The sequence below is a fragment of the Mesorhizobium sp. ES1-6 genome (genome assembly GCF_020164775.1).
GTDB lineage: Bacteria > Pseudomonadota > Alphaproteobacteria > Rhizobiales > Rhizobiaceae > Mesorhizobium.
In genome coordinates this window covers 113836-225633 of sequence record NZ_JAIUGU010000007.1, presented here as the reverse complement: position 1 = coordinate 225633, position 111798 = coordinate 113836, and the positions used below count along the sequence as shown (strand labels likewise).

Annotated in this window: 111 protein-coding genes, 1 tRNA gene, 1 other RNA gene, 1 pseudogene and 1 riboswitch (2 of these 115 cut by a window edge); of the genes and pseudogenes, 50 read left to right on the top strand and 64 right to left on the bottom strand. The window is 64.3% G+C overall.

Going from position 1 to position 111798, the window contains the following annotated elements:
* The 5 genes and pseudogenes from nuoE to LB564_RS19345 all read right to left on the bottom strand — a co-directional run.
* Positions 1–438, bottom strand: a pseudogene (gene nuoE / locus LB564_RS19365) (NADH-quinone oxidoreductase subunit NuoE) (its annotated part extends 573 nt beyond the left edge of the window); the annotation flags it as partial.
* On the bottom strand, positions 439–1629 hold the full coding sequence (locus LB564_RS19360; protein WP_224540138.1) for an NADH-quinone oxidoreductase subunit D: 1191 nt from the start codon (positions 1627–1629) through the stop codon (positions 439–441).
* Positions 1629–2231 carry an NADH-quinone oxidoreductase subunit C gene (locus LB564_RS19355; RefSeq protein ID WP_224540136.1) on the bottom strand — a complete coding sequence of 201 codons (603 nt, stop codon included), beginning with the start codon at positions 2229–2231 and terminating at the stop codon, positions 1629–1631. Before LB564_RS19355 ends, LB564_RS19360 begins: the two co-directional genes overlap by 1 nt.
* Before the next feature lie 4 nt (positions 2232–2235).
* Positions 2236–2817, bottom strand: a complete 582-nt coding sequence (locus LB564_RS19350; protein ID WP_224540134.1) for a NuoB/complex I 20 kDa subunit family protein — start codon at positions 2815–2817, stop codon at positions 2236–2238.
* Positions 2808–3173 (bottom strand): NADH-quinone oxidoreductase subunit A, encoded by a 366-nt coding sequence (locus LB564_RS19345; protein WP_006335683.1) that lies wholly within the window; start codon positions 3171–3173, stop codon positions 2808–2810. The genes LB564_RS19350 and LB564_RS19345 overlap by 10 nt, the downstream gene beginning before the upstream one ends.
* A gap of 334 nt (positions 3174–3507) precedes the next feature.
* Between LB564_RS19345 and LB564_RS19340 the strand changes: the two genes are divergently transcribed.
* From LB564_RS19340 to LB564_RS19305, 8 genes are all read left to right on the top strand, one after another.
* On the top strand, positions 3508–4707 hold the full coding sequence (locus tag LB564_RS19340; protein WP_140701783.1) for a winged helix-turn-helix domain-containing protein: 1200 nt from the start codon (positions 3508–3510) through the stop codon (positions 4705–4707).
* A 29-nt stretch (positions 4708–4736) separates the two neighbouring features.
* Positions 4737–4942: riboswitch (cobalamin riboswitch) on the top strand.
* A 37-nt stretch (positions 4943–4979) separates the two neighbouring features.
* Positions 4980–5414, top strand: coding sequence for a DUF1636 family protein (locus LB564_RS19335; protein WP_224540133.1), 435 nt, complete (start codon positions 4980–4982; stop codon positions 5412–5414).
* Positions 5411–6463: a cobalamin biosynthesis protein CobW gene (cobW, locus tag LB564_RS19330; RefSeq protein ID WP_224540130.1), complete on the top strand. Its 1053-nt coding sequence runs from the start codon at positions 5411–5413 to the stop codon at positions 6461–6463. Before LB564_RS19335 ends, cobW begins: the two co-directional genes overlap by 4 nt.
* Before the next feature lie 18 nt (positions 6464–6481).
* Entirely contained in the window at positions 6482–10021 is a 3540-nt protein-coding gene (locus LB564_RS19325) for a cobaltochelatase subunit CobN (protein WP_224540128.1), read from the top strand.
* Complete coding sequence (gene cobG / locus LB564_RS19320; RefSeq protein WP_224540126.1) at positions 10018–11508, top strand: precorrin-3B synthase; 1491 nt, start codon at positions 10018–10020, stop codon at positions 11506–11508. The genes LB564_RS19325 and cobG overlap by 4 nt, the downstream gene beginning before the upstream one ends.
* Positions 11509–11510: 2 nt before the next feature.
* Positions 11511–12143 carry a precorrin-8X methylmutase gene (locus LB564_RS19315; RefSeq protein WP_224540124.1) on the top strand — a complete coding sequence of 211 codons (633 nt, stop codon included), beginning with the start codon at positions 11511–11513 and terminating at the stop codon, positions 12141–12143.
* The gene (locus LB564_RS19310) at positions 12140–12889 is read left to right on the top strand and encodes a precorrin-2 C(20)-methyltransferase (protein WP_140701789.1); all 750 of its coding nucleotides are present in this window, start codon (positions 12140–12142) and stop codon (positions 12887–12889) included. The genes LB564_RS19315 and LB564_RS19310 overlap by 4 nt, the downstream gene beginning before the upstream one ends.
* Positions 12886–13650, top strand: a complete 765-nt coding sequence (locus LB564_RS19305) for a precorrin-3B C(17)-methyltransferase (protein WP_224540122.1) — start codon at positions 12886–12888, stop codon at positions 13648–13650. The genes LB564_RS19310 and LB564_RS19305 overlap by 4 nt, the downstream gene beginning before the upstream one ends.
* Here the strand turns inward: LB564_RS19305 and LB564_RS19300 are convergent.
* The gene (locus tag LB564_RS19300; protein ID WP_224540121.1) at positions 13614–14381 is read right to left on the bottom strand and encodes a cobalt-precorrin-6A reductase; all 768 of its coding nucleotides are present in this window, start codon (positions 14379–14381) and stop codon (positions 13614–13616) included. The genes LB564_RS19305 and LB564_RS19300 overlap by 37 nt on opposite strands.
* A gap of 1 nt (position 14382) precedes the next feature.
* On the opposite strand from LB564_RS19300, the gene cbiE reads away from it, so the two are divergent.
* From cbiE to cobT, 7 genes are read left to right on the top strand one after another with little or no spacing between them, the layout of a single operon-like run.
* Entirely contained in the window at positions 14383–15624 is a 1242-nt protein-coding gene (gene cbiE, locus LB564_RS19295) for a precorrin-6y C5,15-methyltransferase (decarboxylating) subunit CbiE (protein ID WP_224540119.1), read from the top strand.
* On the top strand, positions 15621–16121 hold the full coding sequence (locus LB564_RS19290; protein ID WP_411910229.1) for a cobalamin biosynthesis protein: 501 nt from the start codon (positions 15621–15623) through the stop codon (positions 16119–16121). Before cbiE ends, LB564_RS19290 begins: the two co-directional genes overlap by 4 nt.
* On the top strand, positions 16118–16882 hold the full coding sequence (gene cobM, locus LB564_RS19285; RefSeq protein ID WP_224540115.1) for a precorrin-4 C(11)-methyltransferase: 765 nt from the start codon (positions 16118–16120) through the stop codon (positions 16880–16882). Before LB564_RS19290 ends, cobM begins: the two co-directional genes overlap by 4 nt.
* Positions 16879–17697 (top strand): uroporphyrinogen-III C-methyltransferase, encoded by an 819-nt coding sequence (gene cobA, locus LB564_RS19280; protein WP_224540113.1) that lies wholly within the window; start codon positions 16879–16881, stop codon positions 17695–17697. Before cobM ends, cobA begins: the two co-directional genes overlap by 4 nt.
* Positions 17694–19007, top strand: a complete 1314-nt coding sequence (locus LB564_RS19275) for a cobyrinate a,c-diamide synthase (RefSeq protein ID WP_224540110.1) — start codon at positions 17694–17696, stop codon at positions 19005–19007. Before cobA ends, LB564_RS19275 begins: the two co-directional genes overlap by 4 nt.
* Positions 19008–19010: 3 nt before the next feature.
* Positions 19011–19787, top strand: coding sequence for an adenosylcobinamide-GDP ribazoletransferase (gene cobS, locus LB564_RS19270; protein ID WP_224540109.1), 777 nt, complete (start codon positions 19011–19013; stop codon positions 19785–19787).
* Positions 19788–19825: 38 nt separating this feature from the next.
* A complete protein-coding gene (gene cobT / locus LB564_RS19265; RefSeq protein ID WP_224540107.1) occupies positions 19826–20836 on the top strand; it encodes a nicotinate-nucleotide--dimethylbenzimidazole phosphoribosyltransferase in 1011 nt (336 codons plus the stop codon).
* Positions 20837–20925: 89 nt separating this feature from the next.
* Here the strand turns inward: cobT and LB564_RS19260 are convergent, their stop codons facing one another.
* The 3 genes from LB564_RS19260 to LB564_RS19250 form a co-directional block, all read right to left on the bottom strand.
* A complete protein-coding gene (locus tag LB564_RS19260; protein WP_140701797.1) occupies positions 20926–21630 on the bottom strand; it encodes an outer membrane protein in 705 nt (234 codons plus the stop codon).
* Between the two features lie 269 nt (positions 21631–21899).
* A tRNA-Lys gene (locus LB564_RS19255) sits at positions 21900–21975 on the bottom strand.
* 128 nt (positions 21976–22103) lie between these two features.
* Complete coding sequence (locus LB564_RS19250) at positions 22104–23012, bottom strand: PhzF family phenazine biosynthesis protein (protein WP_224540106.1); 909 nt, start codon at positions 23010–23012, stop codon at positions 22104–22106.
* Positions 23013–23113: 101 nt separating this feature from the next.
* Between LB564_RS19250 and LB564_RS19245 the strand changes: the two genes are divergently transcribed.
* From LB564_RS19245 to LB564_RS19230, 4 genes are all read left to right on the top strand, one after another.
* Positions 23114–24400 (top strand): efflux RND transporter periplasmic adaptor subunit, encoded by a 1287-nt coding sequence (locus LB564_RS19245; protein ID WP_224540104.1) that lies wholly within the window; start codon positions 23114–23116, stop codon positions 24398–24400.
* Positions 24401–24404: 4 nt separating this feature from the next.
* The gene (locus LB564_RS19240; protein WP_224540102.1) at positions 24405–25112 is read left to right on the top strand and encodes an ABC transporter ATP-binding protein; all 708 of its coding nucleotides are present in this window, start codon (positions 24405–24407) and stop codon (positions 25110–25112) included.
* Positions 25113–25115: 3 nt separating this feature from the next.
* A complete protein-coding gene (locus LB564_RS19235) occupies positions 25116–26333 on the top strand; it encodes an ABC transporter permease (protein WP_224540100.1) in 1218 nt (405 codons plus the stop codon).
* Between the two features lie 112 nt (positions 26334–26445).
* Entirely contained in the window at positions 26446–26676 is a 231-nt protein-coding gene (locus tag LB564_RS19230) for a hypothetical protein (protein ID WP_224540098.1), read from the top strand.
* A gap of 11 nt (positions 26677–26687) precedes the next feature.
* Here LB564_RS19230 and LB564_RS19225 read toward each other — a convergent pair whose 3' ends face one another.
* The 4 genes from LB564_RS19225 to LB564_RS19210 all read right to left on the bottom strand — a co-directional run bounded on the left by LB564_RS19225 (position 26688) and on the right by LB564_RS19210 (position 29334).
* Complete coding sequence (locus LB564_RS19225) at positions 26688–27113, bottom strand: type II toxin-antitoxin system VapC family toxin (protein WP_224540096.1); 426 nt, start codon at positions 27111–27113, stop codon at positions 26688–26690.
* Entirely contained in the window at positions 27110–27364 is a 255-nt protein-coding gene (locus LB564_RS19220) for a FitA-like ribbon-helix-helix domain-containing protein (protein ID WP_224540095.1), read from the bottom strand. The genes LB564_RS19225 and LB564_RS19220 overlap by 4 nt, the downstream gene beginning before the upstream one ends.
* A 101-nt stretch (positions 27365–27465) precedes the next feature.
* A complete protein-coding gene (locus LB564_RS19215; RefSeq protein WP_224540093.1) occupies positions 27466–28188 on the bottom strand; it encodes a hypothetical protein in 723 nt (240 codons plus the stop codon).
* 33 nt (positions 28189–28221) lie between these two features.
* Positions 28222–29334, bottom strand: coding sequence for an endonuclease/exonuclease/phosphatase family protein (locus LB564_RS19210; protein ID WP_224540090.1), 1113 nt, complete (start codon positions 29332–29334; stop codon positions 28222–28224).
* A 188-nt stretch (positions 29335–29522) separates the two neighbouring features.
* Between LB564_RS19210 and LB564_RS19205 the strand changes: the two genes are divergently transcribed.
* Entirely contained in the window at positions 29523–30113 is a 591-nt protein-coding gene (locus LB564_RS19205; RefSeq protein ID WP_224540088.1) for a BA14K family protein, read from the top strand.
* 400 nt (positions 30114–30513) lie between these two features.
* Here LB564_RS19205 and ilvC read toward each other — a convergent pair whose 3' ends face one another.
* The 3 genes from ilvC to LB564_RS19190 form a co-directional block, all read right to left on the bottom strand.
* Positions 30514–31533 carry a ketol-acid reductoisomerase gene (ilvC, locus tag LB564_RS19200; protein WP_013531065.1) on the bottom strand — a complete coding sequence of 340 codons (1020 nt, stop codon included), beginning with the start codon at positions 31531–31533 and terminating at the stop codon, positions 30514–30516.
* A 24-nt stretch (positions 31534–31557) separates the two neighbouring features.
* On the bottom strand, positions 31558–32211 hold the full coding sequence (locus tag LB564_RS19195; protein WP_224540086.1) for a TetR/AcrR family transcriptional regulator: 654 nt from the start codon (positions 32209–32211) through the stop codon (positions 31558–31560).
* 150 nt (positions 32212–32361) lie between these two features.
* A complete protein-coding gene (locus LB564_RS19190) occupies positions 32362–32820 on the bottom strand; it encodes a MarR family winged helix-turn-helix transcriptional regulator (RefSeq protein WP_224540084.1) in 459 nt (152 codons plus the stop codon).
* A 101-nt stretch (positions 32821–32921) separates the two neighbouring features.
* Between LB564_RS19190 and LB564_RS19185 the strand changes: the two genes are divergently transcribed.
* A complete protein-coding gene (locus LB564_RS19185) occupies positions 32922–33659 on the top strand; it encodes a glutathione S-transferase family protein (protein ID WP_224540082.1) in 738 nt (245 codons plus the stop codon).
* Here the strand turns inward: LB564_RS19185 and LB564_RS19180 are convergent.
* Together LB564_RS19180 and LB564_RS19175 are read right to left on the bottom strand one after the other, a co-directional pair.
* Positions 33607–34791 carry an FAD-dependent oxidoreductase gene (locus LB564_RS19180; RefSeq protein ID WP_263491669.1) on the bottom strand — a complete coding sequence of 395 codons (1185 nt, stop codon included), beginning with the start codon at positions 34789–34791 and terminating at the stop codon, positions 33607–33609. The two genes, LB564_RS19185 and LB564_RS19180, sit on opposite strands and share 53 nt — an antisense overlap.
* Positions 34792–34909: 118 nt before the next feature.
* Positions 34910–35281 (bottom strand): winged helix-turn-helix transcriptional regulator, encoded by a 372-nt coding sequence (locus tag LB564_RS19175; protein ID WP_411910228.1) that lies wholly within the window; start codon positions 35279–35281, stop codon positions 34910–34912.
* 185 nt (positions 35282–35466) lie between these two features.
* Here LB564_RS19175 and LB564_RS19170 point away from each other — a divergent pair, with 185 nt between their 5' ends.
* Positions 35467–36357 (top strand): SDR family oxidoreductase, encoded by an 891-nt coding sequence (locus LB564_RS19170; protein ID WP_224540078.1) that lies wholly within the window; start codon positions 35467–35469, stop codon positions 36355–36357.
* A 34-nt stretch (positions 36358–36391) separates the two neighbouring features.
* Here LB564_RS19170 and LB564_RS19165 read toward each other — a convergent pair whose 3' ends face one another.
* From LB564_RS19165 to LB564_RS19150, 4 genes are all read right to left on the bottom strand, one after another.
* Complete coding sequence (locus LB564_RS19165) at positions 36392–37432, bottom strand: SDR family oxidoreductase (protein ID WP_224540076.1); 1041 nt, start codon at positions 37430–37432, stop codon at positions 36392–36394.
* Positions 37433–37466: 34 nt separating this feature from the next.
* On the bottom strand, positions 37467–39386 hold the full coding sequence (locus LB564_RS19160; protein WP_224540074.1) for a potassium transporter Kup: 1920 nt from the start codon (positions 39384–39386) through the stop codon (positions 37467–37469).
* A 191-nt stretch (positions 39387–39577) separates the two neighbouring features.
* Positions 39578–41491 (bottom strand): potassium transporter Kup, encoded by a 1914-nt coding sequence (locus LB564_RS19155; protein ID WP_140701814.1) that lies wholly within the window; start codon positions 41489–41491, stop codon positions 39578–39580.
* Between the two features lie 98 nt (positions 41492–41589).
* Positions 41590–42330: a pyridoxine 5'-phosphate synthase gene (locus LB564_RS19150; RefSeq protein ID WP_140702242.1), complete on the bottom strand. Its 741-nt coding sequence runs from the start codon at positions 42328–42330 to the stop codon at positions 41590–41592.
* Positions 42331–42489: 159 nt separating this feature from the next.
* On the opposite strand from LB564_RS19150, the gene LB564_RS19145 reads away from it, so the two are divergent.
* Positions 42490–42924: an STAS/SEC14 domain-containing protein gene (locus LB564_RS19145; RefSeq protein WP_224540072.1), complete on the top strand. Its 435-nt coding sequence runs from the start codon at positions 42490–42492 to the stop codon at positions 42922–42924.
* Here the strand turns inward: LB564_RS19145 and LB564_RS19140 are convergent.
* Positions 42917–44044, bottom strand: coding sequence for an ATP-dependent RecD-like DNA helicase (locus LB564_RS19140; RefSeq protein WP_140701816.1), 1128 nt, complete (start codon positions 44042–44044; stop codon positions 42917–42919). The two genes, LB564_RS19145 and LB564_RS19140, sit on opposite strands and share 8 nt — an antisense overlap.
* Positions 44045–44251: 207 nt before the next feature.
* On the opposite strand from LB564_RS19140, the gene LB564_RS19135 reads away from it, so the two are divergent.
* Positions 44252–44575 (top strand): hypothetical protein, encoded by a 324-nt coding sequence (locus tag LB564_RS19135; protein ID WP_224540070.1) that lies wholly within the window; start codon positions 44252–44254, stop codon positions 44573–44575.
* A 29-nt stretch (positions 44576–44604) separates the two neighbouring features.
* Here the strand turns inward: LB564_RS19135 and LB564_RS19130 are convergent, their stop codons facing one another.
* The 7 genes from LB564_RS19130 to LB564_RS19100 all read right to left on the bottom strand — a co-directional run bounded on the left by LB564_RS19130 (position 44605) and on the right by LB564_RS19100 (position 51565).
* Positions 44605–44988: a nitrile hydratase accessory protein gene (locus LB564_RS19130; protein ID WP_224540068.1), complete on the bottom strand. Its 384-nt coding sequence runs from the start codon at positions 44986–44988 to the stop codon at positions 44605–44607.
* The gene (gene nthB, locus LB564_RS19125) at positions 44975–45634 is read right to left on the bottom strand and encodes a nitrile hydratase subunit beta (RefSeq protein ID WP_224540066.1); all 660 of its coding nucleotides are present in this window, start codon (positions 45632–45634) and stop codon (positions 44975–44977) included. The genes LB564_RS19130 and nthB overlap by 14 nt, the downstream gene beginning before the upstream one ends.
* On the bottom strand, positions 45631–46236 hold the full coding sequence (gene nthA, locus LB564_RS19120) for a nitrile hydratase subunit alpha (protein ID WP_224540064.1): 606 nt from the start codon (positions 46234–46236) through the stop codon (positions 45631–45633). The genes nthB and nthA overlap by 4 nt, the downstream gene beginning before the upstream one ends.
* A 77-nt stretch (positions 46237–46313) precedes the next feature.
* Positions 46314–49475: an efflux RND transporter permease subunit gene (locus LB564_RS19115; protein ID WP_224540063.1), complete on the bottom strand. Its 3162-nt coding sequence runs from the start codon at positions 49473–49475 to the stop codon at positions 46314–46316.
* Positions 49472–50722: an efflux RND transporter periplasmic adaptor subunit gene (locus LB564_RS19110; RefSeq protein WP_224540061.1), complete on the bottom strand. Its 1251-nt coding sequence runs from the start codon at positions 50720–50722 to the stop codon at positions 49472–49474. The genes LB564_RS19115 and LB564_RS19110 overlap by 4 nt, the downstream gene beginning before the upstream one ends.
* Positions 50723–51044: 322 nt before the next feature.
* On the bottom strand, positions 51045–51365 hold the full coding sequence (locus LB564_RS19105; protein WP_224540059.1) for an addiction module antidote protein: 321 nt from the start codon (positions 51363–51365) through the stop codon (positions 51045–51047).
* A complete protein-coding gene (locus tag LB564_RS19100) occupies positions 51362–51565 on the bottom strand; it encodes a type II toxin-antitoxin system RelE/ParE family toxin (protein ID WP_318012825.1) in 204 nt (67 codons plus the stop codon). Before LB564_RS19100 ends, LB564_RS19105 begins: the two co-directional genes overlap by 4 nt.
* Here LB564_RS19100 and LB564_RS31655 point away from each other — a divergent pair.
* Positions 51491–51664: a hypothetical protein gene (locus tag LB564_RS31655; protein WP_318012824.1), complete on the top strand. Its 174-nt coding sequence runs from the start codon at positions 51491–51493 to the stop codon at positions 51662–51664. The genes LB564_RS19100 and LB564_RS31655 overlap by 75 nt on opposite strands.
* An 89-nt stretch (positions 51665–51753) precedes the next feature.
* Here LB564_RS31655 and LB564_RS19095 read toward each other — a convergent pair whose 3' ends face one another.
* The 4 genes from LB564_RS19095 to LB564_RS19080 all read right to left on the bottom strand — a co-directional run bounded on the left by LB564_RS19095 (position 51754) and on the right by LB564_RS19080 (position 58005).
* Positions 51754–52350, bottom strand: coding sequence for a LysE family translocator (locus tag LB564_RS19095; protein WP_224540057.1), 597 nt, complete (start codon positions 52348–52350; stop codon positions 51754–51756).
* A 117-nt stretch (positions 52351–52467) separates the two neighbouring features.
* On the bottom strand, positions 52468–53040 hold the full coding sequence (gene ilvN / locus LB564_RS19090; RefSeq protein WP_140701825.1) for an acetolactate synthase small subunit: 573 nt from the start codon (positions 53038–53040) through the stop codon (positions 52468–52470).
* 39 nt (positions 53041–53079) lie between these two features.
* Entirely contained in the window at positions 53080–56169 is a 3090-nt protein-coding gene (locus tag LB564_RS19085; protein WP_224540055.1) for a CHAT domain-containing tetratricopeptide repeat protein, read from the bottom strand.
* Positions 56170–56208: 39 nt separating this feature from the next.
* Positions 56209–58005 carry an acetolactate synthase 3 large subunit gene (locus LB564_RS19080; RefSeq protein WP_224540053.1) on the bottom strand — a complete coding sequence of 599 codons (1797 nt, stop codon included), beginning with the start codon at positions 58003–58005 and terminating at the stop codon, positions 56209–56211.
* Positions 58006–58371: 366 nt separating this feature from the next.
* Between LB564_RS19080 and LB564_RS19075 the strand changes: the two genes are divergently transcribed.
* From LB564_RS19075 to LB564_RS19065, 3 genes are all read left to right on the top strand, one after another.
* Positions 58372–60294 carry a sigma-54-dependent Fis family transcriptional regulator gene (locus LB564_RS19075; RefSeq protein WP_224540051.1) on the top strand — a complete coding sequence of 641 codons (1923 nt, stop codon included), beginning with the start codon at positions 58372–58374 and terminating at the stop codon, positions 60292–60294.
* 122 nt (positions 60295–60416) lie between these two features.
* Positions 60417–61301, top strand: a complete 885-nt coding sequence (locus LB564_RS19070) for a GyrI-like domain-containing protein (protein ID WP_224540050.1) — start codon at positions 60417–60419, stop codon at positions 61299–61301.
* Positions 61302–61526: 225 nt separating this feature from the next.
* A complete protein-coding gene (locus tag LB564_RS19065; protein WP_224540048.1) occupies positions 61527–63335 on the top strand; it encodes an NAD(P)/FAD-dependent oxidoreductase in 1809 nt (602 codons plus the stop codon).
* A 77-nt stretch (positions 63336–63412) separates the two neighbouring features.
* Here LB564_RS19065 and LB564_RS19060 read toward each other — a convergent pair whose 3' ends face one another.
* The 3 genes from LB564_RS19060 to LB564_RS19050 form a co-directional block, all read right to left on the bottom strand.
* The gene (locus LB564_RS19060; RefSeq protein WP_224540046.1) at positions 63413–64558 is read right to left on the bottom strand and encodes a PcfJ domain-containing protein; all 1146 of its coding nucleotides are present in this window, start codon (positions 64556–64558) and stop codon (positions 63413–63415) included.
* Between the two features lie 715 nt (positions 64559–65273).
* The gene (locus tag LB564_RS19055; protein ID WP_224540044.1) at positions 65274–65858 is read right to left on the bottom strand and encodes an HD domain-containing protein; all 585 of its coding nucleotides are present in this window, start codon (positions 65856–65858) and stop codon (positions 65274–65276) included.
* Complete coding sequence (locus LB564_RS19050) at positions 65855–67006, bottom strand: gamma-butyrobetaine dioxygenase (protein WP_224540042.1); 1152 nt, start codon at positions 67004–67006, stop codon at positions 65855–65857. Before LB564_RS19050 ends, LB564_RS19055 begins: the two co-directional genes overlap by 4 nt.
* A gap of 117 nt (positions 67007–67123) precedes the next feature.
* On the opposite strand from LB564_RS19050, the gene LB564_RS19045 reads away from it, so the two are divergent.
* Complete coding sequence (locus tag LB564_RS19045; RefSeq protein WP_224540039.1) at positions 67124–68011, top strand: LysR family transcriptional regulator; 888 nt, start codon at positions 67124–67126, stop codon at positions 68009–68011.
* Positions 68012–68017: 6 nt separating this feature from the next.
* On the opposite strand, the gene LB564_RS19040 is transcribed toward LB564_RS19045, so the two are convergent.
* The 3 genes from LB564_RS19040 to LB564_RS19030 are packed head-to-tail and all read right to left on the bottom strand — an operon-like array spanning position 68018 to position 69467.
* A complete protein-coding gene (locus tag LB564_RS19040; RefSeq protein ID WP_224540037.1) occupies positions 68018–68548 on the bottom strand; it encodes a GNAT family N-acetyltransferase in 531 nt (176 codons plus the stop codon).
* A 42-nt stretch (positions 68549–68590) separates the two neighbouring features.
* Positions 68591–68899: a hypothetical protein gene (locus tag LB564_RS19035; RefSeq protein WP_224540034.1), complete on the bottom strand. Its 309-nt coding sequence runs from the start codon at positions 68897–68899 to the stop codon at positions 68591–68593.
* 4 nt (positions 68900–68903) lie between these two features.
* On the bottom strand, positions 68904–69467 hold the full coding sequence (locus tag LB564_RS19030) for a helix-turn-helix domain-containing protein (protein WP_224540032.1): 564 nt from the start codon (positions 69465–69467) through the stop codon (positions 68904–68906).
* A gap of 153 nt (positions 69468–69620) precedes the next feature.
* Here LB564_RS19030 and LB564_RS19025 point away from each other — a divergent pair, with 153 nt between their 5' ends.
* The gene (locus LB564_RS19025; RefSeq protein WP_224540030.1) at positions 69621–71453 is read left to right on the top strand and encodes an ATP-binding protein; all 1833 of its coding nucleotides are present in this window, start codon (positions 69621–69623) and stop codon (positions 71451–71453) included.
* Between the two features lie 249 nt (positions 71454–71702).
* On the opposite strand, the gene LB564_RS19020 is transcribed toward LB564_RS19025, so the two are convergent.
* Positions 71703–72497 carry a GGDEF domain-containing protein gene (locus LB564_RS19020; protein ID WP_140701837.1) on the bottom strand — a complete coding sequence of 265 codons (795 nt, stop codon included), beginning with the start codon at positions 72495–72497 and terminating at the stop codon, positions 71703–71705.
* 105 nt (positions 72498–72602) lie between these two features.
* Complete coding sequence (gene miaA / locus LB564_RS19015) at positions 72603–73568, bottom strand: tRNA (adenosine(37)-N6)-dimethylallyltransferase MiaA (protein WP_140702247.1); 966 nt, start codon at positions 73566–73568, stop codon at positions 72603–72605.
* On the opposite strand from miaA, the gene serB reads away from it, so the two are divergent.
* Both serB and LB564_RS19005 read left to right on the top strand, forming a co-directional pair.
* On the top strand, positions 73558–74445 hold the full coding sequence (serB, locus tag LB564_RS19010; RefSeq protein WP_224540028.1) for a phosphoserine phosphatase SerB: 888 nt from the start codon (positions 73558–73560) through the stop codon (positions 74443–74445). The genes miaA and serB overlap by 11 nt on opposite strands.
* Positions 74442–75014: a GNAT family N-acetyltransferase gene (locus LB564_RS19005; protein ID WP_224540026.1), complete on the top strand. Its 573-nt coding sequence runs from the start codon at positions 74442–74444 to the stop codon at positions 75012–75014. Before serB ends, LB564_RS19005 begins: the two co-directional genes overlap by 4 nt.
* Positions 75015–75058: 44 nt before the next feature.
* Here LB564_RS19005 and LB564_RS19000 read toward each other — a convergent pair whose 3' ends face one another.
* The 6 genes from LB564_RS19000 to LB564_RS18975 form a co-directional block, all read right to left on the bottom strand.
* The gene (locus LB564_RS19000; protein ID WP_224540024.1) at positions 75059–76576 is read right to left on the bottom strand and encodes a DegQ family serine endoprotease; all 1518 of its coding nucleotides are present in this window, start codon (positions 76574–76576) and stop codon (positions 75059–75061) included.
* Between the two features lie 134 nt (positions 76577–76710).
* Positions 76711–76899 carry a DUF2065 domain-containing protein gene (locus tag LB564_RS18995; protein ID WP_140701841.1) on the bottom strand — a complete coding sequence of 63 codons (189 nt, stop codon included), beginning with the start codon at positions 76897–76899 and terminating at the stop codon, positions 76711–76713.
* 6 nt (positions 76900–76905) lie between these two features.
* Positions 76906–77847, bottom strand: coding sequence for a protease modulator HflC (gene hflC, locus LB564_RS18990; RefSeq protein ID WP_224540022.1), 942 nt, complete (start codon positions 77845–77847; stop codon positions 76906–76908).
* Positions 77847–78962, bottom strand: a complete 1116-nt coding sequence (hflK, locus tag LB564_RS18985) for an FtsH protease activity modulator HflK (protein ID WP_224540020.1) — start codon at positions 78960–78962, stop codon at positions 77847–77849. The genes hflC and hflK overlap by 1 nt, the downstream gene beginning before the upstream one ends.
* 167 nt (positions 78963–79129) lie before the next feature.
* Positions 79130–79648 carry a dihydrofolate reductase gene (locus tag LB564_RS18980; protein WP_140701844.1) on the bottom strand — a complete coding sequence of 173 codons (519 nt, stop codon included), beginning with the start codon at positions 79646–79648 and terminating at the stop codon, positions 79130–79132.
* Positions 79648–80664 (bottom strand): DUF4424 domain-containing protein, encoded by a 1017-nt coding sequence (locus LB564_RS18975; RefSeq protein WP_224540018.1) that lies wholly within the window; start codon positions 80662–80664, stop codon positions 79648–79650. Before LB564_RS18975 ends, LB564_RS18980 begins: the two co-directional genes overlap by 1 nt.
* 168 nt (positions 80665–80832) lie before the next feature.
* On the opposite strand from LB564_RS18975, the gene cobF reads away from it, so the two are divergent.
* Positions 80833–81594, top strand: a complete 762-nt coding sequence (gene cobF, locus LB564_RS18970; RefSeq protein ID WP_224540016.1) for a precorrin-6A synthase (deacetylating) — start codon at positions 80833–80835, stop codon at positions 81592–81594.
* 59 nt (positions 81595–81653) lie between these two features.
* Here the strand turns inward: cobF and LB564_RS18965 are convergent, their stop codons facing one another.
* The 4 genes from LB564_RS18965 to modA form a co-directional block, all read right to left on the bottom strand.
* Positions 81654–81995: a winged helix-turn-helix domain-containing protein gene (locus LB564_RS18965; protein WP_140701847.1), complete on the bottom strand. Its 342-nt coding sequence runs from the start codon at positions 81993–81995 to the stop codon at positions 81654–81656.
* A 74-nt stretch (positions 81996–82069) separates the two neighbouring features.
* Positions 82070–83182 (bottom strand): molybdenum ABC transporter ATP-binding protein, encoded by a 1113-nt coding sequence (gene modC, locus LB564_RS18960; RefSeq protein ID WP_224540015.1) that lies wholly within the window; start codon positions 83180–83182, stop codon positions 82070–82072.
* Positions 83179–83883, bottom strand: a complete 705-nt coding sequence (gene modB / locus LB564_RS18955) for a molybdate ABC transporter permease subunit (protein ID WP_140701849.1) — start codon at positions 83881–83883, stop codon at positions 83179–83181. The genes modC and modB overlap by 4 nt, the downstream gene beginning before the upstream one ends.
* Positions 83884–83908: 25 nt before the next feature.
* Positions 83909–84703, bottom strand: a complete 795-nt coding sequence (gene modA, locus LB564_RS18950) for a molybdate ABC transporter substrate-binding protein (RefSeq protein ID WP_224540013.1) — start codon at positions 84701–84703, stop codon at positions 83909–83911.
* 175 nt (positions 84704–84878) lie between these two features.
* On the opposite strand from modA, the gene LB564_RS18945 reads away from it, so the two are divergent.
* On the top strand, positions 84879–85088 hold the full coding sequence (locus LB564_RS18945) for a molybdopterin-binding protein (protein ID WP_224540011.1): 210 nt from the start codon (positions 84879–84881) through the stop codon (positions 85086–85088).
* A 12-nt stretch (positions 85089–85100) separates the two neighbouring features.
* Here the strand turns inward: LB564_RS18945 and LB564_RS18940 are convergent, their stop codons facing one another.
* Positions 85101–85895: a thymidylate synthase gene (locus tag LB564_RS18940; RefSeq protein WP_224540008.1), complete on the bottom strand. Its 795-nt coding sequence runs from the start codon at positions 85893–85895 to the stop codon at positions 85101–85103.
* Positions 85896–86313: 418 nt separating this feature from the next.
* Complete coding sequence (locus LB564_RS18935; RefSeq protein WP_140701853.1) at positions 86314–86625, bottom strand: DUF2853 family protein; 312 nt, start codon at positions 86623–86625, stop codon at positions 86314–86316.
* A gap of 168 nt (positions 86626–86793) precedes the next feature.
* On the opposite strand from LB564_RS18935, the gene ssrA reads away from it, so the two are divergent.
* The 3 genes from ssrA to LB564_RS18920 all read left to right on the top strand — a co-directional run bounded on the left by ssrA (position 86794) and on the right by LB564_RS18920 (position 88352).
* Positions 86794–87154: a transfer-messenger RNA gene (gene ssrA, locus LB564_RS18930) on the top strand.
* A gap of 103 nt (positions 87155–87257) precedes the next feature.
* Positions 87258–87824: an AAA family ATPase gene (locus tag LB564_RS18925; protein WP_224540006.1), complete on the top strand. Its 567-nt coding sequence runs from the start codon at positions 87258–87260 to the stop codon at positions 87822–87824.
* Between the two features lie 90 nt (positions 87825–87914).
* On the top strand, positions 87915–88352 hold the full coding sequence (locus tag LB564_RS18920; protein WP_224540004.1) for a VOC family protein: 438 nt from the start codon (positions 87915–87917) through the stop codon (positions 88350–88352).
* An 89-nt stretch (positions 88353–88441) separates the two neighbouring features.
* Here the strand turns inward: LB564_RS18920 and LB564_RS18915 are convergent, their stop codons facing one another.
* Positions 88442–89647, bottom strand: coding sequence for a multidrug effflux MFS transporter (locus tag LB564_RS18915; protein ID WP_224540002.1), 1206 nt, complete (start codon positions 89645–89647; stop codon positions 88442–88444).
* Positions 89648–89832: 185 nt separating this feature from the next.
* On the opposite strand from LB564_RS18915, the gene LB564_RS18910 reads away from it, so the two are divergent.
* The 4 genes from LB564_RS18910 (at position 89833) to LB564_RS18895 (ending at position 91652) form a co-directional block, all read left to right on the top strand.
* On the top strand, positions 89833–90522 hold the full coding sequence (locus LB564_RS18910; protein WP_224540000.1) for a TetR/AcrR family transcriptional regulator: 690 nt from the start codon (positions 89833–89835) through the stop codon (positions 90520–90522).
* Between the two features lie 146 nt (positions 90523–90668).
* Entirely contained in the window at positions 90669–91208 is a 540-nt protein-coding gene (locus tag LB564_RS18905; protein WP_140701858.1) for an SspB family protein, read from the top strand.
* 7 nt (positions 91209–91215) lie between these two features.
* Positions 91216–91425 (top strand): DUF4169 family protein, encoded by a 210-nt coding sequence (locus tag LB564_RS18900; RefSeq protein WP_224539998.1) that lies wholly within the window; start codon positions 91216–91218, stop codon positions 91423–91425.
* Positions 91422–91652, top strand: coding sequence for a ribbon-helix-helix domain-containing protein (locus LB564_RS18895; RefSeq protein ID WP_224539996.1), 231 nt, complete (start codon positions 91422–91424; stop codon positions 91650–91652). Before LB564_RS18900 ends, LB564_RS18895 begins: the two co-directional genes overlap by 4 nt.
* Here the strand turns inward: LB564_RS18895 and LB564_RS18890 are convergent.
* Positions 91649–93448: a chloride channel protein gene (locus LB564_RS18890; RefSeq protein ID WP_224539994.1), complete on the bottom strand. Its 1800-nt coding sequence runs from the start codon at positions 93446–93448 to the stop codon at positions 91649–91651. The two genes, LB564_RS18895 and LB564_RS18890, sit on opposite strands and share 4 nt — an antisense overlap.
* A gap of 165 nt (positions 93449–93613) precedes the next feature.
* On the opposite strand from LB564_RS18890, the gene LB564_RS18885 reads away from it, so the two are divergent.
* Positions 93614–94075: a MarR family winged helix-turn-helix transcriptional regulator gene (locus LB564_RS18885; protein ID WP_224539992.1), complete on the top strand. Its 462-nt coding sequence runs from the start codon at positions 93614–93616 to the stop codon at positions 94073–94075.
* A 38-nt stretch (positions 94076–94113) separates the two neighbouring features.
* Here the strand turns inward: LB564_RS18885 and LB564_RS18880 are convergent, their stop codons facing one another.
* Together LB564_RS18880 and LB564_RS18875 are read right to left on the bottom strand one after the other, a co-directional pair.
* Complete coding sequence (locus tag LB564_RS18880) at positions 94114–95796, bottom strand: phospholipase D-like domain-containing protein (RefSeq protein WP_224539990.1); 1683 nt, start codon at positions 95794–95796, stop codon at positions 94114–94116.
* Positions 95797–96027: 231 nt separating this feature from the next.
* The gene (locus LB564_RS18875) at positions 96028–100026 is read right to left on the bottom strand and encodes an AsmA-like C-terminal region-containing protein (RefSeq protein WP_224539988.1); all 3999 of its coding nucleotides are present in this window, start codon (positions 100024–100026) and stop codon (positions 96028–96030) included.
* A gap of 133 nt (positions 100027–100159) precedes the next feature.
* Between LB564_RS18875 and LB564_RS18870 the strand changes: the two genes are divergently transcribed.
* Positions 100160–101122: a Dyp-type peroxidase gene (locus LB564_RS18870; RefSeq protein WP_224539986.1), complete on the top strand. Its 963-nt coding sequence runs from the start codon at positions 100160–100162 to the stop codon at positions 101120–101122.
* A gap of 31 nt (positions 101123–101153) precedes the next feature.
* On the opposite strand, the gene LB564_RS18865 is transcribed toward LB564_RS18870, so the two are convergent.
* From LB564_RS18865 to LB564_RS18855, 3 genes are all read right to left on the bottom strand, one after another.
* Positions 101154–101672, bottom strand: a complete 519-nt coding sequence (locus tag LB564_RS18865) for a hypothetical protein (protein ID WP_224539984.1) — start codon at positions 101670–101672, stop codon at positions 101154–101156.
* Positions 101673–101678: 6 nt separating this feature from the next.
* The gene (locus LB564_RS18860) at positions 101679–102197 is read right to left on the bottom strand and encodes a hypothetical protein (protein ID WP_224539983.1); all 519 of its coding nucleotides are present in this window, start codon (positions 102195–102197) and stop codon (positions 101679–101681) included.
* Between the two features lie 101 nt (positions 102198–102298).
* Positions 102299–103714, bottom strand: a complete 1416-nt coding sequence (locus LB564_RS18855; RefSeq protein ID WP_224539981.1) for an FAD-binding oxidoreductase — start codon at positions 103712–103714, stop codon at positions 102299–102301.
* 162 nt (positions 103715–103876) lie between these two features.
* Here LB564_RS18855 and LB564_RS18850 point away from each other — a divergent pair, with 162 nt between their 5' ends.
* Both LB564_RS18850 and LB564_RS18845 read left to right on the top strand, forming a co-directional pair.
* Positions 103877–104362: a thioesterase family protein gene (locus LB564_RS18850; RefSeq protein WP_224539979.1), complete on the top strand. Its 486-nt coding sequence runs from the start codon at positions 103877–103879 to the stop codon at positions 104360–104362.
* Between the two features lie 230 nt (positions 104363–104592).
* On the top strand, positions 104593–104790 hold the full coding sequence (locus tag LB564_RS18845; RefSeq protein WP_015317249.1) for a hypothetical protein: 198 nt from the start codon (positions 104593–104595) through the stop codon (positions 104788–104790).
* A gap of 186 nt (positions 104791–104976) precedes the next feature.
* Here the strand turns inward: LB564_RS18845 and LB564_RS18840 are convergent, their stop codons facing one another.
* Complete coding sequence (locus LB564_RS18840) at positions 104977–105456, bottom strand: Lrp/AsnC family transcriptional regulator (protein WP_224540207.1); 480 nt, start codon at positions 105454–105456, stop codon at positions 104977–104979.
* 89 nt (positions 105457–105545) lie between these two features.
* On the opposite strand from LB564_RS18840, the gene LB564_RS18835 reads away from it, so the two are divergent.
* From LB564_RS18835 to LB564_RS18820, 3 genes are all read left to right on the top strand, one after another.
* Positions 105546–106484 (top strand): EamA family transporter, encoded by a 939-nt coding sequence (locus LB564_RS18835; protein ID WP_224539977.1) that lies wholly within the window; start codon positions 105546–105548, stop codon positions 106482–106484.
* A gap of 146 nt (positions 106485–106630) precedes the next feature.
* A complete protein-coding gene (locus LB564_RS31650) occupies positions 106631–107779 on the top strand; it encodes a histidine kinase dimerization/phosphoacceptor domain -containing protein (protein ID WP_140701870.1) in 1149 nt (382 codons plus the stop codon).
* Positions 107776–108222, top strand: coding sequence for a response regulator (locus LB564_RS18820; RefSeq protein ID WP_224539976.1), 447 nt, complete (start codon positions 107776–107778; stop codon positions 108220–108222). Before LB564_RS31650 ends, LB564_RS18820 begins: the two co-directional genes overlap by 4 nt.
* Positions 108223–108228: 6 nt before the next feature.
* Here the strand turns inward: LB564_RS18820 and LB564_RS18815 are convergent, their stop codons facing one another.
* Positions 108229–109116 carry a dienelactone hydrolase family protein gene (locus tag LB564_RS18815; protein WP_140701872.1) on the bottom strand — a complete coding sequence of 296 codons (888 nt, stop codon included), beginning with the start codon at positions 109114–109116 and terminating at the stop codon, positions 108229–108231.
* A gap of 247 nt (positions 109117–109363) precedes the next feature.
* Between LB564_RS18815 and LB564_RS18810 the strand changes: the two genes are divergently transcribed.
* Together LB564_RS18810 and LB564_RS18805 are read left to right on the top strand one after the other, a co-directional pair.
* Entirely contained in the window at positions 109364–109519 is a 156-nt protein-coding gene (locus tag LB564_RS18810) for a hypothetical protein (protein ID WP_224539974.1), read from the top strand.
* A gap of 9 nt (positions 109520–109528) precedes the next feature.
* Entirely contained in the window at positions 109529–109966 is a 438-nt protein-coding gene (locus LB564_RS18805; protein ID WP_224539972.1) for a hypothetical protein, read from the top strand.
* 298 nt (positions 109967–110264) lie between these two features.
* Here LB564_RS18805 and LB564_RS18800 read toward each other — a convergent pair whose 3' ends face one another.
* On the bottom strand, positions 110265–111798 hold the 3' portion of the coding sequence (locus LB564_RS18800) for a glucose/quinate/shikimate family membrane-bound PQQ-dependent dehydrogenase (protein ID WP_224539970.1). 782 nt of this gene lie beyond the right edge of the window; only the last 1534 of its 2316 coding nucleotides appear in the window; the start codon falls outside the window, past its right edge; it ends in the stop codon at positions 110265–110267.

Below are 111798 nucleotides of genomic sequence, written 5' to 3'. Positions count from 1 at the left end.
GTTGACGCAGGCGCCGAGGCACTCGACCTCCTCCCACGACAAGGTGCCCTTGTCGTTGGTGTGGAACTGGTCGTGATGGATTTTCGAGCGGCACACATCCATCAGCGCTTCCGAACCGCGCAGCATGCAGGGCGTGGTGCCGCAGACCTGGATATGCGCGCGGGTGCCGACGGGATTGAGCTGATACTGCGTGTAGAAGGTCGCGACCTCGAGACCGCGAATACGCGGCATGCCGAGCATGTCCGAAATCGTCTCGATCGCCGCCTTGGTGACCCAGCCTTCCTGCTCCTGCGCTATCATCAGCAGCGGAATGATCGCCGACTGCTCGCGCCCCTTCGGATATTTCTTGATCCACTGCTTGGCCGCCGCCGCATTCGCCTTGTTGAAGGCGAAGGACGCTGGCTGGACGCTGGCTTCTGCGAGACGGCGGACTGACATTTAGCGATCGACCTCACCAAACACGATGTCGAGGGAGCCAAGAACGGCGGTGACGTCGGCCAGCATGTGGCCGCGGCACAGGAAATCCATGGCTTGCAGATGCGCGAAACCCGGCGCGCGCAGCTTGCAGCGGTACGGCTTGTTGGTGCCGTCGGAGACGAGATAGACGCCGAACTCGCCCTTCGGCGCCTCGACCGCCGCATAGACCTCGCCGGCCGGCACGCGATAGCCCTCGGTGTAGAGCTTGAAATGGTGGATCAGCGCTTCCATCGAGCGCTTCATCGCCTGGCGTTTGGGCGGCACCACCTTGCCGTCGAGGTTCGACACCGGGCCGGTGCTTTCCTTGCCGAGCAGGAGATCGACGCACTGGCGCATGATCCTGGCCGACTGGCGCATTTCTTCCATGCGAACGAGGTAACGGTCGTAGCAGTCGCCGTTCTTGCCGATCGGGATGTCGAAATCCATCTCCGAATAGCATTCATAGGGCTGCGACTTGCGCAGGTCCCATGGCGAACCCGAGCCGCGCACCATGACGCCCGAAAAGCCCCAGGCCCAGGCATCTTCCAGCGAAACGATGCCGATATCGACATTGCGCTGCTTGAAGATGCGGTTGCCGGTGAGCAGCTTGTCGAGATCGTCGATCGACTTCAGGAAGGGATCGATCCACTTGCCGATATCCTCGACCAGCTGGCGCGGCAGATCCTGGTGGACGCCGCCGGGCCGAAAGTAGGCGGCGTGCATGCGCGAGCCGGAGGCGCGCTCATAGAACACCATCAGCTTTTCGCGCTCGACGAAGCCCCACAGCGGCGGCGTCAGCGCGCCGACGTCCATTGCCTGCGTCGTCACATTGAGAATGTGCGACATGATGCGGCCGATCTCGCAATAGAGCACGCGGATCAGCTGGCCGCGCCTCGGCACCTCGATGCCGAGCAGGCGCTCGGCCGCCAAGGCAAAGGCGTGCTCCTGGTTCATCGGCGCGCAATAGTCGAGCCGGTCGAGGTAAGGCACCGCCTGCAGATAGGTTTTTGCCTCGATCAGCTTTTCCGTACCGCGATGCAAGAGCCCGATATGCGGATCGACCCGATCGACCACTTCGCCGTCCAACTCCAGAACCAGCCTCAGAACACCATGCGCGGCAGGGTGCTGAGGTCCGAAGTTGATGTTAAAGTTGCGGACGGAGGTTTCAGCCATTACTGCTTTGCCTTCTCATCCCCTGGCAGCACGTAATCCGTGCCTTCCCATGGGGACAGAAAATCGAAATTGCGGAATTCCTGCTTCAGTTCCACAGGCTCGTAGATGACGCGCTTGGCTTCGTCGTCGTAACGCACTTCGACGAAACCGGTCAGCGGGAAATCCTTGCGCAGCGGATGGCCTTCGAAACCGTAGTCGGTCAGCAGGCGGCGCAGGTCCGGATGGCCCGAAAACAGCACGCCATAGAGATCGTAGGTCTCGCGTTCGAACCAGTCGGCACCGGGATAGACGCCGGTGACCGACGGCACCATCGTCTCCTCGTCGGCCTGCACCTTGACCCGGATGCGCACATTCTGCTTCGGCGAAAGCAGGTGATAGACGACGTCGAAACGCTTGGCCCGCGACGGATAGTCGGCACCGCAGACATCGATGATCGAGATGAACTGGCAGCGCGCATCGTCGCGCAGGAAGGCCATCACCTCGATCAGGTTTTCCGGCTCGACGTGAACGGTAAGCTCGCCATAAGCGAGCACAGCGTCACTGAAGCGGCCAGGCAGCTTCTCGCCGAGATAGGTCGACAGTTCGCTAAGGGATGCGGCCATGGATTTACCGTTCGATCGTGCCGGTGCGGCGGATTTTCTTCTGCAGGAGAAGAATCCCGTAGAGCAGGGCTTCGGCGCTCGGCGGGCAGCCGGGCACATAGATGTCGACCGGCACCACGCGGTCGCAGCCGCGCACCACCGAATAGGAATAGTGGTAGTAGCCGCCGCCATTGGCGCAGGAGCCCATCGAGATAACGTAGCGCGGCTCCGGCATCTGGTCGTAGACCTTGCGCAGCGCCGGCGCCATCTTGTTGGTCAGCGTGCCGGCGACGATCATGATGTCGGACTGCCGCGGCGACGCGCGCGGCGCGACACCGAACCGCTCCGAATCGTAACGCGGCATCGAGGTGTGGATCATCTCGACCGCGCAGCACGCCAGACCGAAGGTCATGAACATGAGCGAGCCGCTGCGCGCCCAGGTGATCAGCGCCTCGGTCGAGGTGACCAGAAAACCCTTGTCGGCAAGCTCATTGTTGATTTCGAGGAAGAAGGGATCGTCCTCCCCCACCGGCCTGCCAGTGTTGGGATCGATAACACCTTTGGGCTTCGGCGCGACGAGGGTGCCTGAACTGTCGTTCAATCCCATTCCAGCGCTCCTTTTTTCCATTCATAGGCAAAGCCGATGGTCAGCACTGCCAAAAAAACCATCATTGACCAGAAACCGAGCATGCCGATCTTCGAGAAGGACACTGCCCAGGGGAAGAGGAAGGCTACTTCCAGGTCGAATATAATGAACAGGATCGACACCAGGTAGAAGCGGATGTCGAATTTCATGCGGGCGTCGTCGAACGAGTTGAAACCGCACTCGTAGGCGGAAAGCTTTTCGGGATCCGGGTTGCGGTAGGCCACCAGGAACGGCGCGACCAGCAGCGCCAGACCGACCACCAGCGCCACGCCGATAAACAGGACGATGGGCAGGTACGAGCTGAGGAGTGCGTTCATGCAGCGGCTTTCCGTTGGCGCCAATCCACGTTGATTACAGCACCGGACCTTAATGCGGAAGCGTGACAGTTTAACCGCTGAACCGTTTTAAGAAGCCTATGCTGCAACGCGGCGAGGGTTAGCGCAGCACTTCCAGCGAAGCAAGTCAAACCTTGTTCAAAACAACGAGCTGGACGGCATTCCGGGAGAAACTGGTCTCATACGCTCCTGTTTGATTTCCTTCGCTTTTTAATCCACTTTTCTCTCCTGACAGGATTGCCACCAAAACCCTGCTAGCATGGGCTGGAATCACCCCATCACATCTTTGTCAAAGCACCCTCAGAGTGACGCCTGCATGAAGGAAAAGATTTCGCTTGCCACCGCCCGGCGCATCGCGCTCGCCGCGCAGGGGTTTCTCGACCCCCGCCCCGCCGGCACGCCCGACCGCCGCCATTTCGCCCGCGTTCTGTCCCGCACCGGCCTGCTGCAGATCGATTCCGTCAGTGCGGTGGTGCGCGCCCATTACATGCCGCTCTATTCGCGTCTTGGCCCCTATCCCCTCGCCTTGCTCGACAACGCCGCCGTGACGCGCAAGCGCACCGTGTTCGAATACTGGGCGCACGAGGCCTCCTTCCTGCCGGTCGAGACCTACCCACTGATGCGCTGGCGCATGCGGCGCGCCGAGCAAGGCGACGAAATGTATCTGGGGCTGGCCAAATGGGGCCGCGAGCACGCCGCCTATATAGAAGAGATCTACCGCGAGGTCGTCGAGCGCGGGCCGATCGCCGCTTCGGCGCTCGAAGGCCAGAAAGGCTCCGGCGGCTGGTGGGGCTGGAGCCACGCCAAGCACGCCTTCGAATGGCTGTTCTGGGCCGGCCGCATCACCACGGCACACCGTCGCGGTTTCGAGCGCTTCTATGACCTGCCGGAACGCGTGCTGCCGCAGGCGATCCTCGACCTGCCGGTGCCGGCGGCCGAGGACGCGCACCGCGAATTGCTGCGCATCTCCGCCCGCGCCCATGGCGTGGCGACATCGGGCGATTTGCGCGACTATTTCCGCCTGTCACCGGCCGATATGAAAGGCCGGCTGGAGGAACTGGTCGAACTCGGCGACTTGCTGCCGGTCCGTGTCGAGGGCTGGGACAAGCCGGCTTACCTTCACAAGGACGCCCGTATGCCGCGCAAGATCGAGGCCCGCGCCCTGCTGGCGCCGTTCGATCCGGTCGTCTTCGAGCGCTCGCGCTCGGAGCGGCTGTTCGATTTCCACTACCGCATCGAGATCTACACGCCGGCCGACAAGCGCCAATATGGCTACTATGTCCTGCCCTTCCTGCTTGGTGACAGGATCGTGGCGCGCGTCGACCTCAAGGCCGACCGGCCGGCCAGTGTCCTGCGCGTCCACGCGGCTTATGCCGAGCCCGGCGCACCGCCAGAGACGGCGGCTCAGCTCTTCGAGGAACTGAAGCAGATGCAGGGCTGGCTAGGCCTCGAACGCATGGAAGTGACGCCTGCCGGCGATCTGGGCCCGGCGCTGGCCGACATCACGGTGTCGTAAGCTCGCGTTGACACCGCTGCCCGCAAGAGCCTAAATCCGATCCAGACGGTCTCCTCTCAGCAAAGGGAGGAGCCAAGAGGGAATGCGGTGCGGGCTGAAAACCCAAATCCGCGGCTGTCCCCGCAACTGTAAGCGAAGAGCCAAGGCCGAAAGCCACTGGGATTGTCCCGGGAAGGCGGCTACCCAAGGCGATGACCCGCGAGCCAGGAGACCTGCCGTCTGGAATGCAAGAATCCGATCGCCCGGCGGGTTTTCCGGGCAAGGAGCCTGATTTGGATCGCGACAGCAGTTTTTCGGCTGAAACAACAGACGTTTTGTCCGGCGAGGGTGATTCCCTGGCCGGCGTGACCGTCATCGTCTGCGCCTCGTGCCGCGACGAGACCGGCTCCGACGCCCATCCCCGGGCCGGCGAAATTTTGGCGGAAGACACGCGCCAGGCCGCCTCGGGCGAGAACATCCGCATCCGCACGGTCGAATGCCTCGGCAATTGCAAGCGCCGGCTGAGCGCCGCGATCCTGCGCGACGGCTGCTGGAGCTATGTGTTCGGCGACCTGACCACAACCAGCGGCGCCGATCTCGTCACCGGCGCCAAGCTCTTCGCCACCTCGACCGACGGCCTCATTCCCTGGCGGGGCCGGCCCGATAGCCTCAAGCGTGGCCTCGTTGCCCGCATCCCTCCTCTCGACATGCTGAAGGACTTGACATGACCGCTCCAAATTCGGCCGGCAATCTCTCCCGCGTTCCCTGCACCGTCGTTACCGGCTTCCTCGGCGCCGGCAAGACGACACTGGTTCGACATCTCCTGGAAAATGCCGGCGGCAAGCGCATCGCCATCATCGTCAACGAATTCGGCGACATCGGCATCGACGGCGAGATCCTCAAGGGCTGCGGCATCGACAGCTGCCCCGAGGAGAACATCGTTGAATTGGCCAATGGCTGCATCTGCTGCACCGTCGCCGACGATTTCGTGCCGGCGCTCGACAAGATCCTGTCGCTGACGCCGAAGGTCGACCACATCCTGATCGAAACCTCCGGTCTCGCTCTCCCCAAGCCTCTGGTTCAGGCTTTCCAGTGGCCTACGGTGAAGAGCCGGGTGACCGTCGACGGCGTCATCGCCGTGGTCGACGGTCCCGCACTTGCCGAGGGCCGCGTCGCCAACGACATGGACGCCCTGCAGGCGCAGCGCGCCGGGGATGACAGCCTCGACCATGACGATCCGGTCGAGGAAGTGTTCGAGGACCAGATCGCCTGCGCCGACCTGATCATCCTGTCGAAGAGCGACCTGATGGATGCCGCCGGCTCAGCCCGCGCCAATGCCATCGTCAACGAACATTCCGCCCGCGCCGTGAAGATCGTGCCGACGTCGCATGGCAAGGTCGATCCTTCGGTGCTGCTCGGGCTTGGCCTTGCCGTCGAGGACGACATCGAGAACCGCAAGTCGCATCATGACGGCGCGTTCGACCATGAGCATGACGACTTCGACACGTTCATCGTCGACATACCCTCGATCGCCAATCCTGACGAACTGGCCAAGCGCGTCACAGAGGCCGCCGAACAGGAAAACGTGCTGCGTGTAAAAGGCTTCGTCGAGGTCGGCGGCAAGCCGATGCGGCTCCTGTTGCAGGCCGTCGGCCCGCGCGTCAATCATTACTATGACCGTGCTTGGACGGCTGATGACAACCGCCGCTCGCGCCTCGTCGTCATCGGTCTGAAGGGGCTGAACCGCCCGGCGATCGAACGTATCCTCGCCGGCTGATTTCAGACACGGACCGCGATGCACATCCTCACCACGACCTCCGCCTCGCTCGACGACCTCGCCGAGCCTGTCGATCTCCGGCAGACGCCGGCGGATATCGTGGCCCTGTCCTTCACCGACAGCGACCTCGCCGGACTGGCGGCGGCATGGAAGGCGGAAGCCGATCGCCTGCCCTCGATGCGGCTCGCGGCACTGCGCGACCTGCGCCATCCCATGTCCGTCGACCTGTGGATCGACAGCGTCGCCCGCCACGCCAGGATCATTCTGGTGCGCATCCTCGGCGGCTATGACTGGTGGCGCTATGGTTGCGACCAGCTCGCGGCGATTGCCCGCGAACGCGGCATCAAACTGGCGCTGCTTCCCGGCGAAAGCCACGACGAGGATGCCAGGCTGATCGAAGCCTCGACACTGCCGCGCGCCGACCTCGACAGCCTTCTCGGCTATTTCCGCGAAGGCGGCCCGGCCAATATGAGCGCGCTGGTGCACAGGCTGGCAGGCCTGGCTGGACGGGATGCGCCGGTCGCCAGTCCGGTCTGTGTGCCGAAGGCTGGTTACTATCAGTCTGGATTGGGGGTCGTGGAGAAGCCGGACCTTTCAATGGTCGGCGCTCCGATCATCCCTATTCTCTTCTACCGATCGATGCTGCTTGCAGCCGATGTCGCACCCATAGACGCCCTTTTTGAAGCTTTGGAGCAACGCGGCATGCTCCCGATTCCCATCTTCATCTCCAGCCTCAAAGACCCGGTGTCCCTGGCCTTCGTCGAAAATGCCCTCGCCTCGCTGAAACCCGCCGCGATCGTCACCGCCACAGCGTTCGCGTCCGGTGCCGAGCCCGGCGTCGAAACCCTGTTCGACCGCGCCGGCGTGCCCGTCTTCCAGGTCATCGTCGCCACCACGCGCCGCGATGTCTGGGAAAACAACCAGCGCGGCCTGGCGCCGGCCGACCTTGCCATGCATGTCGTGCTGCCCGAACTCGACGGCCGCATCCTCGCGGGTGCCATTTCCTTCAAGGACGAGAGCGAGGTTGATCCGGCACTCGGCCATCGCGCGCTGGCCAACCGGCCGGAGCCGAATCGCATCGGACAGGTGGCGGACCGGGTCGCGGCCTTCATCAGGCTTCGGGAAACGCCGCGCGCGGAACGCAAGCTCGCCATTCTGATCCCCGATTACCCGAGCGCTCCCGGCCGCACCGGCTATGCGGTCGGGTTGGACGTGCCATCCAGCGTGCTGGCGATGCTGCACGACTTGAGCGAACAGGGCTATGTGGTTGGAGAGATTCCGCAAACGCCGCGTGAATTGCTGGATGCGCTGAAGCGGGGCCAGGACGGGCTGGGGCTGGAAGATTATTTGGCCTTCTCTACGGAGTTGCCGATAGCGGCAATTGCTCCAGTAGAAGCCGCTTGGGGAAAGGCCGAAGACGAGACAGGATTGCGCGAGGCGCCCCCCTCTGTCCTGCCGGACATCTCTCCCTCAAGGGGGGAGATCAGCAGCTTCGCTGGCGGCGCTCCATTTTCAACGTTTGGGATTGGCGAAATCGGCGATGACAGCTCAATCTCCCCCCTTGAGGGGGAGATGTCCGGCAGGACAGAGGGGGGCGCCTCGCGCAGACCTTCGCTATCAAGCAAAAAACACTTCCCCTTCCGCGCCGCCACCTTCGGCAACATCACCGTCGCCCTCGCCCCCGACCGTGGCCGTTCCGCCGATCGCCGCGCCGACTATCACGACCCGACGCTCCCCCCGCGCCACGCGCTGATCGCCTTCGGCCTCTGGCTGCGCAGATCGCTCGGCGTCCATGCCCTGATCCATGTCGGCGCCCACGGCACGCTGGAATGGCTGCCGGGCAAGACCGTCGCGCTTTCGCAAAACTGCTTCCCCGAAATCGTCACCGGGTCCCTGCCCGTCATCTATCCCTTCATCGTCTCCAACCCCGGCGAAGCGGCGCAGGCCAAGCGACGCATCGCCGCTGTCACGCTTGGCCATCTGCCGCCGCCGCTCACCGGTGCAGGTCTCGACGAGGACCAGCACAAGCTCGAACGCCTGGTCGATGAGTACGCCCAGGCCGACGGCCTCGACCGCCGCCGCCGCGACCGTCTCGCCAGGCTGATCGTCGACACCGCGCAAAAGACGGGCCTCGCTTCCGAAGCCGGCGTCGCGAAAACCGACGCACCCGACGAAGCGCTGCGCCGCATCGATGCCTGGCTCTGCGATCTCAAGGATTTCGCCATCAAGGATGGATTGCATATCTACGGCCGCGCGCCCGGGGACGAACCCGACGCCATACGCCGCCAAAGCGCCGACGCCGAGAAGTCGGCACTGCTCGCCGCGCTCGATGGCCGCCACGTCAAGGCCGGCCCAGCCGGCGCGCCGGCGCGCGGCCGCTCCGACGTGCTTCCAACCGGCCGCAATCTGTTCACCTCGGACCCGCGCACCATGCCGACGCCCACCGCCTACGATCTGGGCAAGGCAGCGGCCGAAGAAGTGGTGCGCGGCTACCTACAATCGCATGGCGACTGGCCGCGTTCGCTGGTCATCGATCTCTGGGGCTCGGCCTCGTTGCGCACCGGCGGCGAGGAGATCGCGCAAGGCCTGGCGCTGATGGGCTGCCGGCCGCAATGGGACACTGCCACCGGCCGCATCACTGGCATCGAGGTGTTGCCGCCGGCCACGCTCGGCCGTCCGCGCGTCGATGTCACCTGGCGCATCTCAGGCCTGTTCCGCGACATGTTCCCGACCCAGATCGCCCTGATCGACGCCGCCGCCAACGCCGTCGCCGCCCGCGACGAGGACGATTCGGAAAACCCGCTCGCGGCAAAAACCCGTGCCGACGGCAAGGTCAGCCCGCGCATCTTCGGCACCTCGCCCGGCACGTACGGCGCCGGCGTCGAGGATCTCATGTCCAGCGGCGACTGGGGTGCGCGCGAAGAGATCGGCCGCGCCTATCTCGACGCCACCTCGCATGCCTATGGCGGCGCTGGCGGCGAAGGCGTCTCGGCGCCCGGAGCGTTTGAAGGCCGCATCGCCGAAGCCGACCTTCTCGTCCACACCGGCGACGATCCCGGCCGCGACATTCTCGAGGGCTCGGCCGACGTCGCCTTCATCGGCGGCTTTTCGGCCGCCCTGGCCGCACTCGGCAGGAACGCCGACGTCATCGTGCTCGACACCACCGATCCGCAAAAACCGAAGCCGCGCTCGGTTGGCGAGGCTGTCTCGCGGGTGGTGCGCGCCCGCGCCGTCAACGCCCGCTTCATCTCGGGCCAGATGCGCCACGGCCCGCGCGGCGCCTCCGAATTCGCCGAGACGGTCGACCGGCTGGTCGGATTCGCCGAAACCACAAATGCCATTCCGGGCGCGCTGATCGAGGCCGTGCACGATGCCTATCTCGGCGATCCCGAGGTCCGCGCCTTCATCTTGCGCGAAAATCCCGCCGCCGCCAAAGTCATCGCCGAGCGTTTTCTCTCGGCGCGCCGGCGTGGCCTCTGGCATCCCTTGCGCAATTCCATCGACGACGATCTCGCCGCGCTGATTGCCGAAGCCAACGCGCTCGGGGTGGCGGCATGAACACCTTCTCGCGCCGTGGCGCCTGCCCTGCTCTGTCGGCGCCGATGCAGACAGGCGACGGCCTGCTGGTGCGGCTCAATCCGGTGGATGGTGGCCCATCTTCTGGAGGGTTGTCGCCGAAGCTGTTGATCGGGATCGCCGAATCCGCCTTGCGGCACGGCAACGGCATCATGGAAGTGACGGCGCGCGGCAGCCTGCAGATACGCGGGCTGACGACGGAAAGCGCTGCCTTGCTGGCGGCGGAGATCGATGCATTGGGAATCGCGGTGCGCACCGGCGTGCCGGTCGAGACCGGCCCGCTGGCAGGCATTGACCCTCAGGAGATCGCCGACCCGCGACCGCTGGCTGAGCGAATCAGGGTGGCCATCGAGGAAGCCGGGTTGACACAGCGGCTGGGGCCGAAGGTTTCGGTGATCGTCGACGGCGGCGGACAACTGACGCTGGACGCGGTGACGGCGGATGTCAGGTTGAAGGCGGTGCGCACTGATGCGGGAATTCAATGGCATGTGTCCGTCGCGGGTGATGGGCAAACCGCGAGGCCGCTTGCCACCGCGGAAGCAGATGTGGCACGCGATATCGCTGTGGCTACGCTGAGGATGGTCGCCGAGAAGGGGCGCGAGTCTCATGCGCGAGATCTGTCGGAGAGGCAGTTGGTGTCTCTGGCGGATTGGCTATGCTCGACAATTTGGCGCGAGGCGCCCCCCTCTGTCCTGCCGGACATCTCCCCCTCTAGGGGGGAGATCGGCAGCTTCGACGCCGGATTTTCTTTAGCGACACCGGAAATTGGCGAAACCGTCGGCGACCACGTAATCTCCCCCCTTGAGGGGGAGATGTCCGGCAGGACAGAGGGGGGCGCCTCGCGCAAACCTATCGGCCTTTTCCCCTTAGCCGGCGACGTCTCCAATCTCGGCATTGCTCTCCCCTACGGCAGCATACCCGCCGAAAAGCTCATCGCCGTCGCAAAAAGCGCCCTCGCCGTAGGCACCACCGAAATCCGCCTCGCCCCGGGCCGCGCCATGCTCTTCCTTGGCCAGCCATCAGCCGCCAACCAACCCCTGCAAGACACAGCCGCCACCCTCGGCTTCGTCACCTCCCCCGCCGATCCGCGCACCCGCATCGCGGCCTGTCCCGGCACGCCGGCCTGCGCCTCCGGCCGCATCGCCACCCGCGACATCGCCGAGACGATCGCCGCTGAAAACACTGATATCCTTCACTTCACCCTGCACGTTTCCGGCTGCGCCAAGGGCTGCGCGCATCCCGGTCCGGCGGCGCTGACCTTGGTCGGCGGCGAAAACGGAGCCGGACTTGTCGTGAACGCGACGGCGAAGGCCCTTCCTGCCGGCTACAGGCCGGGCTATGACGCCGCGCGCGGCTTCGGTCGCGTCGCGGCAATGATCCGCAGCGCACGACATCAAGGCGAAACCGCCGCCGCTTGCCTGACAAGGCTGGGCACGGCCGGCATCGCCGAGACCTATCAACAGGAATGAGCATGGCCGCCTACGACTACATCCATGACGGCAACGCGATCTACGAGCGCTCCTTCGCCATCATCCGCGCCGAGGCCGATCTCTCGCACTTCTCGGAGGCCGAGGCCGATGTCGCCATCCGCATGATCCATGCCTGCGGCCAGGTCGAAGCCGCCAGGAATTTTGTCTTCTCCCCCGATTTCGTCGCCGCCGCGCGCAAAGCGCTTGCCGACGGCGCGCCGATCTTCTGCGACGCGGAGATGGTTTCGCATGGCGTCACCCGCGCCCGCCTGCCGGCCGGCAATGAGGTGATCTGCACCTTGCGCGACCAGCGCACGCACGACATCGCCAGGGAGATCGGCAACACCCGTTCCGCCGCCGCGATCGACCTGTGGGGCGAGCGCATGGCCGGTTCGGTGGTCGCGATCGGCAATGCGCCAACCGCGCTCTTCTACCTGCTGGAGAAGCTGCGCGACGGCGCGCCGAAGCCCGCTGCCATCATCGGCATGCCGGTCGGGTTCGTGGGCGCGGCCGAATCCAAGGACGCGCTGGCCGAAAATTCCTACGGCGTGCCCTACGCCATCGTGCGGGGCAGGCTCGGCGGCAGCGCCATGACCGCCGCCGCGCTCAATTCGCTGGCGAGGCCCGGCCTGTGAACGCGCTTCCCAAAGGCCGTCTCGTCGGCGTCGGCACCGGTCCCGGCGATCCAGAATTGTTGACGCTGAAGGCCGCGCGCGTCCTAGCCGAGGCCGATGTAGTGGCCTATTTCGCCAAGCGCGGCAACAACAGCAACGCGCGCGCCATTGTCGAGGCGCGCTTCCGGCCCGACATGCTGGAACTGCCGCTGCTCTATCCCGTGACTACCGAGATCGACAAGGATCACGACGACTACCGCTCGCAGATCGCGGGTTTCTACGAGGAGTCGGCCAAGAGAGTCGCCGAGCACCTCGATGCCGGCAAAATGGTGGCCGTCCTGTCCGAGGGCGACCCGCTGTTCTACGGCTCCTATATGCATCTGCACGTGCGCCTCTCCCATCGCTTTCCGACCGAGGTCATCCCCGGCATCACCGCCATGTCCGGCTGCTGGTCGCAGACCGGGGTGCCGATCGTCCAGGGCGACGACGTGCTGACCGTGCTGCCGGGCACGATGAGCGAGTTCGAGTTGACCCGGCGCCTCGCCGACACCGATGCCGCCGTCATCATGAAGGTCGGCCGCAACCTGCCCAAGATCAGGCGCGCGCTGGAGGCGACCGGCAAGCTGACGCGCGCCGTCTATGTCGAGCGCGGCACCATGGCCGGCAGCGTTTCGATGCGGCTCGCCGACAAGCCGGATGACAAGGCGCCCTATTTCGCCATCGTGCTGGTCGCCGGCTGGTCCGGCAAACCGGGAGCGCAGGCATGAGCGGCCGTCTTACCGTCATCGGCCTCGGCCCCGGCAATGCCGACCAGGTCACGCCGCAAGCCAGCCGCGCTGTCGCCGAGGCGAAATTCTTCTACGGCTACAAGCCTTATCTCGACCGGCTTGACCTGCGCCCCGACCAGACCCGCGTCGCCTCCGACAATCGCGAGGAGCTCGCCCGCTCCAAGGACGCCTTGGTCAAGGCCGCCGAGGGCCACGATGTCGCCGTGGTGTCCGGCGGCGATCCCGGCGTCTTCGCCATGGCCGCCGCCGTCTGCGAGGCGATCGAGGCCGGTCCGGCCGAATGGCGTGCGGTCGATGTCGCCGTCGTGCCGGGAGTCACCGCCATGCTGGCGGTCGCCGCCCGCATCGGCGCGCCGCTCGGCCACGACTTCTGCGCCATTTCGCTGTCCGACAATCTGAAGCCCTGGGATCTGATCGAGCTGCGTCTGCTGGCGGCGGCCGGCGCCAGCTTCGTTATCGCGCTCTACAACCCGATCAGCAAGGCGCGTCCCTGGCAGCTTGGCCGCGCCTTCGAATGCCTGTCCGCCATCCTGCCCGGCACGACGCCGGTGATCTTTGGCCGCGCCGCCGGCCGCCCGGACGAGCGCATCGAGGTGTTCCTGCTGGCCGACGTCGACGCACAAAAGGCCGACATGGCGACCTGCATCATCATCGGCTCACCGGAAACCCGGATCATCAAGCGCGGCGACAAGCCGGCGCTTGTCTACACGCCGCGCTCGGCGTCGGGTTCGACGAAATGATCGATCATCGCGGCCAGCGCTTCGACGGTTTCAGCCGAAGGCACCTCCGGCAAATCAGGCCTGCGCACCATGACCACCTCGATGCCGAGCGTTCGCGCCGCGGCAATCTTGCCGTATGTCGCCGCGCCGCCGCTGTTCTTCGACACCACGACATCTATGCGATGCTTTTCGAGCAGGGTCCGTTCGGCCGGCTCGTGGAATGGCCCCCGCGCCAACAGATAGCTGGCATCCGGGACGGCCAGCTTCGGCTCGACCGGATCGACGCTACGGATGAGATAGTGGTGCTGGGGTGCGGCCTCAAAGGCGGCGACCTCCTGCCGGCCAAGCGCCAGAAACACGCGGCGCGGCACCTCGCCAAGCGCCTGCGTGGCGCCGGCTACGCTATCGATCTCAAGCCAGCGGTCGCCTTCAACGGCCTGCCACGCCGGACGTCGCAAGGCAAGGACCGGCACCCCCGTTTTGCGCGCGGCCATTGCCGCATTGGCGGAGATTCGCGCCGCGTAGGGATGCGTGGCGTCGATCAGCAGATCGATACCCGCCTCGCGGAGGTATGCCGCCAGACCGTCGGCGCCGCCAAAGCCTCCGGTTCGCACGGGCACGCCTTGCGCGACCGGGCTTTCGGTGCGGCCGGCCAGCGACAGCGTGACCGAGCAATCGGAGCGCACCGCCAGTTTTCCAGCCAGCTGCCGGGCTTCGGTGGTGCCGCCGAGGATCAGAATGCGGTGGGTCATCATGCCTGCTGAGGGTCCGCGCGCCGCCAAGCCCGACCCGAGATGGCTCACGATCGTCGGCATCGGCGAGGACGGTTTAGCGGGTCTCGGCGACGAGGCCAAGCGGCGGATCGCCAACGCCGAGTTCATCTTCGGCGGCAAGCGGCATCTGGCGCTGGTTGCTTCCTTCGCCAGGGGCAAGCCCTGCCCCTGGCCGATTCCGTTCGATGCCGGGATGGCCGATGTCCTGGCGCTGGCCGGCAGGAACGTCTGCGTGCTCGCTTCCGGGGATCCGTTCTTCCATGGTGTCGGCGCCACCCTCGCCCGCAAGGTCCAGCCACGGGAAATGCATGTCATTCCGGCGTCGTCGGCCATTTCGCTGGCCGCCGCGCGGCTCGGCTGGGCGCTGCAGGATATCGAGACCATCTCGCTGCATGGCCACCCGATCGACCTGATCCGCCCGCTGCTGCAGCCCAACGCACGCATCCTGGCGCTGACCTCCGATGGCTTTGCTCCGGCGGCAATTGCCCGGCTGCTCGCCGAGCTCGACTTCGGGGCTTCGCGGCTGACGGTGCTGGAGGCCTTGGGCGGGCCGAAGGAAACATTGCGCGCAGCGCGTGCCGATGCCTTCGATCTCGAAAACATCAATCCACTCAATGTGCTGGCGATCGAGCTTGATTCAAATCCGCAGGCGCGCATCCTGCCTCTGACGTCGGGGCGCGCCGACCATCTGTTCGAACATGACGGTCAGATCACCAAACGCGAAATCCGCGCCGTCACTCTGTCGGCGCTGGCGCCGAGGCGCGGCGAATTGCTGTGGGATATCGGCGCCGGCTCGGGCTCCATCGGCATCGAATGGATGCTCGCCCACCCTTCGCTGCGCACCATCGCCATCGAGGCCGACACGGCCCGCGCCACCCGCATCGGCCACAACGCCCTTGCCTGCGGTGTTCCTGGACTGGTCGTTATCGAAGGCACCGCCCCCAAGGCATTGGCCGGGCTGGAGACGCCGGATGCGATCTTCATTGGCGGCGGCGGCAGCGACGCCGGCGTCTTGAACGCCGCCATCAAGGCGTTGCGCAGCGGCGGCCGGCTCGTGGCCAATGCGGTGACGCTGGAAATGGAAGCCCTGCTTCTCGCCCAGCACACCAGGCGCGGCGGCGATCTTATCAGGATAAACATCTCCCGCGCTTCGCCGGTCGGCTCGATGCAGGCGTGGCGGCCGGCCATGCCTGTCACGCAATGGAGCTGGGTGAAACCATGATGGTCGCGGGGATCGGCAGCCGAAAGGGCGTGAGCGTCGAGGATGTGCTCGCGGCGATCGAAACCGCGCTCGAAGCGCATGGGCTGGCAATGACGGCGCTGTCAGCCTTGGCGACGACCGAGTTCAAACGCAACGAAGAGGCCATCTTCGCCGCCGGCCGTGAACTGAACCTCCCCGTGATAGTGGTGGATGTCGCTGGCTCCGAACCGCCGCTCCCCCTCACCCAGCCTCCGCTTCGCTCGGCTGACCTCTCCCCGAGGGGAGAGGAGATTGCAAACGCCGCCGCCCGTCTCTTCTCCCCCACGGGGAGAAGGTGGCCCGAAGGGCCGGATGAGGGGGCGGCCTCGCTCAACCTCTCGCAGCGTCTCGCCGGCACGCCATCGGTGTCCGAAGCTTCGGCCCTCGCGGTCGCCGGCGCCGGCGCAAAACTGGTCGGCCCCCGCACGGTGCTTGGCGCGGTCACCTGCGCGATCGCCATCAGCGGAGACGCATCATGACCGTCCATTTCATCGGCGCCGGTCCAGGTGCCGCCGACCTCATCACGCTGCGCGGTGCCAGGCTTTTGGCAAGCTGCCCGGTCTGCCTCCATGCCGGCTCCATCGTCGCGCCCGAATTGCTGCAACACTGCGCACCCGGCACCAAACTCATCGACACGGCGCCAATGTCGCTCGACGAGATCGAGGCTGCCTATCTCGATGCCCACAACGCCGGCCATGATGTAGCCCGTCTGCACTCCGGCGACCTGTCGGTGTGGAGTGCTGTCGCCGAGCAGATCCGCCGGCTGGACAAGCACGGCATCCCCTACACGCTGACGCCGGGCGTGCCTTCCTTCGCCGCAGCGGCCGCCGCGCTTCGCCGGGAACTGACCATTCCCGAAGTCGCGCAGAGCCTGGTGCTGACCCGCGTTTCAGGCCGCGCCTCGAAAATGCCGCCTGGCGAGACCTTGGCCGGCTTCGGCCGCACCGGCGCCACGCTGGCCATTCATCTTGCCATCCATGCCATCGACCGCGTCGTCGCCGAACTGACGCCGCACTACGGCGGCGATTGCCCGGTCGCCATCGTCTTTCGCGCCTCCTGGCCGGACGAGCGCGTGATGACCGGGACGTTGGAGACCATCGAGGCAAAGCTCGCCGCCGATCCGATGGAACGCACGGCGCTCATTTTTGTCGGCCGTTCGCTGGCGGCGGAAGGCTTTGGCGAGAGTTCATTGTACGACGCCCATTATCAGCGGCGTTTTCGCGGACGGGACGGATTGTGAGCGGCAGCACTGGAAATAACGGGGAAAACGCCACGCTCGAACAGGCGCTCGCGCGGCTGAACTTCAAGCCGCGTCCGCTTGAGCCGGGCCATGTCTGGCTGGCCGGTGCCGGCCCCGGCGATCCCGGCTGCCTGACGCTGGAAGTGCTGGCGGCACTGACCGAAGCGGACGCACTGGTCTACGACGCGCTGGTTTCGCTTGACGTGGTCGCGGTTGCCGGAAACGCCGAGCTTTTCTTCGCGGGAAAACGCGGCGGCCAGCCCTCGATGAAGCAGGACGACATCACCGCTCTGCTGGTGCGGCTGGCGCGTGAAGGCCGCCGCGTCGTCAGGCTGAAAGGCGGCGATCCCTATATTTTCGGCCGTGGCGGCGAAGAGGCGCTGGCACTGGCGCGCGAAAACATCCCGTTTCGTGTGCTGCCCGGCCTGACCTCGGGCCTCAGCGCGCTGGCCGCCACCGGCATCCCGGCCACCATGCGCGGCATCAACAAGGCTGTCATTCTGGCGACCGGCCACGCCGCCGGCACCGATGACGACATCGATTGGGCGGCGATCGCCCGCACCGGCCAGCCGGTCGTCGTCTATATGGGCATGGCCAACCTGCCTGTGATAGCTGCCGCCCTGCTCAATGGCGGCCTCGCGCCATCGACGCCGGCGGCGGTGATCGTCGCCGCGACGACGCCGCGGGAACGGACCGTCGTCGCCACGCTCGGCACCATTGCCGAGGCAGCGGCGGCGGCCGGGCTCGCCTCGCCGGCATTGATCGTCGTCGGTGGCATCGTCGCAATGCGCGCGGCACTGGCGGGCGGAGCATGACGGCGCGCGCGATCATCATCGGCGCGCCACGCTCCGGTTCGGGCAAGACCAGCGTCACCATCGGCATTCTGCGCGCGCTGACCCGGCGCGGCCTGAAGGTGCGCGGCGCCAAGTCCGGTCCCGACTATATCGACCCCGGCTTCCACACTGCCGCCACCGGCCTGTCCGGCGTCAATCTCGACAGCTGGGCGATGTCGCCCTCGCTGCTCAACGCGCTGGCGGCGCAAGCCGCCGACGACACCGATTTCGTCATCCTCGAAAGCGCCATGGGCCTGTTCGACGGCATCCCGGCCGCGCCGGGGCGAACCGGGTCGGCGGCCGATCTGGCGCGGCTTTACGGCCTGCCGGTGCTGCTGGTGCTCGACGTGTCCGGCCAATCGACCACGGCGGCGGCCGTCGCCAAGGGCTTTGCCACTTACGACCCGGATGTGCGCATGGCCGGTGTCGTGCTCAACCGGCTGGGCAGCGAGCGCCACCGGCGGCTCTCCGGCGACGCCATCGAGGCAATCGGCCTGCCCGTCGTCGGCGCGATTCTGCGCGACCCGACGCTCAATTTGCCCGAGCGCCATCTCGGCCTCGTCCAGGCCGGCGAATATGATGATCTGATGGCGCATCTCGACCGGCTGGCCGACATGGCGGAGAAGTCGCTCGACCTCGACGCGGTCATGGCGCTGGCAACACCGCTCGCCCCGGCGGCCGGCGACTTCGACGACGCGCTGCGGCCGCCCGGCCAGCGCATCGCGCTGGCCGAGGATGCAGCCTTCACCTTCCTCTATCCGCATGTTGCTGCGTCCTGGCGCAAGGCCGGCGCGGAAATCGTGCCGTTCTCGCCGCTCGCCGACGAAGCGCCCGACGAGGATTGCAATGTCTGCTGGCTGCCGGGCGGCTATCCCGAGCTTCACGCCGGCAAACTTGCCGCCGCCACGAATTTCCATGCCGGCATGACGCGGTTCGCCGCGACAAAACCCGTCCATGGCGAGTGCGGCGGCTTCATGGTGCTGGGTGAAGCGCTGGAGGACGCCGAAGGCGCGACGCACAAGATGCTCGGCCTGCTCGGTCATTCCACCAGCTTCGCCAAACGCAAGATGAATCTCGGCTACCGTGAGGCGCGGCTGCGCGTCGATTGCCCGCTGGGCGCTCAGGGCGCGCTGATCCGGGGCCACGAGTTCCACTATGCGCAGATGACGGCGACCGGCAATGACGAGCCGCTGGCCGACCTCGCCGATGGCCAGGGCAATCCGCTCGGCGCTTCCGGTTACCGGCGCGGCCATGTCAGCGGCACCTTCTTCCACGCGATTGCACGGGCCTAGACCATGAAGCTCCCAAGAATCGCGCTGTCGCCTCGGCAAATCCTCGATGACATCGCCCTTAGCCTGGTCTTCTTCACCCGCCTGCCGCTGCCCGTCTTCGATTTTCGCGGCCGCAACCTCGCCGCCGCGATCTGGGCCGCACCCATTGCCGGCCTCGTCGTCGGCCTGATCGGCGCGATCGTCTTTGCCACGGCGGAGCGGTTTGGCCTTGCCATGGGACCAGCGGCCGCCCTTGCCCTTGTGGCAACCGCGCTCGCCACGGGCTGCCTGCACGAGGATGGACTGTCTGACGTCGCCGATGGCTTCGGCGGCGGCAAGTCGCGCGGACGCAAGCTCGAGATCATGCGCGACAGCCGCATCGGCGCCTATGGCGCCATGGCGCTGGTCCTGTCGCTGCTGCTTCGCTGGAGCGCGCTGTCGCAAGTCGTCGAACCCACGCAGGCTCTGTTTGCTCTCGTGGCCGCGCATGCGGCCTCGCGCGGCGTGCTCGGCGCCTTCATGCATCTTCTGCCCCCGGCGCGATCCGACGGTCTGTCGGCCGGCGCCGGCACGGTATCGCTCGACACGGCCATGGCCGGCGCCGTGCTCGGCGCGATCCCGCTTCTGTTGCTTGGCCCCGGCGGCGCCATAGCCGCGCTGATTCTGCTCGGCCTGCTGTTTGCCGCCTTCCATGCGCTTTGCCTCAACCAGATCGACGGCCAGACCGGCGACACGGTTGGCGCCTTGCAGCAGGTGAGCGAAATCGCCGTGCTTCTCGTCGCTTCCGTTGCGCTTTCCTGATCCGTTCGCCTTGATTCCTTTCCGGAGACCTTGCCCCCATGCCCTTCAATTCCCTCGATGAACTGCGCGCCGCCTGCCTCGACCTGCCCGCAGGCAGCGATACGGCTGCCAATGCGGTCGCCCGCCGCCAGAACACGCTGACCAAGCCGCAAGGCAGCCTCGGCAAACTCGAATCGATCGCCGCGTGGCTGGCGCGCTGGCAGGGCCGCGACATGCCCAGGCTCGACCGGGTGAAAGTCTTCGTCTTCGCCGGCAATCACGGCGTCACCGCGCAAGGCGTGTCGGCCTACCCTTCGGAAGTCACCGTGCAGATGGTGGCGAATTTTGCTGGCGGCGGTGCCGCCATCAACCAACTCGCTCGCATCGCCGGCGCCGAACTCGACGTCATCCCGCTCGACCTCGACCAACCCACGGGTGACTTCACGCAGACATCGGCGATGGACGAGAAAGTCTTTCTCGCCGCCGTCTCGGCCGGCTATGACGCCGTGACTGATGATCTCGACCTCGTTTGTTTCGGCGAAATGGGCATCGGCAACACCACGCCGGCCGCCGCCATTTCGGCTGCCTTGTTCGGCGGTGGCGCCGAAAAATGGACCGGGCGCGGCACCGGCGTCGATGATGCCGGCCTGAAACGCAAGGTGGTCGCCATCGAGGCCGGCCTCAAGCGCCATGCCGCCGTCCTTGCCGATCCGCTGGCGGTCGCCGCCAGCCTCGGCGGACGCGAACTCGCCGCCATCTTTGGCGCCACGCTCGCCGCACGGCATCTCGGCATACCCGTGCTGCTCGACGGCTTCGTCTGCACCGCAGCCGCCGCCCCCCTGGCGAAACTGCACCCGACCGGCCTTGCCCACACCATCGCCGCGCACGTCTCGGCCGAATCGGGCCATCGCGGCCTGCTCGAAGCGCTCGCCCTGCCGCCGCTGCTCGATCTCGGCATGCGGCTCGGCGAAGGCTCCGGCGCTTGCCTCGCCGTCAACATCGTGCGCTCGGCGCTGGAATGCCATGCGAAGATGGCGAGCTTTGCCGAGGCAGGCGTTTCGGAGAAATAAGCGCTCGCAGGGGCGTGGTGAGCCCCGGGCCATTCACACAACAAAAAAGCCTCGCCGAAGCGAGGCCTTGCAAGAGATACGGTCCGAAATCAGAATTTGTAGCTAAGTCCAACACGGACATCGTTGGTAGTAAGATCAACTCTGGCAGCCTGCGTCGTGAAGATGAACGGCGTAGATTGCGATTGACGGCCATAGTCGGAGTAGCGGTATTCGACGCGCGCAATCAAATTGTCGGTCACGGCATATTCAAGTCCGGCACCTGCCGTCCAACCAACCATGGTATCGCTGATCTCGCTTGGAGGAGAACCTAGAAAAGGGGAAAGACTGGTTCCGGCGGAATATTTACCGATCGCCAGACCGCCGGTTACAAATGGCAAGAAACGATCGAATGCGTAGCCTGCACGCAGGCGTGCCGATCCGAACCATTTCAAATCACTGCTTGCGAAGGCAGGGGGAGGAAACCCAGAAAACGTATTGTCCGCCTTGGCGCTGGCGAAATTGGCATCCGCTTCAACGCCTATGACATAGTTACCATCGAACTGGTAGTTATAGCCAACGTATGCGCCCCCAAAGGCGCCTTTAGGATTGAGTGAGGCGCTAGTGTAGGGGGGGCCAGCCGGAGACCCCGCGCTGTCGTAAGTTGAACTTCCCCAAACGTACCCCGCCTCCGCACCTACATAGACGCCGGTCCAGTCATAAGCCACAGGCTCGGTCGGTTGGGGGGAGAGGTCCGCCGCCAAAGCGGGGGTGGCAATCACCAACGAGGCAAGAAGGGCAAGTTTGAGTGCGCGCATCCTGATCCCCGGGAGCAAAGCGATGAGTCAGGCTTAGCTTGGTTTTCCAACAAACCATATAACCCGTCTGCCACAAATTGAGAAAATTGTTCTTCTTGGTCCGGCTTGCGCCCCCATGCCCAACGGCAGCGCTGACACGGTCGCGAACCGGTTCCGATTAGCTTGTAGCAGTCGGCGGCCAATCCAGGCTCGTGCCACCATCGACGCATACCAAAGACGCGTCAACGCGTCTCTGGTACCAAGGTCTTCCACCAATTTTCTTGAAAATTTGGTGGGTGCGCACAGGATTGAACTGTGGACCCGCTGATTAAGAGTCAGCTGCTCTACCAACTGAGCTACGCACCCACTCGGCCGGCAAAAACCGGCGTTGGCGGGCATATAGCCGCCGATGCCGGTCCTGTCCAGCCCTGCTGGAATCATTTCCCGACAAATCGCATCAAGCCTTGTCGTGCCGGGAAAAAATGCAGCTGCGATCAGACGAAAAGCTTGCCTTCCGCCACCTTGATCGCATTGCCGCCAATGCGCGCGGAGGCCAGTTTTCCGCCCTGTACGGTCAGTTCGAGGCGGATGCGCGACGGCCGGCCCATCTCCAGCCCCTGCTCGATCCACAATTGCGAAATCCCGTCCGTCGGCGCGTCGAAATGCATGATGGCGCCGGCGAAGGCCGCCGCCGCCGAACCGGTCGCCGGATCTTCATAGGACGGCGTGCCGGGCACGATCATGCGGACATGGAACGCGCTTTCGTGGTTCACCGTCTCGCGGCAATAGATGTAAGGGCTGGCGAACGCCCATTCGCTCTTGCGCGCCGCCAGTTCCGACCACGCCTGGTTGTCCAGCCGGATCCGGGCCGCCGCCTCCAGATTGGCGACCGGAATGGTCACATAGGGCACGCCGGCCGACCAGAACGCGACACGGTGATTCTCGAAGCCGATCTCGTGCGGCGCCAGGCCGAGTGCCGCGCCGATCGACACCGGATCGGCTTGGAGCTCAAGCGGTTCCGGCAATTTCGCCAGGTCGAATTCAGCGAAGGTGGCGCCATCGTGCTGGCTCACGGCGCAGCGCACCGGACCGATGTTTTCTTCCAGCACGAAGATACCGGCGCCACCCTCGCCGGCCAGTTCCGCCAGCGCGATCGCCGAGCCGACGGTCGGATGCCCGGCGAACGGCATTTCATAATCCGGCGTGAAGATGCGGATGCGGTTTTTATGCTTGGGATTGTCCGGCGGCAGCACGAAGACCGATTCGGACAGGTTGAACTCGCGTGCGATGGATTGCATCGCGGCGGTGTCCAGACCTTTGCAATCCAACACCACGGCCAGCGGATTGCCGGCCAGTCGCTCGGTCGTAAACACATCGTAAAGCAAGTAATTCCGGGTTTGCATTCCTGCCTCAATCCCAACATGGGCGAAATTTAATTTGATATTCGAACCATCAAGCCTGATCTGTGCACAGATAGGGACATTGCGCATCATAGGGGTCTGGCGTGGACCAGATTGTCAATCCGCCAAAGACGGAATCGGATTCCGCCATCGAGACGGCGCTCGGTCTCGACCAGACCGGCCGGCGCAAGACGCGCCGGCGCGGCTGGCTCTATGCGTTGCTGACCCTCATCGTGCTTGCATCCGGCCTTGGCCTCTATCAGTGGTATGCGGGCACGCCGGCCAGGATTGACTACACGACGGTACCGGCCGCCAGGGCCGACCTCACCGTCCAGGTGTCGGCGACGGGCACGCTGCAGCCCCTGACCCAGGTCGACATATCGAGCGAACTGTCCGGTATCATCCGCTCGGTCTCCGCCGAGGAGAACCAGCAGGTCAAGAAGGGCGACGTGCTGGCCACACTCGATACGGTGAAACTCGAGGTCCAGATCGAACGCGCCGAGGCATCCGCCAAGGGCGCCGCTGCCAATGTCGAAGATGCCACGGTGACGCTGGCCGAGAACGAGAGCGCGCTGCTACGCGCGGCGGCCTTGACAAAACGCGGCATGGCCACCGACCAATCGCTCGAGGCGGCAACCGCCACGCGCGACCGCTCCAAGGCGGCGCTCGACAGTGCGAAAGCCAATCTCGCCATCGCCCAGGCCGACCTCAAGGCGCAGCGGACCGACCTTGCCAAGAGCACGATCTACGCGCCGATCGATGGCATCGTGCTGACGCGCTCCGTCGACCCCGGCCAGACGGTCGCCTCCTCGCTGCAGGCGCCGGTTCTGTTCGTCATTGCCGCCGATCTCAGGAACATGGAGCTGGTGGCGGCGGTCGACGAAGCCGATATCGGCGCGGTCAAGTCGGGCCAGCATGCCCGCTTCACCGTCGACGCTTTCCCTGACCGGCCCTTCGATGCCGAGATCCGCGACATTTCCTATGCCTCGGTCACGACGGATGGCGTCGTCACCTACAATGCGCGGCTCGAGGTCGACAACAACGAGCTTCTGCTGCGGCCCGGCATGACTGCCACCGTTTCGGTGGTCACGCGGGAGGCCAAGGGCGTGCTCACCGTGCCCTCTTCCGCGTTCCGCTATCGCCCGGCGCAGCAGGCGGCGCGCGGCTGGAGCCTGAGCGACCTGTTCACCGGCCGCATGGGGCGCGGCAACCGCCAGCGCCAGCCCGCGAAGGCGCCGACCGATGGTTCCCGCACGCTCTATGTGCTGGAGAACGGGCGGCCGCGTCCCGTCAACGTCAAGATCGGCTCCACCGACGGCGAGCTGACCGAGATCACCTCCGGCCTGGAGGAAGGCGCTGAGGTGATCACGGCCTCGCAGTCGCGGAGCTGACGCCATGGCCGCCGGTGCAGCCCTCATCACGTTCGACAAGGTCTGGAAGAGCTACGGCCAGGGCGAAGCCAAGGTGCATGCGCTGGCCGGCGTCGACCTTGCCATCCGGCGCGGCGAATTCGTCGCCATCATGGGCCCGTCGGGCTCCGGCAAGTCGACGGCCATGAACATCATCGGTTGCCTCGACACGCCGACCGCCGGAACCTATTCCTTTATGGGCGTCGATGCCGGCCGGCTCGACCGCAACCGCCGCGCCATGCTGCGCAACCTCTATGTCGGCTTCGTCTTCCAGGGCTACAATCTCCTGGCCCGCACCACGGCGGCCGAGAATGTCGAACTGCCGTTGATCTATCGCGGCGTTGCCGCCCGCGAGCGGCGCGACCTTGCCATGCAGGCGCTGGCCGAGGTCGGCCTCGTCGGCCGCGAGCACCACACGCCGGCCGAACTGTCGGGCGGCCAGCAGCAGCGCGTGGCGATCGCACGCGCCATCGTCACCAGGCCGACCCTGCTCGTCGCCGATGAGCCGACCGGCAATCTCGACACCGCCCGCACGCACGAGATCATGGAGCTGCTGACCCGACTGAACAGGGAGCTTGGCCTGACCATCACCATGGTCACGCACGAGGCCGATGTCGCCGAATACGCCGAGCGCACCATCCGCTTCCTCGACGGCCATGTCGCCTCCGATTCCATGAACGTGGAAGTGGCATAGACTATGATCTGGGAAACCGTCCGCCTCTCGCTGCGCTCGATCCGCCGCAACGTGCTGCGCTCGTTCCTGACGCTGCTCGGCATCGTCATCGGCGTCGCCGCCGTCATTGCCATGCTGACCATCGGCTCCGGCACCACGCAGAAGGTTAAGGCCGACATCTCCAAGCTCGGCAGCAATCTGCTGGTGGTGCGCGCCGGGCGGCCCGCCGGTCCCGGTGGTCCTGGCGGGCTCGACCAGGCGGTGCGGCCGCTCGCCGAAAAGGACTTGGCGGCGCTGGTCGTGCATCTCACCGGCGCGCGCGCCATCTCGCCGGCCGCGCAGAAGCAGGTCCGCGTCATCTTCGGCACCGAGAGCCTGACCTCGGGCGTCACCGGCACCGACAGCGCCTATCTCGACGCGCGCGACTGGAAGCTGGTGTCCGGCCGCCCGTTCAGCGATTCCGAAACCCGCTCGGGCACCGGCGTGTGCCTGATCGGCGAGACGGTGCGCCAGCAGTTCTTCGGCGCCGGCGATCCCGAGGGCGAAATCATCCGCGTCAACCGCACCTCCTGCAGGATCATCGGCCTGCTCGAACCGAAGGGCTATACCGGTTTCGGCCAGGATCAGGACAATGTCGTGCTGATGCCGCTCGCCGCCTATCAGCGCCGCATTGCCGGCAACCGCGACATCGACAACATCTACATCGCCGCCGACGACCGCACGCCGACCACCGAATTGCAGCCGCGTGTCGAAGACATCCTGCGCGATGCCAGGCGCATCACCCCCGATCGCGAGAGCGATTTCGGCATCCGCGACATGACCCAGATCGCCGACGCCATGGCCAGCGCCACCACCACCATGACCGGCATGCTGGGCGCGGTCGCCGGCGTCAGCCTGCTGGTCGGCGGCATCGGCATCATGAACATCATGCTGGTGTCGGTCACCGAGCGCACGCGCGAGATCGGAATCAGGCTCGCCATCGGCGCGCATGAAAAGCACATCCTCATCCAGTTCCTGGTCGAGGCGACCGTGCTGTCGCTGCTCGGCGGCATCATCGGCATCCTGCTCGGCCTGGGGCTGGCCGGCCTCGCCTCGGCGACGCTGACCATACCGTTCGCGCCGAGCCCGGCCGTGATCCTGCTCGCGGTCGGCTTTTCCGCGCTGATCGGTATGGTGTTCGGCTTCTTCCCGGCGCTACGCGGCGCCAGGCTCGACCCGATCGACGCGTTGCGGCACGAATAGAGAGCTGCGCGCAGCGGCTTTCCCCAACCTTGAACGCCTGCCCGCATCGGCAACACTGTCGCCCTGCGACCGGCGATGCTAAGGCAAGACATCTCCGGGCGAGGAACAATGCATGAGCAAGAAGGCGCGAGTGATCCTGGTGATGGTGATCGTCGAGGCCGCGCTCGCCGGCATCTGGCTATGGCTCGCCCGCTACGGCATGGCCAATCCCGATCGTGTCACAGCGGATTTCCAGGCGGTCGTCGGCCAGACCATGGGAATGGCCATGGGCGGCCTGCTGGGCATTGGCCTCATCCTGTTCCTTGCCGCCGCGCGCAATGACCGCAAGGGCAAGATCTCATAGGGGCATGGCAGCTAAAGCGCGGCGTCCCACGGATTGACGGTACTCAACCCGGCGGCCGCGAACGGACTTGTATCGCGGGTGGCGACCGTGAAACCGTGTGCCGCGGCCGTGGCGGCGATGTAGCCGTCCGCGTTGCCGATCGCCTTGCCCGCTGCCCTCGCCCGCACCATGAGCTTGGCGTAAGCCTGCGAAGCGTCGAAGTCGAAAGGCAGGATGCGGTCCGCAAACAGCGGCAGCGCGTCCCGCTCCAGACGGTCATGCAGGATCGTGCGCCGCCTGCCGACGGGCATCGCCGCGATACCGAAACGCAGTTCGGCCAAGGTGACGGCCGAGAGATACAGGGTTTCGAGCGCCTGGGCGTCGAGCCACGCGATGACGCGGGGATCTGGCGCAGGTTTCCACGGTTCGGAAATGACATTGGTATCGATGAGGATCATTCGAACCGCACCGGCTCGCCCGGTGTTTTGTCGCGGAGCTGCTGCAAGTCATCGACATCTTCTTGCGTCAATCCGGCCTCGCGGCCGATGGCTGCAAGCAGCGAGCCGAGTTCGACCCGATTGGCTGGCCGCACGGCCGTCTCCAGGATCTCACGCATCTCGGCTTCAGTGCTGCGGCCGTGCCGCGCTGCCCGCACCTTCAAGGCGCGGAGGGTTTCCTCCGGCAAATTGCGGATAGTGACGGCGCTCATTGATAGCAATCCACTTAAAATGACATCGTTGATAGCATTTTATCAATTTTGATATCAAACCGCAATCTCTCGGCGCTTCTCCGTAGGCGCGTGCAAGGGGACTACAATTTAGACCCGTTCGCGAAATGCCACTCGACCAGCGGCTTCATGTGTGGCGCCAGCCCCTCCGGCAGGTCGCCGGCATGGCGGATGATCACCGGCCCCTCGATCTCCGGATCGGCTTCGGTGGCGACGAAGGCCGAGATCCGGCGCGCGATCTCGTCGGCCGGCTCGTCGACATGATAGCGGCGGAAGATGACGGTGCCGCTTGCCGTCGACAGGGCGTGCCAGCGCACACCGCGCCTGGCATCCGACAGGTCGAGGCCGGTTTCCTCGCGCACCTCGCGGATCATGTTGAAATCGACATCGACGAGACCGTCGCGGAAATCGACCGGCTCGAACGAGCCGGCTGCGAAATAGACGCTGCCGGCCCCCACCGTGTGTCGTCCCATGCGGATCGCCACCAGCGCATTGTCTCCGGCCACCAGCATGGCATGGCCATAGGCATGCTCGGCGCCGGAATTCTCGCGCCGCTTGCGCCACAGCATGAAGGTCGAGTAGTTGACGGCATGGCAGCGGCCGATGAGGCGGCGGTCGCGATAGGCAAGTTCCGAAAGCAGCACCACGACCCCGTCGAACAGCGCCGGTTTGGCGGCGATCTCGCTCTGCCAGTTCGCGGCAATCGCCTCGGCATTCTCCAGTGCGAACGGGTGCGGGCCGGGGTCGAGACGGACGTCGATGGCGTCGACGGGCAGGATGACATTGCGCGGAAGATCAAAGCTCATGTCGGCTCCGCCCATCAGGCCCCATAATGCCCATCAGGCCATGTCCAGCGTGATCGCCACCGGGCAATGATCCGAGGCCTTGGGCCGGTCCCAGCCGGCGCGCGGGAAGCGCTCGACTTCCTGGCCGGCGGGAAAGATCGTGCGCCAGGGCTGGCCGTTGCGGATGATGTCGGGAACCGCCGTGGTGTTCTTCGCCGCCAGTCCCTTCGAGAGCAGGATGTAGTCGAGCTGGCACAGATGCCGCTCTTCCGGTCCGCGTGTGTGATAGAAGGTCCAGCGGTTCATCTCCGGCCGCCGCTCGACGACGTTTTCGCAAAAACCGCCCGCCGTCAGCACATTGATGCAGGACAGGTTCTCGTCGACCACCTCGAAACGGTAACCGTCGACCTCGTCGCCGGCGATCTTCACGCGCTGGCGGTAATCGTTCATGTCGCCGCAGATCGCCCAGCGCTTGTCGGCCGCGTGCTCCGCACCGAAACGCTCCTCGATGATGCGCCGCACGGCCTGCGCCTCGGCGACGCGCACCGGCATTGTCGCTTCGCGTCCGTCGAGCCCGTTGCGGGGCGAACCCATCGACTTGAAGTGCACGAGATAAAGCGTCATCGGCGCGCCGCCCACCTTGATGTCGACCTCCAGACAGTCGCGCCGGAAGATGCGTTCATTGGCCTGGTTGCCGAGGGTCGCCAGCTCCGGCGTATGCAAGCCGAACTGCTCGTAGGTGACATAGGCATGGCTGGTCATGCGCACGAATTCGATCGGCTGTCCCTGCGCGGTTTCGTTGCGCATCATCACGGCGACATCGATGCCGCGCGAATCATTGCCCGACGTGGTGTATTTCTGCCGGTAGCCCTGCCCCACCATCTTGAACAGGTAGCCGTACTCGAACGCCTTCAGGGCCTCGATATTGTCGACCTCCTGCATGCAGATGATGTCGGCGCGGGTGGCGGCGATGGCCAGCGCCGTCAGTTGACGCGTGTCGTCGGACTGCGCGATGGCGCGCGCCTGTTCCAGCATCCTGTATTCGGCCTCGCTCTGGATATCGAACAGCGCCAGCGTCCGGTCCTCGTTGAGCTGGTTGCGATAGCCGGAAAAATCGAACCTGTTCATCAGGTTCTCGACATTGAAGGTGGCAAGGCGCAGCGACATGCGCTGACCTTTGCCTGCAAGAGCGGCAGAAGACAAGGTCGCAGGACCCCAGGCAGGGATCGATTGGTCCTGGCGGGGTTCGCGCCATGGTTGACGGAACCTTTCCGTTCATCCGCCGTTCAGACGCAAAGGTCCACAGTATGCCCATTCCAGGGTAGGCGTGGGGCCTGTAGCTCTTGGAGAGTGCAATGAATTCGCTCTTTTCTTCCACTATCAAATCCGGGCTTGTAGCCCTCGGTATCGTGTCCGGCATCACGGCGCCATCCGCCGCTGGTCCGATCCTGCAGCCGGATGTGTCGATCCCGGCCAGTACCGCCGCGCCGACCATAACCCCGGTCCGCGACAGCTGGGCCGGCGGCAACAACAATGGCGGCGATTGGAGATGGCGCCGGTCCGGCAACTGGAACGGCCGCCACTGGAATGGCGGGGACAACTGGAACGGCCGTCGCCACTGGAACGGTGGCGGCAACTGGAGCCGTGGCGATGACTGGCGCTGGCGCCATGGCCGCCATCACTATCGTGGCGGACGCTACTACGATGACGGCGCCGCCGCGGTGCTCGGCCTTGGCCTGGGGCTCGGCCTCGGCAGCATCTACAACAACGGCTACTATAACGACGGCTACTATGCGCCGGCGCCGCGCCGCCACTACCGCGCCGGTCGGCTGTCGAACGCGCACGTGCAATGGTGCTACAACCGCTACCGGTCGTACCGCGCCTACGACAACACGTTCCAGCCCTATAACGGCCCGCGCCAGCAATGCTATTCGCCCTATAGCTGAGCTGCCCGCGGCTGATGCCGGAAATGAAAACGGCGCCACGTGGCGCCGTTTTCTATTGATCGCGAAACGTGGATCGGCTCAGTTCTTGGCCTTATCGACCAGCTTGTTTTTGGAGATCCCCCGCGCGCCCACAGGGCGAAGCCCGAGGACGCGCAAAAACAGGGCGAAGCCCGAGGACGCGCAAAACAAGAAACGTGGATCGGCTCAGTTCTTGGCCTTGTCAACCAGTTTGTTCTTGGAGATCCCCCGCGCGCCCACAGGGCGAAGCCCGAGGACGCGCAAAGTAAGAAACGTGGATCGGCTCAGTTCTTGGCCTTGTCAACCAGCTTGTTCTTGGAGATCCCCCGCGCGCCCACAGGGCGAAGCCCGAGGACGCGCAAAGCAAGAAACGTGGATCGGCTCAGTTCTTGGCCTTGTCGACCAGCTTGTTCTTGGAGATCCACGGCATCATGGCGCGCAGCTTGGCGCCGACTTCCTCGATCTGGTGGCTGTCATTGTTGCGACGGATGCCCTTGAAGCGCGACATGCCGGCGCGGTATTCCTGCATCCACTCCGAGGTGAATTTTCCCGTCTGGATGTCCTTCAGCACCCGCTTCATCTCGGCCTTGGTCTCGGCGGTGATGATGCGCGGACCCGAGACATACTCGCCCCACTCGGCGGTGTTCGAGATCGAGTAGTTCATGTTGGCGATGCCGCCTTCATAGATCAGATCAACGATCAGCTTCACTTCATGCAGGCACTCGAAATACGCCATTTCCGGCGCGTAGCCTGCTTCCACCAGCGTCTCGAAGCCGGCGCGGATCAGTTCGACCAGGCCGCCGCACAGCACGACCTGCTCGCCGAACAGGTCGGTCTCGCATTCCTCGCGGAAATTGGTCTCGATGATGCCCGAACGACCGCCGCCGACGCCGCAGGCGTAGGAGAGAGCGAGGTCGAGCGCATTGCCCGAGGCGTCCTGGTTGACGGCGACCAGGCACGGCACGCCGCCGCCCTTCTGGTATTCGCCGCGAACCGTGTGGCCCGGGCCCTTCGGCGCGATCATGACGACGTCGACGGTCGACTTCGGCTCGATCAGGCCGAAATGAACGTTGAGACCATGCGCGAAGGCAATCGCGGCGCCGTCACGGATGTTCGGCGCGATTTCATTCTTGTAGATGTCGGCCTGCAATTCGTCCGGCGTCGCCATCATCATCAGGTCGGCCCATTTGGCGGCGTCGGCGACGCTCATCACCTTGAGCCCGTCGGCCTCGACCTTCTTGGCGGTCGCCGAGCCGGCCTTGAGGCCGATGGCAATCTCCTTGGCGCCGGAATCCTTGAGGTTGAGCGCATGCGCCCTGCCCTGGCTGCCATACCCGATGATGGCGACCTTCTTGCCCTTGATCAGATTGAGATCGGCATCACGATCGTAATAGACGCGCATTTTACTTCCTTCCCGTTTTTTAGATCAGAGGCCTTGCGGCCCGGTTTTTGCTCCGAAAAGAGCGAGAAACTGCTGCGTCGCGCGGATGGCATCGCCGCCGATCGCCGCCTCAGTCAATTCCAGCCTGTCGCCGAGCAGCAGACGGATCTGCACATCGCGGCCAACCAGCCCGAAAAAGGTACGGAACGCCGTCTCGGCATCCCCGAATTCAAGCAGCCCGGCCTGCCGGCCGGCTTCAAGCACCGGCTTCAGCCGCTTGGCCAGTGCAAAGCGCCCATTCTCCAGCACGACGGCGCCGAGATTGTCCTTGCCTGAACCCGCATGGCTTACCGCCACCCGGTTGAGCGCGATCGAGGTGTCGCTGGAGATCACCTTGAGCCAGTCGGAGGCAAACCGCTCCAGGCTTGCCGTCAGCGAAACAAGGTCGAGCCCCCTGCCGTCGACCGAAGCCACCCGCACCTTCGACGCCTGCCACTGCACCGTTGCCGTCAACAGCCCGTCCCGGCCGCCGAACCATTTGTAGAGCGTTTCCTTGGAACAGCTCGCCCGCCGCGCCACGGCGGTCATGGTCAGATTGTCGCCCTCCTCGACCAGCAGCCGCAGCGCCGCATCCAGAACGGCCTGCTGCCGCTCCGTCAACGCCTCGCTGTTGTCGATGTCGGCCACGCCGTGCAACACGCTCTTCCCTCGGCAGACAAAAGCAGGTCGGCTAAGTCGCCTGCCGTACCGTACGTTACGGTTCGGCTTATTGCGCAATCCAATGATCGACGCAAGGGCGGAGAAGAAAAATATCTGCTGGCGTCCCGCGCAGCCGCGCAATGCGAATGCTCAGTCCCCGGCAGGCGGATGACGCAGCCGGCCAAGCAGGGCCGACACCATGCTCAGTTCGTCGGGCGAGAGCTTGGCGCCAATCAGTTCGGCGATTGACCGTCCGTAGACCGCCCACATCCGGCGGCGCGTCTCACGTCCCTTGGCGGTGATGCGGATGGTCTGGCCGCGGCCGTCATCAGCCACCGGGAGTTTCTCGACCAGCCCGTCGGCTTCGAGCCGGGCCAACAGCCGCGAGATGTTGTATTGCGCAAACAAGGTGCGCTCGATCAACTGAAACGGCCGCAAACCGCCCTCGCCGGCCTCGGCGAGTTCGTGCAGCACGTCGTACCAGGCGAGCGGCGGCAGACCGCCCTCTTTCAGCGCCTCCTCGGCACGTTCCATCAGTTGGCGCGACACCCGCATCAGGCGGGCCCAGGCCTTGATGGCATCAGGCGCAGGCATGGCTCTCTCTGTCATCACCGCACCATAAGAGATAGATGCAAATGCATCAAGCTTGACGATCGATGCGCCTGCATCTACATAGATGCAACTGCATCAATTTATCGAGGAGCAATCCGATGAACCATACCGACACCCTCATTCTCGTCAGCCACCCTCTCTGCCCCTTCGTCCAGCGTGCGGCAATTTCGCTGACCGAGAAAGGCGTGCCGTTCGAGCGCGTCGACATCGACCTCGCCGACAAACCGAACTGGTTCAAGGCGATCTCGCCGCTGGGCAAGGTGCCGCTGCTGCGCGTCCGGCGAAATGGCGACGAGACGGTGATCTTCGAATCCGCGGTCATCCTCGAATTGCTCGAGGAGACACAGGCCAACCCCCTCCACCCCGCCGATGCCTATGCCAGGGCCCGGCACCGTGCCTGGATCGAGTATGGCTCGGCCATCCTCAACGCCATCGGCCGGTTCTATTCAGCGCCGAGCGAGGCCGGCTTCCTCGCCGAGGCCAGCGCGCTGTCGGCGATGTTCGACCGCCTCGAGGCTGAACTCGCCGACGATGCGCCGCGCAGTGGGCCGTGGTTCGCCGGCGACCGCTTTTCGTTCGTTGATGCGGTCTTCGGACCCGTTTTCAAATATCTCGACGCCTTCGACCGGATCGGCGATTTCGGCATCCTGGACGGCAAGCCGCGCGTCCAGGCCTGGCGCAAAGCGTTAGGCGACCGTCCCTCGATCCGGCAAGCCGTGGCGCCGGACTATCCGCAGCGCCTGCATGCGTTCCTGCGCGCCAAGGGCTCTTTTCTATCGAGCCTCATCCGGCAAGCTGATCCGGCCACTGCGCCTCGGCAAGCCCTGCCCGCCTGAAAGGATCGATGGCGGTGCCCGCCACCATCGAGGCAAGGAATTGCGGCGCCGGCGGGATTTTTGCGATGGTCGCCACCAGCCTGTCGCGAATGAAAGGCAGCGCCACGGAATCCGACTGGTAGAAGGGCGTGAACGCCAGCGACAGCGCCTGGAAGGTCCGCACATGCCAGCGCCGCGCCTTGGCATAGGCTTCCAACGCGGCTTCCACGCCGTCCGTTCGCGCCAGCGCATGGCCGAGCGCGGCGGCGTCGAGCAGCGCCATGTTGGCGCCCTGGCCGAGCTGCGGACTGGTCGAGTGCGCGGCATCGCCGATCACGGCCAACCGCCGGCCGACCGGAAGCTTCATCGTGTGGTGGCCATAGCGGGCCAGCGAGAGCTGGTCGAAACTGTCGATCTGGCTGGTAAACGCCTCGGCCCGCGGCCACAGCCGCACCACCCTTGCCTTCCAGGCGTCGAGGCCCTGGCCACGCACCGCGTCGACATCATCAGGCTTCAGGCTCCAGAAGAAGGCCGCCATCTTCCGCGCACCCGGTTCCGGCCGGCCGATCGGCAGCACGCCGATCATCACGCTGGCCTTGTCATAGCGCTGCAAAAGCGCGTGCTCGTCAAAACCCTCGCCGCGCCACTTGAGCGATGCCCAGAACGCGCCATAGGGGAGCGGCCTTGGCTCGCCGGGATTGCCGACGCCCCGCCGCAATTTCGAGCGCGCGCCGCTGGCGTCGACCACCAGATCGAACGGCCCTGCCCTGCGCCCATCGCCACGGATCAGCGTTGCCCGTTCACCAGCCTCCAGCGTCTCGATCTCGACTCCGGTCTCGATGGCGATCGCCTCCCTCTGCGCCTCACGAAAAAGCACACCGAACAGGGCCGCCCGATGCACAGCCAGACCGAACCGGCCGCCGCGCTGGGCGTCGTAGCGGACATCGAGCACGGTGCGGCCGCTCGAAGCATCGGCGCCATGCAGCCGGTCGATCCTGCTGCCCAGCGCCATGATGTCGTCGAGCAGGCCGAGATCGGCGAGCACCGTCAGGCCGGTCGGCTGCAGGATCAGCCCCGATCCGACCGGCTTCGGTTCGGCAAAACGCTCGAAAATGGTGACGCGGTGACCGGCCCGCTTGAGATAGAGCGCCATGGCCAATCCCGCCGGGCCGGCGCCTGCAATGGCGATATCGTAGGAAATGCCGTTCCCCCAAGCCGAATTGGCCGGACAATCCTTCAGCCGCCTGACGAAATCAAGTCGCGACGGAGCGTTAGCCGCCTGGGTTCAAGCCTGCGGCGTCGAAACCAGCCCGCGCCTCGCGCACAGCGTCGTGGTTGTTTTCAGCCCACTGCAACAGATGCTGCAAAGCGTCGAACATCGAGCGTCCAAGCTCGGTCAGGCTGTATTCGACGCTGGGCGGCTTGGTCGGGAACACTTCGCGGTGCACATAGCCGTCGCGCTGCAGATCATAGAGCGTCTGGGTCAGCATGCGCTGCGAGATATCGGGAACCAGCCGCCGCAGCTCGCCGAAGCGATAGGGCTGCTCGGCCAGGGCCGCCGTCAGCAGCGAACTCCATTTGCCATTGAGTCCCTGGATGACGTCGCGGACCGGGCAATCGGCAATGTTTCCTCCGTCGGTCATCGCTTTGTAGACTTCGAGTTTGGACCTCAGTTTTACGAGCGAGCTGTCCATGGCTGGTTCCCTGCGTGTGCCTACCTCCCGAAAAACTGCCTTCTTTACGGCAGTGGGTCAATTCCTATTTTAGTGCTGGTCTCTTTTTGAGACTACCACCCGAACCGCCCTTCCGGCGCAATGTCAGGATTCCCATGACCGCAACTCTTCTTGTCACCGGCGCGTCCGGCCAGCTCGGCCGCAGCGTCATCAACCATCTGCTGGACACATTCGAGATACCGGCGGCCCGGATCATCGCCACGACGCGCACGCCCGCCAATCTTGCCGACCTGTCGGCGCGCGGCGTCACTGTTCGCCAGGCCGACTTCGACGATCGGGCCTCGCTTGCCAAAGCCTTCGCCGAGGCCGACCGGGCACTCATCATTTCGACCAACGAACTGGCGATCCAGGGAAAGCGGCGCGAGCAGCAGCTTGCCGCCGTCGCGGCGGCCAGGGAGGCTGGCGTCGGCCACCTGCTTTACACCTCGCTGCCCAACACCGAGCCCGGCTCCGCCGTGCTTTTTGCTCCCGACCACTACGACACAGAGCAAGCGATCAAGGCCAGCGGCATCCCCTACACGATCTTCCGCAACGGCTGGTACGACGAGAATCTGTTCATGGCCATGCCGCAAATTCTCGCCTCGGGTCATTGGTACACATCGGCGGGCGATGGTGCCATTTCCTACGGCGCGCGTGACGATTACGCCGCGGCCATAGCTGCTGGGCTCGCCTCGGACGCCAGCGAGAGCAAGACTTATACGCTGACTGGGCCCAAGGCCTATACATCGGCCGAGGTCGCGGCACTCGTCACCGAGGTCACCGGCAAGCCGATCCAGGTCGTCCAGCTTTCCGATGAAGCACTGACCGAAGGCATGAAGGCAGCCGGGCTTCCCGAGCCGATCGCCAGGCTTCTGGTGTCCTTCGACGCCGCCACACGCGCTGGCGACCTCGGCATGGTGACGGACTCGGTCGCGACACTGTCCGGTCGGAAGTCGACACCGCTGAAGCAGTTCCTGGAAGCCAACAAAGCCGCCCTGGCTGGTTGAGATCGGCGCGGCGGGAAGTCTTCCTCCCGCCGCGCTACTTCGATGCCTTGAGCAGCCCAAGCCGGATCAGGCTTTCGCCGGTCGCGGCAAGCGCGTCCTCGCGTGAGCACGGCGCCCAGCCGAGCATGCGCACCGCCTTGGCATTGGTGGCGTTCTTGACCTTGCCGAGTTCCTTCACGAGTTGCGCGGCTTCCGCGTTGAACAGCCCCACCACCCGCACCAGCCAATCGGGAAGCTCCCGCGTCGAGACCCGCGATGCGGCCGCGCCGAGCCGCGTCTTCACTGTCCGCGCGATCTCCCGCACGGTCATGAAATCGCCGGCGACGGCCAGGAAACGCTCGCCCCTGGCGGCGGGATTGGTCATGGCGCGCACATGCAGGTCTGCCACGTCGCGCGCGTCGACCACGCCGAAGGACAGGCGCGGCAAGCCAGGCATTGCACCGTTCATCATGCGCTGGACGAATTCGGTGGAGGTCGAATGGTCGGAACCCAGCACCGGTCCGAAAATGCCGACCGGATTGACGACCGCCAGTTCCAGGCCGCCACCCTCGGCGGCGATGAAATCCCAAGCCGCGCGCTCGGCAAGCGTCTTCGACTTCACATAGGCGCTGACCTTGGCCGTCGGATCGGTCCAGCTCTCCTCGGTGAACGGCTGGCCGCCGGGCGGCATCTTGCCATAGCCGATAGCGGCGAAGGATGACGTCAGCACGACGCGTTTGACGCCGGCGTCTCGCGCCGCCCTGAGCACCCGCAAGGCGCCTTCGCGAGCCGGAACGATGAGCTCATCTTCATGTTTCGGCACGCCGGGCGGAAATGGCGATGCAACATGCAGGACATAGTCGCAGCCGGCGACGGCGTCTGGCCAGCCTACGTCGGCCGTGAGATCGGCGATGGCAAAGGTGAGCCTGTCGCCCGGCTCGGTCCCGGCGCCCTTCAGCATGGCGATAACGTCGGCTTCGCGCTTGCTGGACCGCACTGTCGTGCGCACGCGGTAGCCGGCGTCGAGCAAGGCCAGGATGCAGTGCGCGCCGAGGAATCCCGATCCGCCGGTGACAAGCACCAATTCACCACTCATGACCGCCTCCCTCGAGCCGAGGCGATCGACCTCGTCAGATAGCCACCTGCGTGCCGATTTCTACCACACGGCCGGTCGGAATCTGGAAATATTCGGTGGCATCGGCCGCCGTGCGCGCCAGGCCGATGAACAGCCTGTCCTGCCATACCGGCATGCCGGAATTGGGCGAGGCTTTCAGCGAGCGCCGCGACAGGAAGAAGGACGTCGTCATGATGTCGAACTTCCAGCCCTGCTTGCGGCAGATCGCCAGCGCGCGTGGAATGTTGGGCTGCTCCATATAGCCGAAGGTCAACGTCACCCGCATGAACAGCTCGTTGACCGTCTCCATCTTGACCCGGTCGCTGTCGGGCACGACGGGCTGCGGCGCGGTCACCACAGAAAGGATGACGTTCTGCTCGTGCAGCACCTTGTAGTGCTTGAGGCTGTGCATCAGCGCGGTCGGCGCGCTCAAGGGATCGCTGGTCAGGAACACGGCGGTGCCCGAGACCAGCTGCGGCTTCTTCTTCAACAGATTGCCGGCCAGGAAATCGAGCGGGATCTCGTTGCGGCGGGTCTTGTCGAAGAGATAGCGGCTGCCGCGCACCCAGGTCCACATGCCGAGCACAATGGTGAAGGCCACGACCAGCGACGCCCAGCCGCCTTCGAACACCTTGACGATGTTGGAGGCGAAGAAGCCGATGTCGATGAAGGCGAACAGCACCGTCAGCGGGATCGCCACCGACAGCTTCCACTTCCAGATACGGGTCATGACGACATAGAGCAGCACCGTCGTCACCAGCATGTTGCCGGTCACCGAGATGCCGTAGGCGGACGCCAGCTTGCTGGATTCGCCGAAGCCGACCACCAGCATCATCACCACCAGGGCCAGCAGCAGGTTGACGCGCGGCATGTAGATCTGGCCGGACTGCTTTTCCGACGTGTGCAGGATTTCGAGCCGCGGCAGCATGTTGAGCTGCACCGCCTGGCGGGTCAGCGAGAAAGCCCCCGAAATGACCGCCTGGCTGGCAATGACGGTCGCCGCTGTCGCCAGCACCACCATCGGGATCAACGCCCAGCCTTCGTTCATTTCGAAGAATGGGTGGCCGACCACGCCGTTCTTCGCCAGCACGAAGGCGCCCTGCCCGGCATAATTCAACAACAGGCAAGGAAACACGATCGACAGCCAGGCCAGCACGATCGGCTTGCGGCCGAAATGGCCGAGATCGGCATAGAGCGCTTCGGCGCCGGTGACCGCAAGGAAGATGGCGCCGATGGTGACGAAGGCGACATCGGGCGAATGGATCAGGAAGGCGACGATATAGTGCGGGCTGATGGCCCACAGGATCTCCGGATCGGCGATGATGTGCTTGAGGCCGGACAGGCCGATGGCCAGGAACCAGATCGCGGTCACCGGGCCGAAGACCAGGCCCACGCCGCCGGTGCCGAAACGCTGAACCGCGAACACCATGGCCAGGATGACCAGCGTCAGCGGCACGACATAGGGCTGGAAGGTTGGGGTGACGACATTCATGCCCTCGACCGCCGACAGCACCGAAATCGCCGGCGTGATGACGGCGTCGCCGAAAAACAGCGAGGCGCCGACGATGCCAATGCCGAGCATCAGCGCCGAGCGCTTCGGAAAGCTGCCGCGCGCCAGCGCCATCAGCGACAGCACGCCGCCCTCGCCGCGATTGTCGGCGCGCAGCACGAACATGATGTATTTGATGGTGACGATGATCGTCAGCGACCAGATGATCAGCGACAAGACACCGAGAATGTCGCCACGGTCGGCAACTTGCCCGCCCGACGACGCGACCAGCGCCTCGCGGAACGCATAGATCGGGCTGGTGCCGATATCGCCATAGACCACGCCGAGCGCGCCCAGCATCAACACCTTGGTGCTGTGCTGTTCGATTTCAGGATGGCTCGATTGGTCGACGGGTTCTGCCTCACTACCAGCATTGGCAAGGGCCATGTACGACACTCCGATAAACGCGCGGTGCTCTACGCTTGCTGCAATGCAATATCAAGTGCCGTAGCGTTAGGCACTCATATTCGCAGCGCGCGGCTTCCTGCTGGCGACTTCTCGCGAATGTCTGTCCAAGCGACGTTCGCAAGGCTCACGTCCGGAGCCATCGCGAACTCATGGGCCTGCGAGCAGGTCTGTTAAATGGCGACCTGCGTGCCGATTTCAACGACGCGGCCGGTCGGGATTTGGAAATACTCCGTCGCATCCGCCGCCGAGCGCGCCAGGCCGATGAACAGCCGGTCCTGCCACACCGGCATGCCGGAATTGGGCGAGGCTTTCAGGGAGCGCCGCGACAGGAAGAAGGACGTCGTCATGATGTCGAACTTCCAGCCTTGCTTGCGGCAGATCGCCAGCGCGCGCGGAATGTTGGGCTGCTCCATATAGCCGAAGGTCAACGTCACCCGCATGAACAGCTCGTTGACCGTCTCCATTTTGACCCGCTCGCTGTCGGGCACGACGGGCTGAGGAGCGGTCACCACCGAAAGGATGACGTTCTGCTCGTGCAGCACCTTGTAGTGCTTGAGGCTGTGCATCAGCGCGGTCGGCGCGCTCAAGGGATCGCTGGTCAGGAACACCGCGGTGCCCGACACCAGATGTGGCTTCTTCTTCAACAGATTGGCGGCCAGGAAATCGAGCGGGATCTCGTTGCGGCGGGTCTTGTCGAAGAGGTAGCGGGTGCCGCGTATCCACGTCCACATGATCAGGCCCATTAGGCAGGCCACGGTGATCGATACCCAGCCACCTTCGACGATCTTCACGACATTGGCCAGGAAGAAGCCGCTGTCGATGACGCCGAACAGCAAGGTCAGCGCCAAAGCCAGCGCCAGCTTCCATTTCCACATCTTGCGCATCACCACGAACAGCAGGATCGTGGTCATCAGCATTTCGCCGGTCACCGAGATGCCGTAGGCGGAAGCCAGCGAACTCGAACTGCCGAAGCCAACGACCAGCAGCATCACCCCCATCGCGATCAGCAGGTTGACGCGCGGCATGTAGATCTGCCCGGACTGCATTTCGGACGTATGCTGTACCTCGATGCGGGGCAGAAGATTGAGCTGCACCGCCTGGCGGGTCAGCGAAAAAGCCCCTGAAATGACCGCCTGGCTGGCAATGACGGTCGCGGCCGTTGCCAGTCCCACCATCGGCATCAGTGCCCAGTCAGGCAGCATCTGGAAGAAGGGATTGGTCGGTCTTCCGCCATTGGCGAGCACAAAGGCGCCCTGCCCGAAATAGTTGAGCAGCAGGCAGGGGAAAACCACGGAGAACCAGGCCAGCACGATCGGCTTGCGTCCGAAATGGCCGAGATCGACATAAAGCGCCTCGGCCCCGGTCACCGCCAGGAACACGGCGCCGACAGTGACGAAGGCGGCGGTGGGTGTGCTGGCCAGATAGGCGACCGCGTAATAGGGATTGATGGCCAGCAGGATCGATGGGTCGTCCAGCAAGTGATAGAGCCCCGCGACGCCGATGGCCAGGAACCACAGCGCCGTCACCGGCCCGAACACCGCCGCGACCTTTCCCGTGCCGAAGCGCTGCACGGAGAACAGGATGGCAAGGATGACCAGCGTGATCGGCACGACATAGGCGTCCAGCGTCGGGGTCACCACCGTCAGGCCTTCGACCGCCGACAGCACCGAGATGGCCGGGGTTATGATCGAATCGCCGAAAAACAGCGCCGCGCCGCAAAGGCCGATCACGAGGATCAGCCGGGCGCCCTTGGGATAGGCGCTGCGCGCCAGAGACATCAGCGACAGCGTGCCGCCTTCGCCCTTGTTGTCGGCGCGAAGCACGAAGGCGACATATTTGATGGTGACGATGATCGTCAGCGCCCAGACGATCAGCGACAGCACGCCTAGCACGTGAACGCGCGTATCCATGCCGGGCGAAGCGTGAAGCGCCTCGCGGAAGGCGTAGATCGGGCTCGTGCCTATATCGCCATAGACGACGCCGAGCGCGCCCAGCATCAGAACCTTTGTGCTGTGCTGCTCGACCCCGGCATGGCTCGATTGCTCGACGGTTTCAGCCTCGCTCCCGCTATTGGCAAGGGCCATCGACCACTCCCCGACAAGCGCGCGGTGCTCTATGCATGCTGCGATACGACATCAAGGTGCACGCAATGGCTGCCATATTGCAAAGCGAAGCTCTACCCCTACCAGCCGCAAGCCTTGAGAAACCGACCCACCGTGCCGGCCATGCCATACTCCAATGCGTCGGCTGTCAACCCATGTCCGATCGACACTTCGGCCAATGCCGGAACGCGCCTTGCCAGCGCGGGTAGATTGGCCACCGTCAGATCGTGGCCGGCATTGACCTGGAGACCGGCGGCAAAGGCCGCGTCGGCCGTTTTCCCCAGTCTTTCCAACTCCTTGGCCGCCTTGCCGGAATCGGAATGGTAACTGCCGTAAGGACCGGTATAGAGTTCGATGCGATCGGCGCCCGTATCGCGCGCGGCCGCTATCCCGGCGGGATCCGCGTCGGAAAACAGTGAGACCCTGAACCCGCCCTTCTTCAGACGCCTGACGACAGGCGTCAGGAACGCCGCTTGCGCCGCGAAGTCCCAGCCATGGTCGGAGGTCGCCTGTGCCGGATCGTCGGGCACCAGCGTCACCTGTTCGGGCTGATTCTTCTCCACGAGCGCCAGGAAATCCTCGCTTGGATAGCCCTCGATATTGAATTCCGCCCGTGGGAATTCATCGTCGATCAGCGCCCTGATCAGAGGCAGGTCGGAATGCCTTGTATGACGTTCGTCGGGGCGTGGATGCACCGTCAGCCCATGCGCTCCGGCGGCAAGGGCAAGGCGGCCGACACCGATCACATCGGGCCATGGCAGGTCGCGCCGGTTGCGCAGCATGGCGATGGCGTTGAGGTTGACGGAAAGCTTGGCGGGCATGGTTTGGCGTCCGTGAAACAGGCGATCGAGGCGCGCCACGCTCATTCGTTCCGGCACGGCGCATTCGAGACGGCGCATCTATAGCGTCTTTGACGGGAACAGATAGGGCCTTTCCGGTGTTCCAGAAGACCAGGATATTCAGCGAAAGGAGGCACCGCCTTGAATTTCCTCCAATCCGTGCCGGCGATCCGCCGCATCGACACCAGCCGCGACGACCTTTTCGCCATCGATGTGGTCGGCCATGTCTCGGCCGCCGATGCCGAGAATCTGTTCGGCCTGCTGGAGGCGGCCTATTTGCTCCATCCGAGAATCGACGTGGCCGTGCGCATAGTCGATCACGACGGCGTCGACTGGGTCGATATCTCCGATGAGACCATCAAGAAGGGCGCCATCCATGCATTGGAACATGTTGGCCGTTGCGCGGCGATCGGCGCCCCTGACTGGACGCCGAACGCACGATCCGCCTTGCCCGCTTCCTCGCCCGTCGAATTCAGGCATTTCAAGATCGAGGACGAAGCCGCTGCCTGGGAATGGCTCGGCGCGCGGCCGACGAGTGAGGAAGCCAAGGCCGCTCCCGCCGAGCCTTCTACCTGACGATGGTCAGGCGTTCGGCGGCCCGGGTGATGGCTGTATAAAGCCAGCGCTGGCGCGTTTCCTTGAAGGCCCAGCTTTCGTCGAACAGCACGATCTCGTTCCACTGCGAACCCTGCGCCTTGTGCACGGTCAGCGCATAGCCATAGTCGAAATCGTCGAAACGCTTCTTCTGCTGCCAGGGGATTTCGGCGTCGGGATCCTCGAACGCCGCCTTGAGCAGCTTGATCTTGGCGACACCGCGATCCGGATCGTCCTCTTCTGGCGAAACCAGAAGGTTGATGCCGGGCTTTATCGTCTCGCGCGACGAGGTCATCACCTTCCACAGCGACCCGTTGAGCAGGCCCTTGGCCGGATCGTTGCGCAGGCAGACCAGCTTGTCGCCCGCCTGTGGGTAATCGGCATTGAACCCCTTCAGTTCGCGCAGGCGCTTGTTGTAGCGCCGCCGCGTGCGGTTGGTGCCGACCAGCACCTGGTCCGCCTTGAGCACTAGCTCCTGGTTGACGTCTTCCTTGCCGATCACCTGCGCCGTGCCATAGTCGCCGCGCATGAATTCGCGGCCCTCGCGCACATCGAGTGCTAGCCGGATGATCGGATTGTCGCGCGCCTGCCGGTGAATTTCGGTCAGCAGCACATCCGGCTCGTGCTCGGTGAAATAGCCACCGCCCGAAATTGGCGGCAACTGCGCCGGATCGCCCAGCACCAGGATGGGCGTACCGAAACTCTGGAGGTCGCGGCCAAGCTGCTCGTCGACCATCGAGCATTCGTCGATGACCACAAGCTTGGCGCGCGAGATCGGGCTTTGCCGGTTGAGCGAGAAGGTCGGCGACATCGAGGTTTTGCCGGTCACCTCGTCTTCGACCGATTCCTCGCCCTTGGGCCGGTAGATCAGCGAATGGATGGTGCGGGCATTGGTGGCGCCCTTGGAGCGCAGCACCTGCGCCGCCTTGCCGGTGAAGGCGGCGAACTGCACCTGCCCGTCGACATGTTCGGCGAAATGGCGCGCCAGCGTCGTCTTGCCGGTGCCGGCATAGCCGAACAGCCGGAAGATTTGCGGCCGGCCTTCCTTCAGCCAGCGGGCGACCGCCTGCAGCGCCTCATCCTGTTGGGGTGAAAATTCCATCAGATCGTGTGACCGGATTCGCGAGAGAAAGACAAGATAGCCGCCATGCATCGACGCTACCGGCGCCGAACGCCCTGCCACAGATTATCAAGCGAAGACAAGAACGTAAAGGGAACAAAAATCCATGTCTCGATTTGAAGCGACAGTGGGAACTAGATGTTAAGGCGCCTAAGTTAGCAAGGCAGCACTACCAAGGATTGAGAGCACATGAAGTTGGTCATGGAAGGACAACCACTACTCGTCCACCTTGCGGTGTGGGCGTGTGTTGCCGTGTTTCTCGTCAGCTTTTTGGGAGTGCTTTGCGGTATCTATCTCGCCCTGACCAGGACGGAAGCGCTTGTAACCAAGGTCGATGAAAGAGCTCTGCCATATTGGGAGCGGGCTGCACGCAAGAACAGTCGAGTGAGCAGCATCTTGGTCCAAAGTGAATTTAAATACCTGCGCCGACTCATGTTCTCTGCAATAGCCGGTAGTCTCGCCTCCTTCGGCAGTCTTCTCCTTATTATCCGTGTTTTTGGTACGCGCACGTAGGTCCATTCGGGTCGCGGGCCACGGCGACCTTACTCGGTGTGGCCACCACCTACGGTCGGCCCGGGATCGTTCTCCAGCAGGATCGGCTTGCCATGCGGCGTGGCGTGCGCGGCGCGCTCCCAGGACTGCGCCATCGCGTCGACATCGGGTTTGGCGGCCAGCCCCTTGGAGGCGAGCAGCCCTTCCAGCGCCGCCAGCCAATGCTCGTAATAATCATGGCCGTCGGCGGCCGCACCCGGCCTCTTCACCTCGGCTGACAAGGCGTCCGCCCACTCGATCCACGAAAACAGGCCCTTGTCGTGCAGCGCCACAGTCATGGCAAAGGCTTCGGCCTGCCATGGCTCGGCGAACACCGGTGCGTCGAAGCCGGCGGGCAAACCGGCGGCGGGCCCGTTCGCCTCAGGCCGGCTCAAGATAACTCTCCCAGGCGTCGATCGAGACGGTCAATGTCGGGTCGGCGCCCTCGCCCCAGATTTCGCTCCCGTCGAAGACCACGGTGTAGACCCATTGCGGATTTTCGCCCTGCCCATGCGCGTTGCTGTCGGGAAAGACGAAGCCGTCGCGGACCGCCTCGATCGTGCCCTGCTTGTCGCGCGCATAGCGCGGCAACCTGGTATGGCCGGTCGGGTTGAAGTTTTTGGTCCGCACTGGATCACCGGCCTTGAAGCGCGGCGCTGTGCCGACCGGCCGGTCGCACGGACCGCCCTTGGCCAGCACAGCGGGAACGTTTTCCGCCTTGAGCACCCTTTTGGGCGTTGCCGCCGGATCGATCGCCTCGCCCGCCGCGAGATCGCGCGCGCTGACGAAACCATGCCGCTCGAGCAAGATCTCAAGCGCCTTGATCCAGATCTGATAGTAGCTGGAGCCATAATAATCGGCCGGATGCAGCGATTCCCGCGCGTGCCGGCTCTCGTCGATGTTCCAGGCGCCCATGCCGCCGGCGCAGAGCGTCACGCCGAGCGCCCGCCTCTCCCATTCGGCATGGAAATACGGCTCATCCCGTTCGGGCGCGACCGGCCCGAAACCCATCTGTCCGCCGAGATCCTGCGGCCCGTTCATGCGGGGTGACTTGCCAGAGCCGTGCCGATCATGGCATCGCGGCTCACCAGCTCGGACAGCCGCTCCTCGCTCCAGCCTTCGGTGCCCTCCGGTCGCATCGGCACGACGAGATAGCGCAGTTCCGCTGTCGAATCCCAGACGCGTATCTTCGTCCCGGCCGGTAGCACCAGCCCGAACTCCTCGAGCACGCCGCGCGGATCGATCACCGCGCGCGACCTGTAGGGCGGCGCCTTGTACCACACCGGCGGAAGGCCGAGCACGGACCACGGATAACAGGAGCACAATGTGCAGACGACGAGGTTGTGGGTATCCCCGGTATTGAACACCGCCTGCATATGCTCGCCTTGCCGGCCGGTATAGCTCAGCGATTCGATCGCCGCCGTCGCATCGCGCTTCAGCCAGTCGGCATAGGCGGGATCGTTCCAGGCTTTCGCGACGACCCTGGCGCCGTTGCGGGGGCCGATCTTGGTCTCATAGGTATCGACGATGACGTCGATCGCCGCCGGATCGATCAGCCCCTTGCGGGTCAGGATGGTTTCCAGAGCCCGCACGCGAGCGGCAAACGGATCGAGTTCGTTGTCGTGGTCATGATCATGGGACATGGCCGCAAATTACGGTTCCAATCCGCCGGCTGCAAGCACCACGGCTTGGGCCAAGCTTCTACCATATCGGTTGCTCGTTACTCGGCGGCCGTCTTCTGCGGCTCGCCCGGGATGTCGTCGTTGGTGCCGAACAGCGAAGGCTGATCACCCTCTTCGACCACATGCAGCTCGGGCTTGCGCTTGGGCATGAGCCCGACCAGCCAGCCGGAGAAATTCTCCATGTAGACATAGATCACCGGCGTCACGAACAGGGTCAGCGCCTGCGAAGCCAGCAGGCCGCCGACGACGGCGACGCCCAGCGGCTGGCGCAGTTCGGCGCTGGCGCCGGTGCCGAGCGCGATCGGGAACGTGCCCATCAGTGCTGCCAGCGTCGTCATCATGATCGGCCTGAACCGCATCAGGCAGGCCTTGTGGATGGAGTCCCTGGCCGACATGCCTTCTCGTCGCAACTCAAGCGCGACGTCGACCATCATGATGCCGTTCTTCTTGACGATGCCGATCAGCATCAGGATGCCGATCACCGCAATGACGGACAGATCCATGCCGGCGAAGCGCAAGGCGACAACCGCCCCGAGCACAGCCGATGGCAGGCCGGTCAAGATGGTGAGCGGGTGGATGAAACTCTCATAGAGGATGCCAAGCACGATATAGATGGTCAGGATCGCGCCGCCGACCAGAAGACCCTGGTTGGCCAGCGAATCCTGGAAGGTCTTGGCCGTGCCGGCAAAGGAAGTCGAGATCGCCGTCGGCATGCCGATCTGCTCTTTCAGCGCGTCGATGCGTTTCACACTGTCGCCCAGCGCCACGCCTTGCGGCAGATTGTAGGAGATGGTCACGGCCGGCAGCTGGCCGAGCTGATTGACGGTCAGCGCTCCGGCCGTGCGGTCGACCCGGGCGAAGGCGCCGAGCGGCACCAGGCTGCCGCTCGCCGTCCTCATCTGGATGGCGAGCATGCGTTCGGGCGACCATTCGATCTTGGGATCGAGCTCGGTGATGACCTCGTAGCTGTCGGCCGAGCCGAAGATCGTCGAGACCTGGTCGGTGCCGAACCCGCCATAAAGTGCCGAGCGCAGCGTGTCGGTATCGATGCCCAGCTGGGCGGCCTTGTCGCGATCGACCACCAGCGACGCCTGCAGCGCATTGTTCTGCAGATCGCTGGTGACGTCGGTGAAAGTCGTATGGTCGGCCGCCATCGCGTCATTCAGTTTCTGCGCCCAGGTATCGGTCAGTCCGGTATCGAGGCCCTGAACCACCAGCTGATAGGCGCTGGCCGACGAACGTGAGCCGAGCCGCAGATTCTGCACCGGCTGCATGTAGGTCTCGATGCCCGCCACGCCGGCCAGTTGCTTGCGCAGATCCGAAAGCACCTTCTCGATATTGGGACGCTGGTCCTTGCCCTTGAGCTGGACGAAGAGCTGGCCCTGGTTGAGCGCATTGTTGCCGCTGCCCGCCGACCACGCGACATGGTCGACATAGGGCGACTTCGAGAACACGGCCGCCACCTGCCCTTGCAGCTTGGCCATGGCGTCGAACGAGATGTCCTGGCGCGCGATGGTGGTCACCGAGATCTGGCCGATATCCTCCTGCGGGAAGAAGCCCTTCGGCGAGACCTCGATCAGCCATACCGATGCCGCAGCGGTGCCGATGAACACCAGGAACACCAGGAAGGTGTGCCGTAGGCAGAAGGTCAGGATCCGGTCGTAGCCGCGTGTGACGAGGTCGTGCTTATGGCCTGCACCGTGCGCCTCGCGGTCGGCCTTGGTCACCGACAGCAGCCGCGAGCACAGCATCGGCGTCAGTGTCAGCGACACGAACATGGAGGCCAGGATGGCGACGGTCACCACGACGGCGAACTCGTTGAAGATGCGCCCGATCACGCCGCCCATCAAAAGCACCGGGATGAACACGGCCACCAGCGAGATGGAGATCGAGATGATGGTGAAGCCGATCTCGCGCGCGCCCTTCAGCGACGCGTCGAAGGCCGACAGCCCATCCTCCTCCATGTGCCGGAAGATGTTTTCCAGCATCACGATGGCGTCGTCGACGACGAGGCCGACGGCGAGCGTCAGGCCCATCAGCGAAATGTTGTCGATGGAAAACCCGAACAGGAACATCGCGCCCAGCGTGGCGATCAGCGAGATCGGCACCGCCACGGCCGGAATGATCGTCGCCGTCACCCGGCGCAGGAACACGAAGATCACCATCACCACCAGCGCGATGGTCAACAGCAGCGTGAACTGCACGTCGTCGACGGCCTGGCGGATCGAACTCGAACGGTCGTTGAGCAGCTTGATCTGGGCGGCGGCCGGCATCTGGTCCTGGAAGGACGGCAGCATCGCCTTGACCTTGTCGACGACGTCGACCGTGTTGGCGTCGGGCTGGCGCTGCACCGCCATGATGATCGCGCGGGTGCCGTCGTACCAGCTCGCCGTCGTCGTCGTCTGCACGGAATCGACGACACGGGTCACCTCGCCCAGCCGCACGGGATGACCGTTCTTGGTGGCGATGATCAGGTTGGAAAAGCCGGCGGCGTCGGTCAGCTGCGTGTTGGCGGTGATGGTCAGCTGCTGCTTGTTGTTCTGCAGCACGCCAAGCGGCGTGTTGCTGTTGGCGGACGCGACAGCCGCCTGCAGCTGGTCGATCGAGATGCCGCGCGCGGCAAGCGCGGTCGGATCGATCTGGATGCGCACCGCGTATTTCTGCTGGCCGAAGATCGACACCTGCGCGACGCCGTCGATGGTCGACAGCGACGGCGAGATGACGTTTTCGGCGAAGGCATCGAGGTCGGTCAGCGGCACCGTGTCGCTGACGAGGGACATCAGCAGGATCGGCGCGTCGGCCGGATTGACCTTGCGATAGCTCGGCGGCGCCGTCATCTGCGGCGGCAGCGATTTCTGCGTGCGCGCGATCGCCGCCTGGACGTCCGCGGCTGCGGCGTCGATATCCCGGTTAAGGACGAACTGGATGGCGATCGAGGTCTGGCCGAGCGAGTTGGTGGTCGAAATGGAATCGATGCCGGCGATGGTCGCGAACTGCTTGATCAGTGGCGTCGCCACCGATGTCGCCATGGTCTCCGGCGAGGCGCCAGGCAGCGAGGCCGAGACGTTGACGACAGGGAATTCAGCGCTGGGCAGTGCCGCCACGGGCAGGAATTTGTAAGCGAACAGTCCGCCCAGCACGAGGGCGAACGACATCAGCAGGGTGGCGACTGGCCGGCGGATACAGAATTCGGAGATCATTGGGCTGCCTCGGCAACCTTGGGCGCCTCGGCACTGGCCGTCGCCTTGCCTTCATGCACGGCCGCGCCGTCCTTCAGCCGTGTCTGGCCTTCCGTGACGACCTTCTCGCCGCTTTTCAGCCCCTGGCTGATGGCGCTGTTCTCGCCTTCGGTCAGCGCCACCTGCACCGGCCGCATCTCGACCGTGTTGTCAGGCTTGACCACATAGACGAACGGCCCCTTTTGGCTGGGCTGGACGGCGACGGTCGGGACCGATGTCATCTTCGGCATGATGCCGGCATCGAGAATGACGTTCACATACTGGCCCGGCCACAGCGAAAGATCGGCATTGGGAATGCTTGCCCGCGTGGCGATCGTGCCCGAGGCGGTGTCGACGCTGGAATCGACGAAATCGAGCGTGCCCTTGCCGATCGGCGTCGGGTCGCCATCCTTGGTCAGCGTCACCGCGTTCTGCCGCGGATTTGCAAGCGCCTTGTGCAGCAGCGCCAGGTTGCTTTCCGGCAGGTTGAAGTTGACCTGCAGCGGGTCCATCTGGGTGATGGTCACCAGCGGCGTCGCCGTGCTGCTGTTGCCATTGCTGACGGTCACGAGGTCGCCGACGGCGACATTCACGGCACCCAGCCTGCCAGCGATCGGCGCGGTGATGGTGGCAAAGCCAAGCTGGACATTGTCCGCGTCGATCGTCGCCTTGTCGGCATCGACGGTCGCCGCCGCCGCCTTCTGCGCGGCAACGGCCTGGTCGTAAGTCTGCTGCGTGCCGGCCTGCTTGGCGACAAGGTCCTTGGCGCGCTGGAGATCGGAATTCGAGCTGGCAAGCAGCGCCTGGTCCTTGGCGAGCGCTGCCTGGTCTTTGGCGAGTTGCGCCTTCAGCGCCCGGTCGTCGAGCGAGAACAGGAGGTCGCCCGCCTTCACCATCTGCCCGTCCTTGACGTCGATGGACACGATCTGGCTGGAAACCCGCGCGTTGATGTTGACCACGGCCGGAGAGGAGACGAAGCCGATGGCATAGCGGCGGATCGGGAAATCCGCGGTCGTTGCCGTCGCCGAAACGATCGAGGCCGAACGCGCACCATTGCCGGCCGCCTTGTCCCCCGCCGCTGGCTTGTCGGTCGCCGCCTTGTCTGTCGCGGCGACCTGCTTTGCGCCGAGGAGCTGCTGGGCCTTGTTGAGCGCGTCAGGCGACAGATAGAGCCAGGCCGCGCCGACACAGGCGACCGCCAGCAATGAAAGAATGACTTTTCCACGCATCGACAAAAGACCTCTCCGTCCGACACGCCATAGCCAGGTGGTCGTATTCTAGCGCAATTCACGGCTCACTGCCGCGATTTCGCCGAATAGATAGGACGGGCGTTTGTCGGAAAAGGGCCAAAACACGGCATTACGAAGATTTAATGTGCACTGCACAATAGGTGGGCAGCCGGGTCCAAAGGACACATTCGGCGAAATCACGCCCTATCGTCCGGTCTGAACCAAGCCGGCTTTGGGAGCATTTCGCGCCCTGAGGTACGGGAGCAAGCCATCTCGTCGAAGCCAGCAGACGCAATGTTGGCCGCGTCGCTTCCGTGGCGAGTCAGCCTGCGAGGCGTGCCTCGGCATGATTGTCCGTTGGTACGGGCTCGGCCGTTAATCTTAGCCCGAGCGCCTTCATGACGCCGAGCAGTGTTGAAAGCTTGGGATCGCCCTTGTCGCTTAGAGCCTTGTACAGCGCCTCGCGCGTCACGCCGGCGTCCTTGGCAATGGATGTCATGCCCCGAGCCCTGGCCACGTTGCCGAGCGCATGGGTGATGAGGGCGGGATCGCCGTCTTCGAACGCCGCTTCGATATAGGCAAAGACCGCCTCCTCGCTGTCGAGGAATTCCGAAGCATCCCATTTGGTGGTTTCGATGGTCATTTGACCTCCTTCGCCATGCCGATGGCTCTCTTGATGTCGGCCTTTTGTGATGGCTTGTCGCCGCCGCAGAGCAGGATGACGATCGTATTGCCCGCCTTGACGAAATAGATGCGATAGCCCGGCCCATGGTCGACCCGCAATTCGCCGATGCCATCGAAAAACTTGGCATCGCCAAGATTGCCAAGCTCGACGCGATCGATCCGAATTTGAATGCGAGCCTTCGCGCGGACATCCTTGAGGGACTTGAACAGCCGACGAATTCAGCTGTTTTCCGGACTTCGGTCATGGATCGTTTGTAATCCACAGTTCACAAATAGTCAAAAGAGATGTGAACTAGAATTTACAGAATGTCCCGCCTTGCACGTACCGCGCTTGGAAGCCCTTTCACTTACCGAAGCATCGGCCAAAGCGTCGCCGCCAGCAGCGCACCCATGGCGATGTTGAACCATTTCAGCCGCACCGGGTCCGACAGGAAACCGCGAAGCGCCGTACCGAACCCTGCCCACACCGAAACGCTGGGAAGATTGACCACGGTGAAAGCCACGCCGATCAGAATGACGGACAGGAATGGCCGCTCCGGATTGGTGTAGACGGCCATCGCGGTGATCGCCATCACCCAGGCCTTGGGATTGACCCATTGGAAGGCCGCCGCATCGACGAAGCGCATCGGCCGCGCATTCGTCTCGCCCTTGCCGCTGAGCGAGCGCGACATGGCGATCTTCCAGGCCAAGTAGAGCAGATAGACGGCACCGGCGATCTTCAGCCCGGTGTGCAATGCCGGGAATGCGGTCAGCACCGCGCCAAGCCCGAAGCCGACAGCGAGCAACAGGACGAGAAAACCAATGCTGATGCCCAGCATGTGCGGTATCGTCCTGGCGATGCCGAAATTGACGCCGGAGGCCAGCAACATAAGGTTGTTCGGCCCCGGCGTGATCGAGGTCACGAAGGCATAGACGAGCAAGGCGAGGAATGCGTCGAGTGACATGATATCCTCCCAGATACGTCAGTATCATTGTCGCTTTTCAGGGACCGCGCAAAGACCACCGCCCGGCCGGCGGTCGAGCCAAGCGTTGCCGGCGACGGCCTCCTTGCGCAGTCAGGCCTACATCCCCTGCGGGCCGCGGTTCATCGCCGCCACGCCGGTGCGGCAGATCTCGACCAGGCCGAGCGGCTTCATGATGGCGATGAACTGGTCGAGCTTGGAGCCCTTGCCGGTGATCTCGAAGATGAAATGCTCGGTGTTGGCGTCGATGACGCTGGCGCGGAAGGCGTCGGCGAGCCTGAGCGCCTCGACCCGGGAATCGCCGGTGCCGGCGACCTTGACCAACGCCAGCTCGCGCTCCAGCGGCCGCTCCTGGCCAAGCTCGTGCGAGCGGACGGTCAGATCGACCACGCGGTGCACCGGCACGATGCGTTCGAGCTGGTTCTTGATCTGCTCCATCACATGCGGCGTGCCGCGCGTCACGATAGTGATGCGCGACAGGTGCTTCTCATGTTCGGTCTCCGAGACGGTCAGGCTCTCGATGTTGTAGCCGCGCCCTGAAAACAGGCCGATCACCCGGGCAAGCACGCCGGGCTCGTTGTCGACCAGGACGGAAAGCGTATGGATCTCGGGCCGCTCCGTCTCCTTGGCGATGAAGTAGGCCGAACCGGTGGGTTGAAGGTGCTGTGCCATGGTCTTGTCCTGTGTCTGGCCGGTCTGTGGCCGGTTCTGTCAATGTTCAAAGAGAATGTAGGCGCTGGTCAATTCGGGCGCGAAGCCGTCGATCTTGCCGGCCCAGGCCTCGCGTTTCGTCTTGATGAAGGCATCGGCATAGCTGATGCCGCCATCGAACAGGTTCTCGTAGAAGCGCGCCATGAATTGCATCGTCGCCGCGTCGCCGACCTCCTCGACGGTCAGCAGCGTGCGCCGCGCGCCGGCGACCGACAGCGCGAGCGGCAGGCCGCGCACGGTGGAGGTGACGCCGATATCGCCGAGCGCGGTGTCGCAGGCAGAGACCACGACGAGTTGCGAGGAACGCAGGTTCCAGCTCAACAATTCGCGCGCATAGACGATGTTGTCGCCGTCCCACTCCTTCGGCTCGTCCGCCGGCTTGGCATCGGATAGCACGAAGCCGGCATTCATCAGCCGTTCGGACAGCCCTTCGCCGCGCTCGAAGAAGCCATGCGTCGAAAAATGCACGATCGCCTTGCCGTCGGCTGCAGCGCGCATCGCCGCCTCGCCGCCGTCATTGCCCTCGGCGAGTTGCACCGCCATGCCCTTGTCCCGGGCGAGATTCGCGATCTTCTCGACCTCCGTGCGCGACCCCGGCAGATAGCCGTCGCCGGCACCATTCCCGTAGAAAAGACCGCCCGCCAGAAGCATCGCGTCGCTGGCCGACGGCCGGTCTTGCCTGGCCCGGAATTCGTAGGCCTGCCGGCTGGTGGCCGTGTGCATGTCGACCAGTTCGCCCAGCCGCTTGCCGCCGCCCGGCCGCAATTCGGCGAAATCGACCTGATAAAGAAAATCGGCGGGAATGACGTAGAGCGCCTTGGCGTCCTTCGCGGCGTCACCGAGGACCGTGGCGAGCTTGGCGATGAAGCTTTGTCCCGAACCGGCCTTGCCCTTTCGCGCGTCGACCGCATCGACTTCGATCACCTGTGCCGGCCCGGACGCGCGCGAGATCGTGGCGAAGACGCGGTATCGATCGGGAGTACCGCCCCTGTCCGCTGGCCATTCGCCTATGATCGCCAAATCGACGATGACGTCGCCCTCGGCCGGCCTTGCAAGCGGCTTGGCCTCTTGCGGCGCGCTGTAGATCCACGATGCGACCGGTCGCTCGCCGCGCTTTTCCAGCGCCGCGTTCAACGCCTTGCGGGAGTCCTCCATCGCCTGCCGCTGCGGTGCCAGCGCGTCCGTATAGAGCGTTGCCGTGACGATCTCGCGGAAGCGGCCGAAATTGCTGAAATAGGTCTTGATGAGGTCGCGAAGCGCCTTGTCGTCGGTGGTCTCAGCCTCGGCACGCAACTGCCGCTCGGCGCCGCGCGTCAGCGTCTTCCAATTGTCGAGCATGGCGGCGAAAAGATCCGCCGCGTCGGCATTGCGGGTCGCGAAATCGGCGAGCGACCCCAGCATGTCGTCGGCAAGGACGCGCTCGGCCTGCCCGGCGCGCAGGCTCCCCGAGGCCGACACGCTGGACTGCCCCCAGTCGAACATGACGGCGTCGAGCGTGCGGTAGCTGTCCACCGCGGCCTTGGGGTCCATCTTCTCCTGCAGCCTGGCCTGCGCGAGTTCGGCCTCGAAAGTCATCGGCTGCGCGTCGCCGAGGCTCTCCTTGGCGATCGCCACCGCATGTTCGCGATAGGCTTCGGCATCCTCGGTCAGCCCCATCGCCTCCGCCTTGTCGGCGAAGAGGTCGAAGAAGGCCAGCGACTGCTCGATATCGGCGCCGTCGGTGAAATCGGTCGTGTCGCGCGCCTGGATCTGCTTGCGGCTCAATTGACGCTCGCCAAGACGCAGTTGCGCATAGGCCTGCCAGCGCTCGATCTGCCTGCGGTAGCCCTCGTTGAACCCCGGCTGGGCAACGATCCCGGAGATCACCGCCAGCACCGACCGGGCATCCTTCCAGCGCTCGGCCTCGAGCAGGTCATGCGCCATGTTCATGGCCGAAATCACCGTGTCGCCGGCGCCGCCGCCAAGCGCCTTGAAGCGCTTGTCGTAGGCGTATTTGTCGAATTCTAGTGCCGCGGCCGGCAATTTCAGCGAGCGCAGCACCGCGGCGCGGTTGTTCATCATGCGCCAGAGATCGGCATTGTCCTCGCCCAGAGACTTGAGGCCGGTCTCGTAGATGAACTGGTAGGCGGCCTCCGCCGACGCGAGCTGACCCCAGGCATGCAGCGTCTGCGCCAGCCCGTCATAGGCCGACAGGGCCTCGGTGCTTCCCATGCCGAAATGATCGGCCAGGATGTTCAGGGCGCGCAAACCGAACCGGTTGGCCTGGTCATACTCCTTCTGGTCGCGCAGAAAGGCGGCGAGGTTGAACTGGAGGAACCCCGGGCCCGGCCCGGTATCGGTCTCCATCAGGTTGGAATCGAGGCCGCGCTGGAAGATGCGCTGCGCCGCATCGGCGTCGGCAAAACGGTTGAAGCTGTCGCCGGCCTGCCCGACCGTCTTGAAGAACAGATCGCCATGGCCGCCGAGTTCCATCGCATTGAGCGCCGACAGCAGCCGTTTTTCGGCGACGTCGGCGCGCTTGGCGGTGAGCTGCGAATAGGCGGCGTCGACACGCGCATTGAGCGAGTCTTCCGAATCCGGACCAGACCGCTGCGCGATCGCCTCGACACGTAGGTCGAGCAGCCTGTCCTGTTCGTCCGCCCGGCCTATGCGGCCGGCGGCGTCGGCCAGAAGCAGCGCGAACTCGTCCGCGCGCGTCTGGTCCAGGTCGCGGATGATGCCGTCCGCGCGCCCGATCAGCGTGTCGTGGAGGTCCTGCCATTCGCCGGCGAACATGTCGGCCCGCGCCAGCATGTAGCCGGCATAGGCGGCCGCTTTCGGATCGCGCCTGGCGAAACTTCCGTCCATCAGGGCCAACGCCTTCTTGCGGGCGCCGGCAAAATCCGATTTGCGGATCGCCGTCTCGATCGCCTGGATCTCCGGCGGCCAGGGCGCGGCCTCCGTGTTCGTGGAGGTCCGCGCGCCGGTCGCCGGCGAGGCCTGTTCGGCCAAGGCGGCCGTGGCCGATGCAAAGGTAAGCGCGCCCGCCAGCGCGAGACGCACTATTCGCCGGCGCGGCGAACAGATCGTGGCAAGGTCCGGACGCGCCATGTTCTCGGCCGCAAGCAAAGCCTAGGTCCCTATCCCGGTCTACACCAGTTCCCTGCCCTTGGCGTCGATGGCATTGGCCACGGCCTCGTCGGTGGCCTCGTCGGGCAACAGCATCTCATTGTGCGCCTTGCCCGAAGGGATCATCGGGAAGCAGTTGGCCAGTGTCGCCACGCGGCAGTCGAACAGCACCGGCTTCCTGACCGAGATCATCTCCTTGATCGCATCGTCCAGCTCGTCGGGCTTCTCGCAGCGAATGCCGTGGCCGCCATAGGCCTCGGCCAGCTTGACGAAATCAGGCATCGCCTCGGTGTAGGAATGCGACAACCGATTGCCGTGCAGCAATTGCTGCCACTGGCGCACCATGCCCATATACTGGTTGTTGAGGATGAAGATCTTGATCGGCGCGTCGTGCTGCACGGCCGCACTCATCTCCTGCATCGTCATCTGCACCGAGGCGTCGCCGGCGATGTCGACGACCAATGCGTCGGGATGCGCGATCTGCACGCCGAGCGCGGCCGGCAGGCCGTAACCCATCGTGCCCAGGCCGCCCGATGTCATCCAGCGGTTCGGCTTGTCGAAATGATAATGCTGCGCCGCCCACATCTGGTGCTGGCCGACCTCGGTGGTGATGTAGGTGTCCATGTCCTTGGTCAGTTCATAGAGCCGCTGGATGGCGTATTGCGGCATGATCACGTCGTTGTTCATCTTGAAGGCGAGTGAATCGCGCGCGCGCCATTTGGCGATCTGCTCCCACCAGGGATAGAGCGCCTTCTTGTCGGTCTTGGCGGTCGCCCGCCACAGCCGCACCATGTCTTCCAGCACCCGGCCGACGTCGCCGATGATCGGCACTTCGGTGTGGACGTTCTTGTTGAGCGAGGACGGATCGATGTCGATATGGATCTTGCGCGAGTTCGGCGAAAAAGCGGTCAACCGTCCGGTGATGCGATCGTCGAAACGCGCGCCGATGCAGACCATCACGTCGCAGTCATGCATGGCCATGTTGGCTTCGTAGGTGCCGTGCATGCCGAGCATTCCCAGCCAGTTCTTGCCTGACGCAGGATAGGCGCCGAGACCCATCAGCGTCGAGGTGATCGGGAAGCCGGTGAGATCGACCAGTTCGCGCAGGAGATGGCTCGCTTCCGGACCGGAATTGATGACGCCGCCGCCCGAATAGATGATCGGCTTCTTGGCGCCAGCCATCAGTTCGACCGCGGCCTTGATCTTCTCCAGGTCACCCTGGACCTTGGGCTGGTAGCTGGTACGCGGCGCGATCTGCGGCGGGACGTAGATCCCCCTAGCGAACTGCACGTCCTTCGGAATGTCGACAACCACCGGACCGGGACGGCCGGTCGTGGCGACATGGAAGGCCTCATGGATGGTCGCGGCGAGCTCGTTGACGTCCTTCACCAGCCAGTTGTGCTTGGTGCAGGGCCGCGTGATGCCGACCGTGTCGCATTCCTGGAACGCGTCGGAGCCGATCAGCGAGGTCGGCACCTGGCCGGTGAGACACACCAGCGGGATGGAATCCATCAGCGCGTCCTGCAACGGCGTGACGGCGTTGGTGGCGCCCGGACCCGAAGTCACCAGCATGACGCCGGCCTTGCCGGTCGAGCGCGCATAGCCCTCCGCCGCATGGCCCGCGCCCTGCTCGTGCCGCACCAGAACGTGCTCGACCTCTTCCTGCTGGAAGATTTCATCGTAGATGGGAAGGACGGCGCCGCCGGGATAACCGAAGACGTGCTTGACGCCATTGTCCTTCAGCGCCTGCACCACCATTTCGGCGCCCGTCATTTCCCTGCTTGCCATCTCGCGCCGCTCGCTCTGTCCATTGCTCATCGGTCTGGTCCCGTACTGTCCGCCATCTGGCGTTTGCTGGTCGTTTAGTCGTGTTTCAGGCAATAAAAAAGGCCCCCGAGGGAGCCTGTGTGTTGCGCATGGGAGGTTTTCGCCCGGCGGTTACACCGCCTTGCCCACGCGCCTTACTACGAGAATGAGTGCCGTTTTCATGGTGGCGGACCATAAAGGCGAACGCGCGGGGTCGTCAATGGGGTACGGCACGAATTCACTCAGCCGTGAGATCGGCTCCGCCGCGCGCTACCATAGTACAGTTGAGCCCGTCTCGTCGACGCACCACTATGCCAGGCCAGTTGCCGGCCTGCTGATGTCGTTAGCCGGGCTGACGACATGTCTGGGAGGACGGGTTTGGCAGGCGAACGGGAGCATATCCGCGAGATCGAGCAGGTCCTGTCCGGCGGGCGATCGGCGCGCGACGAGGTCGTGGTGAAGTCGTGGCTGCGCTGTGTCGGCACCCATCGCCTCGACCCGGCCAGGCCGACCGAGGCCTATATCGTCCCCGATACCCAGTTGCGCGAACACCGCGAACAGTCCGAGCGGCTGATCGCCATCGCCCGCAGCGGCCTGGAGACGCTTTTCAAGCAGGTGGCAGGCCAGAACTACGTGCTTCTGCTGGCCGATGCCAAGGGCGTTACGGTCGACTTCCTTGGCGACCCGCTGTTCATGGATCAGTTGCGCACGGCGGGGCTTTATCTCGGTTCCGAATGGTCGGAGAGCCGCACTGGAACCTGCGGCGTCGGCTCCTGCCTCGTTACCGGCGAAGCAATGACGATCCACCAGACCGATCATTTCGACACCACCCACACGCCATTGTCCTGCACGGCCGCACCGATCTTCGACACCAGGGGCGAATTGACCGCGGTGCTGGATATCTCCCTGCTGCGCTCGCCGCAGCCCAAGGTCAGCCAGAACCTCGCGCTGCATCTGGTGACGGCGTCGGCGCGACGCATCGAGCTCGCGAACCTGATGGCGCAGATGCACTCGGAATGGGTGCTGCGCTTTTCCCGCTCGCCGGAATTCCTCGACGTCGACCCAGAGGCCGCCATCGCCCTCGACGCCTCCGGCCGCATCCTCGGCACGACGCGCGGCGGCGCATTGCTGCTCGCCCAGGCGGGAGGGATCGACTGGCGGCAATCGCCCTCCCCGGTCGGCCAGCCGATCTCGCGCTATCTCGATATCAGCGTTGACGACCTGCCGCAGTTGACGCGTGGCCGCCCTACGGAGGAGCGGCTGGTGTTCGGGCGCAGCGGCAGCGCGCTCTTCGCCCACGCCATCGAGCCCCAGCCGCCAACCGGACGCCGCGCCCCGGTGGAGACGGTGCCGAAGCCGATCAGCGACCTCTCGGGCGGCGATCCGGCCATGGCGGCGATGCAGCTTCGAGCCGCGAAGCTGGCACGCACGACCATTCCGATCGTGATCCACGGCGAGACCGGCTCCGGCAAGGAGCATCTGGCTCGCGCGATCCACGACTGCTCGCATCGCGCCGGCCCGTTCGTCGCCATCAACTGCGCAGCCATCCCCGAGCATCTGATCGAGAGCGAACTGTTCGGCCACACGCCAGGCGCCTTCACCGGGGCCGCGGCCAGGGGCCGCAAGGGATTGATCGAGAGCGCCGACGGCGGCACGCTGTTCCTCGACGAGATCGGCGACATGCCCTACCCCCTTCAATCGCGGCTTCTGCGCGTGATCGCGGAACGCGAACTGATCCCGGTCGGCGGCATCGAGCCGCGACACGTCGACATCAAGATCATTTCCGCCTCGCACCATGACCTGCGCAAGCTGGTCGCCGACGGCCGTTTCCGCGAGGATCTGTTCTACCGGCTGAACGCCGCCGCGCTGACCTTGCCGGCGCTGCGCGAACGCACCGATTTCGAGTGGCTGCTGGACCGGCTGCTGGATCAGCGCGCGGGCCTTGCCGGGCGGACGGCAAGGCTGTCGCCGGCGGCGCGCCTGGCCCTGATCCGTCACGGCTGGCCGGGCAACATCCGCGAACTCGTCAATGCCATGGATCTGGCAATGACGTTGTGCGATGGCGACATGATCGAGCCCGCCGACCTGCCGGACTTCGCGTCGCCGCTTCCGCCGCCGCCCGCCCCGCCCGCCCGCCTGGTTGCGCTGCGCGCGCCGTCACCCGAGGAGGAGCGCGCGGCGCTGCTGGATGCTCTCGCGACCGCGGGCTGGAACATCTCGGAAGCCGCGCGCCTTCTCGGCGTCGACCGCACGACGGTGCATCGCCGTATGAAGCGGCTGCGGCTCGATGCTCCCAACTAGGCTGCAGGTCCGCTCATAAACGGTCCTTGGCGACGTCCCGATACCTGTGACAAAACCGCAAGATCGGTCGAGCGTTTCATGTCCGCGTGCCCTTAATTGGTGCTGCCACGGAGAACGGAACGATGAAGGCGGCGCTTCAAAACTACCATGTCCGGATGCAGCGGGTGCTGGATCACATCGACCAGCATTTGGACGGCAATCTCGACCTGGACGCGTTGAGCGGCGTCGCTGCATTTTCCAAATACCATTTCCACCGGCAGTTCACGGCAACCTTCGGGCTGTCCGTGCATCGCTATGTCCAGCTTGCCCGTATGAAGCGTGCTTCGCACCGGCTGGCCTCGAGCGAGGCCCATAGCGTCACGGACATAGCGATGGATGCCGGCTACGATGCACCTGATGCGTTCGCCCGCGCCTTTCGGCGACGGTTCGGGCAATCGCCTTCGTCGTTCCGGAAATCGCCCGACTGGGCACCGTGGCTTGCGGCCTTCGGGCCTCTGGACAACGCTAGGAGCAAGCTCATGCAGATTACCTATGACCACGACGACGTGACGATCCGCGATATGCCCCCAACCCCGGTGGCGATCATGGAGCATCGAGGGGACCGGGCGACGCTCGGCGACACGATCCAGCGGTTCATCGCCTGGCGCAAGGCCGCCGGCCTGTCACCCGAGACGAGCCCAACCTTCAACGTCTTCAGGTCCGAGCGGATTACCGCGGTCCCCGCCGACTACAGCATGGACCTGTGCGTCGGGACCGACCTGCCGATTGATGCCGATGACGGACAGATGAAGGCCGGCGTGATCCCCGGCGGACGCTGCGCGGTGCTGCGTGTCGTCCACAATACCCACAATCTGGAGCCCGCCGCGCTTTACCTTTATCGCGATTGGCTTCCCGCCAGCGGCGAGGAAGCGCGTGACTTCCCGATCTATTGCCGACGACACTTTTCGTTCTTCCCGAACGTGCCGGTGCATGACGTGGTCGTGGAATTGTTCCTGCCGCTAAAGTAGCGCCCTGTGACGGGGCGTGATCTACTCTGGTGTTGCATCGACCGTGGCGTACCATGGCGCATGCAACACCGCCGCAACGGCCCGCAACACCGGAAGTCGCGAGGCCGTACTGATTTCACGACGATTTCCGCCGTGCGGCGTGGTTGGCATGCCCTTTGCCTAGGTTCTAGGCACGATCTGGCGCCTGGAGGAGGAGCCATGAACCCGACAACCGGAGGAGAAACCATGCTCGAAAGAACACCCACCACGAAGGCGCAGGCGCTGCTCGACAAGTTCGGCAAGGCGCTGGAGACCGGCGACATCGACGCGGCGGCCAATTGTTTCCAGGCGGATTGCTACTGGCGCGACCTCGTCACCTTCACCTGGAACCTGAGGACGATGGAGGGCCAGGACCAGGTCCGCGACATGCTGAAGGCGACGCTGGCCGAGACCGGGCCGAGCGACTGGAAGGTGGCGCAGGGCGAGGAAGCGACCGAGGCGGATGGCGTCACCACCGCCTGGATCACGTTCGAGACCAAGGTGGCGCGCGGCTTCGGCCTAGTGCGGTTCAAGGGCGACCTGATCTGGACCTTGCTCACCACCATGGCCGAACTCAAGGGCCATGAGGAGAAAGCCGGCTTCACCCGTCCGCTCGGCGCCAAGCATGGCCATGGCAAGGACAGGAAATCCTGGCGCGAGGAGCGTGACGACGAACTCGCCGAGCTTGGCCGCGGCAAGCAGCCTTATGTCGTGATCATCGGCGGCGGCCAGGGCGGCATTGCGCTCGGCGCGCGCCTGCGCCAGCTTGGCGTGTCGGCCATCATCGTCGAGAAGAACGAGCGCCCCGGCGATTCCTGGCGCAAGCGCTACAAGTCGCTGTGCCTGCACGATCCGGTCTGGTACGACCATCTGCCCTATATCGACTTCCCCAAGAACTGGCCGGTCTTCGCGCCGAAGGACAAGATCGGCGACTGGCTCGAGATGTATACGAAGGTGATGGAGCTGAACTACTGGTCCTCCACCTCGGCGAAATCCGCGAAATATGACGAGAAGGCCGGGGAATGGACTGTCGTGGTCGAACGCGACGGCGAAGAGATCGTGCTCAAGCCCAGGCAGTTGGTGCTGGCCACCGGCATGTCCGGCAAGGCGAACTGGCCGAAATACAAGGGCCAGGACATCTTCAAGGGCGAGCAGCAGCATTCCTCGACCCATCCCGGCCCGGACAAATACCGCGGCAAGAAGGTCGTGGTCATCGGTTCCAACAACTCCGCCCACGACATCTGCGCGGCTCTGTGGGAGGCAGGCGCGGACGTCACCATGGTGCAGCGTTCCTCCACGCACATCGTCAAGTCCGACACGCTGATGGATATCGGGCTGGGCTCGCTCTATTCCGAGCAGGCGGTCGAGAACGGCATGACGACACGCAAGGCCGACCTCATCTTCGCCTCCCTGCCCTACCGCATCCTCCACGAATTCCAGATCCCGCTTTACCAGCAGATGAAGGAACGCGACGCCAAGTTCTACGCGGACCTGGAAAAGGCCGGCTTCCTGCTCGACTGGGGCGATGACGGCTCGGGCCTGTTCATGAAATACCTGCGCCGTGGTTCGGGCTACTACATCGATGTCGGCGCCTGCGACCTCGTCATCGACGGCTCGATCAAGCTCAAGAGCGGACCGGGTGCGGCGGTGGAGGAGCTGACGCAAACCGGCGTCAAATTCGTCGATGGAAGCGAGTTGCCGGCAGATCTGGTGATCTACGCCACCGGCTACGGCTCAATGAACGGCTGGGCGGCGGACCTCATCTCGCAGGAGGTGGCGGACAAGGTCGGCAAGGTCTGGGGTCTCGGCTCCGACACCGCCAAGGACCCCGGCCCCTGGGAAGGCGAGCAGCGCAACATGTGGAAGCCGACCCAGCAAGAGGCGCTGTGGTTCCACGGCGGCAACCTCCACCAGTCGCGCCACTATTCGCAGTATCTGGCGCTGCAGCTGAAGGCCCGGCAGGTCGGATTGCCGACCCCGGTCTACGGGCTGCAGCAGGTCCATCACAAGGCTTAGCCGGCATCCCTGGGAGCACCCCTGCTTCCTTATCACCAAGGCCCCGCGCGGCATATCCGCCGCGCGGGGCCTTGGTGTCAGTTCCTCAGCATCACGCCCCTCGCCTTGGCCCAGCGCTCGATGACCTTGCGCTCATCGGGCAAGGCGACGCGGTTGGAGAAACCGCGCACCTGCACGGCACGGTTCTGCGCATCGAGTTCGATCGTCAGCAACCGCTCGATCTTGCCGAGTGCCGTACGCCGCAGCACCCAGATCGAGGCGTTGCCGGCGATGCATTTGGCCGCATAGGTCGACACGCAGTGATGCATCGCCCTCGACTCCGCGACCAGGTCCTCGGCCGTCCGCAACTGGCGAACGAAGAAGCGCTCGCCATGGGCTTTCGCTTCCTTGGCCGAAGGCTGCCACTCCCAATCCTCGAGCCGCGAGCCATCCCAGGCACCATCCTTTGTCGGCGAAGCCCGGCCGGCGGCGCGGCGGCGCATGGCCTCGATACGCTCGATCGCGGCAATGTCGCGGTGCCATTCCGACATCTGCCGGCGCAGCGAGCCGAGCGTGCGGCCCTTCAGGCTGTAGGCCGCATCGCGCCGGTGCATGGCGCCGACATAGTCGCAGAGATCGTCGACCTCCTCCCTCGACGTGGGCTGTGCGCAGAAGAAACGCGCCACCTCACGCCAGAAGGCCAGATCGGCGCGCGGCGTGCGCGCGATCTTCGTGCGGGCAAGCCGTGCCGCCAGGCCGAGATCATCCGTGCAGGACCGAATGATCGCCACCCAGAACGCCTCCTCGAAGGTGAAGTCGCCCGACAGGTTCAGGAAGCAATGCACCTCCTTGCGCGAGAGCCACGCATTGGCGCCCGCCTTGTAGAGCGAGTCGCCGCGCGCGACCGCGACATACCAGGCCTTGCGCAGCGCGATCTCGTCGGCATTGAGCCCCGAGCCATCATGCCAGATGGCCTCGAGCGCGGCCGAGACAGGGTAGCGCGCATAGAGATGACGAGCAGCGGCCAGTCGCAGGCGCGCGGGGTCGCGCGTCTTCAGCTTCGGACGCCACAGCGCGCCATCGCGGATCGCCACGCCGGCAAAGCCCCGGCGCACCTCGTCAAGCGCCCGCTCGAAATCCGGAGCGGGACGCGGCATGGCGCAAACCCGCCGCAGCGTTGCATCATATGCTTCAGTACGTTCGCGCTCGGCCTCGTGCCTGCGCTGGATCATGGACCTGGCCATGGCCGTTCTTCCCAATTGGAACCCTGTCAACCGCACGCTCTTCCAGCGCCGGCACGGACTGTGTCGATCTGGGTTGGCGTGACATTTGACGGGTCTCCTCTGGGGATGATTGGTTGGACTGGGCGCGCTCCCTAGGCTCCCGCCGAGGTCGAGGTCAAGGCTATTCTTTCAATGTTTACAAAGGTATGGCTAGGTGTTGCAAAGACGCATCTCGAGCTTGCCGGCAGCCGCCAGCGTCGGCTGGGAGCTTCTCTGCTCCCACCGCTTCAGTGACATGGGTGACGCCGATGTCGCGCATGGAAATAGCTGCGCGCGTCGCGGCCAAACGGTTGCCGGATCGTCGGAAAATTAAAAATCCGGTAAGGCGCGGATCAGCCGGTTCGACCGCCGTGCAGGCGCGAAATGCGGGAACAAGATCTCATCTTCGCCTCCATCATACGTGTGGTCGATATCCGCGGCAGCTCTGGCCGCAGGTTGGGCGCGGCTAATATCTGGAAATAGAGGCATCGACAAGATGGCGGGCCAGGTCGGCTTTCACATCGAGAAAAGCGGCAGCGGCAAGCTCACGCGGCTCCCCGCCTGGGGTGACCGGCGATGGCGCGAAAATGTCCGCGCCGGCCAATCTCTCACGGCAAGCCTCCGGCCGGTATGCGGCCACCGCTTCTTCGCCGTCGAAGCAGAAACACATGAGCTGTCCCCCCGGTGGTTGGTTGCGTCAAGGCCGATTTGCGAAGTCGTGCACGACTCGCTGCAGCAGCGGCACGTAGTCGCGAAACGCCCGCGTCTCCATATTGGCGACCTTGCCGCCCTCGTCCCAGATGCGAACCCGCACCGCTTCCTCGTGGAACGGGTTCTCGCGGAACTTGGCCACCTCGTCGGCACTCATGGGTCCGCCCTGCAGGGACAAGGTATGAACCGAAGCCGGCGACAGCCTGGAGAAATAGGTCGGGTCGGTGGCGCAGAGATAGCGCTTGGCGGCGACATGCAGCCGGACGCATTCGACGATGACCGGCGGGAAGAACGGCGCCAGCACCTCGCCACCGGCCTCGTCGTGATGCTTGTCCTCGACATCGTCAGGCGAATAGGTGCCGAACTCGCTGGTGTAATGGCCGATATCGTGCAGCAGAGCGGCGGCCACCAGCACTTCTGGCGCGCCATCCTGCTCCGCCAGCCACGCCCCTTGCAGCATGTGTTCTGACATGGTCACCGGCTCGCCGAGATAAGATTCGGCGCCACGGCGCTCGAAGATGTCGGCGATGAACTCGACGATATTGTCCGCATTCAAATCCTGCCCGCTCATTCCGCTGCCTCCTTGAAGCCGTGTTCGATCGCCGCGAGCGTCGACAGGAGGCCGTCCTTGTCGGCGTAGCATCCCTGCAGCCAGCGCTTGCCGGTGCCGGAAAACGCCTTGCGGGCATGCATGACACGGGTGTTGTCGACGATGAAGGCCTGCCCTGCTTCCAGCTTGAAGGTCACTTCGAAGGACGGGGCCTCGATCAGTTCGGCGAACCGACGATAGGCGGCATAGTAGGCGCCCATATCGGCGAACGGCACATCGACGACAGGCGCCAGCGAACGGTTGTTGAAGCGGATGCAGATGAGTTCGCCATCCGGCCCGAGTTCGATCATCGGCCGCTTCGCGTGCAGCCGAACGCCGGATGAACCGGCATATTCGAAGCGTGCCGGACAGGAACTCAACAGCCGGAAACCTTCGGGGTTTTCGGCCTGCAAGGCGGCGGCGACGGCAAAACCGTCGACGACGCTGGATTCACCGCCCTCCACCGTGTTCTCGATGCAAGACAGGATCTGCAGTGTCGGCACCGGATCGCGATAGGGATTGTCGGTATGCGCCTGCAGGCCGAGATTGGTGTAGGCGAGATTGCTGGGATTGACCTCGGCGCGTACTTCGAACCAGCGGCCGTAATTGGTCTCCCTGATGTAACCGAACAGGTCGGACACTTTGCACAGCGCGCCGGATTCGGCCGGCAAGCCGTCCATCACCGCAAAGCCATAGGCTCGAACCGAAGACAGCCATTGGCGCAGGACGTTGCGGTCGTGGCTGGCGGCTGCATAGCCGGCACGCGGCACCGAATTCTGCATCGTCGCCTTGGTCCAGCGCGCAATCTCGTCACCGGTCCAGCCGGCTTGGCGGGCCATGTCACGATCATAGGCATTGGCGCTCAGCCATTGCGCGGGAAAGCTGACCGTCTTGCCTTCCGGAATGAAGCGGACCTCAAGGGCATCGCCCTTGATCGAGGCCGCGTCGATCCTGGTATCCGCCGGAACGTCGAGGATGGTGATCAGCCGCTGGCCGTTACCGGCACTGCGCGTTTTGTCGTCGAGCGCATTGTCGCGCAGCCATATCGCGTGAAAGCGGGTGCGCCTCCCGTCCTGCCAGCCAAGTTCGATCGTTCTGCCTTCGTCGCCAACCAGCGCGTGGGTGAGCATGAAATCCGTCCTGTCGCCTTGTTGCCCACGGTTCGTGCCGTGGTTTCGATTGCATGTTGACCGCCCGAAAGGCATAATTCAAATTATCATTTTTTGGCCAATGACATCGATTTGCTAATGACTCGACGAACCATACCCACCTTGCCCCCGCTCGACTGGCTGCGCAGTTTCGAAGCAGCGGCGCGGTTGTCGAATTTCACGGCGGCGGCGGCCGAACTCGGCCTGACCCAGGCAGCGGTCAGCCAGCACATCCGGCTGCTCGAGGAGCGGCTGAAGACGCGGCTGTTCTCGCGGCTGGCGCGCGGCGTCGCGCTGTCGCCAGAGGGTGCGGCCTACCTGCCCCACATCCAGTCGGCCTTCGCCACCATTGGCAGCAGCACCGCGGAACTGTTCGAACCGCGCGCCGTCCAGACCGTCTCGATCCGGGTGCCGATCTCGTTTGCCCTGCTGGCGCTGGTGCCGGCGCTGCCCGATCTCGCCGAGGCGTTGCCGCGCATCCAACTCGATCTGGTGACGATCCATCGCCCCGCGGACTACGATCTGCCGGGCTCGGCGCTCGACATCCGGTTCGGAAACGGATCCTTTCCCGGACGCGAGGCCGAGAGGCTGACCACCGAACGGCTCGTGCCGGTGGCAAGCCCGGTTTTGGCCGACGCCGCCGACTGGACCTCGCTGCCGCTGCTGCTCGTGGCCGGCGCGCGCGAGATGTGGGCGGAATGGTTCGCGGCGGCCGGATTGGCCGGCCATGCGCAGCGGTCGCATCGCTTCGACAGTTTCGTCGCCGCGATGGGGGCGGCGAGCGCCGGCGCCGGTGTGCTTCTGGGATCGCGCCCCCTGGTCGACGCGGCGCTTGACAGCAGGGCGCTGGTCCGGCTTTCCGATTTTGAACTCTCCAGCACGTCAGGGCATTTTCTGACCAGGCCGTCATCCGCGCGGCTGACCAGCGCCGAGCAGGATTTCCGCCACTGGCTGCTCAGGCGTCTTGCCGGAAAGGCCTGGGCCTGACTGGTGCTAGCGCAAGGCTGTGCCGATACGCTTCCAGTAGATCAGCGTGCCCGTCAGCCCGCCATGCGGCTTCAGCGCATAATCCGGTATCTCGCCGGCCAGGGTGAAGCCAAGCGTCTCGTAAAGTCCTGAAGCCCCCTCCTCCGTCGCCGTGTCCAGAACCAGCAGCGTGCGACCCCTTTCCGCCGCCAGACGCTCGGCGGCCCGCATCAGGCGCGTCCCGACACTCCGGCCCCGGTATTCGACCGATGTCATCAGCTTGGCGATCTCGGCCCGGTGCGGCTGGTTGGGCGGGCAATCGAGCAACAAGGTGACAGTACCGATCAGGGCCTTGCCGTCCCAGGCGCCGAGCACCATTCTTTCGCCTTTTGCCGCCGAGGCCAGGGACTTCTCCCAGAACGCGCTTGCCGCCTCCAGCGCCAGCGGATGCATGAAGCTGACCGATCCGCCGGCGGCAACCGTTTCGACCAGCAGATCCGCCAGCATCGCCAGTGTTTCCGTGCTGGCGGTCAACGGCCCGATCTCGATGGCATTCATAGCTGGTCCTCTGGAATGATTGAGGGGTTGGTGGCGCCGGCGTCAGTCGAGATGGCGCACCCGGCGTCGCTTGCGCGCGGCCTTGATGGCGCTGATACGCTCGGTGTCTTCTTCCCTGAGATGCCGACCCCGCTCGAGGATTTCAAGCGTGTATTCCTCATAGGTCAGGCCCAGCCGTTCCGCCCTGTCCATGCGCATCAGCATCACCTCGCGGCTCGGCGCCTTCCACGCCTTGGCGTGTGCTGCCTGCCAGGCCAGGAAGATGTAAGGATCGCCCTTGCCCCATGGCGGCCCCTTGTAGTCATCAAGAGGCGGCCCCCCATTGTGGGAGCGCTTTGGCCGGTTCGCCATGATGTCAGCCCCTGACCAGCGCGACGAGATAGTCGGCGCCCGGCTCCAGCGCGTGGAAGATGCAATCCGAAGGCGCGCCCAGCGCCAGGCAGTCGCCGGGCTCCAACCTGTGCACTTGATCACCCTCGGTGAATTCGAGTCTTCCCGAGATCAGCCAGATCTGCTGCTTGATGAAGGCATAGGAGGCGGCCGGCAAGCTGACCTTGGCGCCCGCCGGCAGGTGGACCTTGATCAGTTCGAGCGGCATCTCGCTCGCCGGCGACAGATGCCGTCTGACATAACCCGTATCGGGGTCACGCCACACCGGCTGGTCGGCCGCGCGCAGCAGCCCGCCGCCTTGCAGTTCCGCACGCGCGATGAGGGTTGACAGCGTTATGCCGAAGGCCGCCGCGATGCGCACCAAAAGTGCTGCGGTCGGGCTGGTCATGCCGCGCTCGATCGTGCTCAGCATCGCCTTGGAAACGCCGGACCTTTCGGCGAGTTCGGCCAGCGACCAGTCCCGCATGGTCCTTTCGGTGTGAATCCGCTTGCCGATGGTCGAGGAAATATCGTTCGCTATATCATCCATTCGTCCATTATAGCGAAACAACAAGACTCGTGAAGAGCCATTTCGCCACAATTTGCACCGGGGCCTTAATCCTCTCTACACCATCCGACCTCATCCGACCTTAACCCCGTTCCTGTAGGTTCCGTCTCCAGGGAAATGGGGATTGGCCTGTCCATGTATGTCGAACGCGAAGCTTCCGTCGGAGAACCGACATCGCAGGAGCGCCGCAACGCAGAGCAAAACGACAGGCGCATCCTCGGCAACGTCGTGCAATGCGACGGCGCGCGCGCCACCATCAGCGCCTATGCCGACGATGTCGACGGCGCGATCACCGGCCTGTGGACGGTCGGCAAGATGATCTCGATCAATCTGGGCACGACGCGCACCGTTGGCCTGGTCTATGCGATCGGCAAGTCGGATCGCGCCTGGAGCAACGAGGGCCAGAACGCCATCGAGGTCAGCATCGAGCTGATCGGCGAAGTGCGCGACGGCGCCGAACCCGGCGCCAAGCCGATCTTCGATCGCGGCATCACCACCTATCCGCATATCGGCGCTGTCGCGCACCGCATCCGCACCCGCGACCTGCAGGCCGTCTACGATCTGGCCGGCCGCCATTCGATCACCATCGGATCGCTGGCGCAGGACGAGGCGATCGCCGCCAACATCGCCATCGACGATACGCTGGCGCGCCACTTCGCCATTGTCGGCACGACCGGCGTCGGCAAGTCGACCGCCGTGTCGCTGCTGCTGCGCAAGTCGATCGCGGCGCGACCCGACCTGCGCATCCTGATCCTCGATCCGCACAACGAGTTCGCGGCCTCGCTGCCCGAATATTGCGTCAAGGTCGATGCCAAGACACTCGACCTGCCGTTCTGGATGTTCACGCTGGAGGAATTCGCCGAAGTGCTGTTTCGCGGACGCGAAACGGTGCCGGAAGAGATCGACGCCCTTCGCGACCTCATTCCGCTCGCCAAGAATCTCTATCGCAACCCCAATTCAGGCGCCTACCTCAGGCGCGGCAACGATGCGCTGACCGCCGATACGCCGGTGCCTTACCGCATCGCCGACCTGCTCAAGCAGATCGACGAGCGCATGGGCATGCTCGAAAGCAAGACCGACCGCCCGACGCTCAAATCGCTGAAGACGCGCATCGAATCGGCGGCCGCCGATCCCCGCTATCGCTTCATGTTCAATTCACGCCTGATCGAGGACACCATCCACGAGACGATCGGCAACATCTTCCGTGTCCCGCATCATGGCCGCCCGGTGACCTGCTTCGAGATGGCCGGCATGCCATCGGAGGTGGTCAATTCCGTCTGTTCGGTGCTGGCGCGTCTGGCCTTCGACCTCGCTCTGTGGAGCGAAGGCAAGCTGCAACTCCTGTTTCTATGCGAGGAAGCGCATCGCTATATGCCCGCCGACCCGCGCCTCGGCTTCGCGCCGACCCGGCACGCTCTGTCGCGCATCGCCAAGGAAGGCAGAAAATATGGCTGCTATCTCGGCGTCGTCACCCAGCGTCCGGGCGAACTCGACCCGACCATCCTGTCGCAATGCTCGACCTTCTTCGCCATGCGGCTCGCCAACGAGCAGGACCAGGCGATCATCCGCTCGGCCATCGCCGACTCTTCCGCTTCCACGCTGGCATTCCTGTCCTCCATGGGCCAGCGCGAAGCGATCGCCTTCGGCGAAGGCGTGGCGACGACCATGCGCCTGAAATTCGAAAGGCTGCCCGCTCACCTATTGCCCGGCACGGCCAAGCGCGAGGAAGAAGTCACTTCGAAAACCGGCGACGTCGATCTGGTGGCGATCGTCGAGCGGCTGCGCAACGTGCCTAAACCGACGCAGCAGGCGATGGCTTTCGCCGAGGTGGTCGATTCCGGCCGGCAGGCCGGCGACCCCGACTACCGCAAGCCGCCATCGGCGGCACGCGTGCAGTCGGACGAGGATTTCGATACGCGCTACGGCCTCAAACCCGCCACCTTCGGCCTGCGTCCGCAGAACGATTGAGACCTGGGCGCTACAAATCTCTGCGAACATTTCCAAGAATCCGCGCAAGCGGATCACATCCCGTGTTCGTCGGCAAGCTTGGATAAATCCCGTCAGGGAATTCGTCAGGCTGAGTCGGCTGGCGTCGGTTTCGAACCGGAGCGGAGCGGACATTCAGTCCGTGAGCACAGTTCTACTGCGACGCAGTAGAATGGGGAAGCGCAGAAAACGGCGCCAGACGGCCGGCCTCGCGAATTCAGTGACGGGATTTTAGGCGCAGACGCGGTTGCGGCCCTGCCTCTTCGCCTCATAGAGCTGGCGGTCCGCCCGGCGGTAGAACTCCTCGGCCGTTTCCTTGCGGTCCCAGACGGCAAGCCCGACGCTGGTGGTGATCTTGAGCCGGACATTGTTGCCGGAGAGGATCGACATGTTGGCGATCGCCTTGCGGATGCGCTCGGCGAATTTGGCCAAAAGGTCCGCCTCCATGTTGGGCGTGACCACGGCGAACTCCTCACCGCCCAGCCGTGCCACCACGTCATGATAGCGGGTCATGTCCTTGAGGCAGCTGGCGACGGCCTTGAGCACCTCGTCGCCAACATCGTGGCCATGCGTGTCGTTGACCTGCTTGAAATGATCGAGGTCGAGGATCATCAACCCGACCGGCTTCTCGATGCGCCGGAATTCCTCGAGATATTCCTTGAGCGCGTCGTCGAAATAACGCCGGTTCTGCATGCCGGTCAGGCCGTCGGTCAGGGCGGCGTGCTCGAACGTCTCGGAGCGGGCGCTGAGCGAAACCGTCATGGCGCGCAGCTTGCCTTCTTCCGTCGCCTGTCTGCGGATCAGCGGATAGATGAAGAAGATGCCGAAAAACAGCGCGGTGGCAAGCAGTACGCCGGTCGCGAACAGGAGCTTGTTGAGGTAGATGACCTTGTCCAGGCCCGAGGGTGTATGCAGTTCCGTGGAGAAGGATTGTAGTTGTCCATAGGCGTGCAGCGTCACCAGGCCCGCGGCCAGGATCACGAAGATAAAGACGAAAAAAGCGGATTCCGCCTTATGGAAACGCATCTGCTCCCCGATGGAAAAGTGCCCCACGACCTTATGGCACGGACGGACTTACGGAGCGTTAATTCCGACAACTTCGGCGGGAACCCTGACTGCGGGGTCAACTTTTTAAGTTGCATTAGCAACAAGTGTTTGGATCGTCGTTTCGAAATCGTCACCGGGGCACAATCTCCGCCATTCCGGCCCCAGCTGATGACGAAACCACGTCGCCTGCCGCTTGGCATATTGCCGTGTTGCGATCTTGGCGCGTTCGATCGCTTCGGGAAAGCTCGATTGCCCCGCCATGGCGGCCTGCAGCTCACGAACCCCGATCGCCTTCATCGCCGGCAGGTCCGGATCGAGACGCAGGGCCGCAAGCTGCTCGACTTCCTCCAGCGCGCCCTTGTCCAGCATCTGGTCGAAGCGCCTTTCGATACGGCCGACCAGCGCCGGCCGATCCGGCTCGATGACCAGGAAATGCGCGCTCCGCCTGTCGATGAGCGGCTGGCCGCGCTCGGCCTGCCATTCCAGGATCGACCGGCCGGATGCGTCAAGCACTTCGAGCGCGCGTACGATGCGATGGCTGTCGGTCGGCTTCAGCTGCATGGCGACTTTCGAATCCTCGCGCAGCAGGATGCCGTGCAACTTGACCGCGCCGTGCTCCTTCAACTCATAGCGCCAGCGGTCACGAATCCGCTGCGGAATGTCGGGCATTTCCGAAATGCCCTCGGCCAGAGCGCGAAAATAAAGGCCGGTGCCGCCGACGAAAATTGGTCGCCGCGCGAGCGTTCCCTCGTCGATGAGTTTCATGACGTCGCGCAGCCAGGCGCCGGTCGAGTAGGCGGTGCCTGGATGGACATGCCCGTAGAGAAAATGCGGCGCTCGTGCGAGGTCGGCCGCCTCGGGCCTTGCGGTCAGAACGTCGAGAACCGAATAACCCTGCATGGAATCGGTGTTGACGATGACGCCGCCTGTGCGTTCGGCCAGGTCGAGCGCCAGCGCCGACTTGCCGCTGGCGGTCGGCCCGGCTATCAGGATCGCGTTCTTCACGCGGCCTTCGTCCGCATCCGCGCCGGAATTCTCGATGCCGCTCATCGCCACGCTTGTGTCCCGTCCCATTGACCGCGCTTTGTCGCCGTCGCTTGCGAATATGGCCTCAGGATCGGTGGGCGCAAGCGCTGTCGTCTGGCTTGCCGAAGGCATTGCCTGCGATCTGGCCCTGCCGCAAGGGGCCGATGCTGCCGACATGACCGCCGCGTTGCGCGCCGCACTGGCCTCGGAGCCGGTCGACGTCATCGTCCAGCAGGCTGAAACGAGGCGGAAGAAAATCCTCATCGCCGACATGGATTCGACCATGATCGACCAGGAGTGCATCGACGAACTGGCCGATGAGATCGGCGTCAAGGACCGCGTCGCTTCGATCACAGCGCGGTCGATGAATGGCGAGATCGCCTTCGAGCCGGCGCTGCGCGAGCGCGTGGTATTGCTGAAAGGGCTCGACGCGGCCGTGGTCGACCGTATCGTCGCCAACAGGTTGACATTGGCCTCGGGCGGCCGCGCGCTCGTCCAGACCATGCGCGCCGACGGCGCCTGGACGGCGCTCGTCTCGGGCGGCTTCGAGGTGTTCACCACGCGCATCGCCGCCATGCTCGGCTTTCAGGAGAACCGCGCCAACCGCCTGCTCGAACAGGACGGACGCTTCACGGGACTGGTCGGCGAGCCGATCCTCGGCCGCGCCGCCAAGGCCGATGCATTGCTCGAAATCTCGGCGCGTCTTGGCCTGACGCCGGCCGATGCCATCGCCGTCGGCGACGGCGCCAACGATCTCGACATGATCCGCCTCGCCGGCACCGGTGTCGCGCTGCACGCCAAACCGACGGTGGCGGCACAGGCCAGGGTTCGCATCGACCATGGCGACCTGACCGCATTGCTCTATCTGCAGGGCTACCGCCAGGAAGACTTCGTGCAATGAAACCACTCCGTACCGAACGCCTCATCCTGCGCAATTGGGAGGATCGCGACCGCGGATTGTTCCACCGCATCAATTCCGACGAACGCGTGATGGAGTTCTTCCCGTTTCGCCGCGATCGGGCGACGGCGGATGCCAAGATGGACGAGTTGCGCGCCGCCATCGATCGCGACGGCATCGGCTTCACCGCGGTCGAGGTCGCCGCCACTGGCGAATGCATCGGCTTTGTCGGCATAACCGGAACCGACCACCTCGCCTTCCTGCCGGCCAGCATGATCGAGATCGGCTGGCGGCTGGCGCCTGAATTCTGGGGCAAGGGTTACGCCACCGAGGCCGCCGAGGCATGGCTCACCCACGGCTTCGAAACGCTGGGGCTCGACGAGATCGTCTCCTTCGCGGTCGCCAACAACGACCACTCGACAGCGGTCATGCGGCGCCTCGGCATGAGCGCCGATCCGTCCGCCGATTTCGATCATCCCGGCATTCCCGACAGCCATCCCGCGCTCAAGCGGCATGTGTTCTACCGGCTGTCTCGCCAAGACTGGCAGGCAAGAAAGAGGGCGGCCCGTTAGCCGCCCTTTTTCTTGAAATCATAGCGTTGCAGGGTTTACCGGATTCAATCCATCCGGATCGTCACAAACCTCAACTCACCGGTCTTCGACGCCAGCATCAGCAGCGCGTTCTTGCGCCCCTGCTCCTTCAGCGCGCCGATCCGGTCCATGACGTCCTTGGGCGTCGCGACAGATTCCTGCGCGATCTCGGTGATCACCTCGCCCGGCTGGATACCGCGTTCGGCAGCGGCCGAATCCTTGGCCACGTCGGTGATGACGACGCCGGAGACATCGGCGGCGATGCTGAACTTCTTGCGCGTCTCGTCATTGAGCTCGCCGACCGTCATGCCGAGCACCGCGGCGGTCGAAACGGCCGGAGCCTTGTCGCCGCCTTTGTCCTGGTCGGTGTTGCCATTCTCGCCGCTGGCGAGCTTTTCGCCATCCTCAAGCCGGCCGAGCGTCACCTTCACCGTCTGCTCGACGCCCTTGCGCACGATCAGCACGTCGACGGCCTTGCCGACCGGGCTTTCGGCGACGACGCGCGGCAGGTCGCGCATTTCATGGATATCCTTGCCGTCGAACTTGATGATGACGTCGCCGGCCTGGATGGTGCCGTTGTCGACAGGGCCGCCCTTGATGACGCCGGCCACCAGCGCGCCCTTGGCGGTCGCCATGCCGAGGCTTTCGGCGATGTCGTCCGTCACCGGCTGGATACGCACGCCGAGCCAGCCGCGCCGCGTCTCGCCATACTGGCGCAACTGGTCGACAACGCCCGAGGCGAGCTGCGAGGGAATGGAAAAGCCAATGCCGATCGAGCCGCCGGACGGCGAAATGATCGCCGTGTTCATGCCGATGACCTCGCCGGCGCTGTTGAACAGCGGTCCACCCGAATTGCCGCGATTGATCGCCGCGTCGGTCTGGATGAAGTCGTCATAGGGTCCCGAATTGATGTCGCGGTTGCGCGCCGAGACGATGCCGACCGTGACCGTGCCGCCGAGGCCGAAAGGATTGCCGACCGCCATCACCCAGTCGCCGACGCGCATCTTGGTGGAATCGCCGAATTTCACCGCCGTCAGCTTGTGGCCTTTCGGATCGACCTTCAGCACCGCGACGTCGGTCTTGGTGTCGGTGCCGACCAGCGTCGCCTTCAAGGTCACGCCATCGGAGAAATTGACCTCGATATCGTCGGCGTCGGCGATCACGTGGTTGTTGGTGACGACGATGCCTTGCTCGGCGTCGATGACGAAGCCGGATCCCAGCGACTGCACCTTCTGCGAGCCGCCATCCTTCTCGCCGCCCCGATTCTTGAAGAAATCGTCGAAGAAATCCTGGAAGGGCGAGCCTTCGGGAAGCTGCGGCATCGGCACCGCGCCCGGCCCTTCCGTGCCCTTCACCGTCTGCGAGGTCGAGATGTTGACCACGGCGCCGAGCACGCGTTCCGCCAGGTCGGCGACCGAGGCAGGTCCATCCGCGGCGAATGCCGGTGCCACGAAGGACGGAACGGCCGCGGTGCCCAGGACAAGCGCCGCGGCGCCGGCGACCAGCGTCCGTCGAGCGGCGCGCAAAAAGGTGTTGGATGTCATCGAGAAGCCTCCCGGCATTTCTGAAAGAGAAAAGCGCTTCGACGAAAACGCCGTGTCGCGCCATGATGGCAAGAAATACGGCACGTTTGCGGCTTTGACTATCGGCAGAGTGTAAATCGAGCGTTATTCCGCTTCTACCCGCCCCGCACCAGCCAGACGACACCGACGCCGATGGCGATCGCCACCAGCCCGCCGATCCGCAACGCATTCTCCGGCGTCGACAGCACCTCGCCGGCGAGCTTCCTCGCAAAGCCAGGAAAGCCGCCATAGACCAGGCCCTCTATGACGAGGACCAGGCCTATCGCCGCGAAGAAGTCCTGCACCGGCCGTTACTGGCCGGTGCTTGGTTGTGCCGCCGGCGCGGCGGGTGCCGGCGCTTTCGCCGGCCCATCCTTGCCATCGGGGTCGCGGAAGTAGCGGAAGAACTCCGAACTTGGCGACAGCACCATCGTCGTCCCGGTATTGTCCAGCGCGGTGCCATAGGCATTCATCGACCGGTAGAAGTCGAAGAAGGCGGGATCCCGCTTGTAGGCGTCGGCGAAGGTGGCGCTTCGCTGGGCTTCGCCCTCACCGCGCAGGATCTCGGACTCCTTCTGCGCCTCGGCGATGATCTCGACGACTTCGCGGTCGGCGCGGGCGCGGATGCGCTGCGCCGCCTCGTTGCCGCGCGCCCTCAGCCTTTCGGCTTCGGCCAGACGTTCGGCCTTCATGCGGTCGAAGGTCTGCTGCGAGACCTCGGCCGTGAGATCGGTGCGGCGGATGCGGACATCCTCGATCTGCAGGCCGAGCGAGGTTGCGTCGGGGCGCAGTTGATCGCGCACTTCGCGCATCATCACCGCGCGCTCTTCGGAGAGCGCGGCCTCGAAGTCGCGCAGGCCGTAGACGCGGCGGAGCGCTGCGTCGAGACGGGTCCTGAGCCGCGCCTCTGCCAGTTCGATCTGGCCGGACACCGCGGCGCGGAACACACGCGGATCCGAGATCCGGTAGGCGATGAAGGCATCGACCTCGTAGAACTTGCCGCCCGAGACCTGGACACGGATGTTGTCGAGGTCGAAGCGCAGCACGCGGTTCTCGATCAGTTGCACCGTATCGGCGTCGAAGAACGAGAACGGCGCCTTGAAGTAGATGCCGGGCTCGGTCTTGACGTCGACGATCTCGCCGAAGCGCAGCACCAGCGCCTGCTGGCGCGCGTTGACCACGAAGACCGACGAATAGATGAGGAACAGGATGACCGCCGCGATGACGACGAATACGGGAAGACGGTTACCCATCACTGGTTACCTCCCGTGGTCGCACCAAGTGCCGCCGGAGCCGGCGGCTTCTGCTGCAATGCCGGCAGCGGCAGATAGGGAACGACCCCTTGCCCGTTGCCCTGCTCGACGATGACCTTGCCGGAGTCCTTCAGAACCTTCTCCATGGTTTCCAGATAAAGCCGCTTGCGCGTCACGTCGGGCGCCTTGGCGTATTCGTCATAGACCGAGATGAAGCGCTGCGCCTCACCCTCGGCTTCCTGCACGACCCTGTTCTTGTAGGCGGCCGCGTCTTCGCGGACCTGTGCGGCCTCGCCGCGCGCCTGGCCGAGCTTCTGGTTGGAATACTGGTTGGCCTGCTCGACGAACTTGTCCTCGTCCTGCTCGGCGCGCTGCACCTCGTCGAACGCATCGGCCACCTCGCGTGGCGGCGCGGCGTCCTCGATCGAGATCGCGTTGACCTGCAGGCCGGCCTTGTAGCCGTCGAGCGTATTCTGGATGATCTCGCGCACCGAGGCCGCGATGCCCTGGCGGTCGTCGCGGAAAATATCCTGCGCCGGCCGGCGGCCGACGGCTTCGCGCATGGCGCTCTCGGCAACCTGCCGCAGCATGCCGTCCGGATCGGAGACGTCGAACAGGTAGGCGCGCGGGTCGGAGACCTGGTAGGCCACCGAAAACTGCACATTGACGATGTTCTGGTCGCCCGACAGCATCAGGCCGTTACCGCTGGTGTTGCCGCCGCCGATGTCGACGAGCTGCTCGGAGATCTTGGCGGTCTCGACGGTCTCGAGCGGCCACCAGTGGAAATGCAGGCCTGGTTGGGAAAGTTCGGCCTTCGGTTTGCCGAAGCGCAGTTCGACAGCGACCTCGTCAGGCTGCACGGTATAGACCGCCTGGAACGCCCAGAGCACGACCAGCGCCGCCGCGATCAGGCCGAAGACGGCCGGACTGGCGCCACCGCCGCCGGGCAGCGCGCGCCTCAGCCGATCCTGGCCGCGGCGGATGATGTCTTCGAGGTCGGGAGGCGACCCCTGCGGGCCGCTCGGTCCCTTTGGCCCCTGCCCCCAGGGTCCCTGATTGTTACCGCCGCCGCCCCATGGGCCGCCGCCTCCGCCACCTTTGTCGTTCCAGGGCATGAATGTCCTTTCGCTTGGAATTCCCTCAAGCGCCGGAGTTACGGCGCAAATCCAGTGTCGTTCTTCTATAGGGACGCCACGGCGCGCTTTCAACGCGATGCGCCGAAGACTTCATCCGTTTTGGGCCGGTAGCGACCCTTTGTCGTCCTTCAATGCCCTTTTTGTCTTCAAACCGTCTCGCGACGACGCTCGTAAACCGTGTAGCGCGTCGCATGGCTGTCCTTTTCGCCGGACGGAATCTCCTGCGAACTAACCACGCGCCATTTATCAGGATCGATCGGCGGGAAATGCGCGTCGCCGTCCACGGCGGCAAGGACATGGGTGACGTGCAGACGGTCGGCGAGCGGCAGCGCCTGCGCATAGATCTCGCCGCCGCCGATGACGCAGACTTCGTCGATGCCGCTCATGCAGCGTCCCCGCACCGTTGCCAGCTGGATCGCCGCTTCCAGCGTGTGCGCCACCTCGACGCCCTCGGCGCGCCAGGCCTTGTCGCGGGTGACGACAATGTTCAACCGGCCCGGCAGCGGCCGGCCAATGCCTTCATAGGTCTTGCGGCCCATGATGATGGGCTTGCCCATCGTGTCGGCCTTGAAGCGCTTGAGATCGGTGGAGAGCCGCCACGGCAACCCGCCATCGCGCCCGATCACGCCGTTCTCGGCGATGGCGACATAGATCGCGACATCCATCAATTGGCATCCCCTGTGTTGCTGTCCGAAGGATTGAGGATCAGGATGTCGATGTCGTTGTCCGGATAAAAGTCGTCCGCCGTCATCTCGAAACTTGTCGGCCCGACCTTCCTGACATTGTCGCCGCAGAACGAGACCAGCGCCTTCGGATTGCCCTTGTCGACGGTCAACTTGAATTTGCCGATGCTGCCCGTCGCCCAGTTGCCGCCGGTGGTCAGGATATAGGCGATGCGGCTTTCGTAGAATTTGGGATATCCGTCCGGATTGTCCTTCGCCGCCTTGCGCACCGCGTTCTCGAAGGTGCCGTCCATGCAATAGCGGGTCTTGTAGGCGGCGTATGAGCCCTGGAACTGGCCGTCATTGAAAAAACTGACCGATGAGGTGCCGCCGACGCTGGGCTTGTAGCGGTGCGAGACGTGAACGTCCTTGTTGGCCGGAAAGGTCGAGCGCCACCAATAGGTCGAGCGCAACTGCCAAAACGGCGCATAAGCCTGTTTCTGGCCGCCACTATCGGCTCCCGGATCCTCGATGATGATGCCGCGGCCGACCCAGTCGTCGGCCACCGCTTGCGGCAGCTTCGCCAACGCCGCCTTGGCCGCGTCGCTGAACGGGTTGAGCGGCACACTCTGCGCCTTGAGGTCGGCGCTGATGTCGATGCCGAGCGCGAACACCTTCTGCTCGAGCTGCGGCTTTGCCGGCGCGCCGTCGATGGTCACCTCGAAACCCAGGAAATTATCGCTTTGGTCTTCAGGGATCGCCAGCATCCCTTCGGGGTCGCCCGAAATGTCGGGCATCGGGAAGGCGACGATCGCCTCGACATCCTTGTCGGTGTTGTTGTGGAAGACGTAGTCGACCGTCACTTTTTCAGGCGAGATGAAGAGGTCCTCGCTTTGCATCGCCACGGCATCGCTGCGCGACAGGATCAGGCCGCCGGTGCCTAGCTCTGCGATCGAGTCGTTGGCCAGGGCAGGCGCGGCCGAAAGCGCCAACGCCAAAATCAAACCATGTCGCAACATCGGAGCCCCCCTCGGCTGGAATGCCTGGATGACCCTAGCTGTTTCAATGTGGCGTTTCAAAGCCCTTCCACGACAGTCCTCAGGTCTGACACGCGGTCTGGACACGCACGCGGTCTGACACGCACGCGGTCTGGACTAACAGGTTGCGATCGGGCAGGAGTGCGCCGCATGCGCAAGCTTCTCGTCATCGGCATCGGCGCCGGCAACCCCGACCACATGACCGTGCAGGCCATAACAGGCCTAAACAGGGCGGACGTCCTGTTTATTCCGGACAAAGGCGCCAGGAAGAATGACCTTGCCGACCTGCGCCGCGAGATCTGCGACCGCTTCGTCACCAATCCGGCCTCACGCCGCGTCGAGTTCGACGTGCCGGTGCGCGCCGAGCCAACGTCTTCCTATCGCTCGACCGTCGACGATTGGCACGAAGCCATCGCGGCCATCTACGAGGGCCTGATCGGCGACGAAATTGCCGGGGATGGCTGCGGCGCTTTCCTGATCTGGGGCGATCCCTCGCTTTACGACAGCGCCCTGCGCATCCTGGAGCGGGTTCGCCTGAGGGGCAATGTCGCCTTCGACCTCGAAGTCATTCCCGGCATAACAGCCATCCAGGCCCTGGCCGCCAGCCACAAGACGGCACTGAACCGCATCGGCGATTCCGTGCTGGTCACCACCGGCCGCCGCCTGGCCGAGGAAGGCATGCCGGAGAATGCCGGCAGCGCCATCGTCATGCTCGACGGCAAATGCGCCTTCAACACGCTTCCCGACCAGGATCTTTTCATCCAATGGGGCGCCTATCTCGGCACGCCGGATGAAATCATCATTTCCGGCCGCCTCGGCGATGTCGGTGAAGAGATCAAAAAGCGCCGCGAGGAAGCCCGCAAGGAGAAGGGCTGGATAATGGATACGTATTTGCTGCGAAAGCAAGAGTAGTGAGTAGTGAGTAGTGAGGCCGCCTAATTCCCTACTGACTACTGACCACTCCCTCTACTCTACCCCGCCTCGATCTCGGCCTGCAGTGCATCCATATGCGTCGCCGCCGCCGCGCTCGCCGCGCGTTCGATGGCGCGAAAACGGCTGACCACGGCCAGGCCGACCGTCGTCAGTTGCGCGCCGCCGCCCTTGCGGCCGCCGGTCTGCGCCGCCACCAGCGGCTTGCCGAACACCCGGTTCATGTCCTCGACCAGGTCCCAGGCGTGCTTGTAGGACATCTCCATGCCGCGCGCGGCGGCCGAGATCGAGCCGAAGGTGGCGATGTGCTCCAGGAGCTCGATCTTGCCAGGACCTATCCGTCCGTCCGGATCGAGATTTATCCGCAGGCTCAGCGATGGCATTTATGGTCCTCCACGGTCGCTTCAGTCTCGGCAACCGTTATTCCAAAACAATATAGCGCCGATCGCTGCCCCTGTCAGCCGTCGGCCCCGAGCGGCAAGCCGGCGCCGGTGTTGGCGCGGTCGAAGCTCACAGTCTTGACCACCGCGAAAACCTTGCCGCCGAGCCGCAGCTTCAGCGCCTGCCGCGACTGTTCGGTGATGCGGGCGAGCACGGTTGCGCCATTGCAGTCGATGCCGACCTCGACCGTCGGCCCCTCGCCCGGGCTGATCGCGACAATCGTGCCGGGCAGGATGTTGAGGGCGCTGAGGCCCGTCGGTTTCTCCGTGGCGATCATCACGTCGCGGGCGCGAATGCGGATACGCACCGAAGCCCCGGGCCTCATTTCAAGGCGCGGCACGCGGATCTCGCCGGCGGCCGAGCCGAGCACGGTCATGCCGAAAGCCTCGTCGTGACGCAGCACCTTGGTGTCCAGCACCGACCCACCCTCGCCGCGCTCCTCGGCCGGCAGCAGGTCAAGCCTTTGCATGACAGCCTCGGTCGGACCGCTGGCCGTGACCTTGCCCCGCGCCAGCATCACCACGTCGCTCGCCAGCCGGGCCACCTCGGCAACCGAATGGCTGACATAGACGATCGGGATCTTCGTCTCGTCGCGCAGCCGCTCGATATAGGGCAGGATCTCGGCCTTGCGCGCTTCGTCGAGCGAGGCCAACGGCTCGTCCATGAGCAGCAGCCTTGGGCTCGCAAGCAGCGCCCGGCCGATCGCCACCCGCTGTTTCTCGCCGCCCGACAGCTTCGCCGGTCGTCGTCCGAGCAACAGGCCGATGCCGAGCAGTTCGACGACAGCGTCCACATCCGCGTAGCGTTCCGCCGCCGGCGTGAACCAGCGGCCGTAGCGCAGATTGCTCATCACGCTCATATGCGGAAACAGGCGTGCGTCCTGGAACACCATGCCGATACGGCGCTTGTGCCTTGGTACGAAAATGCCGGCACCGGTGTCGACCAGCACGCGGCCATCGACCTCGATGCGGCCCTTTTCCGGCCGGATCAGCCCGGCGATCATATTGATCAGCGTCGTCTTGCCGGAGCCCGAGGGTCCAAACAGCGCCGTCAGCCGGCCGGCGCTCTCGAAACGAGCGTCTATGGCGAAATCGTCAAGCCGGTGGCTGATGTCGACAAGCACGCTCATTCGATGTCCATCCGCCGCCCGACGCGCCGCGCCAGCACTTCCGAGGCGACCAGTGCCGCCATCGAGATGACGATGGAAATCAGCGTCAGCCGCAGCGCCCCGTCATCGCCGCCCGGCACCTGGGTAAAGGTGTAGATCGCCGACGGCAGAGTCTGCGTCTCGCCGGGGATGTTGGAGACAAAAGTGATGGTCGCGCCGAACTCGCCCATCGCCTTGGCGAACGACAGGATGGCGCCGGCAATCAGCCCGGGCAGGATCAGCGGCAGCGTGATGGTGCCGAACACCCACAAAGGGTTGGCGCCGAGCGTGCCCGCCGCCGCCTCCATCTTGCGGTCGACCGCCTCGATCGACAGCCGGATCGCCCGCACCATCAGGGGAAAGCCCATGACGCCGCAGGCGAGCGCCGCGCCCGTCCAGCGAAACGAGAAGACGATGCCGAAATGGTCGGCCAGGAAGGCGCCGGCCGGACCGCGTTTACCGAAAGCCAGAAGCAGGAGATAACCGGTCACCACGGGCGGCAGGATCAGAGGCAGGTGCACCAGCCCGTTGAGCAGTGTCTTGCCCCAGAATTTCCCCCGGGCAAGCAGCAGTGCGATCGCTATGCCCGGCGGCAGGCTGGCGAGCATCGCCACCGTCGCCACCTTGATGGACAGCCGGACCGCATTCCATTCGTCGGGAGTGAGGTCCAGCAGCCAGTTCATCGTGCGGTATCAGGGCCTTTCGAACTCAGTTGCTCGGCGTGAGCACGGTAAAACCCTGTTCCTTGAAGAGCGTGCCGGCCTTGGCGGACTGCAGGCATTTCAGGAAGGCCGGCGTTTCCTTGTCCTTCGAATCGGCGGTCTGGGCAACCGGATAGATGATCGGCGGATGTGAATCCTCGGGAAAGGTGCCGACCACCTTGACGCCCTTTTCGGCATGCGCATCGGTGGCATAGACGATGCCGAGGGCGGCCTCGCCCGTCGACACCAGTTTCAGCGCCGCACGCACATTCTCGGCCTGCGCAACCTTGGCCTCGACCGAGGACCAGACGCCGAGTGATTCGAGTGCAGCCTTGCCGTATTTGCCGGCCGGCACCGCCTTGAAGTCGCCCATGGCGAGCTTGCCGTCACCAACCAGCTTGGCGAGGTCAAAACCCTTCTCGATCTTGGTTTCGACCGTCGAGTCCTTCGGCGCCACCAGCACGATCTCGTTGCCGAGCAGCTTCACTTCGGTGTCGTGCTTGGTCAGCTTCTTGTCGGAGAGATATTTCATCCAGTCGAGATCGGCCGAGATGAAGACGTCGGCCGGTGCGCCGCCCTCGATCTGCTTGGCCAATGCCGAACTCGCGGCATAGGAAACGGTCGCGGCCTCGCCGACATCGGCCTCGCAAGCCTTGTTGACCGCGTCGAGCGCATCCTTGAGGCTGGCTGCGGCAAACACCACCACCTTGTCCTCCGCGTGCGCTGCCGGCACCGTGGCCATGAATGTCGCTGCAAAACCGCCAATCGCGATCGCCCTCAACCCGAAACCTATGCGCGTCATTGAAAACTCTCCCTGGGTTCAAAAATCCGATCGGCTCGAAGCCTGTCGACCGATATATCCGCATGGATATAACAAGGGAAGGCCCGCCCCGCCGAAACTCCATCTGGTCTTGTGGGTGGCGCGGCGCGATTGTTCTGATAAGACGACCGCGGAACAGACCGCGAAAGGAACGCCAATGAAGATCAGCGCCCGCAACGTCCTCAAGGGGACGATCACCGAAATCGTCAAGGGAGCCACCACCTCGCATGTCCGGATCGACATCGGTGGCGGCACCATCGTCACCGCCTCGATCACCAACGAGGCCGTCGCCGATCTCGAGCTCGAAAAGGGCAAGCAGGCCTATGCTGTGGTCAAGGCCTCGGACGTGATGGTCGGCATCGACTGAGAAAGCCGCGGCTCAGACCGCGATGGGCGCCTTGATCGAGGCGTCGGCGACGTAGTTTTCCAGGCGGAAATCCTCGAAGCGGAAAGCGAACAGGTCTTTCACGTCAGGATTGATCCACATCGTCGGCAGCGCCCTCGGCGTGCGCTGCAACTGTTCGCGCGCCTGCTCGAAATGGTTCGAGTAGAGATGGGCGTCGCCGAGCGTGTGGACGAAATCACCCGGCTTCAGCCCGGTCACCCGCGCCACCATCAGCGTCAGCAGCGCATAGGACGCGATGTTGAACGGCACGCCGAGGAAGATATCGGCGGAGCGCTGGTAGAGCTGGCAGGAAAGCCGGCCCTCCGAGACGTAGAACTGGAACAGGCAGTGGCAGGGCGGCAGCGCCATGGCTTCCACCTCGGCGGGATTCCAGGCCGAGACGATCAGCCGCCGCGACTGAGGATTGCGGCGTATCTCCTTGAGAAGATTGGCAATCTGATCGATCGATCCGCCGTGACCGTCCGGCCAGGAGCGCCATTGCTTGCCATAGACCGGGCCGAGGTCGCCATTCTCGTCGGCCCATTCGTCCCAGATCGTAACGCCGTTGTCGCTCAGATATTTGATATTGGTGTCGCCGGCCAGGAACCACAGCAACTCATGGATGATCGACTTCAGATGCAGCTTCTTGGTGGTGGTGACGGGGAAGCCACGCGCCAGGTCGAAGCGCATCTGGTAGCCGAACACGGAGCGCGTGCCGGTGCCGGTGCGGTCGCCGCGATCGGCGCCGTTTTCCAACACATGCTGCAAGAGGTCGAGGTACTGGCGCATCGGTTCCGGCTCGATTCGAGTGTTTGGGCATTATAGCGCCAGACCGGCGGCCGAACACAGCAAAACGGTACAAAGCGACGCTTGCCCCACCACTCTTTCCAGCGTCTGCGCTGCCCCTCATTGCCCTGCCGGGCATTTCTCCCCGTATAGTGACGGAGAGAAAGAAGCTGGCCGCTACGCTGGCGCCCTTTTTGCAACGTTAGTCATTGGCGAAATCATCGATGGCAGATCCCCTCTCCCGTCACTATACGGGGAGTTGAGGAATGGTCCGCGTAGCGGACGAAAAGCCAACTGCTTGGCTTTTCGAATGACGAGTGCCGGCAGCCAGGTGAGGGGCGGTGCAAACCCCGACAAAGCGAAAATAAAAGCTGGAGCGGCTATTCTGCCGTACCAGCCTTCGCAAACTGATGCGCGAGCGTCACAGGGAAGCGAGCTTGCCCAGATCCTTGGCCACCAGATAGTAGAAGGTCACGCGGCCCTTGCTGTGATCCGCGGCCATCGCCTTGCAGGTCTTCTCGATCGCCGCATCGGCCTTCGCCCCGTCGCTGACGCCGAGCTTCTTGGCCACCCAGCTCTCCTTGACGCGCTCGAGCTCCTTCGGGTCCGTGCAGGACACCAGCGAGGAGTCGCGGTTCCTGAGCGCAATGCCCAGATGCTTGACGATCTTTTCGACCACGTCGGCGCTTGCCGCGCCGTCATACTTCTTCACATCCGCAAGATAGTCGGCCATCAAAAATTCCCCTCGTCGGCGCCACCGATCCGATAGATGAGGGCTGTGGCGCGCTTCGCAATTTGTGCGCTAGGTCGGTAACTCCTCACCGCCGCAAAGCTTCGGTTGAGACCGCGCCCAAGTCAACCCATGCCGTCGCGATTTGACACAGGCACAAAGCCTCATTGCGGTCTTTCAATTCTCGCCGCCACCCCCTATATTCGTTTTGTCGGCTTGACCGACTATGGCGATAAATGGGCGATGAAATAAGCCGTTCGGACCCGGGGGCGGTACCCGGCGCCTCCACCAAAAGCCGCTGTCGAGGACAGAGCGGTTTTTGATGGGGGCGAAATAGGATCGACGAAGGTGTAAAGATCGTACTTTTGCCCGGCATTGTACCACCGTCATCGGGCTAAACTTATAGTTGCCAACGACAACTATGCGGAAGCACGTCTCGCTGCTTAATGCAGTGCGATAGCTTCAAATCAAGCCCTAGGGGTTCGCACTTCTAGGCGGGGTTCGGAGGTACCTGGCAACAGAAACCTCCACTTCTCCCCTCTCGATATCATCACACAACGGCAGGCTCGCACCGGCCGGCTTCGCATGGCCGCTTGGCCGCGAAACCGTCGCGCATTCTGCCCCATGGACAAGAGATGCAAAACGATTCCCATCGATTCTTCGTGCTGACCGGCGGTCCGGGTTCCGGCAAGACGACTTTGATCGAAGCCTTGCGTCGAGCAGGCTTTGCGACATCCGTCGAGGCGAGACGCGGCATCATCCGAGACCAATCCGCCATCGGTGGAACCGCCCTGCCCTGGAGCGATCGCGCATTGTTCGCCGAACTGATGCTGTCTTGGGAGATGCGCTCGTATCGGAATGCGAGCGAACAGGAAGGGCCTGTCTTTTTCGATCGCGGCGTGGCCGACACGCTCGGCTACCTCAGGCTTTGCGGCCTGCCGGTGCCCGATCATGCCGTCAACGCGGCGGAGAAAATCCGCTATGCGCGCCGCGTCTTCATTGCCCCGCCCTGGCCGGAAATCTTCGCGCAGGACCAAGAACGCAAGCAAACGCTCGACGAGGCCGAGCGCACCTATCACGCGCTGGTCGGCGTCTACACGGAACTGGGCTATGAACTGGTGACCTTGCCGCTTGCCCCAGTCGAGGAACGTATACGCTTCCTCCTCGACGCTGCTGGATTGCCGCCGACGTCGCGGACATAAAGAGGTCGGAGAAATCCGGCCCTTTCCTGTGCGTTGTTGGACCAGGCGATGCCTTGTAGACTGAAACGACACCCCTTGGAGATCGGAAATATGGCGCTCAAGCGAATGGACAACGTGGGAATCGTCGTCGAGGACCTCGCGGCGACGATTGATTTCTTTCGCGAACTCGGCCTCGAACTCGAAGGGCGGGCCACGGTCGAAGGAGAATGGGCCGGGCGTGTCACCGGACTGGGCGATCAGCATGTCGAGATCGCCATGATGCGCACGCCGGACGGCCATAGCCGGCTGGAGCTCTCCCGCTTCCTCAAGCCGACTGTCGTCGAGGATCACCGGAATGCCCCTGTCAACGCCTTGGGCTACCTGCGCGTCATGTTCACCGTGGACGACATCGACGCTACGCTTGAAAGGCTTCGCACGCGCGGCGCGCAGCTCGTGGGCGAAGTGGTCGAATACCAGGACGTGTATCGGCTCTGCTATATCCGTGGGCCTGGCGGGCTTCTCATCGGCCTCGCCCAGGAACTTCGCTGAGCGCGTCAGCCGGACAGCAGTTTGTGCCGGATGCCCTGCACAAAAAAGGCCGGGATCGACCCGGCCTTTCCCGCTTCAGTGAGCTGTGCCTATTCCGCCGGCGCTTCGACCGCGTCCCGCGAGCGGCCCAGGGTGACCTTCGCCAGCGCGAACGAAATCACCGCGCACAGGGTGATGCCGGCGACCATCGGCAACGGCGTGCCGTCGAAGAACACGCCCGCAACGCCCATGGCGAGCGCGCCGATGGCAAAGTGCAGCGTGCCCATCAGCGCCGACGCCGTGCCGGCGATCTCGCCATGCTCTTCCATCGCCAGCACCGACGTGGTCGGGATAACGAGGCCAAGGAAGCCGTAGCCGACGAACAGCAGCGCCGCCATCACATCGAGCCTGTCGACACCGGAAGCCATGATCGCGAACAGCGCCACCATCGTCGTGGCATAGCCGGTCACCGCCACCCACACCACGCGCTTCAGCCCGAAGCGTTCCGAAAGCAGGCCGGTCAACTGCGACATGCCGATGAAGGCGACCGCGTTGATCGAGAAGAACACGCTGTAGACCGAAGGCGACAGCCCGTAATGGTCGATCAGGATGAAGGACGAACTCGACAGATAGACAAAGAAGCTCGCAATGCCGAAGCCGGCGATCGACACCAGGCCAAGGAAGTTGCGGTCGCCCATCAGGAAGCGGTAGCCGGCAAGCGCGGTGCCGAAGGAGGACCCGACGCGCTCTTCCGCAGGCCGCGTCTCCTTGAGCGCCGTCGCGAGCAGGATGGTGGCAAGCACCGCGGCACCCGTCACCGTCCAGAACACGGCGCGCCAGCCGAAATTCTCGATGATCTGGCTGCCGGTCAGCGGCGCCAGGATCGGCGACACCGAGAACACCAGCATCAAGAGCGACATCAGCCTGGCGGCCTCGTTGCCGGTGTGCAGGTCGCGCACGATGGCGCGCGGAATGGCCATGCCGGCACTGGCGCCAAGCCCCTGCAGGAAGCGGAAGGCGATCAGCCACTCGATGGTCGGCGCCATTGCCGAGCCGATGCCGCCGACCATGAACAGCGCCAGGCCGCCATAGAGCGGCAGCTTGCGGCCGACCATGTCGGAGATCGGCCCGACGACGATCTGGCCGAAACCCATCGACAGGAAGAAGATCAAAAGGCTCATCTGCACGGCGGCGGTGCCGGCATGCAGATCGGTGCCGATCGACGGCAGCGCGGGCAGATACATGTCGATTGCGAACGGGCCGATGGCGGACAACAGGCCGAGCACGACCGCGATGCGGAGGAATTTGGGACTCATGATATTGGCTTCTTTCGAATCTGGTTGCCGCCGCCAGGCGACGTCTGACCCCAGGACGTTCCATCCCGTGGAGTTCCGACTCCTGGAGCGAATTTATTCGTCCCTTTGGAGTGAAACCCCTTATATCGTGTCCACAAATTTAGACACTCTTGTCCAAATCGTCAATCACCTCTATATAGATTTCCATGAGACCGGGCGTTTCTCCTGACACTTTTCCGCCACGCGGCCACGAGGCCAAGCGCATGTCGATCGTCGACGCCGCCGCCGGCGTGTTCTGCCGCGAGGGTTTCGCCGGCGCCAATATCGACCTGATCGCGGCCGAGGCCGGCGTTTCGCGCCAGACCGTCTATAACCACCATGGCGACAAGGAAAAGCTGTTCATCGCCGTGGTGCGCGACCTGACCGAGCGCTGCAACGCCGGCATTTTCGCCACCATCGCCACCTTTCCCGACCAGCCTGGGGATCTCGAGGCCGACCTGATCGCTTTTGCGGTTCGGCTGAACCAGAACTGCATCTGCAACCGCGACGGAAAATTCCTGCGCAAGCTGATCCAGACCGAGGGTGAGCGCTATCCGGAGCTGTTTGCCGAGTGGCGCGAACAGGGGCCTGGCAGGACATGGCCGGCAATAGCCGCCCGTTTCGCCCGCCTCGCCTATGGCGGCCATCTCACGATCGACGATCCCGACGTGGCGGCGCGCCAGTTCCTCGGCCTCGTCAATGCCGAATTGCAGACCACCTTCATGCTCGGCGGCACGCCGAGCGAGGATGAAGTGGTGCAGTCGGCGACATCAGGCGTGCGCACCTTCCTGCGCGCTTTCGGCAAGCGCCCTTCCCCGACCAGCGTCAAAAGACACACTGCGCTGGCTAACGCATAACATTTGCGGTTGCGGCGAAGCCGCCTTGCCGATCAAATCATTTGCAATAGTCCTGGCTTCGGCGCGGCGGCGATCTATATCAGGTTTACGCCGCCCTCAAGCTTGATTACAGCTATGCGGACGATTCAACGGAACCCGACCACCTCATGGCCGACGACCACATCCGCTACGACATTCTGGCCCAGGAGGCGTTGCGCGGCGTCATGCGCAAGGTCCTGGCCGAGGTCGCGCGCACCGGCCTCCCCGGCAACCATCATTTCTTCATCACCTTCCTGACCGGCGCGCCCGGCGTGCGCGTCTCGTCGCGGCTGCGCGAGCGCTATCCCGAGCAGATGACCATTGTCATCCAGTTCCAGTATTGGGATCTGAAGGTCACCGACACCGGCTTCGAGGTCGGCCTCTCCTTCTCCGACGTGCCGGAGAAACTCGAGATCCCGTTCTCGGCCGTGCGCGGTTTCTATGATCCTTCGGTCAATTTCGAGCTCGAATTCGACGTCAAGACCGATGCGCAGCCCGAAGAGGAACCGGCCGCACCGGCGCCCGAACCGCTGACCATCGTCTCCGAGAAGAAGCCGAAGGCGGACAAGAAGGCCGCCGCCGCAGAACCGGAAAAGAAGCCCACCGCCGCCGATGCCGGCACCAAGGGCGCCGAAGTGGTTTCGCTCGACGCCTTCCGCAAGAAATAGGCTTGGGATGGCCGACATCGTCAACCTTCGTCAGGCCCGCAAGCAGAAGGCGCGGGCCGACAAGGAACAGACGGCCAGTGAGAATCGCGCCTTGCACGGCCGCACCAAGGCCGAAAAGCAACGCGACCGCCTGATCGCCGACAAGAGCGCAAGGTTCGTCGCGGGGCATCACCGCGAAAAGTCCGGCGAAACGAGCGAGCCCAGTGACGGTCAATGAGCGCCGTCGAAAAACGCTCGGTGACCATTCGCGGCCATCGCACCAGCTATTCCCTCGAAAAGCCTTTCCATGACGATCTCGTCGCGATGGCGGCGGCAAGGAAGCTGACGCTCGCCTCCCTGGTCGCCGAAGTCGACGAAACGCGGCCCCGCGACACCAACCTGTCCTCGGCGCTCAGGCTGCGTGTCCTGGAGTGGGCAAAGCGCGGCGCCGCCGGCGAGGTTTAAGAAGAAACCTCGCCTTCCTCTTTCCGGCGTCTGCTGCCGAAGCCAAGCAAGGTCGAGCGTTCGCGCTCCTCGGCCTGCTTGCGCGAGCGCACCCGCATAAGATCCTTCCACCCGACATAGCCGATCAGTTGCTGGTCTGCGCGAGTGACGACAGGCAGGTGCGATACATTGGCCGTCAACAATTTGTCCGACAGCCCTTCCAGATATTCGTCTGGATAGGCGAGCGTCACCTTGCTGCCATTAAGCAGTTCGCCGAGCGTCGTCGTCCTGTGCTTGCCGGCACGGCGCCAGCGCAGGATCGCCGGCGGATCGATGAGGCCGAGCACCTGCCTGTTTTCGTCGATCACGGGAAAGCTCGGATGCCGGGTTTCCGGTGCGGTCAGGAAGGCGGCCGCCCCATGCAGCGTCATCGTCGCCGGCACGCTCTCGACATGCGACGTCATCACCTCTCGAACCCTGGTCAGCGCGAAGGGGTCGACGCGATATTCGCGCACAAGGTGGTGCCCTCGCCTGGCGATCTTCTCGGTCAGGATCGAACGCTTCATCAACAGCACGGTGACCGCGTGCGCCGCGGCACAGGCCGCGATAAGCGGCACCAGCACATGCGTGTTGCCGGTCAGCTCGACGGCGAAGAAAGTGGCCGTCAGCGGCGCGCGCATCGTGCCCCCCATGGTGGCGGCCATGGCCAGCAGCGCCCAGAAGCCCGGGTCCGCCGCCGGCATGACCCCGGCAAGCACCGCGCCCATTGCGCCGCCCATGATCAGAAGTGGCGCGAGCACGCCGCCCGAGGTTCCCGAACCGAGCGCCACCGACCAGATGACAGCCTTGACCACCAAAAGCAGCAGCGCCGCGGTGGCGATCGTGCGGCCGTCCAGCATGTCGGCGATGTTGTCATAGCCGACGCCGAGCGCCCGAGGGTCGATCAGGCCGCCTATGCCGACCGCAAGGCCGCCGAGCATCGGCCACCACATCCAGTGGATCGGCAGCTTCTGGAAGCCGTCCTCGCAGGCATAGACCATCTGCGTCAGCAGCCCGGACAAAAGACCCGCGCAAATGCCGACCAGCACCCAGCCGCCAAGACCGAGGAAGGAAATCGCCATGCTGCCCTGGAACGGAAAGATCGGCCCCGGCATGTGCAGCATCGTGCGCTCCACCTCCGCCACGATGGCCGCCACCGCGACAGGGATGAAGCTGCGCGGCGTCCATTCGAACAAAAGCAGTTCGACGGCCAGCATGATGGCGGCGACCGGCGTGCCGAACACGGTGGTCATGCCCGCCGCCGCACCCGCCACCAGCAGCGTCTTGCGCTCGTTGTCGCTGACCGGCAGCATCTGCGCGATCAGCGAGCCGATGGCGCCGCCGGTCATGATGATCGGACCCTCGGCGCCGAACGGCCCGCCGGAGCCGATCGAGATCGCCGACGACAGCGGCTTCAGGATCGCCACCTTGGCGTCGAGCCTGGAGCGCCCGAGCAGGATCGCCTCGATGGCTTCGGGAATGCCGTGGCCGCGGATCTTCTCGCTGCCATATCTAGCCATCAGGCCGATGATCAGTGCGCCGATGACCGGAACGACGACGGCGGCGAGCCCGAGCGGCGTATCCTGCAGCTTCAGCTCGGCAAGCGAGAACTGGCCGAAATAGGCGATGTTGGTGGCCAGCCGTATCAGCTTCAGAAGCGCGATGCCGGCAAACAGCCCCGCGGTCGCCACCACCACCGCTATCGCGGCGACGAGCAGCACTCTGGCGTCCGTGGTGAAATCCCTGAGATGACCGGGATTGGAATTGTGGGTCTTCATGGTGGCTTTGCTTCCTGGCGGCGGCCGTGTCTGGTTTTTGCGGCACGGTCGAAGTGACCAGCCGGCTGTCGGTCGGCCATGTATCGTAACACGATATATATGTTCAAGCCGGTTTCGTTCGAAATTTCGTTTGAGCTTTCACCGGAAAACGAAGACATCTGCGACATGACGCAGCCGCCCAAGACACTACAGCCCAAGACACTACAGCCCAGGACCCCCCGCTCCGCCATCCGGCAATCCGACTACGAGCGGCTGTCGGAATTCCGCTACCTGATCCGCCGCTTCCTCGAATTCAGCCAGGTGCAGGCCGAGGACGCCGGCCTGACCCCGCGCCAGCACCAGGCGCTGCTGGCGATCAAGGGTTTTCCAGGTGGCGGGCCGGTGACGGTTGGCGACCTGGCGGAGCGCCTGCGCATCCGCCACCACAGCGCCGTCGAACTGGTCAACCGACTCGGCGAGGCAGGACTGGTCGTGCGCGATCAGGACAAGGACGATCACCGCCGCGTGCTGCTGCGGCTGACCGGGCGCGCCGACGATTGCCTGGCCGAACTGTCGGTCGCGCATCTCGACGAACTCTCACGCATCGAACCCATGCTGCGGCGCCTGCTCGACGAGGGCCACGACTGACGCCTCGGCGTCCCGCTGCAGGCCTGCCGAACGTATGCTCAGCCCGCGAAATACAATCGCCTAGCCATGCGAGCGCTCCTGTCCTGAGGATCGAAATAGGAAGTGGTCCAGTCTTCCTTTTCGATCAGGAAGCCCTGCTTCATATCCTCGGGCTTGGCGTCCGGATTTTTCTGCAGGAATATCTGGACAGCCTCGCGGAAAGCGTAGTGGGAATAGAGCCGCATATACTCTCCCAGATAGATGTCGGCGACCCGGGTATCGCCCTTGATGACGAGCATATTCTCGTCGTTGGTTTTTGTGCTCGCCTCGCTGAAATTGGCCGAGCCGGTCACCACGACAGGTTCGTCCGACAAGGGGTCGACCAGCATGAATTTCAGGTGAATCCAGTGAACGTTGACGGGATTGGTGATGCGATCCAGCTCTTTCAGCCACTGGTCGAAATTGTTGAGCGTGATCCGATTGCCGATGGCCACGACAACGTTGGTTCGCGCCTGAAGCTTGCGGATGGCCGCAATCTGGGCTTCCTTGTTTTTGCCGTTCCACCCCTTTTCCATGAGGCCGAAGCGTAGCACGGCGTCGTCCTTTCCGTAGACATCGCGAAAGGTCTCGTTCATGCCGAATGCGAACGTCATGAAAAGCGCATCCTTGGCGCTCCCGGCGAGCTCTCCGTACCAATCCATCGCGTCGAGATTTGCGCGAGGGGAAAAGACCGGCGCCATCCCTTCCACGAAGGTCGTCGCCGGAGCCGGCGTCTGGTCGATCGTCCAGGTTTTGTAGGAGCTGCCGCTGGAGGTCTCCGGGTCGGTTCTGAGCTTTTCGTAGAAGGCGAGGTACTTGTCCGCGATGTCCTTGTTCTCGGTGACATGTGTGCAGTTCGCGTGTCCGAACAGGCCGTTTTCGGTAAGATTTGTCGAACCGAACAGCACGGCCTGGGATACCCCATTCTCCGTCAGCACCAGGAACTTGTTGTGCATCAAAGTGCCTTTGGTGCGAGGCACGGTGATCGATTTTATCTTGCTGGCGCCAATCGCGGTTTCGTTTTTCGTGTGTGGTCCCGTCGCGTTGTCGATATCATCGAAGACCACGGAGACGTCGACACCGCGGGCCTTTGCCGCTCGCAGTTCGTTGAGCACTGTCGGCCATTGGAATTCGTAGAAGGCTCCTCTCAGGGCAAAGCCGTTACCCGTGGCGCGTTGAATGAACGCGATGATACTCTCGATAAGCCCGCGCGAAAGCCAGTCATAGGCAGCCGGCCCGACATCCTTTGGCATCTTATTTTGAAAACGACGGGCATATTCCTGCGTTGCGGGTGAACCGCGATTGAAGTTGATCGTGTGCTTGGCTCCGACGATCGGCTCGGTGGTGACTTCGACATCGACTGAAACACGCTGCTCAAGTGCTCCCGGGTCACCATACATCGCGACGATCGTGTAGACGTAGTTGTGAGCGGGCTTGGCGCTGTAGTCCGCCCATTGGAAGCTCTGGAACGGATGAAACAAACTGGAGTATTGTCCTCCCGCGGCCGGATGAGGCTCAACGCTTTCAAAAACCTTCGCGCCGGACATCCAGTAAGATTCGCCTTCCGACTTGTCGGCACGCTTGATGCCAAAACCGCGAAGACCTTGACGCATCGCATCGGTAATGTTCAGGCCGAGAATGACGACGTGAGATCCAGCCACTGCATTGACCGTAAGCCCTTTGTTTGTCTGATGATTTCTCATTTTCCACCCCACCCCCTGCCTTCCCCACCGCGCACTTCGGCGCGGCCAGCAAGCTATAGAGTACTCCCAATACTCTCGGTTTTAAATCGACATGAACTCTTCTATATGAGTATTTTTACTTGCCACAGACCAATCATTCCTGAGACTGTACTTAGCCGGCTTGGCATGGCAGCGTTCCAAGATTGCGTGCGCGGGCGCCCGAAACCGGAAAGGCTGTCCTTGTAGGGCCAGCTACTGCAGCGACTTCAACAGATTGTCGACCGTGAAGGGATTGGCTTTCGGCTTGGCCGGAGCCGGATTGTCGTTGGCCGGCGCAGGCTCGGCCTTGGGCGCCTGCTGCGCCGCCTTGCGCTCGGCTTCGAGCCTGGCCTTTTCCTGGGAGGCGATGCGCATCGCCTCCTCCGCCTTCTGGCGCTCCTGCTCGGCCTGCGCCTTGGCCGCCTCGTCGGCTGCCTGCTGTTCCGCCGCGGCCTTGGCCTCGGCATCGGCCTTAGCCTTCGCGTCCGCGTCCGCCTTGGCCTTTGCTTCCGCCTCGGCCTTTGCTTTAGCCTCCGCTTCGGCCTGTGCCCGAGCGTCGGCTTCCGCCTTCGCCTTGGCGTCGGCCTCGGCTTGCAGGCGCGCCGCTTCCTCCCGTTGGCGCAGTTCCTCAGCGGCCTTGTCGCGGGCATCCTGAAGTGCCGCGTAGTAGCGTACCTCGCGCCGCAACCGTTGTTTCTCGAGCAGCGCGGCCTGCATCGCCTCGACGCGCTGCTGTTCTTTTTCCAGCGCGCGCTGGGTCAGGAACTGCGCCAGTGGCTCGCTGTCGAACTGTCGTTTGACGGCGCCGAACGGCCCCTCGGCGGTGAAATTCACGGCCGGTTCGGAGCCGACCAGCGCTTCGTCGCCGGGCCGATAGGTGACCGCGCCCTTGGCCAAAACCGTGCTGGCGTTGAGGTCGGCCGTGATGTCGGCCGACAAGGTCGCCGCCGGATTTTCAAGGCTGATCGGCGGCGCCCTGAGCGTGCCACCGGCAATCGTGAAGGCGACCTCGGCGTCCTTTGCCTTAAAGCTGCCGTCGGCGGCGATGCCGGGCGCGAAGCCGGCGGTCTTGGCGGCGTCGATATCGCGGCCGATCGCATCCGCCTTGGCGAGGAAGGCGCTGAAGGCATCGGGATTGACGCCGGCGATTTGCAAACCCTTCAGCGTCGCCGTGCCGGATCCCGACAGGGCGGCGACCATTGCGTCGACCGACTTGCCGCTGGTCGACAGCGTCGTCGAAAAATCGCCAGTGCCGCCGATGCCCGCATCCGGCAACACGTCCGCCAGATCGGCGCCCGCCAGTTTCATCTGCCCCGTGAAAAGCCCCGTGCCCTCATTGTTCTTCAACTCGAACAGGCCGGTCAGCGCCCCGCCGAGGAACTTGGCCTTGAGATCGGCCACTCGAATGCCTTCCGGGTCGAGTTTGAGCGAGAAGGCCGCGTCATAGGCGGTGGCGAACGGGCCGGCGGCCAGCGACGCCGTGGTCAGGTCGAGATCGGCGGTGAACGGCAGGCTGGACTTCTGGCTGAACGGCGCCGACGGCCATACGCCGGGCCTGTCACTCTTGTCGGCATTGTCGCTCTTGTCGGCCCCTTTCTTGTCCAGGAGAAAAGCGGAATCGCCAAACAGCGCCACCGCCATCGGATCGAGGTCGAGTTCGTCGAGCGCCAGCGCGCCGGCCAGATGCGGCACGCCGTCCTTGCCGTCCACGCCCGGCTTCACATCGAGATTGATGTCGCCGGACACGGCCGCCTCGTTGATGGCGCCACTGAGCCCGGAGAGCACCAGCAGGCCGTTGCCGTAATCGGCCTGCGCGGCCAGCGATGTCGACATGCCCGCCCCCATGCCGGGCAGGCCGATGCCCGTCGTCATCAGCCATGGCTCGATGTCGGAGGCGTCGAGGTTGACCTTGCCCTTGGCCATCGGACCTTGTGGCGTGTCGGCGAGCGTTCCCTCGAAGCCGGCCTTGAAGTCGTTGCCGGCAAGGCTGAAGCTTGTCGTCAGGCCGCCGCCAAACGTGCCCTTGGCCTGGATGTCGGTGCTTGCCTCCCCCAGCATGCCGAGTGGCAGCGCCGGCAGACCGTAGAGCGCCAGCAAGGCGGTGGCGTCCGGGTTTTTGGCATTGAAAGTCAGTGTAACCGGGGCGTCGGCTAGCTTGTCCACAACGCCCTTCCCCGACAACGAGGCGGAAAAGGCCGAGCCGCCGGCCTTGCCTTGCCCGCTCGCCGCCAGGCCCGTGGTGCCGTCGCCATTGTCGGCGGCACTGGCCACGAGGTCGATGCGCGCATCCTGGAAAAGGTCGGGATAAGCGGCGGCGCGGCCTGCTAGCCCCTTCAGCACGGCATTGTCAGGATAATGCCGTGCCGCGACATCGATCAGCGGTTTCAGGTCGACGGCGACCACCGAGGCGTCGAGCTTGCCGGTCGGGCTCGCCGGGAAATCCTTGATCCGGCCGGTGGCGCTGATCGAGGCGCCAGCCAGTCCCCCGACCGACAGCCGGTCGATTTCGAGCAGCCCATCCCGCAGCCTGAGCGCGGTATCGACCGTGTCGGCGGTCAAGCCGCCGGCGCTGACCGGCCCGGCCTTGATCTGGAAATCGAGGTCGCGGTCGGCGAAGCGATTGGCGCCCTTGTCGCTGACGAAGATCGAGGCGAAGGCCGCCAGCCCGTCGACATCGAGATCGCCGCCCTCGAGCCGCATCAGCACCGAGGGCCTAGCGTCGTCGGGCTGGCTGGAATCGATGCGGCCGGAAAACTTCGCCTTGCCGAGGATCAATTCGAGATCGCTGAAGGACTGATGGTTGGCTGAAAGGTCCACCTTGGCCTTGAAGCCGGCGGCGGGCAGACGGCGGATCGCCTCGTCGACATCCTTCGACAGCCACGCCGCGAAACCTGAAGGTTGCGCCACCGCCAGCAGCAACGAGCCGGTGAAGCCGAAATGGCTCTGCACGTTGAGCATGACCTTGCCGTCGGCTTCCAGCTTGGTGCGGCCGGGCAATGTCGCGGCGAGCGATTTCACCAACCAGCCGTCATCGACCGGCTCGGCGGAAAGATGGACATCACGCACCGTGGTGTCGCCGGCCACCACCGCCGGCAGCTTGACCTCGACCGTGCCGGGAATGGTCGGCTTCGGCAGGTCGAGCAGCGCCTGTTCCAGCCCCGCGATGCGCTGGTCGAGCGTCAGGCCGGCACCAGCCTGGGCGCCCACCGCCTCGTCGAACTGCACCTGCGCGCCATTGGCCTCGATGGCAAAACTCGGCTTCTGGCCGAGATCGACCGAGGCCTTGCCGTCGGCGGTGTAGGGATTGTCGAGCGGACCGGTCTCGAAACGGAATTCATCGACGCCAAGCTTCTGGTGGTCGAGCGAGAACTTGCCGTTCAGCCGGAAGCCCGGATCGGGCTTGCCGGCGCTGACCTTCACCGTCTCGCCATCCGTGCCGCGCAGCTCGGCTGAATTTTGGCCCGTACTATCCTTGTCCGCACCCGAAATCTTGAACTGGCCGGAATAGACGGCCGCGCCGTTGACGATGCCGGCATTGCCGTCGGTCTCGATGACCAGCGGATAGGCATCGGGGTCGGCCTTCAGCCGCAGCCGCAACTGCCCGGAGGGCTCGGCCTTGCCGGTCGACGCCGTGACATTGGTGCGCAATCCGTCGAGGCGCAGCGTGCCGTCCATGCGCCATGGGCCGGCCAGCGACTTGGCCGAAATGGTCGAGTTGATCTCGGAAAAGATATGGCTGCGGCCGCCGGCGGCATGGCGCAGTTCGATCTGCCCTTCCGTCACCGTCAGCTTCTCGATCGAGACCTGGCCGGGGTCGAACGGCGAGGACGGGCGCATCGCCCAGTCGACGGTCCCGTCGGCGGCGATGTCTATGGTCGCCCTCGGCCGCACCAGCCGCATGTCGAAGATCAGCACCTCGCCGCGCAGGAAAGGTGCGAGTTCGGCGTCCATCGAAAACGTCTCGACGGTCATGGCCGGCTGGCCGCCGGGACCGCCAGCCACAGCGACGTTGGAAAAAGTCACCGAGGGGAACGGCAGCAGCCTTGCCGTGGCGTCGCCCTGCACGGTGACCTTGCGGCCGAGTATGGCGCTTGCCTCGCGCTCGAACTCGGCGCGGTAGCCGGTCCAGTCGACAAAATACGGCACCACCAGCGCCGCAAGCAGCACCAGCACGAACAGGCCACCGAAGATCACGAACAGGCGTGCGAGCATCAGCTCCGAACAGGTTGATTGCAATTCCGCCGCACTCTACCCGCATCCGCGTGTCGATAAAGAGGCAATTCATCCGCTGTTGCGTCATCCCGGACGATCTGAAACAAATCCTCGAAAAAGCGGAGATTTTTGGATGTCGGGCAAGAACTGGGACCGCGTGCCGATCGACGCGCAGAGTGTCGACGCGCCGCTTTCGCAATCGGCGATTTTCCTTGTCGCCACCGTCGCCGGCGATCAGCCCGCCCTGGCCAAGGTTTGTTCCGTGCTCGGCGAGCTCGACGACCCGGTCAAGACCGTCGGCTTCCGCGACCTCGGCGGGCGCCTCTCCTGCATCGCCGGCATCGGAAGCGATCTCTGGGCCCGCCTGAGCCCAGGCCGGCGGCCGCTGGAGCTGAAATCGTTCGCACCGATCAAGGGCGCGGTGCATTCGGCGCCCTCGACGCCGGGCGACCTGCTTTTCCACATCCGTGCCGAGCGGCCCGACATGTGCTTCGAATTCGAGCGCATCCTGCTCCACAGGCTTGGTCCCGGCGTGACCGTCGTCGACGAAGTGACGGGCTTTCGCTATTTCGATGCCCGCGACCTGCTCGGCTTCGTCGATGGCACCGCCAACCCGACCGGCCTCGATTTGCCCGCCTCTGCGCTGGTCGGCGACGAGGATGCCGACTTTGCCGGCGGCAGCTATGTCGTGGTGCAGAAATATCTGCACGACATGCAGGCCTGGGCGCGCATTCCGACGCCCGAGCAGGAGGCGATCATCGGCCGTACCAAGATCGACAACATCGAAATCGACGATGACGACGCACCGCGCAAATCGCACAAGTCGCTCGCCACCATCGAGGATGCCGACGGCACCGAGTACGACATTTTGCGCGACAACATGCCGTTCGGCAGGCCCGGGCAGAACGAGTTCGGCACCTATTTCATCGGCTACAGCAGATATCTCTGGGTCACCGAAAAAATGCTGCGGCGCATGTATGTCGGCGACCCGCCGGGCGCCTACGACCGGCTGCTCGATGTCTCCACGCCGCACACCGGCACCACCTTCTTCGCGCCGACGCGCCCGATGCTGCAGACGCTTGTCCAGGCGAAGTAAGAGAAGCTCACAGCCGTCCGGACTTACCTGCTTACGTCGAGATGGCTCTGTTGATCGCCTCAATGATCAGCGACCGGGGCGATCCTCTACGTAGGGTCGTCGAAAAATCCTCCGCGACAAATTCAAGCGTCGAATCATGGAAAGTGAAAATGAAATGGCGGTATGAAGCAAACCATTCCGGCCGGTGCCGGCTATGAACCCGGTTCGCTTTCTCCAAGCTATCAATCCATTTCGAATTCCGTACCTCGAACGCCGAGTAAGGTTCGAGGCCCAATGCATAGAGGCGATGCCCTGCAATCGCTTCGTCGTTGGGTGGCCCGAATTGGAATGCCTTGCAGGGCTCGACGATCAGGACCGCTGTCTGGTTATCCTCGTCGGTGGGCCTCACCGATCGGGGATTGGTCCCGTCAAAATCGGAATGCGGCGTGTCGACCAGATAGGCAACAACAAGCCTTTCTTCATCGGCGAAGAGATGCGGCAAAGGCGCCCCCAAGGACGATTGTGGTGCTTCGATTTGCAGAAGCGTTTCGCCCTCGACCATCTCTTTCATTGCCCCTCAGCGTGCGTCGCGCTTCGCCTGCGCCACCTTGGCCGCCTTTCGCTGCCGGCCGAGTTCAGCCGGTCGAACCAAGCTTGCAACCTTCTGGTTGGCCACGGCCCGCATGCCCTTGTGCGCCGTGCGCGAATTGTGCGTGGGACCGTCCGGGGCTTTCTGCTTCAAGGCCAGCGCCTTGCGCGCATTGTCGACCAGCGAAATGCGGGCCGCCAGTTGGCGGCGCCTCTCGGCCTCACCGTTAAGCCGCCGCATCGCCATGGCCAGCACCGCGAGCTTCACTTGCGAGCCGCCGTCGGCCTTCGAGGGCGTAGCGCCCTTTGCCGCGCCTTTGCCGCGTATCTCGCGCCGCCGGCGATGCGCCTCGGTCTGCGCCTTGTCGCGCCGTTCCCGCAACAGCTTGACCAGCCCGGAAAGGTCGGCGTCCGACAGCTCCTGCACCGCCGGATGGTGCGACTTCTCCACCAGTTCCTTTTCATCGGCGCTGAGAGCGCGCGCTTCTTCCTTGCGTGAAATGGCCATGACAGTCCTCCTCAGCCGGCACGCCTGTCTTTCCGGGCTTGCCACTTGAGGAGCCTCGACCCGAATGGCGGCGCGGTCAAGACGCGCTCTTCGAGATGCCCTTAGTCCATGTCGGGCAATATCTTGCCCGGGTTCATGATGTTTTGCGGGTCGAGCGCCTGTTTGATCGTGCGCATGATGTCGACGCCGTGGCCGAGTTCATGGCGCAGGAAGCCGATCTTGCCCTGGCCGATGCCATGCTCGCCGGTGCAGGTGCCCTCCATGGCGATCGCCCGCATGTTGAGCCGCGCGACGAATTTCTCCGACAGCGCGATTTCCTTGGGATCGTTGACGTCCATCAGCGCCAGCACGTGGAAATTGCCGTCGCCGGCGTGACCGACGATCGGCGCGATCAGCCCCATCTCGGCAATGTCGGCCTCCGTCTCGGTGACGCATTCGGCGAAGCGCGAGATCGGCACGCAGACATCGGTCGACAGGCCCTTGGCGCCCGGCCGCAAGGTCAGCGATGCCCAGTAGGCATCGTGCCTGGCCTTCCACAGTTTGGTCCGCTCCTCGGCGACGCTGGTCCACAGGAACGGCCCGCCGCCATTTTCGTCCGCGATCATGCCGAAAGTCTCGGCCTGTTCGGCAACGCCCGCATCGCTGCCGTGGAATTCGACGAAGAGGCATGGGCTCTCGGGATAATCGAGCTTGGAATAAGTCTTCATCGCCCGCATCTGCAGCGCGTTGACCAGTTCGATGCGCGCCACCGGGATGCCCATCTGGATCGTCGCGATGACAGCGTTGCAGGCCGCCTCGACGCTCGGAAACGGACAGACGCCGCCCGAGATCGCCTGCGGAATGCCTTGCAGCTTCAAGGTCAGCGCGGTGATGATGCCGAGCGTGCCTTCCGAGCCGACCAGCAGCCGCGTCAGATCGTAACCGGCCGAGCTCTTCTTCGCCCGCTTGCCGGTCGTTACCGTCTCGCCATCGGCCATGACGGCGGTCAGCGACAGCACGTTCTCGCGCATCGTACCGTAGCGCACCGCATTGGTGCCGGAGGCCCGCGTCGCCGCCATGCCGCCGAGCGAAGCGTTGGCGCCCGGGTCGATCGGGAAGAACAGGCCGGTGTCGCGCAGATGCCGGTTCAGGTCCTCGCGCGTCACGCCGGGTTCGACGGTGCAATCCAGATCCTGCGGATTGACCGAAAGAATGCGGTTCATGCGCGACGTGTCGACCGAGATGCCGCCCCCGGGCGCGTTGGTGTGGCCTTCGAGCGAGGAACCGACGCCAAACGCGATGACGGGCACGCGGTGCGCCGCGCAGGCGCGCACGATCTCCTGCACCTCGGCCGTGGTCTCCGGGAAAGCGACGCCGTCCGGCGCCTGCGTTGGGATATAGGTGGTCGTATGCGCGTGCTGCGAACGGATCGCCTGGCCGGTCTGGAACCGCTCGCCGAGCCGCTGCTTGAGGATGCCGAGCACCGCCGCGATGCCTTCCTCGTTGCGCTCGACCGGATTGAGGTCGCTCAGAGCCATGAATTCCTCCGCGAATGGACCAGCGCCCATGCTTGTTATGCAGCTATGGATGCCTAAAGCAATTCCAGGAAAAGTGTGAAGCGGTTTTACGTCCGGAATTGCGTCAGAACAGAAAAGTCTCCGCAGCCACGCTCTGTCCAGCACCAGAACAAGGAAGTTTCAATGTCCATCCCCGCCCCCTTCGTCTCCAGGCCCATGGACATCGAGAAGGACTGGATCGACTATAACGGCCATCTCAACATGGCCTATTACAACGTGCTGTTCGATCGCTGCTCGGACGAGGCCTTCGAGGCGATGGGCATGGGGCTGGACTATGTGAAAGAGCGGCGGCTCACCATCTACACCGCCGAAGTCCATGTCTGTTACGTCAGGGAGCTGCATCTGGACCACAAGGTCACGGTTTCCTTCCAGCTCATCGACCATGACGAGAAGCGGCTGAGGGCCTATCAGGAAATCCGCCATGTCGATGGCTGGCTCGCCGCCACCTCCGAAACCCTGTCGCTGCACGTCGACATGTCGGGGCCGAAGGTGGCGCCCTTCCCGGCCGATGTGCTGGCCAGGATCGAAGCCATGCGCGCGGCGCATTCGGTGCTGCGCATGCCCGAGCGCGCCGGCCGCTCGATCGGCATCAAGCGCAAGCAGGGCTGACCAACGACAACCGGGCTTTGGCCTCAAAGCCACACCCTCGATCCAAAATCGCCGGACCTTCGCATCGGCCGACACGCGTGCTTGAAGCGGCCCCACACCCGCGTTAACCTTACCGAGGTTTTAACGGGAACAAGCCATTTGAGCCGTTGAACGACTCAGCGGAGCGGTCGAAAACGTCCGCACCAGGGTTGTTTACGGGCGGCGGGGCGAAGCCGGTTCGAGGGACGTGCATGAAAACCGACATCAAGGTCGAGGTGGACAGGCTGGCCGCCGATCCGCGCATATCTGACTATGATTTCTGGCGTTCGCTCAAGAATGTCGACAACGAGATTTTTCACATCGCCAACAACAACGAGCCGATCCCGTTCGACATGATCCGCTGGCGCAGCATACTGAAGCGCGCCCGCCTGAAGCGCGGGCATGCGTGAGGCAAGCGATTCGACCAGTTGCCCATCCCGACAGTCAGCGCTGCCCCTCATTGCCTGCCGGGCATTTCTCCCCGTAGGGACGGGGAGAAAGACGCTTCCGCCCAGGATTTCGCCAATCGCCAGCGTTGCGGAAATGGCGGCGACGTTGCTGGCAGCGCGACATCTCCAGCAAACATCTCGCCGAGATCAAACCTGCCGCTTGAGAACGCCCAGCGGCGAGCGCGCCACCACCGGTGACGACTGGATGATCGCGGTGTTGGTCATCGCATGGGGAATGATGCGGTCGATCACCCGTTCGAGTTCGGCCACCGAGGCGACATGCGCCAGCGCGATGAAACAGTCCTCGCCGGTGACCCGGTCGCATCGCGCGATCTCCGGCAGGTCACGAATGATCTCGGCCACGACAGCCAACTGCCCCGGCACCGGCCGGATGCGCAGCCAGGCCGACAGTTTCAGGCCAAGTGCTGCGGGGTTGATCTTGACGCAATAGGCCTCGATCACGCCGTTCTCCTGCAGCCGCTTGATGCGCTCTGCCACGCTCGGCGCCGACAGGCCGACCGAGCGCGCAAGCTCCGCCGTGCTGGCGCGCGCATCCTTTTCCAGCAGGCGCAGGATCTTCATGTCGGCCGCGTCGAGGTCGATATTTTCGCTTCGAAGGCGTTTCAGGCAGAACTCCTTGCTTCCGGGAAATAAATGATCGGATGCGCCGACCATCATCCATGTAAATCGGCAAAACCGGCTGCGATACTGATCTCATGGATGACCAGACGCAAGCCCCGCCTTCGAGCCCTGCCCTTGCCGGCCCTGCCCTTGCCGGTCCTGTGCTCGCCGGCCCAATGCTCGCCGGGCTGGCGACAAGATTGCCGCCGCATGTCTGGTTCGGCGTCAGTGCCGTCTTCCACTATCTCGGTCCGGCCTTCGCCGTGCTGCTATTCCCGCATGTCGGCGTGCTCGGCATGGCATGGCTGCGCATTGCCACAGCGGCGCTGATCTTCGCGCCGCTGACCCGCCCCTGGCGAACCTTCGCCCGCGCCGATCTCCCGACGCGGCTTTTGCTCATTGCCTTCGGCGCTTGCCTGGCGGTGATGAACTGCTCATTCTACCTGGCGCTTGACCGCTTGCCGATCTCACTGGTGGCGGCGATCGAATTCGTCGGCACCATCGGCATTGCGCTCGCCGGCCTCAGGAGCGCCCGCAATCTGGCCGCTCTTGCCATCGCCGTCACCGGCACCTTGCTGTTGATCGACGCCAAATGGGCAAGCGACCCCGTCGGGCTGTTCTGGGCTTTCCTCAACGGCGCGCTCTTTGTCGGTTACATCGTGCTTGGCCACCGTATCGCCCGCAAGGGCGCCGGCGACGGCATCGCCGGCCTGGGTGCCGCCATGGCGGTCGCCTTCGTCGTCGTGCTGCCGATCGGCCTGACCGACGCGTTGCCGGCCTTTTTCTCGCCGCCGCTGCTCGTCGCCGCCATCGGCGTCGGCATCTGTTCTTCGGTCATCCCCTATGTCTGCGACCAGCTTGCCATGGCGCGTTTGCCGCGCGCGAGCTTCGCGCTGATGCTGTCGCTACTGCCGGTCACCGCGACGCTGATCGGCATCCTCGTGCTGCGCCAGATCCCCGGCCAAGCCGATTGCCTCGGCATCGCGCTGGTCGTGGCCGGCGTCGCGCTTCACAGGCCGGCCTCCGCCGGCTAGCCGAGAAATCCCTTTCGTCCCAGCAGGTTGCAAAAAGCCTCCCTTGGTTCCCCGCCTGCGACGAACTGCGACAGGCGGACCGAGATTGAACCAAATCCGCGTTCGAGCCGTTGTCCCCCCACGAAAAAATGGCTTGGAGCGACGCGATGGACACGAAAAGGACCAGGGAACCGGCCGACGCATGGCACATGACCGACGACCTTCATGCAGAACAGGGTAAGGGCGATCCCTTCGCCGCTGCCATCCGCGCCACACGCATGTCGATGATCATCACCGACCCGCGCCGGCAGGACAATCCGATTGTCTTCGCCAACGACGCCTTCCTTCGCATGACAGGCTATGAGCGTCATGAAGTTCTCGGCAGGAACTGCCGCTTCCTGCAGGGACCGAAAACCGAAAAGGCCGCGGTCGCACAGATACGCGCCGCGATCGCGGACGAGACCGATCTCAGCGTCGATATCCTGAACTACCGCAAGGACGGCTCGAGCTTCTGGAATGCGCTCTACATCAGCCCGGTCTCCAACGACAAAGGCGAAGTGCAGTTCTTTTTTGCCTCCCAGCTCGACGTTTCCGACCGCAAGCGCTCCGAACACCGCATAACCGCGGACAAGGAACGCTTCGAGAAGGCCGTCAAGGAACGCACCGCCGAACTCGAAGCGGCGCTCGAGGCGCAGACCACGCTTCTGCATGAAGTCGATCATCGCGTTAAGAACAATCTGCAGATGATCTCCTCGCTCATCCTGATGCAGAGCCGGACAGTCAGCGACGAAAATCTGAAGCGCTCGCTGGGCACCATGCTGGAGCGCATCGAGGCGCTCAGCACCGTGCATCGCCGGCTCTACCAGTCCAAGGATGTCAGCAAGTTCGATGTCTCGGATTTCGCCAGGGATCTCATCTCCGACCTGCTAACTGCTTCGGGACGTTCGGAAATCAATCCGACACTCGAACTCGAGCCCATCGTGGTCCCGGCCGAGAAGGCGACGCCGGTGGCGCTGATGGTCAACGAACTCGTCACCAACGCGCTCAAGCATGCCTTCAAGGAAAGGCCCGACGGCACGAAATCGGGCAGCATCGGCATCAAGATGAGCCAGCCGGACGGCCATTTGAACATCGAGGTCTCGGATGACGGCGTCGGGATGGCTGGCGCCAATGGCGACGCCTCCTTCGGCATGCGGCTGATCAAGTCGCTTGCCCGCCAATTGCGTGCCGACATCGAATGGCGCGATGCCGGTCCCGGCACCCGCGTTGTCATTTCGATGCCCAATGGACCACAGCATAAGGGGAACCTGTCATGACCGACTCACTCAAGATCCTGATCGTCGAGGACGAGGCGCTGCTGGCCATGGAACTGGAAAGCCTGGTCGAGAACGCCGGCCACAGCGTCGTGGGCTGGGCGACATCGCTCGCCGAAGCAAGGGCCATGATCGATTCCACGCGGGCCGATATCGCCTTTGTCGACATCCACCTCACCGACGGCCCGACCGGCATCGACGTCGCCGAATATATCGGCGACAGGAAGAACTCGATGGTCGTGTTCATGACCGCCAACCCGAAGCGTATTCCCGATCATTTCGCCGGCGCGATCGGGGTCATTGCCAAACCCTACACGACGAATGGGGTGACCTCCGCCTTGCGTTATCTGCAGGAAGGCGTGCGGCGTCCGCCGCCGACATCGGAACGTCCGGCGGGCTTCACCTTGTCGCCCGCCTTCGAGACTGTCTGGGCGCCGGGACGCTGACGGCGGTCAAGCCAGCTTCTGCTTGAGGAAAGCGATTGTCCTGCCCCAGGCGAGATCGGCCGCTTTCTTGTCATAACGGGCGGCCGAAGTGTCGTTGTTGAAGGCATGGTTGGCGCCTTCATAGACATAGACCGTGTATTCGACATGCGCGGCGTCGAGCTCTTTCTTGAAGGCGTCGATGCCGGCATTGGTGCGCTCGTCCAGGCCGGCATAGTGCAACAGCAGCGCGGCCTTGATCCTTGACGCGTCGGCGGCCTTGGGCTGCATTCCGTAATAGGCGACGCTGGCGGCAAGGTCTGGCGCGTTGACGGCCAGCATGTTGGCGGTGCCGCCGCCCCAGCAGAAGCCGACGGCACCGACCTTGCCGTTGCCGTCCTTGTCGGCCTTCAGGAAGGCAACCGTCGCCACGCCGTTGGCCACGGTCCGTGCCGGGTCGAGCTTTGTGAACATATCGCGCGCCTTGTCCTCGTCGGTGGGCGTGCCGCCGAGCGGCGACAGGAAATCGGGCGCCAACGCCACGAACCCCTCCAACGCCACGCGCCGGGCGACGTCGCGGATATGCGGGTTGAGCCCCCTGTTTTCATGGATGACGATGACGGTGCCGAGCTTGCCGGCCTGGTTCGCCGGCTTGACCAGATAGCCTTTCATCTCGCCGTCGCTGCCGGGATAGGTGATGTCCTCGCCCTTCACGCGGGCATCGGTTTCGGCCACGATCGCCGCCTGGGCCGAATTCGCCGCCAGCATCGGCGCGATCGCGGCGGCGGCCGCACCCGATCCGGCAAGCCTGGTCAGTTGCTCCATGAAGCGGCGGCGATCCAGCGTCAGATGCGTGTATTCGTCATAGGCATCGATCATCGCCTGGGTGATGACGGTCTTGGTGGTGGGGTCAGGCATGGGGTTTTCTTCCTCGATCTCGCTGTCTCGGCTTCGGTTCGGTGTCTGGGCCATTGGCAAGATAGGGGCGAGCCTCGCACCGTCCAGTCACGGCTCGGTGACGCCTTAAGTCGCTATCCGCCACGGTCCGTGGATCATCACGTTTCTGTCATCGGTGACAAATCTTGATGGCGCTGCCACAATAGTGGGGGAAACTGATCGACCAGCCGCCCCATCCGGCGGCCACGGTCCTGAAGGAGCGAAAGCGATGACGATGCCCTCACCGATCCTGGCAACCGCCTTCGTGGTGGCCGTCGCTGCCATTCTGTCCCTGCGCGCGAGCATCGCCGCCGCCGGGAAAAAATCCATGGTCAGGGTTCGCAGCCGCGAGCGCCATCCGGCAACCACGAAAACCCAGGGGTGAGGTGAAGTCATGGACGTACAGGACATCGTGAACACCGTCTCGCAGAGGGCCGGTATCGATCAGGCAACGACCGAAAAAGTCGTCGGCACCATTTTCTCGGTGCTCGAGCACGAGGCGGAAGGCACCAGCGCCTCCTCCTTCTTCGCCAAGATTCCGGGCGCCGACGTGCTGGCGCAGAAATATGACGTCATGGCCGCCGCCCCGGCAGGCGGCGGTGGCGGCTTCCTGTCCTCGCTGCAGGGCGCGCTTGGCGGCGTGCTCGGCGAGAAGGCGGGCGCGCTGATCAATGGCCTCGCCGCGCTCAAGGCCTCCGGCCTCGACATGGCGCAGATCCAGAAGGCCGGCGAGACGCTCGTCCAGCAGGCCGAGGCGGCCGCCGGCCCCGATTTGACCAACCAGGTGCTGGGCTCGGTGCCGAGCCTGAAGAGCCATCTCGGGCTCGGCTGAGGCGGGAGAGCCGATCGAAGTGTCAGGGCCGCTCGGCATGCGACGTTTTACTGGCCATGGTCGGCGCCGCCCCTCATCGCCCTGCCGGGCACTTCTCCCCGTATAGTGACGGGGAGAAGGACGCCGCCTTCAATGGTTAGCCAGTGTCAATGTGCAGGAAGGGCGCCAAGGCTGACACTGCTCCTTCTCCCCGTCACTATACGGGGAGAAGATGCCGGCAGGCAGATGAGGGGCGGCGCCGACGTTGCCGGAAAAATTGCATAGCTGCCAGACCACCACCCTCCCAGATCCCCCTTCCCTACTTAGGCAGCGCGTAGGCCATCACATAATCGCCCGGCTTGGTGCCGACCGAGCCGTGGCCGCCGGCAACGATGACCACGAACTGGCGCCCGTCGGCGACCGTATAGGTCATCGGCGTCGATTGCCCTCCCGCCGGCAACCTGGCCCGCCAGAGCTGTTTGCCCGACGTCAAATCATAGGCGCGCAGATAATCGTCAACGGCGGCACCGAGGAAAGCGACGCCGCCGGCGGTGATCATCGGACCGCCGATGCCGGGCACCCCGACCTTCAGCGGCAGCGGCAAAGGCGTCATGTCGTAGATGGTGCCGTTGCGGTGCTTGTAGGCGATCTGTCCTGTCCTGAGATCGGCGCCGGCGACATAGCCCCAGGGCGGCGCCTGGCAGGGGATGCCGAGCGGTGACAGGAACGGCCCCATCACCACCGCATAGGGCGCGCCTTCATTGCGGTTCAACCCCTGCTCGCTGCCGCGCCCCCCATCCGGCGGCGGCACCTGATCGCGCGGAATGAGCTGGGACTTGAATGCCAGGTAGGTCGGCATGCCGAACATCACCTGCCGCACCGGATCGACCGCCACCCCGCCCCAGTTGAAGGTGCCGAAATTGCCGGGATAGATCAGCGAGCCCTGTACGGAAGGCGGCGTGTAGCGGCCCTCGTAGCGCAAACCCTGGAATTCGATACGGCAGGCCAGCTGGTCGAACATGGTGATGCCCCACATGTCGGCGCCGGTCAGCGGCTTCGGCATGAAGGTAAGATCGGAGACCGGCTGCGTCGGCGATGTGTGGTCGCCTTCGATGGCGCCGCCCGGCGCCGGCACTTCCTTCACAGGGATGACCGGCTCGCCGGTGCGCCGGTCGAGCACATAGAGGTCGCCCTGCTTGGTCGGCCCAACAAGGGCAGGCACCACGGTGCCGTCGGCCTTGGTGATGTCGACCAGGCTGGGCTGCGCCGGCACGTCCATGTCCCAGAGGTCATGGTGCACGGTCTGGCGCACCCATTTCAACTGCCCGGTGTTAAGGTCGAGCGCGGTGATCGAGGAGGAGAATTTCTCGACATTGGCGCTGCGGCCCATGCCGAGCTGGTCCGGCGTCTGGTTGCCGAGCGGCACGTAGAGCAGGCCGAGCTTCTCGTCGGCGCTCGGCGTCGACCACATGTTGGGTGAGTTGGCGGTGTAGGTCTGGCCGGCGGCCAGCGGCGTCGTCTGGTCCGGATTGCCGGAGTCCCAGTTCCACAGCAGCTTGCCGGTGCTCGCATCATAGGCGCGGATGACGCCGGACGGCTCCTGCGTCGAATAATTGTCGTTGACCGCGCCGCCGACGATGATCTTGCCGCCCGCGATCAGCGGCGCCGAGGTCGAGTAGTAATAGCCCGACTTCGGATACGGCATGTTGGTCAGCAGATTGAGCGTGCCGCCCTCGGCAAAGGCCGGGCAAACCTGCCCGTTGGCGGCGTCGAGCGCGATCAGCCGCGCGTCCGAGGTCGGCAGGTAGACCCGCGTCGCGCAGGGCTGGCCGGCGGCGCCGGACGCATCGGCA

Excerpts from the sequence above, each read along its gene's own strand:
- LB564_RS19360 (WP_224540138.1), bottom strand. The coding sequence starts at position 1,629 with ATGGCTGAAACCTCCGTCCGCAACTTTAACATCAACTTCGGACCTCAG.
- LB564_RS19355 (WP_224540136.1), bottom strand. The coding sequence starts at position 2,231 with ATGGCCGCATCCCTTAGCGAACTGTCGACCTATCTCGGCGAGAAGCTG.
- LB564_RS19350 (WP_224540134.1), bottom strand. The coding sequence starts at position 2,817 with ATGGGATTGAACGACAGTTCAGGCACCCTCGTCGCGCCGAAGCCCAAA.
- LB564_RS19345 (WP_006335683.1), bottom strand. The coding sequence starts at position 3,173 with ATGAACGCACTCCTCAGCTCGTACCTGCCCATCGTCCTGTTTATCGGC.
- LB564_RS19340 (WP_140701783.1), top strand. The coding sequence starts at position 3,508 with ATGAAGGAAAAGATTTCGCTTGCCACCGCCCGGCGCATCGCGCTCGCC.
- cobW (WP_224540130.1), top strand. The coding sequence starts at position 5,411 with ATGACCGCTCCAAATTCGGCCGGCAATCTCTCCCGCGTTCCCTGCACC.
- LB564_RS19325 (WP_224540128.1), top strand. The coding sequence starts at position 6,482 with ATGCACATCCTCACCACGACCTCCGCCTCGCTCGACGACCTCGCCGAG.
- cobG (WP_224540126.1), top strand. The coding sequence starts at position 10,018 with ATGAACACCTTCTCGCGCCGTGGCGCCTGCCCTGCTCTGTCGGCGCCG.
- LB564_RS19315 (WP_224540124.1), top strand. The coding sequence starts at position 11,511 with ATGGCCGCCTACGACTACATCCATGACGGCAACGCGATCTACGAGCGC.
- LB564_RS19305 (WP_224540122.1), top strand. The coding sequence starts at position 12,886 with ATGAGCGGCCGTCTTACCGTCATCGGCCTCGGCCCCGGCAATGCCGAC.
- LB564_RS19300 (WP_224540121.1), bottom strand. The coding sequence starts at position 14,381 with ATGACCCACCGCATTCTGATCCTCGGCGGCACCACCGAAGCCCGGCAG.
- cbiE (WP_224540119.1), top strand. The coding sequence starts at position 14,383 with ATGCCTGCTGAGGGTCCGCGCGCCGCCAAGCCCGACCCGAGATGGCTC.
- LB564_RS19290 (WP_411910229.1), top strand. The coding sequence starts at position 15,621 with ATGATGGTCGCGGGGATCGGCAGCCGAAAGGGCGTGAGCGTCGAGGAT.
- cobM (WP_224540115.1), top strand. The coding sequence starts at position 16,118 with ATGACCGTCCATTTCATCGGCGCCGGTCCAGGTGCCGCCGACCTCATC.
- LB564_RS19275 (WP_224540110.1), top strand. The coding sequence starts at position 17,694 with ATGACGGCGCGCGCGATCATCATCGGCGCGCCACGCTCCGGTTCGGGC.
- cobS (WP_224540109.1), top strand. The coding sequence starts at position 19,011 with ATGAAGCTCCCAAGAATCGCGCTGTCGCCTCGGCAAATCCTCGATGAC.
- cobT (WP_224540107.1), top strand. The coding sequence starts at position 19,826 with ATGCCCTTCAATTCCCTCGATGAACTGCGCGCCGCCTGCCTCGACCTG.
- LB564_RS19260 (WP_140701797.1), bottom strand. The coding sequence starts at position 21,630 with ATGCGCGCACTCAAACTTGCCCTTCTTGCCTCGTTGGTGATTGCCACC.
- LB564_RS19250 (WP_224540106.1), bottom strand. The coding sequence starts at position 23,012 with ATGCAAACCCGGAATTACTTGCTTTACGATGTGTTTACGACCGAGCGA.
- LB564_RS19240 (WP_224540102.1), top strand. The coding sequence starts at position 24,405 with ATGGCCGCCGGTGCAGCCCTCATCACGTTCGACAAGGTCTGGAAGAGC.
- LB564_RS19235 (WP_224540100.1), top strand. The coding sequence starts at position 25,116 with ATGATCTGGGAAACCGTCCGCCTCTCGCTGCGCTCGATCCGCCGCAAC.
- LB564_RS19230 (WP_224540098.1), top strand. The coding sequence starts at position 26,446 with ATGAGCAAGAAGGCGCGAGTGATCCTGGTGATGGTGATCGTCGAGGCC.
- LB564_RS19225 (WP_224540096.1), bottom strand. The coding sequence starts at position 27,113 with ATGATCCTCATCGATACCAATGTCATTTCCGAACCGTGGAAACCTGCG.
- LB564_RS19220 (WP_224540095.1), bottom strand. The coding sequence starts at position 27,364 with ATGAGCGCCGTCACTATCCGCAATTTGCCGGAGGAAACCCTCCGCGCC.
- LB564_RS19215 (WP_224540093.1), bottom strand. The coding sequence starts at position 28,188 with ATGAGCTTTGATCTTCCGCGCAATGTCATCCTGCCCGTCGACGCCATC.
- LB564_RS19210 (WP_224540090.1), bottom strand. The coding sequence starts at position 29,334 with ATGTCGCTGCGCCTTGCCACCTTCAATGTCGAGAACCTGATGAACAGG.
- LB564_RS19205 (WP_224540088.1), top strand. The coding sequence starts at position 29,523 with ATGAATTCGCTCTTTTCTTCCACTATCAAATCCGGGCTTGTAGCCCTC.
- ilvC (WP_013531065.1), bottom strand. The coding sequence starts at position 31,533 with ATGCGCGTCTATTACGATCGTGATGCCGATCTCAATCTGATCAAGGGC.
- LB564_RS19190 (WP_224540084.1), bottom strand. The coding sequence starts at position 32,820 with ATGACAGAGAGAGCCATGCCTGCGCCTGATGCCATCAAGGCCTGGGCC.
- LB564_RS19185 (WP_224540082.1), top strand. The coding sequence starts at position 32,922 with ATGAACCATACCGACACCCTCATTCTCGTCAGCCACCCTCTCTGCCCC.
- LB564_RS19180 (WP_263491669.1), bottom strand. The coding sequence starts at position 34,791 with ATGGCGCTCTATCTCAAGCGGGCCGGTCACCGCGTCACCATTTTCGAG.
- LB564_RS19175 (WP_411910228.1), bottom strand. The coding sequence starts at position 35,281 with ATGACCGACGGAGGAAACATTGCCGATTGCCCGGTCCGCGACGTCATC.
- LB564_RS19170 (WP_224540078.1), top strand. The coding sequence starts at position 35,467 with ATGACCGCAACTCTTCTTGTCACCGGCGCGTCCGGCCAGCTCGGCCGC.
- LB564_RS19165 (WP_224540076.1), bottom strand. The coding sequence starts at position 37,432 with ATGAGTGGTGAATTGGTGCTTGTCACCGGCGGATCGGGATTCCTCGGC.
- LB564_RS19160 (WP_224540074.1), bottom strand. The coding sequence starts at position 39,386 with ATGGCCCTTGCCAATGCTGGTAGTGAGGCAGAACCCGTCGACCAATCG.
- LB564_RS19155 (WP_140701814.1), bottom strand. The coding sequence starts at position 41,491 with ATGGCCCTTGCCAATAGCGGGAGCGAGGCTGAAACCGTCGAGCAATCG.
- LB564_RS19150 (WP_140702242.1), bottom strand. The coding sequence starts at position 42,330 with ATGCCCGCCAAGCTTTCCGTCAACCTCAACGCCATCGCCATGCTGCGC.
- LB564_RS19140 (WP_140701816.1), bottom strand. The coding sequence starts at position 44,044 with ATGGAATTTTCACCCCAACAGGATGAGGCGCTGCAGGCGGTCGCCCGC.
- LB564_RS19135 (WP_224540070.1), top strand. The coding sequence starts at position 44,252 with ATGAAGTTGGTCATGGAAGGACAACCACTACTCGTCCACCTTGCGGTG.
- nthB (WP_224540066.1), bottom strand. The coding sequence starts at position 45,634 with ATGAACGGGCCGCAGGATCTCGGCGGACAGATGGGTTTCGGGCCGGTC.
- nthA (WP_224540064.1), bottom strand. The coding sequence starts at position 46,236 with ATGTCCCATGATCATGACCACGACAACGAACTCGATCCGTTTGCCGCT.
- LB564_RS19115 (WP_224540063.1), bottom strand. The coding sequence starts at position 49,475 with ATGATCTCCGAATTCTGTATCCGCCGGCCAGTCGCCACCCTGCTGATG.
- LB564_RS19110 (WP_224540061.1), bottom strand. The coding sequence starts at position 50,722 with ATGCGTGGAAAAGTCATTCTTTCATTGCTGGCGGTCGCCTGTGTCGGC.
- LB564_RS19105 (WP_224540059.1), bottom strand. The coding sequence starts at position 51,365 with ATGACCATCGAAACCACCAAATGGGATGCTTCGGAATTCCTCGACAGC.
- LB564_RS31655 (WP_318012824.1), top strand. The coding sequence starts at position 51,491 with ATGGTCGACCCGCAATTCGCCGATGCCATCGAAAAACTTGGCATCGCC.
- LB564_RS19095 (WP_224540057.1), bottom strand. The coding sequence starts at position 52,350 with ATGTCACTCGACGCATTCCTCGCCTTGCTCGTCTATGCCTTCGTGACC.
- ilvN (WP_140701825.1), bottom strand. The coding sequence starts at position 53,040 with ATGGCACAGCACCTTCAACCCACCGGTTCGGCCTACTTCATCGCCAAG.
- LB564_RS19085 (WP_224540055.1), bottom strand. The coding sequence starts at position 56,169 with ATGGCGCGTCCGGACCTTGCCACGATCTGTTCGCCGCGCCGGCGAATA.
- LB564_RS19080 (WP_224540053.1), bottom strand. The coding sequence starts at position 58,005 with ATGAGCAATGGACAGAGCGAGCGGCGCGAGATGGCAAGCAGGGAAATG.
- LB564_RS19070 (WP_224540050.1), top strand. The coding sequence starts at position 60,417 with ATGAAGGCGGCGCTTCAAAACTACCATGTCCGGATGCAGCGGGTGCTG.
- LB564_RS19065 (WP_224540048.1), top strand. The coding sequence starts at position 61,527 with ATGCTCGAAAGAACACCCACCACGAAGGCGCAGGCGCTGCTCGACAAG.
- LB564_RS19060 (WP_224540046.1), bottom strand. The coding sequence starts at position 64,558 with ATGGCCAGGTCCATGATCCAGCGCAGGCACGAGGCCGAGCGCGAACGT.
- LB564_RS19055 (WP_224540044.1), bottom strand. The coding sequence starts at position 65,858 with ATGAGCGGGCAGGATTTGAATGCGGACAATATCGTCGAGTTCATCGCC.
- LB564_RS19050 (WP_224540042.1), bottom strand. The coding sequence starts at position 67,006 with ATGCTCACCCACGCGCTGGTTGGCGACGAAGGCAGAACGATCGAACTT.
- LB564_RS19045 (WP_224540039.1), top strand. The coding sequence starts at position 67,124 with ATGACTCGACGAACCATACCCACCTTGCCCCCGCTCGACTGGCTGCGC.
- LB564_RS19040 (WP_224540037.1), bottom strand. The coding sequence starts at position 68,548 with ATGAATGCCATCGAGATCGGGCCGTTGACCGCCAGCACGGAAACACTG.
- LB564_RS19035 (WP_224540034.1), bottom strand. The coding sequence starts at position 68,899 with ATGGCGAACCGGCCAAAGCGCTCCCACAATGGGGGGCCGCCTCTTGAT.
- LB564_RS19030 (WP_224540032.1), bottom strand. The coding sequence starts at position 69,467 with ATGGATGATATAGCGAACGATATTTCCTCGACCATCGGCAAGCGGATT.
- LB564_RS19025 (WP_224540030.1), top strand. The coding sequence starts at position 69,621 with ATGTATGTCGAACGCGAAGCTTCCGTCGGAGAACCGACATCGCAGGAG.
- LB564_RS19020 (WP_140701837.1), bottom strand. The coding sequence starts at position 72,497 with ATGCGTTTCCATAAGGCGGAATCCGCTTTTTTCGTCTTTATCTTCGTG.
- serB (WP_224540028.1), top strand. The coding sequence starts at position 73,558 with ATGCCGCTCATCGCCACGCTTGTGTCCCGTCCCATTGACCGCGCTTTG.
- miaA (WP_140702247.1), bottom strand. The coding sequence starts at position 73,568 with ATGAGCGGCATCGAGAATTCCGGCGCGGATGCGGACGAAGGCCGCGTG.
- LB564_RS19005 (WP_224540026.1), top strand. The coding sequence starts at position 74,442 with ATGAAACCACTCCGTACCGAACGCCTCATCCTGCGCAATTGGGAGGAT.
- LB564_RS19000 (WP_224540024.1), bottom strand. The coding sequence starts at position 76,576 with ATGACATCCAACACCTTTTTGCGCGCCGCTCGACGGACGCTGGTCGCC.
- hflC (WP_224540022.1), bottom strand. The coding sequence starts at position 77,847 with ATGGGTAACCGTCTTCCCGTATTCGTCGTCATCGCGGCGGTCATCCTG.
- hflK (WP_224540020.1), bottom strand. The coding sequence starts at position 78,962 with ATGCCCTGGAACGACAAAGGTGGCGGAGGCGGCGGCCCATGGGGCGGC.
- LB564_RS18980 (WP_140701844.1), bottom strand. The coding sequence starts at position 79,648 with ATGGATGTCGCGATCTATGTCGCCATCGCCGAGAACGGCGTGATCGGG.
- LB564_RS18975 (WP_224540018.1), bottom strand. The coding sequence starts at position 80,664 with ATGTTGCGACATGGTTTGATTTTGGCGTTGGCGCTTTCGGCCGCGCCT.
- cobF (WP_224540016.1), top strand. The coding sequence starts at position 80,833 with ATGCGCAAGCTTCTCGTCATCGGCATCGGCGCCGGCAACCCCGACCAC.
- LB564_RS18965 (WP_140701847.1), bottom strand. The coding sequence starts at position 81,995 with ATGCCATCGCTGAGCCTGCGGATAAATCTCGATCCGGACGGACGGATA.
- modC (WP_224540015.1), bottom strand. The coding sequence starts at position 83,182 with ATGAGCGTGCTTGTCGACATCAGCCACCGGCTTGACGATTTCGCCATA.
- modB (WP_140701849.1), bottom strand. The coding sequence starts at position 83,883 with ATGAACTGGCTGCTGGACCTCACTCCCGACGAATGGAATGCGGTCCGG.
- modA (WP_224540013.1), bottom strand. The coding sequence starts at position 84,703 with ATGACGCGCATAGGTTTCGGGTTGAGGGCGATCGCGATTGGCGGTTTT.
- LB564_RS18945 (WP_224540011.1), top strand. The coding sequence starts at position 84,879 with ATGAAGATCAGCGCCCGCAACGTCCTCAAGGGGACGATCACCGAAATC.
- LB564_RS18940 (WP_224540008.1), bottom strand. The coding sequence starts at position 85,895 with ATGCGCCAGTACCTCGACCTCTTGCAGCATGTGTTGGAAAACGGCGCC.
- LB564_RS18935 (WP_140701853.1), bottom strand. The coding sequence starts at position 86,625 with ATGGCCGACTATCTTGCGGATGTGAAGAAGTATGACGGCGCGGCAAGC.
- LB564_RS18925 (WP_224540006.1), top strand. The coding sequence starts at position 87,258 with ATGCAAAACGATTCCCATCGATTCTTCGTGCTGACCGGCGGTCCGGGT.
- LB564_RS18920 (WP_224540004.1), top strand. The coding sequence starts at position 87,915 with ATGGCGCTCAAGCGAATGGACAACGTGGGAATCGTCGTCGAGGACCTC.
- LB564_RS18915 (WP_224540002.1), bottom strand. The coding sequence starts at position 89,647 with ATGAGTCCCAAATTCCTCCGCATCGCGGTCGTGCTCGGCCTGTTGTCC.
- LB564_RS18910 (WP_224540000.1), top strand. The coding sequence starts at position 89,833 with ATGAGACCGGGCGTTTCTCCTGACACTTTTCCGCCACGCGGCCACGAG.
- LB564_RS18905 (WP_140701858.1), top strand. The coding sequence starts at position 90,669 with ATGGCCGACGACCACATCCGCTACGACATTCTGGCCCAGGAGGCGTTG.
- LB564_RS18900 (WP_224539998.1), top strand. The coding sequence starts at position 91,216 with ATGGCCGACATCGTCAACCTTCGTCAGGCCCGCAAGCAGAAGGCGCGG.
- LB564_RS18895 (WP_224539996.1), top strand. The coding sequence starts at position 91,422 with ATGAGCGCCGTCGAAAAACGCTCGGTGACCATTCGCGGCCATCGCACC.
- LB564_RS18890 (WP_224539994.1), bottom strand. The coding sequence starts at position 93,448 with ATGAAGACCCACAATTCCAATCCCGGTCATCTCAGGGATTTCACCACG.
- LB564_RS18885 (WP_224539992.1), top strand. The coding sequence starts at position 93,614 with ATGACGCAGCCGCCCAAGACACTACAGCCCAAGACACTACAGCCCAGG.
- LB564_RS18880 (WP_224539990.1), bottom strand. The coding sequence starts at position 95,796 with ATGAGAAATCATCAGACAAACAAAGGGCTTACGGTCAATGCAGTGGCT.
- LB564_RS18875 (WP_224539988.1), bottom strand. The coding sequence starts at position 100,026 with ATGCTCGCACGCCTGTTCGTGATCTTCGGTGGCCTGTTCGTGCTGGTG.
- LB564_RS18870 (WP_224539986.1), top strand. The coding sequence starts at position 100,160 with ATGTCGGGCAAGAACTGGGACCGCGTGCCGATCGACGCGCAGAGTGTC.
- LB564_RS18865 (WP_224539984.1), bottom strand. The coding sequence starts at position 101,672 with ATGAAAGAGATGGTCGAGGGCGAAACGCTTCTGCAAATCGAAGCACCA.
- LB564_RS18860 (WP_224539983.1), bottom strand. The coding sequence starts at position 102,197 with ATGGCCATTTCACGCAAGGAAGAAGCGCGCGCTCTCAGCGCCGATGAA.
- LB564_RS18855 (WP_224539981.1), bottom strand. The coding sequence starts at position 103,714 with ATGGCTCTGAGCGACCTCAATCCGGTCGAGCGCAACGAGGAAGGCATC.
- LB564_RS18850 (WP_224539979.1), top strand. The coding sequence starts at position 103,877 with ATGTCCATCCCCGCCCCCTTCGTCTCCAGGCCCATGGACATCGAGAAG.
- LB564_RS18845 (WP_015317249.1), top strand. The coding sequence starts at position 104,593 with ATGAAAACCGACATCAAGGTCGAGGTGGACAGGCTGGCCGCCGATCCG.
- LB564_RS18835 (WP_224539977.1), top strand. The coding sequence starts at position 105,546 with ATGGATGACCAGACGCAAGCCCCGCCTTCGAGCCCTGCCCTTGCCGGC.
- LB564_RS31650 (WP_140701870.1), top strand. The coding sequence starts at position 106,631 with ATGGACACGAAAAGGACCAGGGAACCGGCCGACGCATGGCACATGACC.
- LB564_RS18820 (WP_224539976.1), top strand. The coding sequence starts at position 107,776 with ATGACCGACTCACTCAAGATCCTGATCGTCGAGGACGAGGCGCTGCTG.
- LB564_RS18815 (WP_140701872.1), bottom strand. The coding sequence starts at position 109,116 with ATGCCTGACCCCACCACCAAGACCGTCATCACCCAGGCGATGATCGAT.
- LB564_RS18810 (WP_224539974.1), top strand. The coding sequence starts at position 109,364 with ATGACGATGCCCTCACCGATCCTGGCAACCGCCTTCGTGGTGGCCGTC.
- LB564_RS18805 (WP_224539972.1), top strand. The coding sequence starts at position 109,529 with ATGGACGTACAGGACATCGTGAACACCGTCTCGCAGAGGGCCGGTATC.